Source organism: Bradyrhizobium sp. DN3, from assembly GCF_041357655.1.
GTDB lineage: Bacteria > Pseudomonadota > Alphaproteobacteria > Rhizobiales > Xanthobacteraceae > Bradyrhizobium.
This window is the reverse complement of the sequence record NZ_JAULLN010000001.1, coordinates 401,862-514,834: the sequence shown is the minus strand read 5'-3', so window position 1 is coordinate 514,834 and position 112,973 is coordinate 401,862. Positions and strand designations below refer to the sequence as shown.

At 64.5% G+C, this 112,973-nt stretch carries 104 protein-coding genes and 3 pseudogenes (1 of these 107 only partly in view); 60 read left to right on the top strand and 47 right to left on the bottom strand.

Going from position 1 to position 112,973, the window contains the following annotated elements; all coding sequences use genetic code 11:
* The 3 genes in view from merA to AAE027_RS02275 are tightly spaced (at most 22 nt apart) and all read right to left on the bottom strand, a layout consistent with a single transcriptional unit that may run on beyond the window.
* Positions 1-77, bottom strand: the 5' portion of a protein-coding gene (gene merA / locus AAE027_RS02285; RefSeq protein WP_479714200.1) for a mercury(II) reductase. It extends 1,384 nt beyond the left edge of the window; only the first 77 of its 1,461 coding nucleotides appear in the window; it begins with the start codon at positions 75-77; its stop codon lies beyond the left edge, outside the window.
* Position 78: 1 nt separating this feature from the next.
* Entirely contained in the window at positions 79-372 is a 294-nt protein-coding gene (locus AAE027_RS02280; RefSeq protein ID WP_091893671.1) for a cation transporter, read from the bottom strand.
* A gap of 22 nt (positions 373-394) precedes the next feature.
* The gene (locus AAE027_RS02275; protein ID WP_370984978.1) at positions 395-748 is read right to left on the bottom strand and encodes a mercuric transporter MerT family protein; all 354 of its coding nucleotides are present in this window, start codon (positions 746-748) and stop codon (positions 395-397) included.
* 151 nt (positions 749-899) lie between these two features.
* On the opposite strand from AAE027_RS02275, the gene AAE027_RS02270 reads away from it, so the two are divergent.
* A complete protein-coding gene (locus AAE027_RS02270; protein ID WP_091893673.1) occupies positions 900-1,328 on the top strand; it encodes a MerR family transcriptional regulator in 429 nt (142 codons plus the stop codon).
* 584 nt (positions 1,329-1,912) lie between these two features.
* Positions 1,913-2,290: a PRC-barrel domain-containing protein gene (locus AAE027_RS02265; protein WP_091893675.1), complete on the top strand. Its 378-nt coding sequence runs from the start codon at positions 1,913-1,915 to the stop codon at positions 2,288-2,290.
* Between the two features lie 224 nt (positions 2,291-2,514).
* Here AAE027_RS02265 and AAE027_RS02260 read toward each other — a convergent pair whose 3' ends face one another.
* Positions 2,515-3,396, bottom strand: a complete 882-nt coding sequence (locus tag AAE027_RS02260) for a VOC family protein (protein ID WP_370984979.1) — start codon at positions 3,394-3,396, stop codon at positions 2,515-2,517.
* A gap of 166 nt (positions 3,397-3,562) precedes the next feature.
* Between AAE027_RS02260 and AAE027_RS02255 the strand changes: the two genes are divergently transcribed.
* Positions 3,563-4,750 carry a CaiB/BaiF CoA transferase family protein gene (locus AAE027_RS02255; RefSeq protein WP_370984980.1) on the top strand — a complete coding sequence of 396 codons (1,188 nt, stop codon included), beginning with the start codon at positions 3,563-3,565 and terminating at the stop codon, positions 4,748-4,750.
* Positions 4,751-4,784: 34 nt separating this feature from the next.
* Here AAE027_RS02255 and AAE027_RS02250 read toward each other — a convergent pair whose 3' ends face one another.
* The 4 genes from AAE027_RS02250 to AAE027_RS02235 all read right to left on the bottom strand — a co-directional run bounded on the left by AAE027_RS02250 (position 4,785) and on the right by AAE027_RS02235 (position 9,063).
* Positions 4,785-5,465 carry an SDR family NAD(P)-dependent oxidoreductase gene (locus AAE027_RS02250; protein WP_370984981.1) on the bottom strand — a complete coding sequence of 227 codons (681 nt, stop codon included), beginning with the start codon at positions 5,463-5,465 and terminating at the stop codon, positions 4,785-4,787.
* Positions 5,466-5,469: 4 nt separating this feature from the next.
* Entirely contained in the window at positions 5,470-6,684 is a 1,215-nt protein-coding gene (locus AAE027_RS02245) for a sialidase family protein (RefSeq protein WP_370984982.1), read from the bottom strand.
* Positions 6,681-8,105, bottom strand: coding sequence for a sodium:solute symporter family protein (locus AAE027_RS02240; protein WP_370984983.1), 1,425 nt, complete (start codon positions 8,103-8,105; stop codon positions 6,681-6,683). The genes AAE027_RS02245 and AAE027_RS02240 overlap by 4 nt, the downstream gene beginning before the upstream one ends.
* A gap of 235 nt (positions 8,106-8,340) precedes the next feature.
* Positions 8,341-9,063, bottom strand: coding sequence for a DUF72 domain-containing protein (locus AAE027_RS02235; RefSeq protein WP_370984984.1), 723 nt, complete (start codon positions 9,061-9,063; stop codon positions 8,341-8,343).
* 87 nt (positions 9,064-9,150) lie between these two features.
* On the opposite strand from AAE027_RS02235, the gene AAE027_RS02230 reads away from it, so the two are divergent.
* Positions 9,151-9,366, top strand: a complete 216-nt coding sequence (locus tag AAE027_RS02230) for a hypothetical protein (protein WP_370984985.1) — start codon at positions 9,151-9,153, stop codon at positions 9,364-9,366.
* Between the two features lie 6 nt (positions 9,367-9,372).
* Here AAE027_RS02230 and AAE027_RS02225 read toward each other — a convergent pair whose 3' ends face one another.
* The 4 genes from AAE027_RS02225 to AAE027_RS02210 form a co-directional block, all read right to left on the bottom strand.
* On the bottom strand, positions 9,373-10,521 hold the full coding sequence (locus tag AAE027_RS02225; protein ID WP_370985462.1) for an amidohydrolase: 1,149 nt from the start codon (positions 10,519-10,521) through the stop codon (positions 9,373-9,375).
* 95 nt (positions 10,522-10,616) lie between these two features.
* Positions 10,617-11,705, bottom strand: coding sequence for a mandelate racemase/muconate lactonizing enzyme family protein (locus AAE027_RS02220; protein ID WP_370984986.1), 1,089 nt, complete (start codon positions 11,703-11,705; stop codon positions 10,617-10,619).
* A 144-nt stretch (positions 11,706-11,849) separates the two neighbouring features.
* Positions 11,850-13,043: a M20/M25/M40 family metallo-hydrolase gene (locus AAE027_RS02215; protein WP_370984987.1), complete on the bottom strand. Its 1,194-nt coding sequence runs from the start codon at positions 13,041-13,043 to the stop codon at positions 11,850-11,852.
* Positions 13,044-13,178: 135 nt separating this feature from the next.
* Positions 13,179-14,426 carry an MFS transporter gene (locus AAE027_RS02210; RefSeq protein ID WP_370984988.1) on the bottom strand — a complete coding sequence of 416 codons (1,248 nt, stop codon included), beginning with the start codon at positions 14,424-14,426 and terminating at the stop codon, positions 13,179-13,181.
* A gap of 301 nt (positions 14,427-14,727) precedes the next feature.
* On the opposite strand from AAE027_RS02210, the gene AAE027_RS02205 reads away from it, so the two are divergent.
* The 4 genes from AAE027_RS02205 (at position 14,728) to AAE027_RS02190 (ending at position 19,119) form a co-directional block, all read left to right on the top strand.
* Positions 14,728-16,158, top strand: coding sequence for a TAXI family TRAP transporter solute-binding subunit (locus AAE027_RS02205; protein ID WP_370984989.1), 1,431 nt, complete (start codon positions 14,728-14,730; stop codon positions 16,156-16,158).
* Positions 16,159-16,313: 155 nt separating this feature from the next.
* Entirely contained in the window at positions 16,314-16,538 is a 225-nt protein-coding gene (locus tag AAE027_RS02200) for a hypothetical protein (protein WP_370984990.1), read from the top strand.
* 176 nt (positions 16,539-16,714) lie between these two features.
* Positions 16,715-16,894 carry a hypothetical protein gene (locus tag AAE027_RS02195; protein WP_091893701.1) on the top strand — a complete coding sequence of 60 codons (180 nt, stop codon included), beginning with the start codon at positions 16,715-16,717 and terminating at the stop codon, positions 16,892-16,894.
* Between the two features lie 392 nt (positions 16,895-17,286).
* Entirely contained in the window at positions 17,287-19,119 is a 1,833-nt protein-coding gene (locus AAE027_RS02190; protein WP_370984991.1) for an outer membrane protein assembly factor BamB family protein, read from the top strand.
* Positions 19,120-19,198: 79 nt separating this feature from the next.
* Here the strand turns inward: AAE027_RS02190 and AAE027_RS02185 are convergent, their stop codons facing one another.
* The 4 genes from AAE027_RS02185 to AAE027_RS02170 form a co-directional block, all read right to left on the bottom strand.
* On the bottom strand, positions 19,199-19,591 hold the full coding sequence (locus AAE027_RS02185) for an avidin/streptavidin family protein (protein WP_370984992.1): 393 nt from the start codon (positions 19,589-19,591) through the stop codon (positions 19,199-19,201).
* Positions 19,592-19,601: 10 nt separating this feature from the next.
* Complete coding sequence (locus AAE027_RS02180) at positions 19,602-21,122, bottom strand: CYTH and CHAD domain-containing protein (RefSeq protein ID WP_370984993.1); 1,521 nt, start codon at positions 21,120-21,122, stop codon at positions 19,602-19,604.
* A gap of 79 nt (positions 21,123-21,201) precedes the next feature.
* Positions 21,202-21,477: an HGGxSTG domain-containing protein gene (locus AAE027_RS02175; RefSeq protein ID WP_370984994.1), complete on the bottom strand. Its 276-nt coding sequence runs from the start codon at positions 21,475-21,477 to the stop codon at positions 21,202-21,204.
* Entirely contained in the window at positions 21,474-22,100 is a 627-nt protein-coding gene (locus AAE027_RS02170; protein ID WP_370984995.1) for a hypothetical protein, read from the bottom strand. The genes AAE027_RS02175 and AAE027_RS02170 overlap by 4 nt, the downstream gene beginning before the upstream one ends.
* Positions 22,101-22,545: 445 nt before the next feature.
* On the opposite strand from AAE027_RS02170, the gene AAE027_RS02165 reads away from it, so the two are divergent.
* Positions 22,546-23,520: a Bug family tripartite tricarboxylate transporter substrate binding protein gene (locus AAE027_RS02165; RefSeq protein WP_370984996.1), complete on the top strand. Its 975-nt coding sequence runs from the start codon at positions 22,546-22,548 to the stop codon at positions 23,518-23,520.
* Positions 23,521-23,561: 41 nt separating this feature from the next.
* On the opposite strand, the gene AAE027_RS02160 is transcribed toward AAE027_RS02165, so the two are convergent.
* Both AAE027_RS02160 and AAE027_RS02155 read right to left on the bottom strand, forming a co-directional pair.
* On the bottom strand, positions 23,562-24,023 hold the full coding sequence (locus AAE027_RS02160) for an NUDIX hydrolase (protein ID WP_370984997.1): 462 nt from the start codon (positions 24,021-24,023) through the stop codon (positions 23,562-23,564).
* Positions 24,024-24,106: 83 nt separating this feature from the next.
* The gene (locus AAE027_RS02155; RefSeq protein ID WP_370984998.1) at positions 24,107-25,069 is read right to left on the bottom strand and encodes a lytic transglycosylase domain-containing protein; all 963 of its coding nucleotides are present in this window, start codon (positions 25,067-25,069) and stop codon (positions 24,107-24,109) included.
* A 182-nt stretch (positions 25,070-25,251) separates the two neighbouring features.
* Here AAE027_RS02155 and AAE027_RS02150 point away from each other — a divergent pair, with 182 nt between their 5' ends.
* Positions 25,252-26,286, top strand: a complete 1,035-nt coding sequence (locus AAE027_RS02150; RefSeq protein WP_370984999.1) for a L,D-transpeptidase family protein — start codon at positions 25,252-25,254, stop codon at positions 26,284-26,286.
* Here the strand turns inward: AAE027_RS02150 and AAE027_RS02145 are convergent.
* From AAE027_RS02145 to AAE027_RS02135, 3 genes are all read right to left on the bottom strand, one after another.
* On the bottom strand, positions 26,283-26,558 hold the full coding sequence (locus AAE027_RS02145) for a hypothetical protein (RefSeq protein ID WP_128935257.1): 276 nt from the start codon (positions 26,556-26,558) through the stop codon (positions 26,283-26,285). The two genes, AAE027_RS02150 and AAE027_RS02145, sit on opposite strands and share 4 nt — an antisense overlap.
* A 77-nt stretch (positions 26,559-26,635) precedes the next feature.
* Positions 26,636-27,493, bottom strand: coding sequence for a VOC family protein (locus AAE027_RS02140; RefSeq protein WP_370985000.1), 858 nt, complete (start codon positions 27,491-27,493; stop codon positions 26,636-26,638).
* A 147-nt stretch (positions 27,494-27,640) separates the two neighbouring features.
* Positions 27,641-28,831 (bottom strand): urate hydroxylase PuuD, encoded by a 1,191-nt coding sequence (locus AAE027_RS02135; protein ID WP_370985001.1) that lies wholly within the window; start codon positions 28,829-28,831, stop codon positions 27,641-27,643.
* Positions 28,832-29,059: 228 nt separating this feature from the next.
* Here AAE027_RS02135 and AAE027_RS02130 point away from each other — a divergent pair, with 228 nt between their 5' ends.
* Positions 29,060-30,397, top strand: a complete 1,338-nt coding sequence (locus tag AAE027_RS02130) for a PQQ-dependent sugar dehydrogenase (protein WP_370985002.1) — start codon at positions 29,060-29,062, stop codon at positions 30,395-30,397.
* Positions 30,398-30,583: 186 nt separating this feature from the next.
* Here AAE027_RS02130 and AAE027_RS02125 read toward each other — a convergent pair whose 3' ends face one another.
* Complete coding sequence (locus AAE027_RS02125; RefSeq protein WP_370985003.1) at positions 30,584-31,384, bottom strand: SDR family NAD(P)-dependent oxidoreductase; 801 nt, start codon at positions 31,382-31,384, stop codon at positions 30,584-30,586.
* A 253-nt stretch (positions 31,385-31,637) separates the two neighbouring features.
* Between AAE027_RS02125 and AAE027_RS02120 the strand changes: the two genes are divergently transcribed.
* From AAE027_RS02120 to cyoD, 4 genes are read left to right on the top strand one after another with little or no spacing between them, the layout of a single operon-like run.
* Positions 31,638-32,471 carry a cytochrome ubiquinol oxidase subunit II family protein gene (locus AAE027_RS02120; protein WP_370985004.1) on the top strand — a complete coding sequence of 278 codons (834 nt, stop codon included), beginning with the start codon at positions 31,638-31,640 and terminating at the stop codon, positions 32,469-32,471.
* Entirely contained in the window at positions 32,461-34,461 is a 2,001-nt protein-coding gene (cyoB, locus tag AAE027_RS02115) for a cytochrome o ubiquinol oxidase subunit I (protein WP_370985005.1), read from the top strand. Before AAE027_RS02120 ends, cyoB begins: the two co-directional genes overlap by 11 nt.
* Entirely contained in the window at positions 34,461-35,102 is a 642-nt protein-coding gene (locus AAE027_RS02110; protein ID WP_130216440.1) for a cytochrome (ubi)quinol oxidase subunit III, read from the top strand. The genes cyoB and AAE027_RS02110 overlap by 1 nt, the downstream gene beginning before the upstream one ends.
* On the top strand, positions 35,099-35,488 hold the full coding sequence (gene cyoD / locus AAE027_RS02105; protein WP_370985006.1) for a cytochrome o ubiquinol oxidase subunit IV: 390 nt from the start codon (positions 35,099-35,101) through the stop codon (positions 35,486-35,488). The genes AAE027_RS02110 and cyoD overlap by 4 nt, the downstream gene beginning before the upstream one ends.
* A 441-nt stretch (positions 35,489-35,929) precedes the next feature.
* Here cyoD and AAE027_RS02100 read toward each other — a convergent pair whose 3' ends face one another.
* Positions 35,930-36,718: a thermonuclease family protein gene (locus AAE027_RS02100; RefSeq protein ID WP_091893733.1), complete on the bottom strand. Its 789-nt coding sequence runs from the start codon at positions 36,716-36,718 to the stop codon at positions 35,930-35,932.
* 198 nt (positions 36,719-36,916) lie between these two features.
* Here AAE027_RS02100 and AAE027_RS02095 point away from each other — a divergent pair, with 198 nt between their 5' ends.
* The 4 genes and pseudogenes from AAE027_RS02095 (at position 36,917) to AAE027_RS02080 (ending at position 42,063) form a co-directional block, all read left to right on the top strand.
* Positions 36,917-38,515, top strand: coding sequence for a GMC family oxidoreductase (locus AAE027_RS02095; RefSeq protein WP_370985007.1), 1,599 nt, complete (start codon positions 36,917-36,919; stop codon positions 38,513-38,515).
* A gap of 208 nt (positions 38,516-38,723) precedes the next feature.
* Positions 38,724-39,173 (top strand): hypothetical protein, encoded by a 450-nt coding sequence (locus AAE027_RS02090; protein WP_370985008.1) that lies wholly within the window; start codon positions 38,724-38,726, stop codon positions 39,171-39,173.
* Positions 39,174-39,255: 82 nt separating this feature from the next.
* Positions 39,256-40,275, top strand: a complete 1,020-nt coding sequence (locus AAE027_RS02085; protein WP_370985009.1) for a S1C family serine protease — start codon at positions 39,256-39,258, stop codon at positions 40,273-40,275.
* A 58-nt stretch (positions 40,276-40,333) separates the two neighbouring features.
* Positions 40,334-42,063 (top strand): annotated as a pseudogene (locus AAE027_RS02080) (FAD-dependent oxidoreductase).
* 290 nt (positions 42,064-42,353) lie between these two features.
* Here the strand turns inward: AAE027_RS02080 and AAE027_RS02075 are convergent.
* Positions 42,354-45,830: an indolepyruvate ferredoxin oxidoreductase family protein gene (locus AAE027_RS02075; protein WP_370985010.1), complete on the bottom strand. Its 3,477-nt coding sequence runs from the start codon at positions 45,828-45,830 to the stop codon at positions 42,354-42,356.
* A gap of 163 nt (positions 45,831-45,993) precedes the next feature.
* Between AAE027_RS02075 and AAE027_RS02070 the strand changes: the two genes are divergently transcribed.
* Entirely contained in the window at positions 45,994-46,947 is a 954-nt protein-coding gene (locus AAE027_RS02070) for a hypothetical protein (RefSeq protein ID WP_370985011.1), read from the top strand.
* 66 nt (positions 46,948-47,013) lie between these two features.
* Positions 47,014-47,712, top strand: a complete 699-nt coding sequence (locus AAE027_RS02065; protein WP_370985012.1) for a cysteine hydrolase family protein — start codon at positions 47,014-47,016, stop codon at positions 47,710-47,712.
* Between the two features lie 27 nt (positions 47,713-47,739).
* Here AAE027_RS02065 and soxA read toward each other — a convergent pair whose 3' ends face one another.
* The 7 genes from soxA to AAE027_RS02030 are packed head-to-tail and all read right to left on the bottom strand — an operon-like array spanning position 47,740 to position 53,721.
* Positions 47,740-48,519, bottom strand: a complete 780-nt coding sequence (soxA, locus tag AAE027_RS02060; RefSeq protein WP_370985013.1) for a sulfur oxidation c-type cytochrome SoxA — start codon at positions 48,517-48,519, stop codon at positions 47,740-47,742.
* Complete coding sequence (gene soxZ, locus AAE027_RS02055; protein WP_370985014.1) at positions 48,516-48,833, bottom strand: thiosulfate oxidation carrier complex protein SoxZ; 318 nt, start codon at positions 48,831-48,833, stop codon at positions 48,516-48,518. The genes soxA and soxZ overlap by 4 nt, the downstream gene beginning before the upstream one ends.
* Positions 48,833-49,300 carry a SoxY-related AACIE arm protein gene (locus AAE027_RS02050; protein ID WP_370985015.1) on the bottom strand — a complete coding sequence of 156 codons (468 nt, stop codon included), beginning with the start codon at positions 49,298-49,300 and terminating at the stop codon, positions 48,833-48,835. The genes soxZ and AAE027_RS02050 overlap by 1 nt, the downstream gene beginning before the upstream one ends.
* An 8-nt stretch (positions 49,301-49,308) precedes the next feature.
* Positions 49,309-49,755 carry a sulfur oxidation c-type cytochrome SoxX gene (gene soxX / locus AAE027_RS02045; protein WP_370985016.1) on the bottom strand — a complete coding sequence of 149 codons (447 nt, stop codon included), beginning with the start codon at positions 49,753-49,755 and terminating at the stop codon, positions 49,309-49,311.
* Complete coding sequence (locus AAE027_RS02040) at positions 49,748-51,019, bottom strand: FCSD flavin-binding domain-containing protein (RefSeq protein ID WP_370985017.1); 1,272 nt, start codon at positions 51,017-51,019, stop codon at positions 49,748-49,750. Before AAE027_RS02040 ends, soxX begins: the two co-directional genes overlap by 8 nt.
* A 54-nt stretch (positions 51,020-51,073) precedes the next feature.
* Positions 51,074-53,260: a xanthine dehydrogenase family protein molybdopterin-binding subunit gene (locus tag AAE027_RS02035; protein ID WP_370985018.1), complete on the bottom strand. Its 2,187-nt coding sequence runs from the start codon at positions 53,258-53,260 to the stop codon at positions 51,074-51,076.
* An 11-nt stretch (positions 53,261-53,271) separates the two neighbouring features.
* The gene (locus tag AAE027_RS02030) at positions 53,272-53,721 is read right to left on the bottom strand and encodes a (2Fe-2S)-binding protein (protein ID WP_128935233.1); all 450 of its coding nucleotides are present in this window, start codon (positions 53,719-53,721) and stop codon (positions 53,272-53,274) included.
* Between the two features lie 339 nt (positions 53,722-54,060).
* Here AAE027_RS02030 and AAE027_RS02025 point away from each other — a divergent pair, with 339 nt between their 5' ends.
* A complete protein-coding gene (locus AAE027_RS02025; RefSeq protein WP_370985019.1) occupies positions 54,061-55,665 on the top strand; it encodes a B12-binding domain-containing radical SAM protein in 1,605 nt (534 codons plus the stop codon).
* A 16-nt stretch (positions 55,666-55,681) separates the two neighbouring features.
* Here the strand turns inward: AAE027_RS02025 and AAE027_RS02020 are convergent, their stop codons facing one another.
* Entirely contained in the window at positions 55,682-57,070 is a 1,389-nt protein-coding gene (locus AAE027_RS02020) for an MFS transporter (RefSeq protein ID WP_370985020.1), read from the bottom strand.
* A 1,001-nt stretch (positions 57,071-58,071) separates the two neighbouring features.
* On the opposite strand from AAE027_RS02020, the gene AAE027_RS02015 reads away from it, so the two are divergent.
* The 4 genes from AAE027_RS02015 (at position 58,072) to AAE027_RS02000 (ending at position 62,038) form a co-directional block, all read left to right on the top strand.
* Positions 58,072-59,664 carry a coiled-coil domain-containing protein gene (locus AAE027_RS02015; protein ID WP_370985021.1) on the top strand — a complete coding sequence of 531 codons (1,593 nt, stop codon included), beginning with the start codon at positions 58,072-58,074 and terminating at the stop codon, positions 59,662-59,664.
* 123 nt (positions 59,665-59,787) lie between these two features.
* Positions 59,788-60,771 (top strand): TAXI family TRAP transporter solute-binding subunit, encoded by a 984-nt coding sequence (locus AAE027_RS02010; protein ID WP_370985463.1) that lies wholly within the window; start codon positions 59,788-59,790, stop codon positions 60,769-60,771.
* Entirely contained in the window at positions 60,768-61,397 is a 630-nt protein-coding gene (locus tag AAE027_RS02005) for a hypothetical protein (protein ID WP_370985022.1), read from the top strand. Before AAE027_RS02010 ends, AAE027_RS02005 begins: the two co-directional genes overlap by 4 nt.
* A 26-nt stretch (positions 61,398-61,423) precedes the next feature.
* Positions 61,424-62,038, top strand: coding sequence for a DsrE family protein (locus AAE027_RS02000; RefSeq protein WP_370985023.1), 615 nt, complete (start codon positions 61,424-61,426; stop codon positions 62,036-62,038).
* A 287-nt stretch (positions 62,039-62,325) separates the two neighbouring features.
* Here the strand turns inward: AAE027_RS02000 and AAE027_RS01995 are convergent, their stop codons facing one another.
* On the bottom strand, positions 62,326-63,069 hold the full coding sequence (locus AAE027_RS01995) for an SDR family NAD(P)-dependent oxidoreductase (RefSeq protein WP_091892681.1): 744 nt from the start codon (positions 63,067-63,069) through the stop codon (positions 62,326-62,328).
* Between the two features lie 143 nt (positions 63,070-63,212).
* On the opposite strand from AAE027_RS01995, the gene AAE027_RS01990 reads away from it, so the two are divergent.
* The 5 genes and pseudogenes from AAE027_RS01990 to AAE027_RS01970 all read left to right on the top strand — a co-directional run bounded on the left by AAE027_RS01990 (position 63,213) and on the right by AAE027_RS01970 (position 69,443).
* Entirely contained in the window at positions 63,213-63,983 is a 771-nt protein-coding gene (locus tag AAE027_RS01990) for a methyltransferase domain-containing protein (protein WP_370985024.1), read from the top strand.
* A gap of 198 nt (positions 63,984-64,181) precedes the next feature.
* A complete protein-coding gene (locus AAE027_RS01985) occupies positions 64,182-65,183 on the top strand; it encodes a DctP family TRAP transporter solute-binding subunit (RefSeq protein ID WP_370985025.1) in 1,002 nt (333 codons plus the stop codon).
* Positions 65,184-65,338: 155 nt separating this feature from the next.
* A pseudogene (locus AAE027_RS01980) lies at positions 65,339-65,818 on the top strand (TRAP transporter small permease); the annotation flags it as partial.
* Between the two features lie 216 nt (positions 65,819-66,034).
* A complete protein-coding gene (locus AAE027_RS01975; protein WP_370985464.1) occupies positions 66,035-67,315 on the top strand; it encodes a TRAP transporter large permease in 1,281 nt (426 codons plus the stop codon).
* A gap of 198 nt (positions 67,316-67,513) precedes the next feature.
* Positions 67,514-69,443, top strand: a pseudogene (locus AAE027_RS01970) (alkyl/aryl-sulfatase).
* Positions 69,444-69,635: 192 nt separating this feature from the next.
* Here AAE027_RS01970 and AAE027_RS01965 read toward each other — a convergent pair.
* Both AAE027_RS01965 and AAE027_RS01960 read right to left on the bottom strand, forming a co-directional pair.
* Positions 69,636-70,706, bottom strand: a complete 1,071-nt coding sequence (locus AAE027_RS01965) for a glycosyltransferase family 4 protein (protein ID WP_091892693.1) — start codon at positions 70,704-70,706, stop codon at positions 69,636-69,638.
* A 159-nt stretch (positions 70,707-70,865) separates the two neighbouring features.
* Positions 70,866-71,063, bottom strand: a complete 198-nt coding sequence (locus AAE027_RS01960; RefSeq protein WP_176945818.1) for a hypothetical protein — start codon at positions 71,061-71,063, stop codon at positions 70,866-70,868.
* Between AAE027_RS01960 and AAE027_RS01955 the strand changes: the two genes are divergently transcribed.
* From AAE027_RS01955 to AAE027_RS01940, 4 genes are read left to right on the top strand one after another with little or no spacing between them, the layout of a single operon-like run.
* On the top strand, positions 70,986-72,749 hold the full coding sequence (locus tag AAE027_RS01955) for an ABC transporter ATP-binding protein (protein WP_091892695.1): 1,764 nt from the start codon (positions 70,986-70,988) through the stop codon (positions 72,747-72,749). The genes AAE027_RS01960 and AAE027_RS01955 overlap by 78 nt on opposite strands.
* A gap of 56 nt (positions 72,750-72,805) precedes the next feature.
* A complete protein-coding gene (locus tag AAE027_RS01950; protein WP_370985026.1) occupies positions 72,806-75,010 on the top strand; it encodes an amylo-alpha-1,6-glucosidase in 2,205 nt (734 codons plus the stop codon).
* A gap of 23 nt (positions 75,011-75,033) precedes the next feature.
* On the top strand, positions 75,034-75,555 hold the full coding sequence (locus AAE027_RS01945; RefSeq protein WP_165405311.1) for a PRC-barrel domain-containing protein: 522 nt from the start codon (positions 75,034-75,036) through the stop codon (positions 75,553-75,555).
* 23 nt (positions 75,556-75,578) lie between these two features.
* The gene (locus tag AAE027_RS01940) at positions 75,579-76,892 is read left to right on the top strand and encodes an MFS transporter (protein ID WP_370985027.1); all 1,314 of its coding nucleotides are present in this window, start codon (positions 75,579-75,581) and stop codon (positions 76,890-76,892) included.
* Between the two features lie 53 nt (positions 76,893-76,945).
* Here the strand turns inward: AAE027_RS01940 and AAE027_RS01935 are convergent, their stop codons facing one another.
* From AAE027_RS01935 to fixL, 4 genes are all read right to left on the bottom strand, one after another.
* On the bottom strand, positions 76,946-77,644 hold the full coding sequence (locus tag AAE027_RS01935) for a helix-turn-helix domain-containing protein (RefSeq protein WP_176945822.1): 699 nt from the start codon (positions 77,642-77,644) through the stop codon (positions 76,946-76,948).
* A 103-nt stretch (positions 77,645-77,747) separates the two neighbouring features.
* A complete protein-coding gene (locus AAE027_RS01930; protein ID WP_370985028.1) occupies positions 77,748-78,164 on the bottom strand; it encodes a response regulator in 417 nt (138 codons plus the stop codon).
* A gap of 58 nt (positions 78,165-78,222) precedes the next feature.
* Positions 78,223-78,840, bottom strand: coding sequence for a response regulator FixJ (gene fixJ, locus AAE027_RS01925; protein WP_091892705.1), 618 nt, complete (start codon positions 78,838-78,840; stop codon positions 78,223-78,225).
* Positions 78,841-78,843: 3 nt separating this feature from the next.
* Positions 78,844-80,361, bottom strand: coding sequence for a sensor protein FixL (fixL, locus tag AAE027_RS01920; protein WP_370985029.1), 1,518 nt, complete (start codon positions 80,359-80,361; stop codon positions 78,844-78,846).
* A 204-nt stretch (positions 80,362-80,565) separates the two neighbouring features.
* On the opposite strand from fixL, the gene AAE027_RS01915 reads away from it, so the two are divergent.
* From AAE027_RS01915 to ccoS, 10 genes are all read left to right on the top strand, one after another.
* Positions 80,566-81,399 (top strand): universal stress protein, encoded by an 834-nt coding sequence (locus tag AAE027_RS01915; RefSeq protein WP_370985030.1) that lies wholly within the window; start codon positions 80,566-80,568, stop codon positions 81,397-81,399.
* Between the two features lie 42 nt (positions 81,400-81,441).
* Positions 81,442-81,867: a CBS domain-containing protein gene (locus tag AAE027_RS01910; protein ID WP_091892710.1), complete on the top strand. Its 426-nt coding sequence runs from the start codon at positions 81,442-81,444 to the stop codon at positions 81,865-81,867.
* A 350-nt stretch (positions 81,868-82,217) separates the two neighbouring features.
* Entirely contained in the window at positions 82,218-83,867 is a 1,650-nt protein-coding gene (gene ccoN / locus AAE027_RS01905) for a cytochrome-c oxidase, cbb3-type subunit I (RefSeq protein ID WP_370985031.1), read from the top strand.
* Between the two features lie 12 nt (positions 83,868-83,879).
* Complete coding sequence (gene ccoO / locus AAE027_RS01900; protein ID WP_370985032.1) at positions 83,880-84,614, top strand: cytochrome-c oxidase, cbb3-type subunit II; 735 nt, start codon at positions 83,880-83,882, stop codon at positions 84,612-84,614.
* A 13-nt stretch (positions 84,615-84,627) separates the two neighbouring features.
* The gene (locus AAE027_RS01895) at positions 84,628-84,792 is read left to right on the top strand and encodes a CcoQ/FixQ family Cbb3-type cytochrome c oxidase assembly chaperone (RefSeq protein WP_063691463.1); all 165 of its coding nucleotides are present in this window, start codon (positions 84,628-84,630) and stop codon (positions 84,790-84,792) included.
* Positions 84,793-84,798: 6 nt separating this feature from the next.
* Entirely contained in the window at positions 84,799-85,671 is an 873-nt protein-coding gene (ccoP, locus tag AAE027_RS01890; RefSeq protein WP_370985033.1) for a cytochrome-c oxidase, cbb3-type subunit III, read from the top strand.
* 120 nt (positions 85,672-85,791) lie between these two features.
* Entirely contained in the window at positions 85,792-87,258 is a 1,467-nt protein-coding gene (gene ccoG, locus AAE027_RS01885) for a cytochrome c oxidase accessory protein CcoG (protein WP_370985034.1), read from the top strand.
* 11 nt (positions 87,259-87,269) lie between these two features.
* On the top strand, positions 87,270-87,755 hold the full coding sequence (locus AAE027_RS01880) for a FixH family protein (RefSeq protein WP_370985035.1): 486 nt from the start codon (positions 87,270-87,272) through the stop codon (positions 87,753-87,755).
* Positions 87,756-87,767: 12 nt separating this feature from the next.
* Positions 87,768-89,957, top strand: a complete 2,190-nt coding sequence (locus tag AAE027_RS01875) for a cation-translocating P-type ATPase (RefSeq protein ID WP_370985036.1) — start codon at positions 87,768-87,770, stop codon at positions 89,955-89,957.
* Positions 89,957-90,145 (top strand): cbb3-type cytochrome oxidase assembly protein CcoS, encoded by a 189-nt coding sequence (gene ccoS, locus AAE027_RS01870; RefSeq protein WP_370985465.1) that lies wholly within the window; start codon positions 89,957-89,959, stop codon positions 90,143-90,145. The genes AAE027_RS01875 and ccoS overlap by 1 nt, the downstream gene beginning before the upstream one ends.
* On the opposite strand, the gene AAE027_RS01865 is transcribed toward ccoS, so the two are convergent.
* Entirely contained in the window at positions 90,123-91,325 is a 1,203-nt protein-coding gene (locus AAE027_RS01865; RefSeq protein WP_370985037.1) for an MFS transporter, read from the bottom strand. The two genes, ccoS and AAE027_RS01865, sit on opposite strands and share 23 nt — an antisense overlap.
* A gap of 86 nt (positions 91,326-91,411) precedes the next feature.
* A complete protein-coding gene (locus AAE027_RS01860; RefSeq protein ID WP_370985038.1) occupies positions 91,412-91,891 on the bottom strand; it encodes a cupin domain-containing protein in 480 nt (159 codons plus the stop codon).
* A gap of 237 nt (positions 91,892-92,128) precedes the next feature.
* On the opposite strand from AAE027_RS01860, the gene AAE027_RS01855 reads away from it, so the two are divergent.
* The gene (locus AAE027_RS01855; RefSeq protein ID WP_370985039.1) at positions 92,129-92,413 is read left to right on the top strand and encodes a hypothetical protein; all 285 of its coding nucleotides are present in this window, start codon (positions 92,129-92,131) and stop codon (positions 92,411-92,413) included.
* 81 nt (positions 92,414-92,494) lie between these two features.
* Positions 92,495-93,223: a peroxiredoxin-like family protein gene (locus AAE027_RS01850; RefSeq protein WP_370985040.1), complete on the top strand. Its 729-nt coding sequence runs from the start codon at positions 92,495-92,497 to the stop codon at positions 93,221-93,223.
* Positions 93,224-93,401: 178 nt separating this feature from the next.
* Here AAE027_RS01850 and AAE027_RS01845 read toward each other — a convergent pair whose 3' ends face one another.
* On the bottom strand, positions 93,402-94,289 hold the full coding sequence (locus tag AAE027_RS01845) for a LysR family transcriptional regulator (protein WP_370985041.1): 888 nt from the start codon (positions 94,287-94,289) through the stop codon (positions 93,402-93,404).
* Positions 94,290-94,482: 193 nt separating this feature from the next.
* Between AAE027_RS01845 and AAE027_RS01840 the strand changes: the two genes are divergently transcribed.
* From AAE027_RS01840 to AAE027_RS01830, 3 genes are all read left to right on the top strand, one after another.
* Positions 94,483-95,307 (top strand): 3-hydroxybutyrate dehydrogenase, encoded by an 825-nt coding sequence (locus tag AAE027_RS01840; protein WP_370985042.1) that lies wholly within the window; start codon positions 94,483-94,485, stop codon positions 95,305-95,307.
* Between the two features lie 70 nt (positions 95,308-95,377).
* Positions 95,378-96,526, top strand: a complete 1,149-nt coding sequence (locus AAE027_RS01835; protein ID WP_370985043.1) for a patatin-like phospholipase family protein — start codon at positions 95,378-95,380, stop codon at positions 96,524-96,526.
* 91 nt (positions 96,527-96,617) lie between these two features.
* Positions 96,618-97,568 (top strand): oxygenase MpaB family protein, encoded by a 951-nt coding sequence (locus AAE027_RS01830; protein ID WP_370985044.1) that lies wholly within the window; start codon positions 96,618-96,620, stop codon positions 97,566-97,568.
* Positions 97,569-97,673: 105 nt separating this feature from the next.
* Here AAE027_RS01830 and glgA read toward each other — a convergent pair whose 3' ends face one another.
* Positions 97,674-99,089: a glycogen synthase GlgA gene (gene glgA / locus AAE027_RS01825; RefSeq protein ID WP_370985045.1), complete on the bottom strand. Its 1,416-nt coding sequence runs from the start codon at positions 99,087-99,089 to the stop codon at positions 97,674-97,676.
* A gap of 194 nt (positions 99,090-99,283) precedes the next feature.
* Here glgA and AAE027_RS01820 point away from each other — a divergent pair, with 194 nt between their 5' ends.
* The 8 genes from AAE027_RS01820 to AAE027_RS01785 all read left to right on the top strand — a co-directional run bounded on the left by AAE027_RS01820 (position 99,284) and on the right by AAE027_RS01785 (position 108,282).
* Positions 99,284-100,480 (top strand): CaiB/BaiF CoA transferase family protein, encoded by a 1,197-nt coding sequence (locus AAE027_RS01820; protein WP_370985046.1) that lies wholly within the window; start codon positions 99,284-99,286, stop codon positions 100,478-100,480.
* Positions 100,481-100,613: 133 nt separating this feature from the next.
* Entirely contained in the window at positions 100,614-102,149 is a 1,536-nt protein-coding gene (locus tag AAE027_RS01815; protein ID WP_370985047.1) for an ABC transporter substrate-binding protein, read from the top strand.
* Between the two features lie 7 nt (positions 102,150-102,156).
* Complete coding sequence (locus AAE027_RS01810; protein WP_247279274.1) at positions 102,157-103,107, top strand: ABC transporter permease; 951 nt, start codon at positions 102,157-102,159, stop codon at positions 103,105-103,107.
* A complete protein-coding gene (locus tag AAE027_RS01805) occupies positions 103,094-103,966 on the top strand; it encodes an ABC transporter permease (RefSeq protein WP_370985048.1) in 873 nt (290 codons plus the stop codon). Before AAE027_RS01810 ends, AAE027_RS01805 begins: the two co-directional genes overlap by 14 nt.
* Positions 103,963-104,955 carry an ABC transporter ATP-binding protein gene (locus AAE027_RS01800; protein ID WP_370985049.1) on the top strand — a complete coding sequence of 331 codons (993 nt, stop codon included), beginning with the start codon at positions 103,963-103,965 and terminating at the stop codon, positions 104,953-104,955. Before AAE027_RS01805 ends, AAE027_RS01800 begins: the two co-directional genes overlap by 4 nt.
* The gene (locus tag AAE027_RS01795) at positions 104,952-105,923 is read left to right on the top strand and encodes an ABC transporter ATP-binding protein (RefSeq protein ID WP_370985050.1); all 972 of its coding nucleotides are present in this window, start codon (positions 104,952-104,954) and stop codon (positions 105,921-105,923) included. Before AAE027_RS01800 ends, AAE027_RS01795 begins: the two co-directional genes overlap by 4 nt.
* Positions 105,924-106,003: 80 nt before the next feature.
* Positions 106,004-107,071, top strand: a complete 1,068-nt coding sequence (locus tag AAE027_RS01790) for an alcohol dehydrogenase (protein ID WP_370985051.1) — start codon at positions 106,004-106,006, stop codon at positions 107,069-107,071.
* 131 nt (positions 107,072-107,202) lie between these two features.
* A complete protein-coding gene (locus AAE027_RS01785; RefSeq protein WP_370985052.1) occupies positions 107,203-108,282 on the top strand; it encodes an isocitrate/isopropylmalate dehydrogenase family protein in 1,080 nt (359 codons plus the stop codon).
* A gap of 34 nt (positions 108,283-108,316) precedes the next feature.
* On the opposite strand, the gene AAE027_RS01780 is transcribed toward AAE027_RS01785, so the two are convergent.
* From AAE027_RS01780 to AAE027_RS01765, 4 genes are all read right to left on the bottom strand, one after another.
* On the bottom strand, positions 108,317-108,604 hold the full coding sequence (locus AAE027_RS01780; RefSeq protein WP_091892751.1) for a hypothetical protein: 288 nt from the start codon (positions 108,602-108,604) through the stop codon (positions 108,317-108,319).
* 105 nt (positions 108,605-108,709) lie between these two features.
* A complete protein-coding gene (locus tag AAE027_RS01775) occupies positions 108,710-109,531 on the bottom strand; it encodes an enoyl-CoA hydratase (protein WP_370985053.1) in 822 nt (273 codons plus the stop codon).
* Positions 109,532-109,826: 295 nt separating this feature from the next.
* Positions 109,827-110,198 carry a helix-turn-helix domain-containing protein gene (locus AAE027_RS01770; protein ID WP_020608151.1) on the bottom strand — a complete coding sequence of 124 codons (372 nt, stop codon included), beginning with the start codon at positions 110,196-110,198 and terminating at the stop codon, positions 109,827-109,829.
* A 26-nt stretch (positions 110,199-110,224) separates the two neighbouring features.
* On the bottom strand, positions 110,225-111,274 hold the full coding sequence (locus AAE027_RS01765; RefSeq protein ID WP_091892753.1) for a LysR family transcriptional regulator: 1,050 nt from the start codon (positions 111,272-111,274) through the stop codon (positions 110,225-110,227).
* 511 nt (positions 111,275-111,785) lie between these two features.
* Between AAE027_RS01765 and AAE027_RS01760 the strand changes: the two genes are divergently transcribed.
* Complete coding sequence (locus AAE027_RS01760; protein ID WP_244551239.1) at positions 111,786-112,022, top strand: hypothetical protein; 237 nt, start codon at positions 111,786-111,788, stop codon at positions 112,020-112,022.
* 203 nt (positions 112,023-112,225) lie between these two features.
* Complete coding sequence (locus tag AAE027_RS01755; protein ID WP_091892757.1) at positions 112,226-112,957, top strand: cytochrome c biogenesis CcdA family protein; 732 nt, start codon at positions 112,226-112,228, stop codon at positions 112,955-112,957.
* Positions 112,958-112,973 lie beyond the last annotated feature (16 nt).

Below are 112,973 nucleotides of genomic sequence, written 5' to 3'. Positions count from 1 at the left end.
TCATAGGGGCCATTGCCCGATCGGGGCCGAGATGCCGCACTTTCCGAGGCGTATTGGATCGGCCCCCACTCATCCATCTCAGCCGCCTTTCGGCTTGGCATGCGCAGGATAGCCTGCGTTCAAGCTCGCGGCGGCAATCGTGTCCACATTTGTCTTTGCGTCGTCGAAGGTGACGGTTGCAGTTTTGGCCTCGAATGAGACAGCGACCTTGGCGACGCCGCGCACAGCCGCCATCGACTGCTTCACGATGTAGGGGCAAGAGGCGCAGGTCATGTTGTCGACTGCGAACGTGACTGTGCGCTCGCCGGCAACGGCCTCCGTGCCCGAGATCGCGAGAGCGATCAGGGCGACGACGCCAAAGCTCTTGTTCATGGGGCAGCTCTCCTCTCGGTTCTCAGGCGTCGAGCAGCAGCGGAGCGACATGGCCGAAGGCAAAGGCTGCCAGCACGAGCAGCGTCGCAAGCCAGAGCGCTACCTTAACGATACGATTGGAGATCGGACGGGCACAGATCGCGCCGTCGGCGCAGGTCTGTCCTGGCTTCCAATAAACGAGATAAAACCCATAGCCCAGCACCCCGACCGTCCCTGCCACGAACAGCGGCTGGTAGGGTGCGAGTGCGGTGAGATTGCCGATCCAAGCTCCGCCGACGCCCAGGCTGAACAGGATGAGCGGCACGATGCAGCAGGAGGAAGCCGCAAACGCGCCCAGGATGCCGGCAACGGCAACTAGGCGCTGCCGTCCGACCATGTCTCGTTCTGGCCCGCCGGCGCGGGATGCAGGCGCGATTCTTGTTGTCCCAGCTCGCCAGACGGTCACGTCTTGTCTCTCTCCTTGCTGGATTTTCAGCCGTATCGTAGCATCAGGTCTGTAGCGACTACAGGGTCAAGGAGATTCTCCAATGCGCGGTCACACCGGGGTGAAGAGCATGCAGCGGGCCGAGCTCGCCCAGCGGACGGGCTGCAACCTGGAGACGGTGCGTTATTACGAGAAGGTAGGTCTTCTGCCCGAACTGCCGCGTACGCCGGGCGGCTATCGGAGTTACGACGCGACGCACGAACGGCGTATTCGCTTCATTTTGCGGGCGCGCGAACTCGGCTTCTCGCTTCACGAAATCCGTGAGCTATTACACCTCGTCGATGAGCGCGACCAGCCTTGCACTGATGTGCGCGCGATCGCTGCCGCACACCTCGACGACATAAGGGCGAAGATCGCAGACCTGAGGCGCATGGAGCGTGTGCTCAAGGACGTGGTCGCGCGATGCGCGGACGGCACTCAACCAGAGTGCCCGCTGATCGAAACGCTGTTCCGGGACCGAGCGATGACCTGAACGAAAACGCGCATCTGCGGGCTGCGTCTTATTTGGAAATGACGAGTAAGCTATTGAAATAGCTAGAGCGCATTTTTGACGTTTCTTCCAAATGCGCATTAAAATCACTGAATAATCAAACTGATTTTGATTCCGCCATTCGGAGGTTCGATCCTTCCCGCCCCAGCCAGATCTCCCGCTCAGCCTGAGACCACTCCCGAAATCAGCCTGGCTGGGGAGCTGCCGGGTCTGGCGCGGCCTCGTCACGCAGTGAAGTCGCATCGGAGCGCGACCGGCCGTCCGGGTCTCAGCGCGATGCGCGCTGTCGCTCGAAAGTGTCGTGGCAGACCGACAAAGCCCGCGACGTGGAGGGTGCCTGCACCGTCCTCGTTGGGCGTCCTTTCGTAGCTTCTTTGTCGGCCTGTCGCACGGGCTCTTGTCGCCAGATGTGCGTGCCTCCTCGGAGCGACCAGGGCTGGGTTGTTACAGTCGGTGTCAGCGACGACAGGTTGGTGATCGGCGCTGCGACATGTTCTCCCAAGACAGGAACGCCCTCGGAGCGGCCGAGTTAGGCCGACAAAACCCCTTGTGAAGGAGACAAAGTCATGGCCCGCGCAACAGCACATCCGAATCATCAATGCATCTCGAGCGAAGATGTTCAGGGAACCGAGGTGTACGGTGCAGGTGGAAAGAATATCGGTGAGATTGATCACCTCATCATCGACAAGGTGTCAGGCCGCGTGGCTTATGCGGTCATGAGCTTCGGCGGATTTGTTGGCTTGGGTCATAGCCACTACCCCATTCCCTGGGGCGCTCTGACATATGATACGTCGCTTGACGGTTTTCGGACCAACATCACCGAGCAACAGCTGAAGGATGCGCCTGAGTTCAGCGATGACTCCTGGCAGGATCGAGACTGGGAAACGCGAACTCACCGCTATTATGGGATGCCCACCTATTGGGAAGGGCGAGGTGGCCTATAACGCCAGGCGGCGCGTCGGAAATTTCCAATCGTGAGTGCCAACTGATTTGATCGGCCGGCCCTCATTGGATGCTGTCGGATTTGATCCTGCCGACTGACGCTAGAGCATGATCCGGACCCGAAGGGCCGCGTTAGCGCAAAGTGTGCAGCGGTTTTCCTCGCGACAAACGCCGAACGCGTTTGCGCGGGGATCATGCTCAAACGTTCAGCCAGCGCTCCCTATCCCTATCCCTCATACTGGTCCGGCCCCATTGCCCAGGCCGCCTCGTCGTGCCCGTACGCATAATTCCGGTTGTTGATCGCCGGATTGCGATTGACCATCGGGCGCATGAACATCGGATGGGTGGCGCTGCGCACCTCGTGCTCGACAATGAAGAGGTGCTTGCCGCTGTCGAGGTCGACGATGTCGCAGAACCGGTACTGGTATTGATTGTCCTCGCGGGAGATCAGGCCGCGCGCCAGCAGCTTGCGGTACGGGCCGGAGAAGTCGGTGATGTACATCTGGACATGGTGGCCGTCATAGTCGCTGTTCGGACGATCGGTCTCGCGGAACAGCAGATGCTGGTCGCGGCCCGTCTTCACCGCGGCAACCTTGCCGTCGCCGTTCCGCAAGTCGGCGGGCATGCCCATGACTTCAGGATAGAACGCGCAGATGCCGGCTGCGCAGCCCACCGGCACGTCGAACTCGACATAGGGAATGCCGAGCGCGATGCGCCCGAAGCGCGCAGCGTCTGGCTCGTAGCAGCGCAGGCGGTTGCCCCACGGGCAGGTCGCCTCGACATGGTCGTTGCGCTCGGCGAATGCGAAGGCCGTGCCCTCGAGCTTCTTTGCGACCGATGCGAGCCGCGCCAGCAGCGCCTCGCGGCCCGCGATGACCAGCCCGATATGGCCGCGCAGCACCTGCGGCCTGCCGCTCGGCAAATGAAACTGGCTTCGCCCGGCATTGATCCACATGTTGGTCACCATCAGATAGGGATCGCGGGTCAGCCCGAGGCCCGTGACGTAGAACCGGGTCGCCAGGCGCTGATCCGGGACCTGGACGTTGACGTGCTCGAAATGGATCGCATTCCCGAGATCTTCGGCTGATCGATCGAATGGCTGTGGCATGGATGTGTGCTTCTGGCTGGGGGATCTAGGGGCAATACTAGAGCAGAATTTCCGTCCGCCGAAACTGGTCGCCGTTCACATCTTGCGGGCTGGGCATCATGTCCATTGCCGCCTTGCTGTGGCGGGCAGTCCCTGTAATCTGACGAAAACATTGGGGAAGGGATCGATGGGAGGAGTTCTCGAAGGCGTCCGCGTTCTCGATTTCGGGCGTTATATCGCAGGTCCCTATTGCGCGACATTGTTGGCCGAATTCGGCGCCGAGGTCATTCGCGTGGAAAAGCGCGACGGCAGCGAGGACCGCTTCGTGGCGCCGGTGGGCGAGGATGGCGAAGGCGCGCTGTTCCTCCAGGTCAATCGCAACAAGAAGTGCATCACGCTCGATCCGATGAAGGTGGAGGGGCAGGAGGTGATGCGCCGCCTGGTTGCCACCGCCGACGTGGTCGTCGCCAATCTGCCGCCGCAGACCCTGCGCGCGATGAAGCTCGATTACGAATCTTTGAAGGCGGTCAAGCCCGACATCATCCTGACCACGGCCACCGCGTTTGGCGGGCCGGGGCCCTGGTCCGACCGCGTCGGCTTCGACGGCGTCGGGCAGGTCATGTCGGGCTCGGTGTACATGACGGGCGCGGGCGATCCGCCGTATCGGGCCGCGGTGAACTGGGTCGATTTCGGCACGGCGCTGCACTGCGCGTTCGGAACGCTCGCCGCGCTGATCGAGCGCGGCAAATCCGGGCGCGGGCAGATCGTCGAGGGCGCGCTGCTCGCAACCGCCTTGTCCTTCACCAATGCCACGCTGATCGAGCAGGCGGTCATATCAGTCAACCGCGTGCCGACAGGCAATCTCGGCCAGACCGCGGCTCCAGCCGACATCTACCGCACCCAAGACGGCTGGGTGCTGTGCCAGGTCACCGGTCATCCGCTGTTCAAGCGTTGGGCGAGGCTGATGGGCGAGGAAGAGCAGTGGCTGAACGATCCGCGCTTTGCCGACGACATCAGCCGCGGCAACAACGGCCCCATCATCAGCGAGCGGATGGCGCGCTGGTGCGCCGAGCGCACCACGCAGGAGGCCGTCGACATGCTGGGACGAGCGATGATTCCGACCGGACCTGTCCTCAGCCCGCAACAGGCGCTGGACCATCCGCACATCCGTGCCGCCGGCTTCATGCAGGACGTCGATTATCCCGGCCTGCCGAAACCGGCGCCGGTCGCCCGCGCCGCCGTCCGTCTGTCGGAGACGCCGGGCGACATCGCAACGCGCCCGCCGACCCTTGGCGAGCACACCGCTCTCGTCCTGGCTGAGCTCGGCTACGACGAGGCCGCGATCGCGGCGCTCCGGCAGGGCGGCATCATCTAGCTATCATGCTGCAAGCTCCGGGATGGCGGAGCATTCAAAGCGAGCTGCCGCCGCAGATGACCAGCTGCTGTCCGGTGATGGCGGCGGCTTCCGCCGAGAGCAGGAAGGCGACTGCGCCGGCAACTTCCTCGGGGCGGATGTAACGGCCGATTGGCGGCAGTTTTGGCGCAACATCGGCGCGCGAGGGATCCTTCAACATCGGCGTCTCGGTCGCAGCCGGCGCAACGACATTGACGGTGATACCGCGAGGTGCGAGCTCGATTGCCCAGGACCGCGCGAGCGCCACCAGCGCCGCCTTCGTCGCGGCATATTGTCCGCGGCCGGACGCACCCGATGCGGTGCGGCTGCCGATGAAGACGATGCGCCCTCCTTTCGCCAGGCGCGGTACCAGCGCGTTGGCGAGGCGCTCGGCGGCGTCGACATGCAGCCGCCACATCGCCGCTCCCTCCTCGTGGTCGAGCGACCCGAGGCGGCCGACCCTCAGCATGCCGGCGGCATGAACCAGCGCGGTCGGCGCGATGCCCGCGACGGCGTCCGCGATGGCCTCGACGTCGGCAAGGTCGAGCGACACATGATCGAAGGCCGGATGCTCGAACGGTCCGGCCCGCCGGCTGATCCCGGTGACGCGCCAGCCGTCGCGCAGCAGCCGCTCGACGATCGCAGCGCCAATCCCCGAACTGGCGCCGGTGACGAGGGCGTGAGGCCGCTTGTCCACGATCTCAGTCCCGGGCGCCGCTCATCACCCATGGCTCGGTCACGCGCACATATTTGATGGCGCGGCGGTGGAAGGTGAACGCCATGTGGAGCGCGCCGTCGGCGGTCTCTTTGACGGAAGGGTAGGATAGCTCGCGATTGCTTTGCTCGCGCGAATTGTTGGTCATGCAATAGCCGTCGCCGGTCTCGACGTTGCGCCTGGTCCAGCTCCGTCCACCGTCGGCCGAGACCGCCAGCGTCATCGGTGCCCGCGGCGCGCCCCAGAACGCGGTGCGGCCGTCGACCTTGCTACCGTCACCGGCAAGAACCGGCGGCAGGTCGTCCTCGATCTCGTCATACAGCGAGAGGCGGCGGTCGGTCGCATCTTTGGCGCTCGAGTCGTTGAACACGAGTGCGAGATGGCCGTTCACGAGCCGCGTAAACTGGATAGATGAGTTGTTGTTGGCAAGCGCGGTCGCAACCGGCGCCGACCAGGTGCGGCCGTGATCCGCGGATCTGCTCTGATAGATGTTGTCGGCCCAGCGGCTGCGATACAGCGCGAGCAGCGAGCCGTCGTCGAGGCGCGCGATGCACATATGCACGCAGCCGCGGCTGCCGGGGACGTCGACGTCTCGCCAGGTCGCGCCGGCATCGGACGAGATCTTCACCGCGCTGGTGTCCTCGTCGCCGTTCCATTTCCGGCCCGGCGTGCTGTGGCAATAGAACACTGGCAGCAGCCAGTCGCCATTGTCGAGCACGACGACCGGCTGGCGGATGAAGGTGCCGCGGCCGCGCTGCTCCGGGAACAGCGTCTCGATCGGGCCCCAGCTCTTGCCGTTGTCACGCGAGAGACGGCGGCGGATCAGCGCGGTGTCCTGGTTTCCGGCGAGCTGAGCCGTCCACATCAGCCACAGCGTGCCGTCGGGAGCGGAAAACAGCACCGGGTTCTGCTCCGAACGTCCCTTGTCATCGGAGAGCTTTTCAGCCGGCGACCACCGCATCGCGCCACGGGGTAGGCGTGAAAAGTAGATGGAGATATCCGACATGCCCTCCTGCGTGCCGCCGAACCAGACGCAAGCCAGATCGCCGTCCGCGAGCGGCATGAGATTGGCGGCGTGGTTCTGCACGCAAGGCGAGGGAATGAAGGCGTCGAACCGCTCGGGATCATCGGCAACCGGGCGGACGACGCCATCGGCGACGATCTCCATGTCGGCGATCACGATCTCGGTATCGATGATCATGTCGAGGTCCTTTCCATCAAAGCGTTTGGTTGTGTCGCCGGGGCGGTGGGCGAGCGGCCCAGCACCAGGCGCTCGATCGCCATCACGACCAGCGGCGTCACGGCGGCGACGTACATGTTGTCGATGCCGAACGGGTTGCCCAGCAGGTACCAGACCGTGGTCGACACCGCCGCGCCGATCAGCCCGGCCGTGGCGCCGCGGTTGCTGGCAAACAGCGGCAGATAGAAGCCCATCATCGCCACCATCGTGATCGACAGGCGCAGTGCGCGCGTGAAGAACGACAGCTTGAGGATTTCTGGAACGAAGAAGACGAAGACCAGCGGCACAATGCCGATCAGCACCGAGAACACGCGGGTCATCTTCAGCTCGCGCTCCGGCGTCGGCTTCCAGTAGGGAACGTAGAAGTCGCGCACCACGAGCGAGGCGATCGCGAGCGCCACCGTGCAGACGCTGACGAAGATCGAGGCGACGAGCGAGGTGGTCACGAAGGCCGAGGCCAGCGGCGGCATCTTCTCGAGGAACACCGGCAGGGCGTAGAGGCTGTTCATGTCAGGGTAGAGGAATTTCGCGGCGACACCGATCAGTGCGAGGAGGATGCCGAGCGGCAGGCAGAACGCGGCGGCATAGAAGGTCGCCTTGCGGGCGTCGTCGGCGCTCGGCGTCGAGGAGATCGCCTGGACAATGAACTGCGTCGAAAAGATCGCGCCGACCGTGCCGAAGGTCCAGGCGAAGATGGTCGCAAAGCCGATCTTGCCGTCCCAGCTGAAATAGTGCGCCGGCAGCTTGGCCTGCATCGGCGCAATCCCGCCGGTCAGCGACATCGCCACCGCAAAGATGATGAGGATGCCGACGACCTTGAAGGCGCTGTGCAGGATCGTCACCCAGGCGACGCCCTTCAGCCCGCCGAACACGTAGTAGTAGGTGCTGACGACAGCAATGACGCACATCGCGATCGGCAGGCTGACATGCAGCGCCGTGGCGATTGCGGCTGCCCCGCTGACGTAATTGCCGACATTCACCAGCAGCAGGGCGTAGATCATGATCACCGATACCGTGAGCATGGTCGACTTGCCGTATTTCTGCGCGATCGCGGCCGAGATGGTGTACTCGCCGGAATTGTAGAGCTTCTTCACCATCAACAGCCCGAACAGCAAGAAGCCGATCGAGGCGCCTAGCACGGCCCAGCCTGCCGCGATGCCCGACTGGAAGGCCTCCTGCGCCGTGCCGACGGTCGACTTGGCCCCAACGAATTCGGACATCATCAGCACGCCGACGACGACGGCCGGCATTGCGCGCGCGCCGGTCATGAACTGCTCGCTGGTTCGGCTGCGCAGTTTCAGCGTGAGCCAGGACGTGAAGGCGATATAGGCGACGATCATCGTGATGATGAGCGTGCTCTCGCCGTTGAGGATGGCTTGCATCGTTGGCGTTTCCTCTGGTGACGGACGCGGTGTTGTGAGCCCGCTCTGGTCCGAGCAAAATGTTCGGAATGCGAACAATTGTTGTCAGTGACTATTAGACCTCTCAAGTCGCCTTGCGTCAAGCGCAGGGGCGCGCCGCGAGGTCGGAACGCGCGGGGTCAGCGGATGTCCGTTCCCTTCGTCAACGGCTGGAATCAAGAGGTCGAGCTATGCGCGGCGAGCCGGCGTCCGCCTGCTACAGCAATTTCTTCAACGCCCGTGCATCGGCCGGTGCCGCGCTCTTCTGGTCGTTGTCGAAATAGACATAGACGTCGCAGCCCTGCCGCTTCCACGATTTGATCCGCCGCGCCCATTGCGCGAGCGTGGCTTTGGTATAGTGCCCGTGATAACGCCCGCTCGGCCCGTGTCCGCGCACATAGACGAAATCCGCCGTGCGCTTCCATGGTGCCGGCGCATCGTGATGGTCGGACAGGCACAGCGAGATGTTCTCGTCGGCCAGCATTCGCAGAATGCGCGGCTGATACCAGCTCGGATGACGGAATTCGAAGCTGTAGCGCCGCCTCCGCGACAACAGCTTGAAGAAGGCGGCGAGGCGGTCGGCGTCCGCCTCGAATTGCGGCGGGAGCTGGAACAGGATCGGGCCGGCCTTGCCGCCCAGCCGTGAGATGCGATCCTCCAGCAGCTCGAGGCTGTTGACGGAGCGGCCCGACAGGCGCTTCCAGTGCGTGATGAATTTCGACGCCTTCCAGGCGAAGACGAAATCGCGGCCGGTCTGCTCCCGCCACCCTTTCACCGCCTCCGGCGTCGGCGTGCGGTAGAACACGCCGTTCAGCTCGGTGGTGTCGAACTGTCCGGCGTAGTAGCGCAGCTGCTCCTTCAGCGTCACGCCCTCGGGAAAGAACGGGCCTCGCCAGGAGGCGTAGTGCCAGCCGGAGGTGCCGATCAGAACGCGCGCCATCTTTTGCGTGCCATCCGTTGCCGTTTGCCGGAAGGGAACGTCCGTGCGGCCGATACGTTGCTCTTGATCAACGCAGGACCGGAACCGATGTACGCGCTGTTCGAAGGCAACAAGCAGATCGGCAGTCCCTTTCCGACCGAGAAAGAGGTGTGGGAAGCCGCCTTGATCGAGGGACTGGTGACCGACGTTCCCGTCGCGGACGAGGAGGGCGGCCATCTTTTGCCCGCCGGCTATCACGTCAAGCGGGTGGACGAGGTTTGCGAGCCGCTGCCGGACTGGAAACTGCCGCGCGAGATTTCCTGAGCAGGCCTAGTTCGACGCCAACGCCGTCTTGGCGACCTCGGCCATCCAGCTCGACGCGACCGGGAGGATCGCGTCGTTGAAATCATAGCGCGGGCCGTGCAGCTCCGCGCCGTCGCGCAAGTCCCCATTGCCGATCCAGACGAAGGCGCCCGGCCGCTGCTGGAGGTAGAACGCAAAATCCTCGCCGGCCATGCTGGGCGCGAGGTCGCGCCGCACGGGAGCCTGCACCTTCTCCGCGGCGATGCGGGCGAGGCCCGCTTCCGCCGGCGTGTTGATCACCACGCCGACACCCCAGATGATCTCGGGCGTGACCTTGACGCCAAAGCTGGTCGCAATGCCGGCGCAGCTGCGCTCGATCCCGTCGAGGATGGTGTCCTTGACCGTGTCGCGGTGGTATCGCAGCGTGCCGCGGATCGTGACGCGTCCGGCGATCTGGTTCGGCGCGGTGCCGCCTTCGATCGTGCACAGCGAGAGCACAGCGGTGTCGAGCGGATCGACGCCGCGCGCCACGATCGATTGCAGCGCCACGATCAAATGGCCGGCCGCCATCACTGGATCGCGCGTCAGGTGCGGCATGCCGGCATGCCCGGCATGGCCCTCGATGGTGATGGTGATGCGCCCGCCGGAGGCCATGACGACGCCGTCATGGACCGCGATGGTGCCGGCGGCAAGGCCCGGCCAATTGTGAAAGCCGAACACCCGTTCCATCGGAAAGCGGTCGAACAGCCCGGCCGCGACCATCGCGCGCGAGCCGCCAAAGCCTTCCTCGGCCGGCTGGAAGATGAAATCGACCGTGCCGCTCCAATCGGTGTCGGCGGCGAGCAGCGCCGCCGCGCCGAGCAGCGAGGCGGTGTGCCCGTCATGGCCGCAGGCATGCATCACGCCGGGAGTTTTTGAGGCGTAGGGCAGGCCGGTGTCCTCGGTGATCGGCAACGCATCCATGTCGGCGCGCAGGCCGACGCGCCTCTGCGCATGCCCGCGCATCAAGGTCGCGACGATGCCGTGCCCGCCGATATCTGAGACGAAGGGAATGCCGAGCTCGGTGAGCCGGTCCTGCACGAAGGCGGCGGTGGCCTTCTCCTGCAGGGACAATTCGGGATGCGCATGCAGGTGCTGGCGCCACGCGGTCAGTTTCTGGTGCAGCTCGGGTGTCAAGGTGGGCGACTCTCGCAGGGTGTCGGTTGCCGAAACCATAGCCGAATATCCGCGCGCTGCATCCAGCGTCTCGGAATGCCTCGCGTGCAGCAAGGCTACCCCGCCAGCTTCGCCAGCCCCTTCCAGTCAAAACCAATGCCGTGGCCGGGCCGGTCCGGCGCCAGCGCAAGCCCGTCCTTCAGCACCAGCGGATGCTCGATATATTTGTCCAGCCCGAAACCATGCGCCTCCAGATAGGAGCGGTTCGGGCAGGCCGCGAGCAGATGCACGGTGATGTCGTGCGCACCGTGGCTGGTAACCGGCAGGTTGAAGGCCTCGGCCAGCCGCGCGATCTTCATGAACGCACTCACGCCGCCGCAATTGGTGACGTCGGGCTCGGGATAGGACACCGCGCCACTGGCGATGTAGTTCTTGAACTCCCACAACGAACGCAGATTCTCGCCGGCCGCGATCGGCACGCCACCGGCCTGCATGATCCGTGCGTGGCCTGCGACGTCATCGGGAATGATCGGCTCCTCGAGCCAGGTGAGGTCGTAGGGAACGAAAGCGCGCGCGGCACGGATGGCCTCCTCGACCGTCCATTTCATGTTGGCATCCGCCATCAGCGGAAAACCATCGCCGAGATGCTGCCGCATCGCGGAGACGCGGGCGACGTCGGATTTCAGGTCGGGCCGGCCGACCTTCATCTTGATGGCGCGAAATCCCTTGGCGAGATTGCCGTCGGTCTGCTTGAGCAGCGCATCGACGGAAAGATCGAGGTCGATGCCGCCGGCATAACACGGCACGGCAGCGTCAAAACCGCCGAGCAGGCGGAACAGTGGCAGCTTGGCGCGCCGCGCCTTCAGGTCCCACAGCGCGATGTCGAGCGCGGACAGCGCCAGCACCACCGGCCCGCCGCGGCCGCCATAATGCAGCGCCCACCAGAGGTGATGCCAGATCGCTTCGGTGTCATCGGCCTCGCGTGCCTCGATCAGCGCGGGGATCTCGCGCTTGAGGATGTCGGCCACGGCGCCGCCATTGCGCCCGACGGTGTAGGTGTAACCGACGCCCTCGGCGCCATCGGCATCGCGGATGCGGCAGGTGATCAGCTCGAATGCGGCGATCTCGCCATGGGTGGAGTCGGAGAGCGTGATGGGGAGGGGGATCCGGTAGAGTCCGGCCTCGGTCGTTGCGATGCGCGCCATGTGGCCTCCCTGTTTTTTGTTTCGTAGGGTGGGTTAGCACGCGGCTGCGCGAAGCGCAGTCCGCTGGCGTAACCCACCGTTTCTGCATCCGCGGCGAGAGGCGTTGGCGGGTTACGCTGCGCTAACCCACCCTACAGGCTTATCTCACCGCATCGTCGCGAGCTGCACCGCCAGCGCGCAGGCGCGGTCATATTCGTCGAGATTGATCCACTCGTCGATCGTGTGCGCCTCGTTCTGTCCGGCGCCGAAGGTCACGGTCGGAATGCCGTGGCGGACCATCCAGTTGGCATCCAAGCCGCCATTGGCGGCGCGGATGTTCGGAGTTCCGCCGACCGCGGACACCGCCGCGATCGCGCGTTTGACCACGGGCAGGCTCTCCTTCATGCGGAACGGATAATAGTCGGTCTGCGCCTTGAACTTGGCCTTGCCAGACTTGCCTTGCGCGTTGGTGACCTTCTTGGCGGCCTTCTCGAACGCGGCCTTGTAGGCCTTGGTGATCTCCTTGAAGAACTTTCCGTCATGGCTGCGGCATTCGCCGCGCACATGCACGTAGTCGGTGACGACATTGGTGGCATCGCCGGCGGGGCGGCCCTCGCCGCCGGTGACGGGACCGACATTGCTGGTGCCTTGCTGCTTGCCCTTCACCACCTTGCCGAACCAGCCGCCCGCCTTCACCTCGGCAAGCGCCAGCGCCATGATCATGGTCGAGGAAATACCGCGCTCCGGCGCCACGCCGGCATGCGAGGCGCGGCCGAAGATCTCGACGGTCCAGCGGTCGGCGCCGACCGCGCCGATGACGACATTGGAGGCCGAGCCGCCGTCATAGTTGAACGCCATCACCGGCGAGCCGAGCTCGTCGAGCTTGACGTGACGCGCGCCATAAAGCCCGCTCTCCTCGCGCACGCAGAACAAGAGCGTGATCGGAGGATGATCGAGCTTCTGCTTTTCGAGCTCCGCGGCCAGCGTCACCAGCACGCCGCAGCCGCAGCGATTGTCGCCGCCAAGCGCGGTCTTGGCCGCGTTGACGATCTTGCGCCCCGATTTCTTCGGCTTCGCACCGGCGCAGAGCGGCACGGTGTCCATGTGGGTCATGAACATGATGCGCGGCTGGTTGTGCAGCGCGCCGCGGCCGGGCAGGTCGACGATGAGGTTGCCGGTCTCGGTCGGCACGGGAATGCGCGTGTTGGCATCGTCGAGCCGGATCGTCTTGGCCGGCACGCCGCTTTCCTTCAGCGCGGCCGTGAGCTCTCGCCCGATCGCCGCCTCCTGTCCCGTCACGCCCTCGACGGCGAGGAAGCGCATGAGGCGGTCGGTGGCGGCCTTGGTGTCGACGGGCATGAGTGATTCCTTTGGCGGGCGGGGCGCGTCATCCTAGAGCATGATCCGGAAAAGTGTGCAGCGGTTTTCCGAAAAGATCATGTTCAAACAAATAACCTAAAGCGCGATGACGATTCATTCTGATCTCATCGCGCTTTATGGGCTTGGCGAGGTGTAAGCCAAGAAGATCAGCACGCCGAATGCCAGCATGGCAGCCATGAACAGCAGCACCGCCGGCAGACCGGCGAGCGCCGCCACCGCACCGGTGACCGACTGCATCAAGGCCGCGCCGAGAAAGAATGCGAGGTTCACGGCCGCGAGCGCCTTGCCCGTGGTTTGCGCATCGACCAGCTGCCGGGACATGCCGAACAGCAGCGGCTGCGCGGAGGTCGCAAGGCCAATGAGCACAAACAGCACAAGGTCGTATTGTGGCGGCATCATCGGCAGGCCGAACAGCACGGAGACCGCGTAATGCGGCGCCCCCAACGCCATCAGCGCCAGGAGCAGCGCCCCGACCATATGCGAGGCCGCCACCAGCGCGCGGCGGTGGCCCAGCCTGCGGTCGATCATGCCGATGCAGAGAGGGCCGGCGATCATCGCCAGCGTGAACGCGCCGAGCTGGTTGCCGGCCTCGACCCGCGACAGGTCCTTGACCTGCATCAGCCACGGTCCGCCCCACAGGCCTCGCAGCACCAGCGAGCTCGCGAGTGACACCAGCGCCAACGCGATCAGGCCGCGCAAGGGCCGTGACAGTCCGAGCCGGAGCACCTCGATCATCTGCGACAGCGGCGAGGAATCGTCCTTGTGCTCGGCCGCCTGGTGCGGCACCAGCACGAACACGGCGAGCGCCACCGCGACGCCGCCAGCCGCGGAGATCCAGAACCCGGCGCGCCAGCCCCAATTGTCGACCACGAAGGCGAGCGGGCTCGACGACAGCAGCATGCCGATATTGCCGATCGAGAGGATCGCGCCCGACCACAGGCCGAAACGGCCGGCCGACAATTGCTTGGCGGCAAGAGTCATCGGGCACATCAGCATGCCCGAGGTGGCAACGCCGAGCAGCACCTGCCCGACTGCAAAGCTCGCAGGGCCGGTCGCAAACCCCGACGCGATGGCGCCGATCACGGTTCCCGCGAGCAGGCTGAGCGCCACCGGCCGCACGCCGAAGCGATCCATCGCCGCGCCGACCGGGATCTGCGCCGCGGCAAAGGCGAAGGGATAGACCGAGGTGAGGCTGGCGAGCGCCTGCGGCTCGATATGGAAATCCGCCGCCATCAGGTCGAGGCTGACGGCCGGAATGGTGCGCAACAAGGTCGAGAGCATGTGGCCGCAGGCCAGCGCAAGCAGCGCAAAGATCAGGGCGCGGGTGCCATCTCCCGCGTCTTTCGTGGCAGCGGTCGTCATGGGCGTCCCGTCCCGAGTAGATTTCGGATCGGCGTACATGATCGCGGGGCGGGCGCCAATGGCGGCAGCGGGACCCCCTCATTCCGGAATGTGGCTTCTCTGGATCACCGCGCGAAAGACCAGGTGCAGGCAGCCGGCAATCAGCATGACCCTTGCCGGGTGCCGGGCGTCACGACGGCGCGCTTGGCAGGCGTTCAGGCCTCGGACGGTTGTGAACCAGGACGGCCGCCAAGACGTTATGCTCGGGAAAACGTGGTATCCTGCCAAGCGGGAGGCGCCTTGATCTGCGGCGGCAGCGGCAATGTCCTCGTCCGAGAGCCCAAGTCAGACGACCAGTGACGCGGCCCGCCGAGAGCGGAGAAGGAGCAATTCCTTACTGTTGGTCCTCGCCGTTGGATTTCTTGTTTTTGGCGCCGCAGCGGGTGCACTCTATTATGCGTTGCGGCCGGACGTTCTCCGGATCGCCGTTGGACCGCCGGGCAGCGACGACTACAAAGTCATTCAGGCGATGGCCGATGCCTTCGGCAGCGAAAGCCGAACTATCAGGCTGGCTCCGATCAAAACCGAAGGGGCGATGGAGTCTCTCGCCCTGCTTGGGGCCGGCAAGGCGGACCTTGCCGTCGGCCGCGGCGACCTGGAAATGCCCGCCGCGGCGCAGACCGTCGCTGTCTTGCGCAAGAACTTCGTTGTGCTGTGGGCGCCGTCTGGACTTGCCGGCAAGAGTTCGAAAAGAAAGAACCCGCCGAAAATCAAGGAGGTCGCCGATCTCGCGGGGCGCCGTGTCGGAGTGATCGGGCGGACCCCGGCGAACGCCGCGTTGCTGCGCGTCATCCTGAGCGCCGCCGGAGTGCAGGCGGACAAGGTCGCGGTGACGCACTTTGGCACTGAACAGATCCAGGAGCTGGCGCGCGATCGCACCCTCGATGCATTCATGGCGGTCGGGCCGCTCGACAGCAAAATTACAGCGGAGGCCGTCGTCGCAACGGCGCGGGCACGCGGCGAGCCGAAGTTTCTCGCCATCGAGACATCGGAAGCGATCGCCCTGAAGTATCCCCGCTATGAATCCGAGGAGATTCCGCCCAGCGTCTTCAATGCGGATCCAGCTTGGCCGGATGACAAAGTTGAGACAGTCAGCGTCAGCCATCTCATCGTGGCGAGAAAGACCTTGTCCGAAACGACGGTCGCCGCCTTTTTCCGGCAGCTCTTTGCCGTTCGCCAGACGATTGCGCGGCTGGCCCCCGGCGCTGCGCACATCACCAAGCCGGACCTCGAGAAGGACACCGAGCTGCAGGTCCATCGGGGAGCGGCGGCCGTCATCGACGGCAATGAACGCACCTTCCTCGACCGGTATGGGGATTACTTCTGGTTCGGGCTCCTGCTTCTCTCCGGAATCGGCTCGGCCGGCGCCTGGTTGCGTCGCTATTTGAACCGCGACGAAAGGGAGGACAACACCAGCCATCGCAAGAGAATCCTGGCCATGGTGTCCAGCGCGCGGACCGTGGAATCCAATCAGGAACTTCTGGCCCTGCAGCGCGAGGCCGACGCCATCATCGCTGAAACGCTGGAGTGCTACGATGACGGCGCTATCGAGGGAGAGGAGCTGGCGGCATTCGGGCTGGTGCTCGACCTCTTGAGCAATGCCATTGCCGAGAGGCGAGCCGCGTTGCAACGCGCCACCCTCGAAACCGTTCGCGGCGCGGTAGCGGGCCATGGCGTTACGCCGCGCGGGTGAGGGCGGCCATCTGAACCTGTCGTAGCTGGCTCCGCGGTGCCCGCGACGGCTGCCAGCCGCCTCGCCGTACTCATCTCCGTTCGGGGGCCTTCGGTCGGCGGACGATAGGAACAAAAAAGACATCGTCGCTCTTACCTCGGTCAGGAGATCTACTCATGCTGTCCTCAAGACCGCCACGGCCCATCCGCACAACGCTCGATCTTGCGAACGCAGTGCAGGTCAAGTCCGTACGCAAGCGGCTTCGCATCTCCAATACCGATCTGGTCAGGATCGTCGACAAGATCGGCAACTCTCTAACGGCCATAGAGAAGGAAGTGGAGATCGAGAAGCTGACCGTTCAGCAGTGTAATGCCAAGGATACGCCCACGACCCTCGAATAAAATCCAAGTCATCAAATCGAAAAGGAGAATTGCGATGAACGGCCTGATTACCTCATAGGGCTCGTCGTTGTGATCGCGGCCATTCTTTCGTTCTTTGGCTTGCGATGACCGTCTCGGTCCTGCAGGCTGACACACTGGCGATCCGGTGAAGTCATTCGCAATTTCGCGTGCAGAAAATGGATGATCCGCACCAGGTGAATACCATCATTGCCACGACGGTTTGCGCGTTCTTCAAGGGACATCCTGACGTCCAAATCGGAACCGAAGAAGCCAAGCTGCTGGCCAAGCAGATCACCGAAGCGCTGAACGAGGCTGGGCTGCAGATTGCTGCCGTCAATGAGATCACGCCGCGCTAGCGCGGACATGAATCCGCTTAAGTCCCGATGGATCCAATCCGCCGAAATTGGCTCTCTGTGGACCCTCACCGTTCCTGCGTCCCGTTTGCGCCTGAGAACTGCACTTTCGGGTACTTCCCGAAGCGCCTACGAGGCAGATGCCGCGCAAGCGGATAAGCCGCGGCGCGGGCGGCCCGTCACAGGACCCTATCGGGAGATGACCGCCACCGGTAATCCTGGATCCCTCAAGCTCGCTTTGGTTGTTTATTCGTGGTACGCGTTGACGACCCGCGCGCAGATCTTCTGTTGCCGAAGCACGCTTCAGTTATGCGAGGGAGGCGAGAATGACGAGTACGGCCAGGCGCCGCTCTGGATGCACGCTCTCCGCACGCCTCCTGCTTGGAGTGGGCATAATGCTCACTGGCGTGCTTCCGGATCATGCGGAGGAGGCGCTAAACGGCGAGGTGCTCTACCGCACGCGCTGCGCATCGTGCCACGAGGGTGGCGTGGCACGCGCGCCTGACGCCAACGCGCTGCGGCAATTCAGGCCTGAGCGCATGAGCTTTGCCTTGATGTTCGGCATGATGAGCCAGCAGGGGCGCGACCTGAGCCAACGCGAAATTCAGGCCATCGTTCGCTATCTCGTTGGGACAGCGCCGGAGCAGCAGCAGCCACTGCCGGATTCCACGTGCGATGTGCGGGGCCCCGCGCTGGCGGACGCTTCGTTGCCGCGCTGGAACGGCTGGGGCGTCGACATCGCTCAACACCGGTTTCAACCCGCTACCATGGCCGAGCTTTCGCCGGACGATGTTCCGCGCCTGAAGCTCAAATGGGCGTTCGGCTTTCCCGGCGATACCAGAGCCTACGCGCAGCCGACGGTTTGGGGCGGCCGGGTCTTCGTGGGCAGTGCGGGGGGCAAGGTCTATGCGCTGGATGCCAGGCTTGGCTGCCAGCGCTGGGTGTTCGACGCCGGCTTCGGCGTACGCACCGCGATCACCATCGGCGAGGATGAGCGGGGCACGACCGCCTATTTCGGCGATCAACGCGGCGAAACTTATGCGCTCGATGCCGAGAGCGGAAAGCTGCTGTGGAGGCGACGTGTCGATGCGCATGCGGGGGCCGTGATCACGGGCGCGCCGACATTGGCCAATAATGTGCTTTATGTGCCAGTTTCCTCCGTCGAAGAGGTATTGGCGATCGATCCACGCTATTCCTGCTGCACCTTCCGCGGTCTGATCGCCGCGCTCGACGCCAGGACCGGCGAGGTGCTGTGGCGCGGCTACGTCAGCCCGCCGGCCCAGCCAATCCGCCTCAACGAGATCGGTGTCCAACTCTTCGGACCCTCTGGCGGCGCGATCTGGTCGTCGCCGACCGTCGACCTCAAGACAAGTCGGATCTATGCGACGACGGGCGACAGTTATCTGGACCCGGCTTCCACGACCTCCGACGCGTTTGTGGCCTTCGATCTGGGCACTGGACGGCTCGCCTGGTCGCGGCAGCTGACCGAGGGTGATGCCTACAACGTCGCGTGCAGCAGCCAGTATCGCGCTAACTGCCCCGGCACCAAGGGTCCCGATTTCGATTTCGGCTCCTCTCCGATGCTGGTCGATCTACCTGACGGACGTCGTGCGCTCATTGCCGGCCAGAAATCCGGCATGGTGTACGCGCTCGATCCGGACCGCGATGGTGCCATCATCTGGCAGCGCCGGGTGGGACTCGGCAGCACACTCGGCGGCGTGCAATGGGGCTCGGCTGCGGATGATGCGAACGTCTATGTCGCGGTGTCGGATGTCGGCATGAAGGCCGTGCCGCCGGCCGCCGCCGGCGCGCAGAAATCGGTCTTCGGGATACCCATGAAGCTCGATCCAAGTCAGGGCGGCGGGCTGTATGCGATGAACCAGGCGACGGGCGAGATCGTCTGGCACACGGCACATCCGGGCTGCGGAGATCGGCCGGGATGCAGCCCCGCGCAGTCGGCTGCGGTAACCGCCATTCCTGGTGTGGTGTTCTCCGGCGGACTGGACGGCCACCTGCGGGCCTATGCCGCCAAGAGCGGCGAGATCATCTGGGACGTCGACACCATACGGGACTATGCGACCGTAAACGGCGTGTCGGCGCATGGCGGCTCGCTCGATGGGCCGGGACCGGTGATCGCCGGGGGCATCCTCTACGTCAACTCGGGCTACACCAATTATGGTACCGCGCCCGGCAACGTGCTGCTCGCCTTCTCCGTGGACGGACAGTAGGCGGGGTTTTTCGCGCAACGCGGTTGGAATTCACGAGAAAATCCGCTGTGCGCCGTAAGAAGAGCGAAGCGGACACGATTTATGAGTAGCCGTAGCTCCGTTCGAACGTATCGACGTTCGTGGTCACGGCGCGCCACCAGTTCACCGGTTTCAGCTTCGCCGGCTCGCCCTCCCTGGCCGCGCTCAGCGCTTGGTCTGCGGTCACGAACCAGGCGGTCTCCATCTTTCCGTGACGCAGTAGTCCGGTATAGGAGACGGCCCGGTCGCCCGTCGCAGACGAGCCCACCGCGACAAAGGCGATGCAATTGCCCTTGTGAAACCCGGTGATCGGCACCGCCTGCCCGTAAAAACCGCTGTCTTCGAGCGCGGTCTCGAAATTCCCCGCGATGCGGCCGTTCGCATCATCAGTGATGCGCAAGATGGAGCCGAATTGATTTCGCCAATTGCCGACCCAAGCCATGTCGGATCCCATGTCGGTGCTCCTACGCTCGTCCATTCGGCGCCGCGCGCAGCCGGCGCAACCGATGCAGCTCGTTTGCTGCGTCCTGCATCAGGCCGTCCGCGGCCTTGCGTTCCGCACCGACGATGATGCCCGCCGCGAAAGCCTGGGCGCGGCGGTGCGCAGGCGGCGCCGTCAATGCAGCCTCCGTCGCCAGCTCGCGATGCGCCATGAAGTCGTTCAGCGATCCCAGCGCGGATTGAATCTGCTTCAGCCGGTCGGACAGGGCTGCGAGCTCGTTCTGGTCGCCATCGCTGTAGAGGCTCTCGAAGAAATCCACGGCGTAGCGGATCTTCTTGATCTTGATCCGCAGCTTGTGACGCTGCATCGGATCGAGATCGTTCAGGCGATTGCCCTGCTTGCGCGCCTTCCGGATGCGCCGATCGAGCATCTCCGCGGCGTAGGCGGGGATCGTGCGGTCGTCATCGGTGTGAGGCCGTCCGCCTTCGATCCACTCGATCACGTCGATCAGCAGGCGGCGGTAACGCCCCGACATCACGGCCTCGCGTGCGCGCTCGAATGCCGCCTGTCGTTGCCCGGAGAATCTCTTGCGGATCGCGCGGGCGCCGCGTCGCGGCACGTCCTGCTCGGTGATCGGCCGGATGCTCTCGTTCAGGAACACGTCGATTTCACGCGCAGGCGCCAGTTCGCCCGTGAGCCATTTCAGCTCGGCCTTGATCCGCGCAGTGCTCGCGCGCGGCATGATATCGGCGAACAACGAGATGGCCGCACGCAGGCGCCGCAGGCCGACGCGCATCTGATGGACCCCTTCGGCGTCCATGTCACGCACCGGATCGGCATTCGCCGTGACGTGACGCAGCGTCGAATGCGCGATGATTCGGAAGGCCTCGCGCGGCGACAGCCCAGCCTTCAGCGCGATCGGTTCGGCGCGTTGCGCGCCGCCGCCACCGCCCGCGACGAGCAGATAACCTCGCTCGGCCTTCGAGCGCAGATCGAGCTCTGCCCCAGTTCTGCGCTCGAGATCGCGGGCAAGGCGGAACAGGTCTGCAACATGGCCGGACTTCAGTTCCAGCTCCAGCTCGGCAACCGGCCGCGAATGGCCCCCGGCGCTGATGCGACCGCGGTCGACCGCAAGTTCAATCTGGCTCTTCCGGACGCGTCGGGCCTGCGCCATGCGATGAATGTCGGTCCGGAAGACCGGCTTCAGCTTGCGCGGGAGCTTTCGGGTCGCAAGCTCCTGGAGCGGCGTATGCCTCGTCTTGCTCAGGTCGGGGGTTGCACCGGAAACCTCGTGCTCCCATTCGCCCCGCGTCACGCTGCCCGCGCCGCCGGCTTTCACGGTCTGCACGTAGCGGCCCTCGATCTTGCGGACGCGTAACGTCACGCCATGGCGTTTGAGCTTATGCTTGGTCGTATCGTAGTAGGTCGACGCGAGCGACTGTTCGCACTGGTCGCCGCGCCGCCCGCTCAAACGGCCGTTCCGCAACACTGACGACAAGTTTCGCGGCGCAACGCGGAATTTCAGTTCCGTTTCGGAGGTCATGGCGAATTCTTCCATTTGCGGAGTTCAAAGCGATGCCAGCGCGGGAAGTTCCGAGGCCGCGAGCATTTGAATCCGGACGCTAACCTGACTTCAGCTCGGCCAGCAGCTTCCTTGTCTCACCCAGCAGCGCCCGGATCGCGCGCTGCTCCGCTAGTCCGTCCTGTGCGAATGCGCCATGCTTCCGCGCATTCTGATTTCCCCTCGGCGCGCCCGATCCCCACGCGCCGCCGTGCATGCGGCAGCGGGCCTTGCCATGCAGCGCCGGCGCGCGGCAGACGGTGCCCCCGCGCGTCCGTGCGCCGCAGCGCGGGCTCGACTGCATGGCATCCGTGTTACGGACGTGATCGCGGCTCATGCGCTGGCGCCGTTCTCCGCCGCGGTCGTTTCTGCATTCGCAGTGGTATCCGCCGCGCTCGCTTCCGCCACGATGACGCTCGCATGCTGCGTGACGTTGCCCACGATGGCGCTACCGCCGTCCTGCACCGACACATTCTGCACCGTGATGGCGCGCTCGCCGCTGCTGCGGTGGCGGCTGAGCGCCTCGATCTGAGCTGCAAAAGTTCGGGCCAGCCGGGTCAATGCGCGGGTGATGCCTTCCTGCTGCTGAAGATGGTCGGTGAAGGCGAGGCGGCAGGCGGAGCGCATCGCCGCGACGTGGACGGACACCATCTGCGCCACCAGCATGGCCTCGACCGAGTCCCTGGGTGCGATGCTCTTCATCATCGAGATCATGAAGGCGAGGTTGGCCTCATTGGGCTTCTGCTCGATCACGCTCGCCTTGAGCAATTGCTTGAGGATGCCGTGCAGCGCGTCGCGATCGACTGCGCCGAGCGCCTCGGCCAGCAGCCGTTCGCCAGTTTGTGCGTCGGGATGTTGGATCTCCAGGCGCCGTCGGGTGAGCTTGATCCGGGGCGTGGGTCTGCTGCGATCCGTTGCCGCGATCGGTGACATGCTGGTGCGATGGGGAAATGGCGTCATGTCCTAAGGTCCTTTGCTGGCGCCGGCGCGAGCGCTTGCGGCGCGAAGCCGGTCGCGCGCGTGCCGCGCGGTGATTGCGATTTTCAGATGTCGATGAAGGGCTTACGTGCAACCAGCTCGAGCCGCGCAGGGCTGAAATGGCCTTGGCGCTCACGGCCGTTGCGATCATGCCATTATGCCGGTGTTTTGCCCGACGTGTCAATTCGAATTCGTAATACCAGAAATATGCCTTGTCCTGCCCAAGTCGTTGTTTCGACAACGGTCGGCTACTGTGCATGGGGTTGTTTTCGCATTTTTTGTTGCGGAGCTGCTCTCTCGTGCCGCGGCGGAATGCCGGCGCGCAGACGCGATTGCGAATTTCGGCGCCGCCGCTCATCATGTCCCTCGAGCGCGCCGCGCCAACAAGCATGCACAAGCGGCGCGATGAGGTCTGGGGAGGGAACGAATGCAACGAACGCTTCGCCTGATGGCGATTGTCGCCGGATTGTGCGTGACGACACAGGCGCTCGCGCAGAAATATCCGGCGCGGCCCATCAAGATCGCGGTCGGCTTCAGCGCCGGCGGCCCGGTCGACGTGGTCGCGCGCATCATCGGCGATCGCTTAAGCAACAAGCTCGGCCAGCCCTTCGTGGTCGAGAACCGCGCCGGCGCCAATGGCATGATCGCCGCCGAAGGCGTCGCGCGCGCGGACGCGGATGGCTACACCATTCTCGCCTGCAACTCGTCCACGATCACGCTCAACAAGACGCTGTTCAAAGATATTCGCTACGATCCGGAGAAGGACTTCGCGCCGCTCACGACCGTGGTCTCGGCGCCGCTGGTGCTCGTGGTCAATCCGGAGGATCCCAAGACCGCCGGCATCAAGACTGTCGCCGATCTCGTCGCCGCCGCGAAGGCCGCACCCGGCGCGCTCGCTTACGGCTCGGGCGGCAACGGCAATCTCGCCCATCTCGCCATGGAGCTGCTCAGCCAGAGGGCCGGCATCAAGATGATCCACGTGCCCTATCGCGGCGGTTCGGCATCCGAGGTCGGCCTGCTCGCGCAGGAGGTGCTGGCGGTGTTCGATCCGCTCTCCGCCGTGCCGCTGGTCAAGGCCGGCAAGCTGCGCGCGCTCGCGGTATCCTCGGCCGAGCGGCTGCCGGCGCTGCCCGATGTGCCGACCGTTGCGGAAGCCGGCTATCCCGGCTTCGACATCTCGTTCTGGGTCGGCTTCTTCATGCCGAAGGCGACACCGGCACCGATCCTGGAGATGCTGCACCGGGAGATCGTCACTGCTGCCAAGGACCCGACGGTTGAAGAGAAGCTTGGCTCGCAGGGCGTGGTCAGCGTACTCAGCCCGACTGAGTACGCCGCCAAGATCGCGAAGGAGACGAAGGAGCTTGCCGAGGTCGTGGCGGCCGCGAAGATCAAGGCGGAGTAGGAAAGTCTGCTTTGCTCGGAATAGCCGTCATCGCGACGCGCCTACTCGCCGCTGGCCAATCGCTCTAGCCGATCAAGCAGCAGGCGTTGTCCTGCATTGATCCTCTCCTGCGCCTCTTTGAGCGTGAACCATTCGGCACGGTCGACCTCCGGGAAGGTCTGCCGTTTGCCGCTGCGTGGCGGCCATTCGATCTCGAACGTGTTGCTGCGAATGCTGCTCGTATCGATGTCGAGCTCGGCCGCAAACGCGGTGACGAGCTTGCCGCCGCGCTGCTTGACCTCTCCAAGCGCGATCAGCGGCACGGACAGCTCAAGCCCAAGCTCTTCGGCAAACTCTCGCCGCGCGGCGATTTCCGCATCGTCTTCGTCCGCATATTCGCCCTTCGGGATCGACCATGCGCCGAGATCCTTGTTGCGCCAGAACGGCCCTCCGGGATGAACGAGGAGAACCTCGAGCCTGCGGCGCTTCCGATAGGCGATGATCCCGGCACTCTTCAATGGCATCGCAGGTTCCGTGCGGACACAGGGGCCATCCCCCTGTCCGGGAAAGTGGAACGGAGCGTTTTAGCGCTCGGGCGGCTCCAAAACTAGCCGGAAGGCCGTTCGCGTGATGCGAAGCGAACGGCGCGTGCCTTCGCGCTCTTTCCGGCCGCGCGTGCTGCAATCATGCTGCGCGCCTTGCCGTGCGCCGAAGTGTTCTTCCGGAGCATGGTTGCGAACCGCTTGCGGGCGCGGCTCGCCGTCAGTCGCGCGGCAAGCTGTTCTGCCTTGCGGATGATGGTCGTGACCGATGGCGTCAGGTTGACCGGAACCCAGGCAACATCCCTGGCTTTCGAGAGGCTGCCGATGCCTTCGCACGGCGCCTCGCGCGGCAGGTCGATCCGGATCGCAAGCGCTTCCGCGCGCTCGGTCCAGTCCTCGGCCTTGGTGCCGGTGATGATGCGAACATAATCGCGCGTCTCGCGCGGCAGCTCGCTCTCCTTGGCCAGCCACTTCTGGATGCGGCCGGGACCGGCGTTGTAGGCCGCGGCGGCGAGGCCGAGATTGCCGAAATCGTCACGGAGCTTGCGCAGGAATTTTGCCGATGCCGGCAGCGCCTTCATGGGATCGAAGGGATCATCGAGCCCGACCTCGGCCGCGGTCTCCGGCATGAACTGCGCGACGCCCTGCGCGCCGGCGTGGCTGACCTCGTTCGACTTGAAGCGGCTCTCCTGCCAGATCAGGCGCGCGAAGAACGGCACCGGAATGCCGCTGGCCTCGGCGGCTTCGCGAAGCGCGTGGCAGAATCGGTCTGTCGGTGAAATCGGCCCCTCGGCGACGGTCTCTGCTGCGCGCGGCGGTTCGCTCTTCTCCTCAAGGGCTGCGTGTGCATTGGCGAGCTCGATGGCCTGCACGCTGGTGAGGAAGAGTTCGACCACCGGAACAAGTGGCGAGGCATGATTGTTCTGGAGAGTAGTGGTGTCGAATGCTGATGTTTGCCGGGACGCCGGCGGATCGAGGTCGCACATCAAAATCATGAACGCGGCGCAAGCCGCGACGACAAATCGCATTTGCTGGGGCAACCTCGAACTGTGAGATGAACGGCCAGCGATGCGCCGGCGATAAGGAATTCTTAACCGCGCGATTGCGGCAAAGCTGCGGTCTCATGGGTTCCCTCGGTGTTACTACGGTGTTCCCAAAGAGAAACTCTTCGTCGTTTTGCGGATCACTTTGCGAATTGGGACGAGCGATCATGATGCGATGGATACTTGGCGCGGTGATGTCGCTCTGGTTCTTCTGCCCGGCATTCGCGGGAAATCTCGACGCAGTGGCGGTGAATGATGCTGCGCGTCCCGAAAAGCAGCCGGCAACCGACAAGCTCAACGCTTCGGTGATGAAGCTTCAGATCTTGCTCGATCGTGCGCAATTCTCGCCCGGCCAGATCGACGGCAAGTTCGGCGAGAACGCGCAGAAGGCGATGAAGGCGTTCGCCGAGCAGAACGGGATCGCCTTCGACAAGACGATTGCCCCGGAACTGTGGGACCAGCTGAGCGCGGCGAGCGAAGGTCCTGTCGTCGTCGACTACAAGATCACCGATGCAGACGTGAAGGGGCCGTTCCTCAAGAGGCTGCCGGCCAAGCTCGACGAGATGAAGTCACTGGAGGCGCTGAGCTACACCAGTCCGCTCGAAGGACTCGCGGAAAAATTCCACATGAGCGAAGAACTGTTGAAGACTGTCAATCCAAGGAAGGCCTTCGACAAAGCCGGCGAGACGATCGTCGTGGCCAACGTTCCGGCGCGACGGGAGCTTCCGCGCATTGCGCGGGTCGAGATCGACAAGACGCGAGCGACGTTGAAGGCGTTCGACGGCTCCAGTCATCTCGTCGCGTTCTACCCGGCGACGATCGGCAGTCCGGATCGTCCGACGCCGACGGGGACGCTGAAGGTGACCGGCACCCACGAGCAGCCGACCTATCACTACAATCCCGAGTACAAGTTCAAGAGTGTCAAATCCAAAAGGCCGTTCGACATCAAGCCGGGGCCGAACAATCCGGTAGGTTCGTACTGGATCGGCTTGTCGGCGCAGGGCTATGGCATTCATGGAACGGCAGAGCCCGACAGGGTCAGCAAGTCCGCGTCTCACGGTTGCATCAGGCTTACCAATTGGGACGCTCGTGTGCTCGGCGAGAACGTGAAGCGGGGCACACCCGTCGTCTTCCTCGATGCGCCGACGGATACCTCCTCGAAGCAGCAGGGCAAGTCGGCCGGCAGCCGCGCCTCGAATTAGTCTTTCGGAAAATCCTTGCGCATCGCGATCTCGGCGGCATCGCCGGGCGACAGCACGGTCTGGTCGAAGGCCGGTTGCGGCTTCGTCATGATGTCGTAGAGCGAAATACCTTTGATCGGCTTGCCCATCAGCTCGCGGACACAGTCGGCGAGCGTGCCGTTGTAGACGAGATAGGGCGGGCCTCGGTCCTTCTGCCTCTGTCCCTTCAGCGACGGCCACTTCTTCAGCTCGGCCGGCGCGTCATAGGCGATCGGCGATCCCTCTTTGAACATGCGCTTGGCTCCGGCGGCTTGGACTGCCGGAAATCCTAAAGCCGCCGGGTAAATACGCGTTAAAGAATTAGTTCAAATCAGCCGGCAATGAAGGCGAGCAGGGTGCCGTTGGCCTTGGCCGGCGGCACGCAGATCGCAGCCCCGCTGCGCACAGCAGCCGAACCGAGCGCCTTTTCGGTAGCAGTGAGATCGCCACTGAGGAGCACCAGCGCCGCACCGCCGCGCTCGGAGAGGCCCGCGAGCGGCGCGCCGGGATAGCGTTTGCTGAGCTGGTCCAGCGTCAGATAGACGAAGTCGGCACGGTCGCCGCCGGAGGGCACGGTGACCGCGCCGTCGGCAGCCGTTTTCGGCTTGCGGTCGATCAGCCGGCCGAGATGCGCGGCCTCCTTCGCGGGCTCGGGCGTTGCGATCAACGTTTGCTTGATCCGCCTGGCCGCATTAGCGTGTCTCATCAATTCCGGAATCCACACGGTCTCGCGCGTCTTGTGCTGGCAGGCGAAGATACGCACGCCGCCGGGCGCTTCCGCGGTCGGCCACATGAAGGTACGGAATCTCGCCGCCGAGACCCTGCCATCAGGCAGCGTCACCGGCCGTTCGAAATCGGTCGGGCCGATCGGCGTCAGGCCGCGTGCGCGGATCTCCTCGGCGCCGGCGGCGGAATCGATTGCGGTGAAGGCGATGCGCTCGATGCCTTCGCCGTGCTTGTCGAGGAAAGCGCGCGCCGGGGCATTGAGCTCGGTCGCAGCGAGCACGCCAAGCAGCTCCATATAGTCGGGGTCGAACATGATGGTGTAGTTGCCGGTACCCATATGGACGCTGTGGGTGCCGCGCGGGGAGACGGTGAAGCCGAGCTGCCGGTAATTCTCGGCGGCCTGGTCGAGATCCTTCACCATGACCACGGCGTGGTCGATGCCGATGACGTTCTTGAGAGCCACTGTTCTTTCTCCGCGCATGCAACTGACTTTGGCCGCGGCAGCGGCCACGGCTCCTGTCTACGCCGGATAGGCGGTCGAGTCATTTTCAATTCGGTGAGAGATGCGGGAATTTCATTCTGCGAAACGCTGTGCCGACGCGGGACGGCATCAATGCGCCTGCTCGATATAGGCGGCGAGCATGGCGCGCTCCTCGCTGGTCATCTCGGTGACATTGCCCGGCGGCATCGCATTGGACCAGGCCGCGACACGCCCGATCAGGCGGATGTTGCGATGGATGTGCTCGGGCGCGTCAAGCAATATGCCTTTCGGCGCAGTGACGATGCCGGCCCAGACCGGCTCAGCCGCGTGGCACATGCTGCAGCGGGACATCACGATCTCCTCGACATTGGCGAGCGTCGGCTGTGCCGGCAGCGCGCTGATCTTGACGTCGCGCGGTCCGGCGGCGGAGAGGAAGAGGATCGCGATCACGCCGAGCGCTGCGACGCCCCACACCCACCACGGCGATTTGCGCCCCGCATGCCGCGCGTTGAAGAAATGGCGGATCACGGGGCCGAGCGCCAGGATGATCGCGACGATGATCCAGTTGAAGCGCGTGGCGTAGAGCAGGGGATAGTGGTTGCTGATCATCAGCACGACCACGGGCAAGGTCAGATAGTTGTTGTGGACCGAGCGTTCCTTGCTGGCCTTGCCGAGCTTCGGGTCGGGCGCCTGTCCCGCGATCAGGCTGGCCACGATCTTCTTCTGGTTCGGGATGATCAGCGCGAAGACGTTGGCGACCATGATGGTGCCGATGATCGCCCCGATCTGGTTGAAGGCGCCACGACCGCTCAGCACATGGGTGAAGGCGTAGGTCAGCGCGACCAGGAACAGATAGCCGCCGATAGCGAAGGGCAGCTCGCGCTGCGCAAGCCCGGTGCGGCACGCGGCCTCATAAAGCAGCCATGCCAGAGCGAGGCTAAAGAAGCTGAACAGGCCGGCCTGGAATGGCGTGAGGTCGAGGATGGACTTGTCGACCAGGAACAAATCGGCCTCGAGATAATACACCACCACCATCAGCGCGAAGCCGGACAGCCAGGTGGTGTAGGCCTCCCATTTGAACCAGGTCAGCTCGTCCGGCATCTGGCTCGGTGCGACCAGATATTTCATGATCCGGTAGAAGCCGCCGCCATGGACCTGCCAGGCCTCGCCCTGCACGCCATCAGGTAGGTCGCTTTTGGGCCTGAGGCTGAGATCGAGGGCGATGAAATAGAAGGAACTGCCGATCCAGGCGATCGCGGCAACCACGTGCAGCCAGCGCAGCAGCAGGCTCGCCCATTCCGATATGATGGATCCCCACATGATCACCCCATCACTCGCGACACCAATGCCGCAGCTTTGAACAACCGCCGGTCGCACCCCGCCAATGTGTCGCACCGATCAGCCGCATTTTCCAGTACGATGGGCCGCGGCTGATGCCCATCGTGCGGGCATAAGCTGACGTGGGATTCGGCAGACGCATGACCTGCCGCAGAACGTTTGCGGGTCGTCGCATATTGACGTTTGAGACGCGCAGGCCGGGAGGAAGACGTGAAGAACAGGATATGGTCCGTTGCGATGTCCGTGGGATGGCTGGTCGCGACTGCGACCGGCGCACGAGGTGAGCCGGTGCTGCAAGGTAAGGACGCCTATGGCGACTGGCGGGCCGACAAGCCTGGCACGGTCAGGTTGATCCGGCCACAGGATCTGATCAGGCCCGGGGCGACGCGGTCGGTCGCGAGCTCGTCGCGTGTGGTGCCGCGTCCGCCCGAGGCTGCGCTCCAGGTGCCGGCCGGATTCAAGATCGAGCTGTTCGCCGAAGGCTTGCGCACGCCACGCGTCGTGCGGATCGCGCCGAATGGCGATGTCTTCGTCGCGGAGACGCGGGCCGGCAACATCCGCGTGCTGCGCGCGGGCGATGGCGGCAAGGTGATCAACGATGTGTTTGCCAGCGGACTGAGGCAGCCGTTCGGCATCGCCTTTTTTCCGAACGGCGACAACCCGCAATGGGTCTATGTCGCCAACACCGACAGCGTCGTTCGCTTTCCCTACCAGGCCGGCGATCTCAAGGCGCGCGGCAAGGCGGAAACGATCGTGGCAAGCCTGCCGCATGATGGCGGCCATTCCACCCGCGACATCGTGTTCACGCCGGACAACAAGCGCATGCTGGTGTCGGTCGGCTCGCTCAGCAACGTCGCAGAGGGCATGGGCACGCCGCCGGGCGGGATGGAGGCGTGGTCAAAAGCGCAACCGCTCGGTGCGGCCTGGGCCAGCGAGACCGAGCGCGCCGCCGTGCTGGTCTTCAATCCTGACGGCAAGGAGCGGAAGATCTACGCCACCGGCCTCCGCAATTGCGTCGGCCTCGCGATCCAGCCGCAGACCGGTCTGCCCTGGTGCTCGACCAACGAGCGCGACGGCCTCGGCGACGATCTGGTGCCCGATTACGTGACCAGCGTGAAGGAGGGCGGATTCTACGGCTGGCCCTGGTTCTATATCGGCGGCAACGAAGACCCGCGCCACGCCGGCTCGCGGCCGGACCTAAAGGACAGGGTGACGGTGCCGGATGTGCTGATCCAGCCGCACTCGGCCTCGCTCGGCATGACCTTCTACCAGGGCACGCAGTTTCCGCCCGAGTACCAGGGCGATGCCTTCGCCGCCCAGCACGGCTCCTGGAACAGGTCGAAGCGCACCGGCTACAAGGTGATCCGCATCAAGATGAAGGACGGCAAGCCGACCGGGGAGTACGAGGATTTCGTCACGGGGTTCGTGGTGAGCGATACCGAGGTGTGGGGACGGCCGGTGGGAGTGACCGTGGCGAAGGATGGATCGCTGCTGGTGTCGGAGGACGGCAATGGCACGATCTGGCGGGTGACGCACGTGCCGCAATGACGCTGCACCCTCCCCTGGAGGGGGAGGGTCGATCGCGCGCAGCGCGAGCGGGGTGGGGTGATCTCTCCACTCGGGCAGGGTTCGATGCGGAGAGACCGTCACCCCACCCCGCTACGCATTGCGCTGCGCTTCATGCGTGGCGACCCTCCCCTCCAGGGGAGGGTAAGTGCAGCGTCCCTTTGGCACTCACCCCCGCCTCACGCTCGCCCCACCATCCACTGGCAGTGTCACGCCCGTAATGAAGTTCGCTTCATCTGATGCCAGGAACAGCGCGGCATTGGCGACATCCCATCCGGTGCCCATCTTCTTGCGCAGCGGCACCTTGCTGTCGCGTTCGGCTTCGACTTCGGCGCGGGTCTTGTGCCATTCGCGGGCGCGGGTATCGACCGCCATCGGCGTGTTCATCAGGCCGGGCAGGATGACGTTGGCGCGGATGCCGTATTCGGCGTTCTGGTAGGCGAGCTGTTCGGTGAAGGCGATCATCGCCGACTTCGTCGCCTTGTAGGCGACATAAGGATAGGTCGTGATCGCGGCCATCGAGGAGATGTTGATGATGGCGCCGCTGCGTTGCGCGCGCATGATCGGGATCACCTCTTTCGCCGCGAGAATGCAGCTCTTCAGGTTGATGGCGACGACGCGGTCGAATGCCTCCTCGGTCAGCTGCAGCAATTCGGCATCGCCGCCCGAGAGGCTGACGCCGACATTGTTGTGCAACACGTCGATCCGGCCCCAGCGCGATTGCGCGTCCGCGACCATCGCCTTGATGTCGGCGGCTTTGGTCACGTCGGCCTTGAAGGCTGCGGCCGTGCCCTGCTTCGCCGTGATCATCGCGACCGTTTCCTGCGCCGATTCCAGTTGGTGATCGACGCACAAGACCTTGGCCCCCTCGCGCGCGAAGGTGAGCGCGGTGGCGCGGCCGTTGCCCATGCCCACGCCCGGGCTCTGGCCGGCGCCGACGACGATCGCAACCTTGTCCTTCAAGCGCATCTCGGTTCACTCCCGGGCTCGGTCTGTTCATTCAGTATTTTCGCGCAGATTAGCAATCGCCCCAATCGGAGAGAAGGGCGCGCCTCTGCGTTCATGTCATTGAGATCACATGGAATTGCATGTTGCGCCCGGCCCATCGCGCATAGCTGACCCTTCGCGGTTCAGGAACCGTTTTCAGGCAATCGCGTTTGTTGCGGAGCCTTTCCCGCGCTAGGCTCTGTCCCGGGGCTTCCCAACCGCCAGTGGCTTGCCGATGAATCTGCTCGATCCGCAAGGGCCTGTGGCTGCGGCCAACAGCACCATCCTGATCGATTCCGTCTTCATCATGCTCGTGATCGTGGTACCGACCATCGTCGCGATCCTCGGCTTCGCATTCTGGTTTCGCGCGTCCAATCCGAAAGCGCGTTTCCAGCCCGACTTCGTCTATTCCGGCCGCGTCGAGATGGTGGTGTGGGCGATCCCAGCGCTCACCGTCATCCTGCTCGGCGGCGTCGCCTGGATCGGCTCGCACCAGCTCGATCCCGCAGCGCCCGTGCCGGGCACCGGCAGCCCGGTGCGGATCCAGGCCGTCTCGCTCGACTGGAAATGGCTGTTCATCTATCCGGATCAGCGCATCGCCACGGTCAATACGCTGACCGTACCGGCCGGCGCCGAGCTGAATTTCCAGCTGACGTCGTCGAGCGTGATGAACACGTTCTTCATCCCGCAGCTCGGCAGCATGATCTACACCATGAACGGCATGGTGACGAAGCTGAACCTGCGCGCCGACAACGAGGGCAAGCTGCAGGGCCTGTCGGCGCATTTCTCCGGCGACGGCTTCCCCGACATGATGTTCGACGTCAACGTGATCTCGCCGCTCGCCTTTCCGGAGTGGGTGGCGACCACGGCGAAGACGGACGCCGTGCTGAATGCGGACAGTTACACAAAGCTGATGCAGCAAGGCGTCGAGACGGGGCGGCCGACCTATCGGCTCGACGATCCGCGCCTGTTCGACCTGATCGCGACCCAGCACATCCCGCCGGGTCCTGGACCGGAGCTCGCATCCGAAGCGGGCCGGTCGCACAGTGGAGGCCACGATGCTCGGTAAGCTCGACTGGTCCGCCATTCCGTTCGATCAGCCGATTCCGCTCGTTGCGGGCGCTGTGGTGCTGGTCGCAATCCTGGGCGTGCTGGCCTGGGTCGTGATCAAGGGTCATCTGCCCTATCTCTGGCGCGAATGGATCACCAGCGTCGACCACAAGCGCATCGGCGTCATGTATGTGCTGCTGGCCTCGGTAATGCTGCTGCGCGGCGGCAGCGACGCCATCATGATGCGAATCCAGCAGGCCGTCGCCTACCAGTCGCAGGGCTATCTGCCGCCGGAGCACTACAACCAGATCTTTTCCGCGCACGGCACCATCATGATCTTCTTCGTGGCGATGCCGTTCGTGATCGGGCTGATGAACCTGATCGTGCCGCTCCAACTCGGCGTGCGCGATGTCGCGTTCCCGACGCTCAATTCGGTCGGCTTCTGGCTGACCGCGACCGGCGCGCTGCTGGTCAATATCTCGCTCGTGGTCGGCGAATTCGCGCGCACCGGCTGGCTCGCCTTTCCACCGCTCTCGGAATTGTCCTACTCGCCCGGCGTCGGCGTCGACTACTACGCCTGGTCGCTGCAAATCTCCGGCGTCGGCACGCTGGTCGCCGGCATCAATCTCGTCACCACGGTGCTGAAGCTGCGCACTAGAGGCATGAATTATCTGCGCATGCCGATGTTCTGCTGGACCACGCTGGCCTCGAATCTCCTCATTGTCGCGGCGTTCCCGATCCTCACCGCTACGCTGGCGATGCTGCTGCTCGACCGCTACCTCGGCTTCCACTTCTTCACCAACGAGGCGGGCGGCAACGTCATGATGTTCATGAATTTGATCTGGGCCTGGGGCCATCCCGAGGTCTACATCCTGGTGCTGCCGGCCTTCGGCATCTTCTCCGAGGTGGTCTCGACCTTCTCCGGAAAGGCACTGTTCGGCTATCGCTCGATGGTGCTGGCCACCATGGCGATCTGCGTCATCTCCTTCATGGTGTGGCTGCATCATTTCTTCACGATGGGAGCGGGGCCCGACGTCAACGCCATCTTCGGCATCGCCAGCATGATCATTGCGGTGCCGACGGGGGTCAAGATCTACAATTGGCTGTTCACGATGTACGGCGGCCGCATTCGCTTTGCGACGCCGATGCTGTGGGCGGTCGGCTTCATGGTGACATTCATCGTCGGCGGATTGACGGGCGTCCTGCTCGCGGTGCCCCCGGCCGATTTCATGCTTCACAACAGCATGTTCCTGGTAGCGCACTTCCACAACGTCATCATCGGCGGCGTGCTGTTCGGCGCTTTTGCTGGCTTCGAATATTGGTTTCCGAAGGCGTTCGGTTTCCGTCTCGACGAACGCTGGGGCAAGGCTGCGTTCTGGTTCACCTTCCTCGGCTTCTTCATCACCTTCATGCCGCTCTATGTCGCCGGCATGCTCGGCATGACGCGGCGCATGCAGCATTATGACGTAGCGGCCTGGCGGCCCTGGATGCTGGTGGCGGCGGTCGGCATGGCGGTGCTGACGATCGGCGTGATCTGCCAGATCATGCAACTCGTCGTCAGCATCCGCGACCGCGAGGCCCTGCGCGACCGCACCGGCGATCCCTGGGACGGCCGCTCGCTGGAATGGGCGACCTCGTCGCCGCCGCCGGTGTTCAATTTCGCTTTCAATCCGGATGTGCGTGGCGAGGACGCCTATTGGGAGATGAAGGCCCATGCCAAGCGGCAACTGCTCGAGCACGAAGAGCCGGAATATCAGGACATCGAGATGCCCCGGAATTCGCCGACCGGCTTCGTCTGCGCGTTCTTCGCCACCATCATGGGCTTTGCGCTGATCTGGCACATCTGGTGGATGGTGATTTTGGGCGGCCTCGGTGCCTTCGCGACCTTCGTCGTGTTCGCCTGGCGCGATCATGACGAATACGTCATCCCGGCCGATCAGGTCGCTCGCATCGATCGCGTCAATCTGGAGGAACGGCGCAGGCTCGTCAGCATGGCGGGGGTAGTCTGATGTCGATGACCGCGACCGCTGGCCACGCCCATGCCGATCCCCATCACATCGGTGTCGTCATCGAGCATACCGGACCCGCGCCGAAGCGGATCGTGACCGCCTACGGCTTCTGGATCTTCCTGCTCTCCGACATCGTGATGTTCTCCTGTTTCTTTGCGGCCTATGCCGTGCTGGCCGGCCAGACCGCCGGCGGCCCCAAAGGCTCGGAGATCTTCGAGCAGAAGAACGTCGCGATCGAGACGGTCTGCCTGTTGCTGTCGAGCTTCACCTGCGGCATGGCCAGCATTGCCGCCGACGTGCGCAACCGGTTCTGGTTCTATCTCGGCATGGCCGTGACCTGTGTGCTCGGCCTCATATTCCTCACCATCGAGTTCCGCGAATTCGCCAACCTCGTCGCCCGTGGCTATGGCCCCTCGCGCAGCGCGTTCCTGACCGCGTTCTTCTCGCTGGTCGGATGCCATGGCCTCCACGTCTCGGCCGGCGTGTTGTGGCTGCTCACCATGATAGCCCAGGTGTTCGCCAAGGGCTTTCGTGCCGACATATTGCGGCGGATGATGTGCTTTGCGCTGTTCTGGCACGCGCTCGACATCATCTGGGTCGCCGTGTTTTCCGTGGTCTACCTGCTTGGGAGTGCGCCATGAGCGATCAGACGCATGAGTTGGTCAAACACGATCTCGCGCCCGGCGAGGAAGAGCAACACAGTGTCGGCGTCCGCATCCTCGGTTACGTCGTCGGTCTTGTCTTGGCGCTGCTGCTCACGGCGACGTCGTTCTTCATCGCCGGCACGGATCTGGTCTGGCAGCCGTCCATCCCCGTTGCGCTGATCGTGCTTGCGATCGCGCAGATGGGCGTGCATCTCGTGTTCTTCCTGCACATCACCACCGGCCCCGACAACACCAACAACGTGCTGGCTCTTGCCTTCGGCCTTCTGATCGTCTTCCTCGTGGTCGGCGGCACGGTCTGGATCATGGCGCATCTGAACGCCAACATGCCGCCGATGGACCAGATCATGCAGACGCGCGGTTAGGGCGCTATCGCCTTACTGAATTTGGCTCGACCGGTTGCCGGGGGTCACCTCTCCCCAGCGGGGAGAGGTCGGATTGCGCAGCAATCCGGGTGAGGGGCCGCGGTATTCAGTGAGGCCTGATCCCCTCACCCGGATCGCATCTTTCGATGCGATCCGACCTCTCCCTGCGGGAGAGGTGAACCCGGAGCTCGCATCGATTCAACCAAGGCTCATCTTGCTTTGGCGTCGCTCCAAAAGAGAAGAGCCGCTTGTGATGACAAGCGGCCCAAGTCTAGGGAGGAAACGCCCGAGCAAGGCAATCGGACCGAAGTCGGATTGCTGCCAAGGAAACGCTCGCGCAAGGCGCTTGCGTACCCATATAAATGACGCAACCCCCGATCGAGTTCAATTCCGGATCAATACGGTCTCGGACTACTACTCACGGATGTGTGAAGGAATTTTTCACTTCGGCCGACGGCAATTGTAGGCCCTGCGGAAGCCGGCGGCCTGCGCGTCATCCTCCGAGCAGAACCAGCGGTCGGGCTTGGTGGTCGCCGGATAGCTCGGGCAGCCCCGCAAATGATAGATGCCGATATTGCCGGTGACTCGTGCGCGCACCGCGAGCTTGCCCTTGATGCTGCAACTCGGCGGCATCGTCAGCTCTTCCGGGAACAGCACGGCGCGGATTTCCTTGTCGCGGTCTGGGCGGCACGCGGCGCCGAGGAGAGCGCCGTCCTTCTTGCCGCTACGAAAATCTTGCGGTGCAACAAAGCAGCCTTTCCAGATCCCGACCGCCGCCGTCTTGGCCTCGGTGGCCGCGGGCTTGACGTTGGCCTTGATCGGCTCGCGCGCGAGGGCAAAGCCGAGCTTGATCAGCTGCTCGTTCAAGCTGGCCTTGTCGCCCTCGGCCGTGCAGATGGCGCGGTGCCGCTTGCCGAAACTTTTCTCCGGCCCGACATCGTCGCAGCGCACCGTCCGTTTGCCGATCAGCTTCGTCAGTTGGTCACGAGCCTCGATGCCGCAGGTCCAGGAATCGGCGTGATCGTCGATGCAGACCTGGTCCAGCTCGGGCGCGTCGACGCCGTCGAGCCGGTAGGTGACGTCGCCGAGCTGGATCGAGTTGCCGTCGCGGACCGTCGCGGCGGCAGTCAGCGCGGAGACTGGCCCGGATGAGGCCAGAAATCCGGACAGGGCAAAGAATGAAACGAGCGCAAAAGCGCGGGCGGGGGCAAAGAAATTTCGGAAGGACATACGATCTCGCTATCGATAGCTCGTGCGTCCTGTTCCTAGCATCCGGATGTGGCGATACCAATGGTCTGCGCCCTGCGAAGTGCGACATTCCGGCCTCGCGGCTTTACTCAGCCATTGCTCTGATCCTATCGTTCGCGGGCCTTGCGGACTGCAGAGGCCGAATCGCCCGGAAGCGGCGAGGGGGAGGACAAGGTTGCAATGAAAGACCCCGTGGACGTCCTGATCATCGGCGCCGGCGCTTCCGGCGCGGCGGTGGCGTGGTCGCTGGCCGAGACCAAGATGCACACTCTCTGCCTGGAGCAGGGCGGCTGGATGAACCCGGCGGAATATCCCAGCACCGGGCGGGACTGGGAGGCCAAGTTCTACGGCGAATGGTCGTCGAGCCCCAACGTTCGCGGCCGGCCCGAGGACTACCCGATCAATGACGACAATTCGCCGATCAAGGTCGTCAACTACAACGCGGTCGGCGGCTCGACGGTGATGTACACTGCGCACTGGCCGCGGCTGCATCCCTCCGATTTCAAGGTGAAGACGCTCGACGGCGTCGCCGACGATTGGCCGATCGACTACGACGCGCTGGCCCCGTTCTTCGAGGAGAACGACCGGATGATGGGTACGTCGGGCCTGTCAGGCGATCCGCTTTCGCCGCTGACGCATCCGCCGATGCCGCAACAGCCGCTCGGATTATCCGGCGCCATCATCGCCAAGGCCATGAACGAGCGCGGCTGGCACTGGTGGCCGTCGGACACGACGGTCGCGACCATGGATTACGAGGGGCGGGCGCGCTGCATCAATCTCGGCCATTGCACGCCGGCCTGCGCGCAAGGCGCAAAGTCTTCCACCGACATCACCTATTGGCCGCATGCGATCCGCGCCGGGGTCGAGCTGCGCACCCATTGCCGGGTGCGCGAGATCACCACCGACGAGAACGGCATGGCTTCGGGCGTAGTCTACTACGACAAGGATGGTGTCGAGCAGTTTCAGCCCGCCCACGTCGTCATCATCGCCTGCAACGGCGTCGGCACGCCGCGACTGCTGCTGAACTCGGCCTCGGGGCGCTTTCCGAACGGACTTGCCAATTCGTCCGGCCTCGTCGGCAAGAACCTGATGTTCCATCCCTATGCGCAGATCTACGGCTATGTGAAGGAGCCGACGGATTCCAACCGCGCGCCGCCGACCTGCCTGTGGAGCAAACAGTGGTATGACACGGACCTGTCGCGCGGTTTCGTGCGCGGCTACGGTGTGCAGTTCGTACGCGGGGCAGGGCCGGTGTTCGAGGCCGTCGTCAGCGAGCAGAAGGGAATTTTGCCCTGGGGCGCCGATCATCACCGCGTGTTTCGCAAGCTCAATGGCCATCGGCTGGGTTTCTCCGCGATCTGCGAGGACCTGCCGGAACAGCACAACCGCGTCACGCTCGATCCTGTGCTGAAGGACAGTCACGGCATTCCGGCGCCGAAGATCGACTATACGATCAGCGAGAACAGCCGGAAGATGATGGAGCATGCGCTCGCCCGCGGCCGCGAGGTTCTCGAAACGGCGGGGGCGACCGACATCTGCATCAACTCGCCGATTCCGTGGGGCGGCTGGCACCTGCTCGGCACCGCGCGGATGGGCACCGATCCCGAACGCTCAGTCGTCAACGAATGGGGCCGCTCGCACGACGTGAAGAACCTGTTCATCGTCGACGGCAGCATCTTCGTGACCTCGGGTGGGGTGAACCCGACGTCCACCATCCAGGCCCTCGCGCTCTACATCGCCGATCAGATGAAGCAGCGCCTCGCCAATTTGTTCGACTAGAGATGATGATTGCACTCAGCTCGCCGCGGACTCGCTGCACCTCTCCCGCTTGCGGGAGAGGTCGGCGCGCTCGAAAGAGCGCGGCGGGTGAGGGCTCTTTCCTCTTGGGGAGTCCCTCTGTGGATGCACCCTCTCCCCAACCCTCCCCCGCAAGCGGGGGAGGGAGCGCACCGTCACCTTAGCCGCAACGTTCCGACGCGAGGACCCAATGATTGATCAACCCACCCTCACGCCTCGGCAGCGCCAGGACCTGCGCACCATCGCCGCGATGATCATTCCCGCGAGCGAGGAATATCGTGTTCCCGGCGCCGACGACTCCGCAATCCAGGCCGACATGCTGGCAACCCTCGGCCGCGACACCAAATTGGTGGCGGCGGCGCTGGATCATCTGGCGCGGCTCGCCGGAGCGCCGCTCGCCGAGCTCGATGCTGCCAAGCGCGATGCGGTGGCGCAGGAGTTTCGCAAGCACGGCGGCGTCGCCGCCGCAACGCTCGTCCGCGTCGTGCTGCAATGCTACTACCGCGACGACTGCGTGCTGGGCTCGCTCGGGCTCGAGTTGCGCGCGCCGTTCCCCAAAGGCCATGTGCTCCCGGATGGGGACTGGTCGCTGCTCGATCCGGTCAAGGCAAGAGGCGGCTCGCTGAGGCGGGCACCCTAGCAGCCCAGCCCTGCGCCCCGGTTGGGCCACTTGCGCTGGAGGGAACAGGCCACCATTTGTGTGAGCCTCAAGGACTCTTGCCATGTTGGACTTCACCTCAGATATCGCCGGTGACGCATCGTCATCGCGAACGACGGCGTCTGCCCCGGTCGATGACCGGGCCTTGCTGGACGCCTATTCCAATGCCGTGATCGACGTGACCGATCGCGTCGGCCCTGCGGTCGTGCGGGTCGAGACCGGGCCAAAAGTGCCAAACGGCCGCGAGCGCGGCGGGCTCGGCTCGGGCATCGTGATCTCGCCGGACGGACTCGTCCTCACCAACAGCCATGTGGTCGGTTCCTCCAAGGAGATCCGGCTGCGCGACGTCGAGGGCCATGTCGGCGATGCCCAGGTGCTCGGCGTCGATCCCGACACCGACCTTGCGCTGCTGCGTGCCAATGGCGTGCGCCACCTTCCTTATGCCGCGCTGGGCAATTCCAAGAACCTGCGGCGCGGTCAGCTCGTGATCGCGATCGGCAATCCGCTCGGCTTCGAATCGACCGTGACCGCCGGCGTGGTCTCGGCGCTCGGCCGCTCGATCCGCTCGGTCAGCGGGCGCACCATCGAGGACGTGATCCAGACCGATGCCGCGCTCAATCCGGGCAATTCCGGCGGCCCGCTGGTGTCCTCGAATGCCGAGGTGATCGGCATCAACACCGCCATCATCAACGGTGCGCAAGGTATCTGCTTTGCGGTCGCCAGCAACACCGCGCAATTCGTGCTGTCGGAGATCATCCGCCACGGTTACGTCCGCCGCGCCTATATCGGCGTTGCCGGGCAAACCGCGCCGGTCCCGCGGCGGCATGCCGTGCTGGCCGGTGTCGAGAACAAGATGGGCGCGCTCTTGATGCAGATCGAGCCGGACGGCCCGGCCGCGAAAGCGGGCCTGTTGCCCGGCGATGTCGTCGTCAGGCTCGACGGTGTCGAGATCAACGGCGTCGACGACCTGATCCGCGTGCTCGACCGCGACCGCATCGGCCGGCGGCTGGCCATGGACGTATTGCGGCTCGGACGCCTGCGGGCGATCGACATCGACCCGGTCGAGCGCAAGAAGGCGCGCTAGCTGCGGGCCGGTGAGCGAGGTATGACGGGGTCATGCCTCGCTCCCGGAACCTTGCCGCATGATGCCGGCGCATGAGACCTACGATGTCGTTGTCATCGGCGCCGGTGCCGGCGGCACGACGGCGGCGGCTGTTGCGGCCGCCGAAGGGCTGCGGGTGCTGGTGATCGAGAAGACCGCCTTCGTCGGCGGCACCACGGCGTGGTCCGACGGCATGATCTGGATGCCCGCCAATCCCAAGATGAAAGAGGCGGGACTGTCCGACAGCGTCGCGGACGCCGTGCAGTATCTGTCGAGTACGGTGCCCGAGCCTGCCAATGCCGGCCTGCGCGCCGCCTTCCTCGCGCGCGGACCGGAAGCTATCGGCTATCTCGAAGCCAACACCGAATTGCGGCTCCAGCCGGTGAAAGCCTATCCGGACTATTATCCGGAGCGGCTGGGTGCGACGTCCGGCGGGCGCGTGCTGGAGCCGGTGGCGTTCGACGGCACGCGGCTGGGCAAGAGCTTTGCGCGCCTGCGGCCGCCGCTGCCGGAATTCACGCTGTTCGGCGGGATGATGGTCAACGGTCTCGACATTTCTCATCTGCGCCGGGTCGGAAAATCACTGCGATCGACGTTACGCACAGCGCGGTTGGTTTCAGCGTATGCGTGGCAGCGCTTGCGCGCGCCGCGCGGCACCACCTTGTATCTCGGCAATGCGCTCGCCGCGCGGCTGTATGCCTCGCTTCTGGCACGGCAGGTCGAAATTCTCTTCAGCGCCGATGTCGAGGACTTGTCGATGCAAGGCGATCGCGTGGCTGGTGTGGTGATCCGACACGGCGCCCGCGACCGCCTGATCGCGGCGCGTCGCGGCGTGGTGCTCGCGACCGGCGGCTTCTCGCACGATGCGCGCTTGCGCAAACGGTTCTTCCCGACCGCTGCTGGTTTTGTCTCGGCCACCAACCCATCAGGGACAGGCGACGGGCTTCGGCTTGCGGCTACGGCCGGTGCCGCGCTCAATACGGTCGCGACCAGCCCGGCCTATTGGGTGCCGGCCTCGCTGTTCCGCCGTGCCGACGGCAGCCGTGGCGTCTTCCCGCACACGGTGACCGATCGCGCCAAGCCCGGTGTGATCGCCGTCAATGCCGCAGGCCGGCGCTTCGTCAACGAGGCGCTGTCCTACCACGAATTCGTGCTCGCCATGTTGCGCGACAGCAATGGCGAGCCGGACCGGCCGTTTTACCTCATCTGCGACCGCCAGTTCCTGTGGAGCTACGGTCTCGGCCGTATCAAGCCGTTCACGCGCAATTATCGGCGCTATGTGGCGAGCGGCGAGTTGATCGAGGCGCCTGACGTTGCGCAGCTCGCGGCGAAGATCGACATCAAGCCGTCCACGCTCGCGGCGACGATCGCGGCCTACAATGCCGGTGCGAAAGAGGGCCGCGATCCCGAATTCGGCCGCGGCAGCACCATCTACCAGCGTCATCTCGGCGATGCCGCTCACAAGCCTAATCCTTGCGTCGCGCCAATTATCCGCGCGCCATTCTTCGCGATGCGCATCCATCCAACCGATCTCGGAACCGCGATCGGCGTGAAGGTCGATGCGCAGGCCCGCGTGCTGCGCGCGGATGGCACGCCGATCGCCGGCCTCTATGCCTGCGGCAACGACATGGCCTCGATCATGAACGGCAACTGTCCGGGCCCGGGCATCACGCTGGGGCCAGCGCTGACATTCGGGTACATCGCGGGCGGCATTTGGCGGAGGGGCATGTGGCGTCGGTCGCATCAAGCGTTGCCACGACGTCGGTCTAGCCATCCCCACCCGCTGTCATGCTCCGCGAAAGCGGGGCATCCAGTAGGCCGCGGCCTATCGGCTTAATCACAACTGTCTCGGAGTACTGGATCGCCCGGTCAAGCCGGGCGATGACACCGAGTGTGTGGCGAGCGCGTCCGACAATCTCGTCATTGCGAGCGCAGCGAAGCAATCCAGAGTCTTTCCGCGGGGACAGTCCTGGATTGCTTCGTCGCATCAGCGCAAAATTGCTACGCAGTTTTGTCGCGAGCTCCGCGCAATGACGTGTGGAGACAGCTCGCGCTTCCCGTCACTCCGCAGCCGCCGCAAAGCGGCTGTTCTCCAGCTCCGCTTCCAGCCGCGCCGTCTCGGCCGCCGCCTGCTTGATGTTGGCTTCCTTGACGTGACCGAAGCCGCGGATCGTCTCCGGCACGCGCGCAAGCTGTGCCAGCAGCGGGATCTGCTCGGCCTTCAGTCTCGCAATCCGCTGATTGATCATGCCGAGATAATCCTCGATCAGCTTGCGCTCTGTCTTGCGCTCCTCGGTACGGCCGAACGGATCGAACGCGGTGCCCCGCAGGAATTTGAGCCTCGCGAGAACGCGGAAGGCGTGGATCATCCAGCCGCCGAACTCCTGCTTCTGGAGCCGGCCCGTCGCCTTGTCGCGCTTCGCAAAGATTGGCGGTGCCAGGTGGTACTTCAGCGTGAAGTCGCCGTCGAATTTTTCCGACACCTTCTTGGCAAAGCTGCCGTCGGTGTAGAGCCGCGCCACCTCATACTCGTCCTTATAGGACATCAGCTTGAACAGGTTCTTTGCGACGGCCTGCGTCAGTTCCGTGGAGCGCGGCGAGGCCGCGCTCTCCGCCTTGCGCACCTTGGCGACAGCTGCGAGGTAGCGCTCGGCATAGGCCTTGTCCTGATAGCCAGTCAGGAACTCGGCGCGGGTCGCAATGACATCGTCGAGTGACTTCGTCGGCGCGGCCGCTCTGTTCTTGAACTGGAGCACGCTGCGCACCCGCGACATGTCGTGGGCGGCGAGACGGCCCCAGGTGAAAGCGAGCTTGTTCATCTCGATTGCGGCGCCGTTGATCTCTATGGCGCGGAGCAGGGCTTCCAGCGACAGCGGGATCGCGCCCTTCTGGAAGGCGAAGCCGAGCATGAAGGGGTTGGTGGCGATGCTATCGCCCATCAGCGCGGCGGCAATGCCTGTCGCGTCGATGATGTCGAGGTTCTTGTCGCCGATCGCGTCGCGCAGCACGGTTTGCATCGCGCCCATCTCGAAATCGAGATCGGGGTTTTGCACGAAGCTCGCGGTCGGCTGCAGGTCGGCGTTGATGTAGGCCCTGGTCACGCCGCGCTCGGCGCGGCTCAGCGCAGTGGGACCGGCCGAGACGATCATGTCGCAGCCGAGAATGACGTCGGCGCCGCCGGTGGTGATGCGGACGGCGGAGATGTCTTCCGGATTCGGCGCGATGCGGACATGGCTCATCACGGCGCCGTTTTTCTGCGACAGGCCGGTGAAGTCGAGCGCCGAGCAGCCGCGACCATCGACATGAGCGGCCATGCCAAGCAGGGCGCCGATGGTGATGACGCCGGTGCCACCGATGCCCGTAACGAGGATGTTGTAGGGACTGTCCAGCTCGCGCGCCGGCGGTAGCGGCAGGTCGGCGAACAGCTGGCCGGAATCGACCGCTGACCTCTTCATGCGCTTCAGGCTGCCGCCATGCACGGTGACAAAACTCGGGCAAAAGCCTTCGACGCAGGAAAAGTCCTTGTTGCAGTTCGACTGGTCGATCTGACGCTTGCGGCCGAACTCGGTCTCCAGCGGTTGTACCGAGACGCAGTTGGAGGCCTGAGAGCAATCGCCGCAGCCTTCGCAGACGAGCTCGTTGATGAAGGCGCGTTTGGCGGGATCGGGATAGAGCCCGCGCTTGCGGCGGCGGCGTTTTTCGGCGGCGCAGGTTTGGTCGTAGATGATGACCGTGAGACCCTTGATGTCGCGCAGCTCGCGCTGCACGGCGTCGAGCTCGCGGCGGTGGTGGATGGTCGCGTCGTGCGGGAAGTAATTTTCTTGCGGATATTTGCTCGGATCGTCCGAAACGATTGCGAGCCGCTTGACGCCTTCGGCCCAGACCTGATGCGCGATCTGCGCGACGTTGAAGCTGCCTTCGGCCGGCTGGCCGCCAGTCATGGCGACGGCATCATTGTAGAGGATCTTGTAGGTGATGTTGATGCCGGCGGCCGAGGCGGCACGGAGGGCGAGAAGGCCGGAATGGGTGTAGGTGCCGTCGCCGAGGTTCTGGAAGATGTGCTTCTCGGTGGTGAAGGGCGATTGCCCGATCCAGTTCACACCTTCGGCGCCCATATGCGAGATCAGATCGGTGCGGCGGGTCGGCATGCTCAGGGCCATGCCGTGGCAGCCGATGCCGGCCATGGCGCGGCTTCCTTCGGGCACGCGCGTCGAGGAGTTGTGCGGGCAGCCCGAGCAGAAGAACGGCGTGCGCGCGAGCTTGATTGGCGTGTTGGTGGTGACAGGGTTGTCGAACGCCTCGAGCCGCGCCAGGCGTTGCTCCAGCACCGGGCTGTGATGGCCGAGCTTACGTAAGCGCGCCACCAGCGCAGAGGCGACGATGGTCGGCGTCAGCTCGCCCTCGCTCGGCAGCAGCGGTGCGCCGCGCTCGTCGCGCTTGCCCGTGACGGTCGGGCGCCTGGACGCATCGATGTTGTAGAGGATGCGCATCAGCTGGTCTTCGATGAAGCCGCGCTTCTCCTCGACCACGAGGACGTCCTGAAGGCCTTCTGCGAAACGCTTCGCGCCGCTTTCCTCCAGCGGCCAGGTCATCGCGACCTTGTAGATGCGCAGGCCGAGGTCCTGCGCGTCCTTGTCGGTGATCCCCAAGTCGGCGAGCGCCTGGCGCAGGTCGAGATAGGCCTTCCCGGTGGCGATGATGCCGAGCCGCGCGGGCTTGGAATCGAGCACGATACGGTCGAGTTGGTTGGCGCGGGCGAAGGCCTGCACCGCTTCCATCTTCGGCCCGAACAGGCGCCTCTCGGCGTCCAGCGGCGGATCCGGCCAGCGGATGTTGAGGCCGCCGGGCGGCATCTCGAAATCATCGGGCAGCCTGATCTGGATGCGCTCGGGATCACTATAGATCGATGCCGAGCTCTCGACGGTCTCGCTGATCGCCTTGAAGCCGACCCAGCAGCCGGAGAAGCGCGACAGCGCAAAGCCATAAAGACCGAGGTCGAGATAATCCTGGAGCGTGGCGGGATTGATCACGGGGATCAGCGCCGCGGCGAACACCTGCTCGCTCTGATGCGCCAGCGTCGAGGACTGACAGCCGTGGTCGTCGCCGGCCAGCGCCAGCACACCGCCATTGAGCGAGGTGCCGGCCGCGTTGGCGTGCTTGAGCGCATCGACCGAGCGATCGACGCCCGGCCCCTTGCCGTACCAGATGCCGAACACGCCATCGACCTTGGCGCCGGGGAACAGGCCGACCTGCTGACTGCCCCAGACCGCGGTCGCGGCCAAGTCTTCGTTGAGTCCCGGAACGAAGGCGATGTCGTGCTGCTGAAGGTGTGATTTCGCCCGCCACAGCGCATGGTCGTACATGCCGAGCGGGGAACCGCGATAGCCCGAGATGAAGCCGCCGGTGTTGAGCCCCTGAAGCCGGTCGCGTTCGCGCTGCAACATCGGCAAGCGGACCAGGGCCTGGGTGCCGGACAGGAAGATCCGCTTCGATTCGAGCCGGTATTTATCGTCCAGCTCGACCTGCATCAGCGTCATTTCGGAAGTCCTCGGCTCTCGTTGGGCGTGGGGTTTGCGCTGCGGGAAGGATTGCGGCGGCGCGACGCGAATTGTGACAGTCAAAAGCATGCGTCGGCGAAGTCAATATCGCTGGCCGCATCCGTGGCGCTCCTGCTAGTCATGGCTGCTTGTGGAGAACACCATGGCTGCAAACGCATTCGACACCGAGATCACTGAGACGGCCGAGGTCCTGATCGGGCCGTGGCGCCGGCCGCGCCAGATGCTGCAAGCGCAAACTTACGACGCGCACGCCTCGATTCATGACGACGCCACCGCGCAGAAGCTCGGCTTCAAGGGCGGCACCATCGAGGGGCCGACGCATTTCAGTCAGTTCGCACCGCTCGGCGAACGGCTGTGGGGACGCGCCTGGTTCGAAACGGGGTGCCTCTCCGCGCATTACCGCAGCGTCTGCTACGAGGGTGAGGAGGTGCAGGCGATCCTGTCGAAGCCGCTGCCTGCTACCCGCCAATGCCAGATCCAGATGGTCAAGCGCGATGGCACCGAGGTGCTGCGCGGCACAGCCTCGGTCGGCGAGCCGCACGCAGCGACCGCGCTCGAGGCGCGCCTTGCCGAGCTCAAGCCGCTCACCGATCCCGTGATCCTGCGTGACGTGAAGGTGGCGCAGACGAGCAGGCGGCAAACGGTGCATATGGCCTTCGACCAGACCATGGGCGACCTCTATCCGTTCTCGCTCCGGCAAAAGCTCGCCGTGATTACCGAAAACTCGCCGTATTATTCCGGCGCCGACAATCCGTGGAGCAAGCCCATCATCCCGATAGAGATGCTGAGCGTGCTGTTCCAGTACCGCTCCAAGGACGATCCGCTGCCGGCCAAGGGACCGGCGGTCGGCCTGTTCGCCGATCAGGAGATCAGGCTGGTGCAGGGGCCGCTCTTCGTCGACGAGGATTACGAAGTGGAGCGCGAGGTGGTCGCGCTCTCCGGCAGCCGTCGCACCGAAAGCGCCTGGGCCAAGACGCGCGTGTTCGACAAGGCGAATGCGCTGGTCGCCACCATGCTGCTGAACATGGCGACGCTGAAGGAGTCGTATGCGCCGTATGAGGACGAGTATCGGCGGCTGTACGGGACGGGGCGGTAGGGGCCGAGCGGTGGCACGGCGCTTGCAGAAGTTCCAGCAAAGGGTGTTCTCGCAAGGATTGGCATCATGCTGAACTCAACCAAGCCGACAGGGAGCGTCATCAGCGCCGAGCCCGAGCCGATCAGGCTCGACTGGCCCGCCACCGCGCTTCTCATCATCGACATGCAGCGCGATTTTCTCGAGCCAGGCGGCTTCGGCGAGACGCTGGGCAATGACGTCAGCCAGCTCGGGCGCGCGGTGAAGCCGATCGGCGCGGTGCTGAAGGCCGCGCGCGACACCGGCATGCTGGTGATCCACACCCGGGAGGGCCATCTGCCTGACCTCTCCGACGCGCCGCCGGCGAAGGTCGAGCGCGGTGCGCCGTCCTTGCGCATCGGCGATCTCGGCCCGATGGGCCGCATCCTCATCCGCGGCGAGGCCGGCCACGACATCATTCCTGAGCTCTATCCGCTCGACAGCGAGATCGTGATCGACAAGCCGGGCAAGGGCGCGTTCTACGCCACCGAGCTCGGCAACGTCTTGGAAAAATACGGCATCGAGAATTTGCTGGTGTGCGGCGTCACCACGGAAGTCTGCGTCAACACCACCGTGCGCGAGGCCAATGACCGTGGCTATCGCTGCGTCGTCATCTCCGACGGCTGCGCATCCTACTTTCCCGAGTTTCACGAGATGGGCCTGAAGATGATCAAGGCCCAGGGCGGTATCTTCGGCTGGGTGGCTAGCTCGGCCGCAGTCCTGGAGGCGATGAAGGCTTTGACGGCTTAGACGACGGCCAGTCCAGGCCGTTATAGCCTACGGCCGCACCGCTGGCGTCTCGATCGGCAGGCCGCGCGCCCGCGACATCAGATAGAGTTCGAGCGCGACCAGCTCGGGCGAACCGTAATCATAGGCTTGGGCGCGCACGCCAGTCATGCAGCTGCGCAGCCGTCGCTCCAGCGAACCCAGCGTCTGCCATTCCAGCCGATACAGCGGATAGCCGGTCGGCTGTCCCTGCGTGATCGGCGCGCCGGCAAGACGTTTGTCGAAATTGTCGTCATGGCAATTGGCGCAGGCGAGGTTGAGCTGGCCCTCGCGCTGCATGAATAGGTCGCGACCCTGTTCGATGAAGGGTTTTACCTGTGGATCGTCGCCAGCGGTGATCGCAACGCCGCGCGACTGATGGGCGACGAAAGCGGACAACGCCAGCAGGTCGCGGCCCTCATAGGGCAGCGGCGTCGCCTGCTGGTGATTGCCGCGGCAGAGGTTGATGCGCTGGTCGAGCGTGACGGGACGGCCGAGCGCCTTGTCGAAGGCGGGATAGCGCGCCGCGACGCCTTTCATGCTGCTATGTGCATCGCCATGGCAATCTGCGCAGGACTTCTCCGCACTGCCGGTCTTCTTTCCCCACAGTGCCTGACCGTCGAGCACGAACAGCATGCCCGGATTGGACGTATCATCATCCTGCATCGCGCGCGTGTCGGGTCCCATGAAGGAATAGCCGGAGCGGCGCGCCTCGGGCGGGATTTCACCTGCGAGGAGGGCAGGGGCCGTGGCGGTCAGCGCCGCCACCACTATCGCGCGCCAAGACTTCATTCGACGATGATCGATGCCGATGCGGTGGACGAATAGCCGTTGTCGCCGATCCATTCGAACTCGAACTTGCCGCTCTCCTCGGCGACCGTGAAAAAGGACAAATATGGATTCGCGGCGATCGCCGGAAACAGATCGGCGCGAAAGATCTCGGCGCCGTTGTAGCGACAGCTGAAGCTCGTGATGATGTCGCGCGGCACCAGCTTGCCGTCCGAAGTGTGGCGGAAGCCGGTCTCCATGATGTGCGAGGTCAGCGTGCGGATCTCGATGATCTCGCCGCGCTTGGCCTTCGAGGGAACATTGATGAGGGCGGCCATCAGTTCATCTCCTCGGTGCAGGCGGCCAGCGTCACGACGACGTCGGCGGCGACCTGCCAGAAGCTGTCGTCGGACAGGCGCGCGATCGCCACCACCTTCTGGCTGTCGGCGAGCCGGATCCGGGTCGAGACCTGGGCCCGGCCGGAGGCGGGGCCGAGATGGAAATTGCCGATGTTCGGCTGCGGGTTCTTCTCGTTGAAGACGTGGATGCTCTTGACGTAATCGTCCGCGGTCATCGGGCTCGCGACGCTGACCGTCATCGGCACCGTGTTGCCGTTTTCGACCAGCGGCGGAATGTCGAGCTTCACCCTGCCGGTGCGAATCTGCGCTTCACCGACGATGTTGCGGATCGCGGTGGTGAGCATCGCCGGCGTCGCCTCGACCGGTCGCAGCGTGACGATCGGGATCGCGCCGGCGACCGTCACGCTGCCGGCAAGGCTCAAGAATTGGCGTCGCGTGGTTGGCATGATCAGTCCTAGTCCCGAAGCGTTGCAAGAAAGGCCACGATGTCCTCGATCTCCGCAGCCGATAATATCGGCTTGCCGGCGAAACTGCGTCCAACACGCACGAGGTCATCCTTGCGATAATACGAGGGCATGATGGTCTCCGCGTTGAAGCGCGACGCATCGACCAGCCGAAGCCGTAACTGGCTCGCCGTCCACCGGTTCCCGGCGCCGGTGAGATCGGGCGCAAGATCACCTTGGAAACGCGTTTCCGGGAAGGGACCGGAGTGGCAGAGGATGCAAGTCGTCGTGCGCGCCAGCACCAGCGCGCGTCCGCGCGCGGCATCGCCCGGCGAGCCCGTGAGCGATTGAGGAATGCCATCGCCAACGATCGTGTAGGGGACGAGCTCATCCGCATTCGCAGCGCAGGCGAGGCTTGCGATGATCAGCGCTGCGATATGGACGGATGCGTTAGCCAAAGGTGTCCGCCGTGATGGTTTGAAACCAGTGCTCCGCCTCGGCCGCCTCCCGGACGCGCAGCTCGCGCGGGGCATCGACCGGGCTGGTCGCGCCGCCTTCGACCTCGGCGAAGATGTCGCCTTTCGGCTGGTAGTTGCCGGCAAGCGAAAAGCCGTAGCCGGGTGCGACGGTGGTGTAGCAGACGCCTGTCAGTCGCGGCGCTTCCGGCGTGCGGCCCGCGAGCAAAGCGATGATCGCGGCGGCGCAAGCCTTGCCTTGCGCGCTTGCAGCGGAAGCCGATTTGGGAATGCCGCCGCCAAGGCAGGCGTCGCCGATGACGTGGATGTCCTTGACGAGCTTCGATTCGAAAGTGACGGGATCAATCGGGCACCAGCCGGTGGCATCCGCAGCGCCCGCGATCTCGGCAATGCGCCCGGCGCGCTGCGGTGGAATGACGTTGGCAACGTCCGGGGTGTAGTTGCCAAACTCGGTAACGATGGTCCCGGTCGCGGGATCGACCGAGGTGACGCGGCCGCCTTGCGACAGCGCGACCCGCTCGATCATGTCGCCGTAGAGCTCTTTCCAAGCTCTCTCGAATAGCCGCTGCTGGGAGAAGGCGTCCTTGGCATCGAGGATCAGGACTTTCGAGCGTGGCTTCGTGGTCTTGAGATAATGCGCGATCAGGCTGGCGCGCTCGTAAGGTGCCGGCGGGCAACGCGAGGGATTGGCCGGGATCGCAATCGCGACCGTGCCACCGTCCGCCATCGCCTCCAATTGCCTGCGCAGCAGCAGTGTCTGCGGACCAGCTTTCCAGGCGTGGGGCATCTTTTCCGACGCAGCGTCGTCGTAGCCGGGCAGAGCTTCGACATGGAAGTCAATGCCGGGCGAGAGCACGAGACGGTCATAACCAAACGCTTCGCCGTCGGCGGCCGTCACGCTGCGCTTTTGCGTGTCGATGGTCGTCGCAGCCTGAGCGACGACGCTGATGCCCTCGGCGGCGAGCTTGTCGTAACCGAACTGCTGCGCTTCCATATCGCGCAGGCCCGCGATCACCTCGTTGCTGAGGGGACAGGAGATGAAGGTCTTGTTCGGCTCGATCAGGGTCATCTGCAATTTCGCGTCAGCGCGCTTGAGTGCGCGGGCGCAGGCCGCGCCGCCAAAGCCGCCGCCGACCACGACAATGCGGCCCGCCGATTGCGCGCGCAGGATCGAAGGTGCGGCGAGCGATGTGGCCGCGGCGGTGATGCCGAGGACGGCATTCCGCCGTGTCACCGGCGCATTCATGAGACTTGTCCGGAAAAATGCCGCGGCTGCCGTTGTGGCAGCCGCAGCGCTCTCTTAGGCGAAGGTGATGTTCTGGTCGCGCAGTGGCACCGAGCGGATGCGCTTGCCCGTCGCCGCGAAGTAGGCGTTGAGCACCGCGGGCGCCGCGACGCCGATGGTCGGCTCGCCGACGCCGCCCCAGAACCCGCCGCTCGGCACCATCACCGTCTCCACTTTCGGCATCTCGTTGATGCGCATCGAGTTGTAGGTGTCGAAGTTGGTTTGCTCGATCTTGCCATCCTTGACTGTGCAGCCGCCGTAGAACAGCGCCGAGAGGCCATAGACGAAGGAGCCCGCGATCTGCCGCTCCACCTGCGCCGGATTGACAATATAGCCGGGATCGGTGGAGGCGACGATGCGATGCACCTTGATCTTGCTGCCGTCGGTCACCGAGATTTCGGCGGCGCCGGCGACGTAGCTGCCATAGCCCATGACCTGCGCGATGCCACGATACACGCCCTGCGGCGCCGGCGTGGTCCAGCCGATCTTCTCGGCCACGGCATCGAGCACCGCGAGGTGTTTGGGGTGATTGCCCATCAGATTGCGGCGGAATTCGAGCGGGTCCTGGCCAGCGGCCTGGGCCAGCTCGTCCATGAAGCATTCCATGTAGATGGCGTTGTGATTGACGTTGACGCCGCGCCAGAAGCCGGGCGGAACGTGCGGGTTACGCATCGCATGCTCGATCAACAGGTTCGGCACCGAATAGCCGAACGCGGCCTCGCCGGATTGAGCGACGCCCTGGAATGCCGCCGGATCCATGCCGTTCTGCAGCGCTTCGGGGCGCAGCGAGAACAGGATCGACTGCCCGGACAGGCGGTAGTGCAGCGCGACCAGATTGTTGTTGGCGTCGAACGCGCCGGTCATCTTGCACTGGGTGATCGGGTGATACCGGCCGTGCGCCATGTCCTCTTCGCGCGACCACAACAGCTTGATCGGTGTGCCCGGCATTTGCTTGGCGATCATGACCGCCTGACGGACATAGTCGGTCTGGCCGCGCCGGCCGAAGCCGCCGCCGAGCATCACTTTGTGCACGTCGCACTTTTCCGCCGGCAAGCCCGACGCCTCCAGCACCGCCGCGAAGGCCGCCTCGCCATTCTGCGTGCCGCACCAGACCTCGCATTTGTCCGCCGTGTAGAGCGCGGTGGCGTTCATCGGCTCCATCGTGGCGTGGTTCTGGTAGGAATAGCTGTAGACCGCCTCGATCTTCTTGGCGGCACCGGCGATCGCGGCCTTCGCGTCGCCGTTCTTGTTGCCGACATAGGCCGGCTGCGCGTCGTCGAGGCCTTCAGTCAGCCATTTCGCAATCGACTCGCTGGAGACCTTGGCGTTGTCGCCCTCATCCCAGACGATCGGCAGCGCCTCCAGCGCGGTCTTGGCGTGCCACCATGTGTCGGCAACGACGGCGACCGCGGTGTCCCCGACCTTGACGACCTTCTTGACGCCCTTCATGCCGGAGATCTTGGCCTCGTCAAAACTCTTCAGCTTGCCGCCGAACACCGGGCAGTCCTTGATCGCGGCATTCAGCATGCCCGGCAGCTTGACGTCGATGCCGTAGGTCATGGCGCCGGTGGTCTTGTCGGCGGTGTCGAGCCGGTTCACGCCCTTGCCGATCAGCTTCCAGTCCTTCGGATCCTTCAGCTTGACGTCCGCCGGCGGCGTCAGCTTCGCCGCAGCCTCGGCGACCTTGCCGTAGGTCGTGGTCTTGCCCGAGGGCGTATGGGTGATGACGCTATTCGCGGCCGTACATTCGGATGCCGGCACTTTCCACGCGTCGGCGGCGGCCTGGATCAGCATCACGCGCGCGGTGGCGCCGCCCTTGCGGACATAGTCTTGCGAGGAGCGGATGCCGCGGCTGCCGCCGGTCGAGAAATCGCCCCAGACACGCTTGCGGGCGACGCTCTGGCCGGGCGTCGGATATTCGGTCGTGACCTTGGTCCAGTCGCATTCGAGCTCCTCGGCGACGAGCTGGGCGAGGCCGGTCAGCGAGCCCTGGCCCATCTCGGAGCGGGCGATGCGGATCACGATGGTGTCGTCGGGCCGGACCACGACCCAGGCTCCGATCTCGGGCGAGCCGTCGGCGGCGCGGACCATGGCGGGGCCGCCGAAAGGAATGTCAAAGCCGATTGCGAGACCGGCACCGACCGCGGCCGTGCCGATGACGAAGGCGCGGCGGTTGAGCCGCGGCGAAACATGCTTGTTCATGTGGGATTTCCTTACGCGCTTGCGATCGTGTGGATCGCCTCGCGCACCTGCTGGAAGGTGCCGCAGCGGCAGATGTTGGTGATGGCCTCGTCGATGTCGGCGTCGGTCGGCTTCGGCTTCTCGTTCAAGAGCGCCGCGACCGCCATGATCATGCCGCTTTGGCAATAGCCGCATTGCGGCACGTCCTGGGCGATCCAGGCTTCCTGCACCTTGTGCAGCGAATTTCCGGATGCGAGCCCTTCGATCGTTGTGATCTTCTTGCCCTCGGCCTCGCTGACCGAAACGCCGCAGGAGCGCATCGCCACGCCATCGATGTGAATCGTGCAGGCGCCGCATTGTGCGATGCCGCAACCATATTTGGTGCCGGTCAGGCCGGCATTCTCGCGGATCGCCCAGAGCAGCGGCGTATCCGGCTCCACGTCGAGTGTGAAGGTTTTTCCGTTGATTGTTAGGTTTGCCATCGCAAGTCCCCTGATTGGCCCAATCCACCGATTGAACTCAGCGGCGGAATGTGTCCGGCAAACTGGAACTGTTCAAATCAACAGTCCGCGGGATGGCCGGGATGCATGGCCCTCCTGCTTGAAAGTATGGACCGGAGCGTTGTTTTGCCTCATCCCTTCTCAATCGATTCGGGTTGGCGCCTCTTCCGCGGGCGCCAATCCACGGCTTGAGGCGACGTCCGGCCGTGAACGCCGGTTCCGGGCCGGATCGCCGCTGCACAGCGGCGACAGTTTGTCCCTTTTGCCGGGGTGCAAGACGCAGGCGCTTTGATACACTGCGCCGCCGCCAACAGGAGTTCCATGAACGTGCCGAGTCCCTGCAACGTGCTGATGCTCTACCCGCTGTTCTCGGCGGAGTCCTTCTGGACCTTTGGCGAATCCTGCAAAGTGTTGGGCGTCAAGCGCCCGGCCGCCCCTTTGGGGCTGATCACCGTTGCCGCGATGCTGCCCGAGAGCTGGACGGTCCGGCTGATCGACTGCAACACGGCGCCGCTCAGCGACGACGACCTCGCCTGGGCCGACGTCGTCTTCACCGGCGGAATGCTGCCTCAGCAGGCTGACACGCTGCGCCTGATCGAGCTCTGCCGCGCGGCTGGCAAGCCGGTGGTGGTCGGCGGTCCCGATCCCACCTCGAGCCCCCACATCTACGAGCGGGCCGACTTCCGGGTGCTCGGCGAGGCCGAGAGCGTCATCGACCAGTTCATCGCGGCCTGGGACAGCGGCGCGCGGTCCGGCGTCTTCACCGCGCCGAAGTTCCAGGCCGACGTCACCAAGACGCCGGTGCCGCGTTTCGACCTGCTCAAGTTCGACGACTACCTCTATCTCGGTGTGCAGTATTCCCGCGGATGTCCGTTCACCTGCGAGTTCTGCGACATCATCGAGCTCTATGGACGCGTCCCACGGACCAAGACGAACGAGCAGATCCTGCGCGAGCTCGATACGCTCTACCAAATGGGCTACCGCGGCCATCTCGACTTCGTCGACGACAATTTCATCGGCAACAAGAAATCGCTGCGGCTGTTCCTGCCCCAACTCGCCGAATGGCAGCGCGCCCACGGCTATCCGTTCGAATTCTCCACCGAAGCCTCGGTCAACCTCGCCGACGATCCGGAACTCTTGGAGCTGATGGGGGCGGCCAATTTCTTCGGCATCTTCGTCGGCATCGAAAGTCCGGATCCGGCAACCCTGGTCGCGATGCGGAAGAAGCAGAACACACGGCGCAACATCGCCGAGAGCATTCACAAGATCTACGCTGCCGGCATTCTCGTCACCGCGGGTTTCATCGTCGGCTTCGACAATGAGAAGGTCTCGATGGCGGAGTCCATGATCGAGTTCATCGAGGAGGCGGCGATCCCCGTCAGCATGGTCGGCCTGCTCTATGCCTTGCCGAACACGCAGTTGACGCGCCGCCTCGAGCGCGAAGGCCGGCTCCACCAGGGCCACGATGTGGCGCCGACCATCGGCGCCGATCAGTGCACGGCCGGGATCAACTTCGATCCGGTACGTCCGCTGCGCGACATCCTGATGGACTACAAGCGGGTGCTCGAGCACATCTACAGCCCGGCAGCCTATGCAGGACGCGTCGACCGTTTGATGACGCTGCTCGATCGCTCGCGGCAGCGCCACGAGCTCGCGGAAGGCGATATCCGCGCCAAGCTCGGCGCGATGGAGACGGTGCACAAGGTGGTCAGTGCCCTTCCCGAGGCGCGCGGACCGCTGTGGCAGACCTTCATGAACTGCGCCAAGCGCGACACGTCATCGGCGCGCATCGCCGTGCAGATGATCGCCGCCTACGCCCATCTTGGGCCGTTTTCGCGCAAGGTCATCGCTGCCATCGATGAGCGCCTGGCGGCGCTGGACAACGAAACCGTCGCTCCGGCGACTGTCGACGTGACGGCGGCCTGACGTCTGGCTTGAGAGCTTACTTCACCGCCAGTCGCAGGAAGCTCATCACGCTGCCGAGCGCGGCAAAGCCTGCGCCGAGCGCCAGCGCCAATGTCGCGCCGTCGTGGCCCGCGAGTGCGAAGCAGGCTGCGGCGAGCGCGGCGCCCGTGGTCTGGCCGGTCAGGCGCGCGGTGGCGACGATGCCGGAGGCGCTGCCGCTGCGATGCGGCGGCGCGCTCGACATCACCGCCTTCATGTTCGGTGCCTGGAAGAAGCCGAACCCCATGCCGCAGATCACCATCCGCCAGATGATGTCGGCAATGGCGGGATTGGTCGGCAGCATCGCGAGCAGCGCCATGCCGAGGCCGAGCAGCACGAGGCCGATGCCGCCGAGCAGGCCGACCGCATGGCGGTCGGACAGGCGTCCGGCGATCGGCGCCATGATGCCGACCACCAGCGGCCACGGCGTCATGAAGAAGCCGGTCTCGACCTGCGAGCGCCCGAGCACGTCCTCGAAGTAGAACGGCAGCGAGACGAAGGCGAGGCCCTGCACGGCAAAGGAGCACACCGCCGTCGCCGCCGACAGTGCGAACATCGGCCGGCTGAACAGGTCGATCGGCAGCATCGGCGCGGGATGGTCGGCGTGGCGGCGCGTCAGGATGAAGCCGAAGGCGAGGGCCGAGACCAACTCGATGCCCACGGCCACCGGCGACAAATTGTGGGCGGCGTTGCCAATGCCGGTGATGAACAGGCCGAGGCAGGCCGACGCCAGGATCGCGCCGAGAAAATCAAAGCCGTGATCGGCGCGCGGTGTCTTCGGCAGCATCGCAAAGCCGATGCCGATCGCGACTAGGCCGAACGGGATGTTGACGGCGAACAGCCACGGCCACGGGCCGAGCGCGAGGATGGCGGAGGCGATCGAGGGTCCGAAGGTGAAGGCGGTGGCCACCACGAGCGCGTTGTGGCCGAAACCGCGGCCCAGCATCCGGCCCGGATAGACGAAGCGCACCAGCGCCGTGTTGACGCTCATGATGCCGCTGGCCCCTAAGCCTTGCAGCGTGCGCGCGACGAGCAGGCTGTCCAGCGACCACGCCACCGCGCAGAGCAGCGAGGCTACGGTGAACAGGATCAGGCCGCCGAGATAGATGCGCTGGTGACCGACGATCTCGCCGAGCGCCCCGAGCGGCAGCAGCGTCGCCACCAGCGCGATCTGATAGACGTTGACGACCCAGACCGATTGCTCCGGCGTGACATGCAGGTCGGCGGCAATCGCAGGCAGGGCGATGTTGGCGATCGCGGTGTCGAGCGAAGCCATCGCCAGCGCGGTGAAGATCGCCGCGATGGCCCAGCGCCGCTGCGCGGCCGGCAGGCCATCGGACGTGGTGTGATCGGGCTCGCGCGCCGCGGCAGGTAACGTGATTGTCATTCTCTTATTGTCATTGCCTGGCGCGTTGCTCCGGCGGCGTGGCCAAAAGGGGCTTTCGGCATGTACTACGGCCGGGCGGCCTGCCACAGAGACAAGCACGCATGCGGTGTATGCGCGCCGTCCGCGGCTATGCGCTCAGACAAAAAGTGCGAAAACAACCCCATGCACAGTAGAGATGGGCTTGATCGATAAGGGATTTTCAAACTGCGCTGGGATGACACCCGTCGTCGCCGCGACGTTGACACGTCGGGCAAAACACCGGCAAAATGCTATGCTGCCAACGAGGGGTCACAAGGCCCGCATAGGTTCGCTTGAATGCGCTATGTCCGCTTCGCGAGCAAGTTCAGCATCCGCTCATCTCATCGCCACGCGCCCGACTGACCGGATGCTCGCCGTCGTCAACTGATTCCGACGACGTCAGCTCGTCGAGCTTATCGCGCCACCTCTCGCCGGTGTCGTCCAGGGCAGCATCGGCGCCGAACCTGATCGCAAATCGTCACTTGTCTTCGGTCGATGCCGCCGCGATCACCCGAGGTGCGGGCCTGCCTGTTATCTCGATTGTGATGTGGCCGAACCGCACATCTACTTCGCCATCAGCCTATGAATTCGCACGACCGCGCCAGGAGAGGGGACTCTTCCCTCACGGGAAGATGGAGCGCGCTTTCATCTGTTGATGGCGACGTTGAACAGCGCGCCAGATCGCGGCGCGACCTTGGAGTTCCGTCGGGACGGATCAGACGTATTTTCGGCCGATGCTTGGCGCCGGCCGTGCCGCAGCGGTTGATTTAATTTGACTTTTGCGCAGGGTCAAAATTATATAGTTAATATATTTAATTATTTAATCATTATAGACAGTTATTTCGATCTAAGCGTGTTCTGATCGAGGATTGTAACCATGCGAACAGGCCGGGCCATTCGCTCCATTGGAGTTGCTGTCGAGAGAGGCGTGATCCATGCGCCGACCAATTGAGACTGCACCGAGGAACGGAGAAGGCATCTGGGTGGAAGATGCGACCGGGGCTGTTGAGGTCGGTCATTGGTCATCGGAGGCGGGCAAATGGGTCTGGCAGGACGGCTCTCCAATCAATCCTGCGCCGACCCATTGGTGTCCCGTAATCGAGGATGTCGATCCAGAGGAGGAACGATCGGGCAGTTGGCTTGTGACGGTGGCAATTTTTGTTCCCGTCATCCTCGTTGGGGCTTCCTTGCTCGGGGTGTTCGAGCCATTCCACGCGCAACCCTTTCCGGACATGACTCGCGCCGGCGACGGGAGCGCCCTCAGCCTCAATCAGCGGCCGGAAATCACGGCCGGATCGCTAGCTCTCCTTCAGCGCGAAACGGCCGGAGCTCTGATGCAGGCGGAGCCGGCAAGCGTGGTGCGACCACAGCCGCGGCTGGACGAAGAGGCTCCGCGCATTGAAGCGCTCGCCAACGAGCTGGCCGAGGCGAACAGAGAGCTCGACGAGGCAGTCCAGCGCACGCAGACGGCGGAACTCGCCGGTGAGGAGCTGCGGAAATCACTTCAACAGGAGCAAGCCCACAGCGCCGAGCTCGCGAACGAACTTGCCGGAGCCCGCCGCGAGATCGATGCCGGTAAGGCACAATCCCGCAACGCGGACGATGTGGCCGGGCAGCAGAGAGAGGCGGCGGCGGGAGAGATCGCAGAACTGCAGCAGTCCCTACAACAGGAGCGGCAAAGAAGCGGCCTCCTCGTGAAGCAGGCGAACACCGCGCAGGCAGCAGCGGCGAGCGCGGAGCAAGAACGCCACGAGGCGCAGGCACGCGCCGCCGCACTCGCGAGCGAACTCGCCGGAATTCCTCGCGGATCGCTCATGGCGGAAGCTGCGGCCGCGGAACAAACGGAGGCGACGGAGCGGGAGATCGCAGAGCTGCGACAGTCTTTGCAAGATGAGCAGCGGAAGAACGCCGACCTTGTCGCCGAGGCCAAAGCGGCGAAGGCGGCAACGGCCAATGCCGAACAACAACGTCGCGCTCTCGAAGAAGCCCAGGCGCACGCCGCCGCACTGGCGAGAGAACTCGCCGAAATGCGCCGTGAGATCGAAACCCGGAACGTGCAATTGCGCGAGGCGAACGATGCGGCTTCGCAGCAGAGACAGGCCGCAGACCGAGAGATTGCTGAACTGCAGCAGTCGCTGCAACAGGAGCGGAGCGCGACCGAAGCCAAGCAAAGAGACCGTGCATCGGCATGGGCCCCCACCGATGCGCGCCTTCCGGTGGAGCAAGCGAATGAAGCCTCGATCTTGCCGGCGACGCAGAACGTGGAAGTGACCGCAGCGGAGCCGCCGACAGCCGCAAACCAAAACGAGGCGGCGGCCAGATTGATCCCGCGCGCCAGGGCTTTGCTCGACCAGGGAAATATCGGTGCGGCGCGCATCGTCCTCGAGCTTGCGGCTGAGAAGGACATTGCGCAGGCAAGTTTCATGCTCGCCGAGACATATGATCCGGCGGTTCTGTCTGCCTGGGGTACCTATGGAACGCGCGGCGAAGCGGCCAAGGCGCGAGAGCTCTACGCCAGGGCATACCGGGGCGGTATTCGCGAAGCGAAGGAACGGCTGGATGCGCTGCAGCGCTGAGAATGGGCTCGTTGCATTTCGGCGGGACGAAAGGTTGTGGTGGCTGATTCAGAAGGGAACGACATGAACAAGGCGCCAAAGTCACTCTCGTTGCTCCTGCTCACCTGCTTGGTGCCGGTTGCGATGATGCTTCAAACGGCCTGCTTGGAAGCGCAAACCGCGAGAAATACCAGGGCCGATGCTCAGCTCGTCCGACGGCCGCTCCCGCAAGAGAATGAAAAGGACCGGATGAACGCCTGGACGGTCGGGCTCGCCGGCGGCCTGCTCGAGGGCGCGCCGATCCGCCTCGCCGCCGAAATGGCGCGCGTCGTCGACGACGGAGCAGACCTGCATCTCCTGCCGATCGTCACCCGGGGGGCCACCGACAATCTGAATGCGCTGCTCTATTTGCGTGGCGTCGATACCGCCATCATCAATTCCGACGCGCTCGAAGAATATCAGGCTCAGGCACCGCAGATCCGAAGCCGCATCACGTATCTGCTCAATCTCTTTCCATCCGAGCTGCACATTTTCGTGCGACCGGAAATCGCGAGCCTGCAGGATCTTGCCGGCAAGAAGGTGAACTTCAATACCCTGGGCACCGCAGCTGCCTATTCAGGACCACTGATCTTCAGCCGTCTCGGCATCGATGTCGACAAGACATTCATTCCGCATCAAATGGCCCTGGAGCAGATGCGCAAAGGCGAGATGTCGGCCGTCGTGTTCATCACATCGAAACCCGTCGACGCCTTCGTAAAGGGCCGCTGGGAGGCCGGATTCAAGTTCCTCCCGGTGCAGTACGATAGGAAGTTCGAGGACTATTATCTGCCTGCGACCTTGGACCCCAATGAGTATCCCAATCTGATCAAGCAAGGCGAGCGGGTCTCGACCATCGCGGTGCCGACGGCGCTCGTTGCGTTCAACTGGCCGCCACGCTCCAATCGCTATCAACGTGTGGCACGCCTTGTCGAGTACCTGTTCTCGCGAATCGACCGCCTGCAGGCTCCGGGCTTCGATCCGAAATGGCGGTCGATCAATCTCGCGGCATCCGTTCCCGGGCTTACCCGCTTCCAAGCCGCGCAGGAATGGCTGGATCGCAAGGCGCGCAGCGTACAGGCGGGGCCATGAAGACTGCCGCTCCTCGGCTCGCCGTCGCCTTGAATGTCGCCTGCGGAATCGCTTACGCGCAAAACACTGGCGATCCCATGGAAACACTTCGGGCTTGTTCGGCGATGGAGGGGCAAGCCCGGCTGGAATGTCTGCAAGACTTATCACGTAAGATCCCTCCGCCAAGTCGGCGGGGGGCAGATGACGGCTGGCTGGTCAGCGAGACCACTTCGCCGGTGGATTATCTGCCGATCGTCACCGCCACCACCTCATCCGTTAGCGGCTCTGATGGCGCCGCGATGCAACTCGCAATCCACTGCCGCAGAGGCCGCACGGAAGTCGTAGTCACCGGACCGGCGCTGTCACGCAGTGCCAACGAATACGTCATCTCTTTTCGGCTCAATGCGGATACGCCAATGCAACTCACGGCATCGTCGCCCTCATTCGGCTCCGGCGTCGCTTTCGGGGGCGACGTCGTCAAGTTGCTAAGCTCGCTACCCGACGACGGTCACATCGTTGTGCGCCTTTTCACCCGCGCTGGTCCGGTGCAAGACGGACAATTCCTGCTCAGCGGATTCGAAAATGTGCGCAAGAAAATGGCGGCTGCATGCAAATGGCCCCATGCCGTCGCCAGACCAGGAAGGTGATGGGCAGGGAAAATGGGAGATACAAGATGATCAATCCAAAATGGGCGATGGCAGTCATCAGCGGACTGGCGATGCTGCTTCTGATCGGACCAAGCGCGGCGCAGCAGGACAACCAGTTGATTCCGCAGGTGCGTGAGAAGAGCCAAGCGAGCAACCCGAAGCATCCGGCTCGACAGAAGCAGGTGAGCAAGCCGGCGCAGAATCAGGCGATCAAGCAGGATCCTGCGAACAACACGAAGATGGCTCAGGCGACCAAAGCCGAGAGCGCCAGGAAGCCGCATCGGCTGATACTGCAGGTCAATTCCAACGAACCTGCGATGATGAACCTCACACTCAACAATGCGACCAACGTCGCGCAATACTACCGCGATCTCGGTGAACCAGTGTCGATCGAGGTCGTCACTTTCGGTCCTGGCCTTCACATGCTGCGCGATGACACCTCGCCGGTAAAGCCGCGCATCGAGGTGCTCGCGATGAGCCATCCCGAAATCTCCTTCAAAGCTTGCGGCAACACCCAGGAAAACATGCGCAAGGCGGAGAACAAGGACATCAACCTGATTCCACAGGCCACGGTCGTCAAATCCGGTGTCGTCCGCGTCATGGAGCTGCAGGAGCAGGGCTGGAGCTACGTCAAACCGTGAGGTCCGGCGGCAAACCCAGGGCAATCGCATATGGGAAGCGGATTCCCTGCGGCCCATCCTTCGAGACGCCCGCTTTGGCGGGCTCCTCAGGATGAGGGCGGAGTGTGCGGAAGCAGTTTCAACGGCCTCGATGCCAATTAGCCTCATCCTGAGGAGACCGCTGGAAGCGGTCGTCTCGAAGGACGAGGCGCTTGCTCAGGCGGCTCCAAGAGATCATACGCGATAGCCCTGCCGGCAAACCGGACATGGCATGCGTTCGCGCGCCGAGCGGATTCTTGAGCCCGCCCCTAAAACTGGTATCTCCGCAAGCCTCCATCCACCGGGATCACCGTGCCCGTAATGTAGCGCGCCACCGGTGAGGCCAGGAACACTGCGAGCGCGGCCAGATCCTCCGGCTCGCCCCAATAGCCGACCGGGATCTCTTCCTCCGCGAAGCGCTCGCGATAATCCGGCGGGTAGTTGCGGCGGATCTGCTCGCTCATGATGCGGCCGGGCGGGATGCAGTTGATGGTGATGCCGTGCGCGCCGATCTCGCGCGACAAGCCCTTGGCCCAGGCGTGCACGGCGGCTTTCGCGGCGAAGGCGGCGTTGAGGCCTTCCGGCTCGGACTTGCCGGTGATGTTGACGATGCGGCCCCATTTGCGTTCGATCATCTGCGGCAGCAGCGCATGCGCGATGCGGCGGTAGCTGGTGAAATTCAGCGCGATCGCCTCGTCCCATTTGCTGTCGGGCGCATCGACGGGGAGGGGACGGCTACCGCCGGCATTGTTGACGAGGATGTCGACATGGCCGAGCTCCTTGATTGCAAACGCCGCGATCCTCTCCGCCGCGTCCTTCGCCATCACGTCCTGCTCGAACGGCGTTATCAGCCCGCCGCCGACCTCTTTCACCAGCTCGGCGAGCAGATCGGTCCGCCGCGCGACGCCAACGACGCGCACGCCTTCGGCAGCAAGGCCCTTGGCGATGGCGCGGCCGATGCCGATGCTTGCGCCCGTGACGACTGCGGTTTTCGATTTGAGCCCGAGGTCCATGGTGACACGCTCTCTTGTTGTTTCTTGGCTGTTGCTTTCGTTTCCTGCCCCGTCCCGCGGGCTTTGCGAATTGCCCGACCGGGACGAGCAGTGGTAACCAAGAGCTTCGGCGAAGGAAACATGAAAAAGAAAAGGCATCAGCGATGGTTTGGGACCCGCAGCAATATCTGAAGTTCTCCGGCCACCGGCTCCGGCCCGCCGTCGACCTGTTGATGCGGATTCCGGATTTCGCTCCGCGCGCGATCGCCGATCTCGGTGCCGGCGCCGGCAACGTGACAAAACTGATTAGGGAGCGTTGGCCGGAGGCCGCCGTGACCGGGGTCGAGGGCTCGGCCGAGATGGTCGCGGCCGGCCGCAAGGCCGCACCCGACGTGGAATGGTCGCATGAAGACCTCGGCCATTGGCGTCCAGCGAAGCAGTATGACCTGATCTATTCCAATGCCGCACTGCACTGGCTGCCCAATCATGCGGCACTGTTTCCGTCGGTGATGGAGAAGGTGACGCGTGGGGGCATGCTTGCGGTGCAGATGCCGCGCAATTTTACCGCGCCGTCGCATGTGCTGATCGGAGAGACCGCGCTGAACGGTCCCTGGCGGTCCAAGGTCGAGCATCTCGTCACCCCGCCGCCGGTCGAAGGGCCGGCCTTCTATCACGACCTGCTCGCACCGCTCTCGCAGAATATCGACATCTGGGAAACTGAATATCTGCAAGTGCTCGAAGGCGAGAACCCGGTGAAGGAATGGACCAAGGGGACCTGGTTGACGCGCTATCTCGATGTCTTGCAGGGTGATGAGAAGGCTGCGTTCGAAGCCGCCTATGGGATGCGGGTCGCAAAGGCCTACCCGAAGAATGCGGCGGGGCAGACGCTGTTCCCGTTCCGGCGCCTCTTCATGGTCGCCCAGCGCAAAAACTGATGGCACTGCCGCAATGCGGCAAAAGCGCTCGTTTCCTTGGACTGAAGCGGGCGCCGGGTTGCGCATCCGGCAGCGGTCAAGTTAGCTTGGCTGCGGCAAATTGGGCTTAGGTCTAGTTGTTCGGGTGGCGGATTGCTGCCACTACTGACCTGAAAAACAAAAAGACCCAGTTTAGACAGGTTGTTGGGAGGTTACTTCATGCGCAAGCTGCTTCTTGCAGTCGCCGCCACGGCTATTCTGTTGGTCCCTGCCTTCGCCCAGGCCCAGAATCCCATCGTCATCAAGTTCAGCCACGTCGTCGCCAACGACACCCCGAAGGGCAAGGGCGCGCTGAAGTTCAAGGAGCTCGCCGAGAAGTACACCGACGGCAAGGTCAAGGTCGAAGTCTACCCGAACTCCACGCTCTACAAGGACAAGGAGGAGATCGAGGCGCTTCAGCTCGGTTCGGTGCAGATGCTCGCGCCGTCGACCGCGAAATTCGCGCCGCTCGGCGTCAAGGAGTTCGAGGCGCTCGACCTGCCATGGCTGTTCAGGGATGACCAGACCTACGCCAACGCGATGAAGGGCACGGTCGGCAAATGGCTGTTCCAGAAGCTCGAGGCCAAGGGCATCACCGGGCTCGCTTATTGGGACAACGGCTTCCACATGCTCTCCGCCAACCGCCCCTTGCTGAAGCCGACCGATTTCCAGGGGCTTAAATTCCGCATCTCCGGATCGAAGATCGCCGACCAATATCTTCGCATCATGGGTTCGATCCCGCAGATCATGGCGTTCTCCGAAGTCTACCAGGCGCTGCAGACGGGCGTGGTCGACGGCTGCGAGAACACGGCGTCCAACTACCTGACGCAGAAGTTCTACGAGGTGCAGAAGGACATCACCGTGTCCTATCACGCGCATCTGCAATATGCCGTCATCGTCAACGCGAAATTCTGGTCGGGCCTGCCGCCCGACGTCCGCACCCAGCTCGACAAGGCGATGGCGGAGGCGACCGACTACACCAACTCGATCGCGCGCCAGGAGAACGAGGACGCGCTGGCCGAGATCAAGAAGCTGGGCAAGACCAATCTGCATTATCTCACCGACGCCGATCGCAAGGCGTGGCAGGAGGCGATGCAGCCGACCTACAAATGGGCGAAGGGACGGGTCGGGCAGGAGGTGCTCGATCTCCTCGCCAAGGAACTCGACGTCAAGATGAACTGACGGCCGCGCCCTACTAAGAACAATAACAACGGTCGGGGGTAATCGCACTCCCGGCCGTTTCGCTCTTGAATGGACGAGCCAATGCTGGGGGGACCAAGTTGCTGCGTGTGCTGAACCGTGTGCTCGATCATCTCGAGGAATGGCTGATCGCGACGATGATCGCGGCTGCGACGTCGCTCATCTTCGTCGCGGTGCTGCATCGTTACGGCGCCGGCCTGTCGATCGATATCGCCAGATGGGCGGAGGCCCGCAATCTGGCCTTCCTCGCCGTTCCCGCGCGCGCGACGTTCAGCTGGCTTGCCTCGCTCGACCTGTCCTGGGCGCAAGAGCTCTGCATCTACATGTTCATCTGGATGGCGAAGTTCGGCGCCGCCTACGGCGTGCGCACCGGCATCCATGTCGGCGTCGACGTGCTCGTCAACATCCTTCCGGGCGGATCGCGCCGCCGCGTCATCACCTTCGGGCTGTTGTGCGGCGCGCTCTTCACCGCCATCGTGAGCTATTTCGGTGCCGCGTTCGTCAGCCAGATGTGGCAGACCGGCCAGCAGTCCAACGATCTCGAAGCGCCGATGTGGGTGGTGTATCTCACCATCCCGCTCGGCTCCGGCTTGATGTGCTTCCGCTTCCTCCAGGTCGCGTGGTCGTTCTACCGCACCGGCGAGCTGCCGCATCACGACATGGCGGGCGTCGAGGGCGTCGAGGCGGACCCGGTGCATCCGGCCCCGGTCACACCCAGCCAGGTCGTCCGGGACGAGCGCAGCCCGCTCGGCTGGATCCTGATGCTGCTGCCGGTCCTGATCGTCGCCCTGTGCTTTGCGCATGCCGGCCACGTCATCACGCTGCCGCATGGCCTGCGCGTCGTCATCGTGTTCGCACTTCTACTCTCGTTGATGCTGACGGGCATGCCGATCTCGATCGCGCTGGGCCTGACCGTGCTCAGCTTCATGTTCACGCTGACCGATGTGCGAACGGAATCGGTGGCGCTGAAGCTGTTCACCGGCATCGAGAATTTCGAGATCATGGCGATCCCGTTCTTCATCCTTGCCGGCAACTTCCTGACTCATGGCGGCGTGGCGCGCCGGATGATCACGTTCGCGACCGCGCTGGTCGGCCATTGGTACGGCGGTCTCGCTTTGTCGGGCGTGGTCGCTTGCGCGCTGTTCGCGGCAATTTCCGGCTCCTCGCCGGCGACCGTGGTGGCGATCGGTTCGGTGATCCTGCCTGCGATGGTCGCGCAAGGGTTTCCGAAGCGGTTCGGGGCGGGGGTGATCACGACCTCCGGCTCGCTCGGCATTCTCATTCCGCCGTCGATCCCGATGGTTCTCTACGCCGTCTCCACCAACAGCTCGGTCGGTAAGCTCTTCATCGCGGGCATCGTGCCGGGATTCGTCCTCGCCACGCTGCTCGGCGCCACGACGTTCTATCGTGCCTGGCGCAACGACTATCCGCGGATGCCGAAGGCCACGTTGCTCCAGCGTCTGGATGCGTTCCGCAAGTCGATGTGGGGCATCCTGCTGATCGTGATCGTGATCGGCGGCATCTACAGCGGCTTGTTCACGCCGACCGAAGCTGCGGCCGTCAGCGCGGTCTACGCCTTCATCGTCGCAGTGTTCATCTACAAGGATCTGAAGCTGCGCGACGTACCGCGGGTGCTGCTGTCATCGGCGAACCTTTCGGCGATGCTGCTCTACATCATCACCAACGCCGTGCTGTTTTCGTTCCTGATGACCTACGAGAACGTGCCGCAGGCGCTGGCGCAATGGATGATCGACCAGGGCTTGGGGTGGATCGGCTTCCTGCTCGTCGTCAATCTGCTGCTGCTGCTGGCGGGCAACGTGATGGAGCCGTCCTCGATCATCCTGATCATGGCGCCGATCCTGTTTCCGGTCGCGGTCAAGCTCGGCATCGATCCGATCCATTTCGGCATCCTGATGACGGTCAACATGGAGGTCGGGCTGTGCCATCCGCCCGTCGGCCTCAATCTCTACGTCGCCTCAGGCATCGCCAAGATGGGCATCACCGAGCTCACCGTCGCGGTGTGGCCGTGGCTCCTGACCATGCTGACGTTCCTAGTGATCGTGACCTATTGGCCCGGCCTGTCGTTGTGGCTGCCGACGCTGTTGGGGATGTAGCGGCTTAACCCCGTCTCGTTCTGGGGAGAGGGCAAATCGTAGCCCGGATGGAGCGCAAGCGTAATCCGGGACTTTCCCGCGTCTGGATCGAAACCCCGGATTGCGCTTCGCTCCATCCGGGCTACGGCTCGCTCCTTCCTCCGATGGCAATCAACCGCGAGATGCGGTTAGATGGCCGCGACAGGCCGGAGAACAGATATGACAGAATCCAGCAGCGAACCGAAAGGCGCAACGCCGTCCGTCATCGCGCAACACGAGGCCATGCTGAACGCGCTGCCGTTCTCCGACACGCGGGATTTCGACGATGCCGCGCGCGGCTTTCTCGGCACGATCGAGAATGCGACGGTCACACATCCGCAGGGGCGGACGGTCTGGAGCCTTGCGCCCTATGGCTTCCTCGCCGAGCAAGAAGCGCCGCCCACCGTCAATCCGAGCCTGTGGCGGCAGTCGCGGCTCAACATGCATCACGGCCTGTTCGAGGTCGTGCCGGGCGTCTATCAGGTGCGCGGGCTCGACATCGCCAACATGACGCTGATCGAGGGCGACAGTGGCGTCATCGTCGTGGATACTCTGACCTCGATCGAGGGCGCGCGCGCTGCGCTCGATCTCTACTTCAGGCATCGTGGCGAGCGCCCGGTTGCGGCCGTCATCTTCACGCACACCCACACCGATCATTGGGGCGGCGCGCGCGGCGTGCTGGAGGAGGATGCGCTGGCGACCAGCCGCGTGCCGATCATCGCGCCGAACCTGTTCATGGAGCACGCCGTCTCCGAGAACATCATCGCGGGACCGGCGATGCTGCGCCGGGCGCAGTACCAGTTCGGACCGTTCCTCGCCAAGGGCGCGCGCGGGCAGGTGGACTGCGGCCTCGGCAAGTCGATGGCGGCAGGCTCGGTCGCGCTGCTGCGCCCGACCGATTTGATCATGGCCACCGGCGAGACGCGCATCATCGATGGCGTCGAGTTCGAATTCCAGATGGCGCCGAACAGCGAAGCGCCGGCGGAGATGCATTTCTTCGTCCCGCGCTACAAGGTTCTGAACCTCGCCGAGAACTGCACCCACAATTTCCACAATCTGCTGCCGTTCCGCGGCGCCGATGTGCGCGACGCGCTGGCCTGGTCGAAATATCTGGGCGAGGCCCTGCTGCTCTGGGACGGCAAGGCCGAGGCGATGTGCGGCCAGCATCACTGGCCGGTGTGGGGGAGGGATCGGATCGGCACCATGATCCGGCAGCAGCGCGATCTCTACAAATTCGCGCACGACCAGACCATCCGCCTGATGAACCACGGCCTCACCGCCGCCGAGATCGCCGAAACGATCCAGCTGCCGAAGAGCCTGGAAGCCGCCTGGCACGGCCGCGGCTATTACGGCCACATCCGGCATAACGTGAAGGCGATCTACCAGAAATATCTCGGCTGGTACGACGCCAATCCGGTCAATCTCGACCCGCTGCCGCCGGTTGAATCAGGCAGGAAGTATGTCGAGTACATGGGTGGCGCGGATGCCATTCTGGCGCGGGCGCGGACGGATTTCGACAAGGGCGAGTTTCGTTTCATCGCGCAAGCGCTCGGCCATCTCGTCTTCGCCGAGCCGGACAATCAGGCGGCGCGCGCGTTGCTGGCGGATACGCTCGAGCAGCTCGGTTATGCCGCCGAAAGCGCGACCTGGCGCAACGCCTATCTGTTCGGTGCCCAGGAATTGCGCCAGGGCATGCCAAAGGTGTCGGCGCGCCCGCCGATGCCGCGCGAGACGCTGGCCGCATTGCGCACCTCGCAGCTCTGGGACGTGCTCGGCATCCGCCTCAACGGCCCGAAAGCGGAAGGCAAGCACATCGTGCTGAACTGGAGTTTTTCCGACACCGGCGAGACCTTCGTTCTCAATCTGGAGAACTCTGCGCTGACCTACACCGAGGGCGTGCAGGCGGACGGCGCCGATGCCAGCTTCACACTGGCGCGCTCGACGCTCGACGAGGTCATCGCGAAACAGACCAGCTTTCCGGAGGCGGTCGCCGCCGGCAAGATCAAGCTCTCAGGCAATCCGATGCGGCTCGCCGAGCTGATGGGGCCTGATGGACGAATTCCCGCGCATGTTCGAGATCGTCGAGCCGAAGCGGACGGGCGTGGTGTAGGGAAGCGCGGTGTCGGCTTCTTCCCTTATCCCCTTGTGGGAGAAGGTGGCGCGAAGCGCCGGATGAGGGGTCTCTTTCCACGGAGAAACTTTTCTATGCGGAAGCAACCCCTCACCCAAGCGACTGTGCCGCTTGGTTCTTGAGCCCTCTCCCACAAGGGGAGAGGGCACTTCCACTGGCGGTGTAGAAAATCTACTCCGCGCTGCTCACCAGCTTGATCCGCGGTGCTTGTTCCTCGGTCAGGCTGCGATACGCCGCGAGATAGTCCAGTGCCATGCGCCGCGCCGTGAAGCGCGTCTCGAACTGCTTGCGGATCGCGGCGCGGTCGAGCTGCGGCAGGCGCTTGATCACCCCTGCCGCGCTGATGACGTCCTCGACCACGAAGCCGGTCAGGCCTTCGTCAATGATCTCCGGCACCGAGCCGCGGTTGAAGGCGACGACCGGCGTTCCGCAGGCCATGGCTTCGATCATCACGAGGCCGAACGGCTCCGGCCAGTCGATCGGCAGCAAGAGGCCGAGCGCGCCGCTCAGGAAGTCCGATTTCTCGTGATCGCTGATCTCGCCGATGAACTCCACCAGCGGATTGTTCTCGATCATCGGCCGGATCAGCTCGTCATAGTAATCCTGGTCGGCGCGATCGACCTTGGCGGCGATCTTCAGCGGGATGCCGCAATGGGTCGCGATCTTGATGGCGCGGTCGACGCCTTTCTCCGGCGCGATGCGGCCGAGCACGGCGAGATATTCTTGGCGAGCCGGCTTCGGCGTCAGCAGGTTCTCCGGCAGGCCGTGGTGGATCGTCGTCACCCAGCTTGCCTGCGGCACCGGGCGGCGCTGCGCATTGGAGATCGAAATGACGGGCATCTTCGTGAAGGTGTTGAAGACCGGCTGGTGCTCCGGCAGGTCCAGCCGGCCGTGCAGCGTGGTCACGAACGGCGTCGGCTGCCGGTGGAACAGCGACCACGGGTAATAGTCCAGATGGAAGTGGAGGAAGTCGAACTCCTCATCGTCACATTTCTGCCGCACCCGCTCCAGGAGCACCATGTGCAGCGCATTGGGATCGCGCACGGAACCGTCGAGACGGAGCGCCCGCGGCCATAACGCATCCAGCTTTCCCGAGGTTTGCGAGTCGCCGCTGGCGAACAGCGTCACATCGTGTCCAAGGGCCACCAGCTCTTCCGTCAACCAATGCACCACCCGCTCGGTGCCGCCATACAGCTTGGGTGGAACAGCCTCCGTCAACGGAGCAACCTGCGCGATGCGCATCTCACCATCTCCTTTGTGCGATCATGATCGAAGAGCCCCCGCCAGTACGGCACCGGCAATGCCAGACAAGGGAACGTTCCCGCACTTGCGAAGTTCCTTCCCCCAAACGTTACATATTCGACACGTGCGGGGGTGTCTCGATGCTGCCATCACATCTTCTCAGATCGTCCGCATCCGCATGTCGTGATCGCCCGGCCCGGGAACCGAGGCGAAGCGGTCGATGTTCAGTTCGATCGGTAAACAACATCCGAAAATCATCACGACGGGGTCGGTAGCCACATGGATCAGCTTTCTGGATACGCGCGCAGGCCATTTGCTTTTGTCCTGCGCTATCTCCGGCGTCGTCTTGCGTCGCATCTGGTGATCCTGACCGCTGTTGTGGCAGCCGTTGCCTGCTCCGTGGGCACTCAGTATGGCGTCAAATCCCTGGTCGACAGTCTGTCCGCCGGACCATCACATGGTGGCAGCGTATGGCTGGCATTCATTTTACTCATGTCGCTGATCACCGCCGACAACTTCCTGTGGCGGATCGCGAGCTGGACGGCGAGCTTCACCTTCGTCCGGGTCACAGGTGATTTACGCCGTGACATATTTCGTCATCTGACCGGTCACGCACCGAGCTACTTCTCCGATCGCATGCCGGGCATGCTGACGAGCCGCATCACGGCGACCTCGAACGCGGTGTTCACGGTCGAGAACATGTTCGTCTGGAACGTGCTGCCGCCCTGCATTGCCACAGTTGCGGCAATCATGCTGATTGGAACCGTGAGTCCCTATATGGCGCTCGGCCTGATCGTGATCGCCGGCGGCATGGTGATCGCGATGTTCCACCTGGCCGCCGCCGGCAAGCCGCTGCATGACGATTTCGCCGACAAGGCCGCGGTGGTCGACGGCGAGATGATCGACGTGATCAGCAACATGCCGCTGGTGCGCGCTTTCTGCGGCATCAGCCACGAGCATGAGCGGTTCGATGCGACGGTGAACCGGGAGCTCACCGCGCGAGGCCGCAGCCTGCGCTATCTGGAGAAGCTGCGGCTCACGCATGCCGGCGTGACCGTCGTGCTGACGGTGGCGCTGATGGCCTGGGCGATCACGTTGTGGCAGCGGGGTGAGGCGACCACCGGCGACGTCGTGCTGGTCTGCACCCTTGGCCTATCCATTCTCAATGCCACGCGCGACCTCGCGGTGGCGCTGGTCGACGTCACCCAGCACGTCGCACGGCTGACCGAGGCGATCGCCACGCTGCTGGTGCCGCACGAGCTGCGCGATCACCCCGAGGCCGAGCCCCTCGTCAAGAGCGGCGCTGCGATCGCGTACAACAACGTCACCTTCGGCTATCCCGGCGGCGAGAAGATCTTTGAGCGGTTCAGCCTGCGCCTGCAGCCCGGCCAGCGCGTCGGTCTGGTCGGCCAGTCCGGCGGCGGCAAATCGACGCTGTTCACGCTGCTCCAGCGCTTCTACGATACCGACGAGGGCAGCATCACCATCGACGGACAGGACATCTCGAAGGTGACGCAGCTGAGCCTGCGCGAGGCGATCTCGGTCGTGCCGCAGGACATCTCCTTGTTTCATCGTTCCATTCGCGAGAATATCCGCTATGGTCGCCCGAACGCGACCGATGACGAGGTGCTGCGCGCGGCGATCGCGGCGCGCTGCGATTTCGTTGAGAGCCTGCCCGACGGCCTCGACACCATGGTCGGCGATCGCGGTGTGAAGATGTCGGGCGGCCAGCGCCAACGCATCGCGATTGCGCGCGCCTTCCTCAAGGACGCGCCGATCCTGCTGCTCGACGAGGCGACCGCAGCGCTTGACAGCGAATCCGAGGAGGCGATCCGCGAGGCGCTGTCGCGGCTGATGCGTGGCCGCACGGTGATTGCGATCGCGCACCGCCTGGCGACGCTGCGCAATTTTGATCGCGTGGTGGTGCTCAAGGCCGGTAAGATCATCGAGGACGGCGCGCCCGACCGGCTGATGCAGGCTCACGGTCCCTACCGTGAGCTGGTGACGCAGGAGATGAGCCGGCTCTCGAAGTTCGCCGCGTAGATCCAGCAGGCGCGTTCGTTGGTTGCGTTTCGAATCAAGGCGCAGGGGAGCAGCTCATGGCAGCCGAAACCGTAACCCAGATCATTTCGATATCGCAGACGGCCGAAGCCGTCGCGGAGCAGACGTTCTACATTCCGATGACGGGACCCGCCGCCCGGCCGCGGCGGTCCCTCAAGCACGACGATACCTTCATCGTTCTCGACAGCCATGGCGACATCGGCGCTTCGGCGGGCGGGCCGGACGGGCTGTTTCACCACGACACGCGCTATCTGGCGCGGCTGGAGCTCGTGCTCGACGATCTCCAGCCGCTGCTGCTCGGCTCGAACCTGCGCGACGACAATTCGGCGTTGACAGTCGATCTGACCAATCCCGACATCTACCGTCAGGGCCGCCTCGTGTTCCAAAAGGATCTGCTGCACATCGTGCGCACGATCTTCCTGTGGCGCGGTGCCGCCTATCAACGCATCGGCGTGCAGAACCACGGCGACGCGCGCGCCAGTTTCGAATTGACGCTGCTGTTCGACAACGACTTCGCCGACCTGTTCGAGGTCCGCGGCGAGCGGCGCCCGCGCCGCGGGACGGGCACGAGCCGGCTGCTCGGCCCGACCGACGTGTTGTTCGGGTATCGCGGCCTCGACGACGCCGAGCGCACCACCGGCCTGCATTTCGACCCGCGCCCGACGCGGCTGTCAGTCAATGCCGCGACATGGCAGCTCGAGCTCGACCCGCACGAGGCCAGATCGCTGTTCGTCGCCGTCTCCTGCAACCGGCCGGTGACGGAAAAGCCGGCGCGGTTCTTCCAGGGCCTCCTGGCCCACCGCCGCGAGATGCGGCAGTCGACCATGGGCGCCGCCAGCATCGAGACCTCCAACAACATCTTCAACGAGGTGCTGTGTCAGGCCATGGCCGACCTCAACATGCTGATGACGGAGACCCCGCAGGGGCGTTATCCCTATGCCGGCATACCCTGGTACTCGACGACGTTCGGCCGCGACGGCCTGATCACTGCGCTACAGATGCTCTGGATCGATCCGCGCGTTGCCAAGGGCGTGCTCAGACGGCTCGCGCATTTCCAGGCGAAGGCGATCGATCCGCTCGCCGACGCCGCGCCTGGAAAGATCCTGCACGAGATGCGCGGCGGCGAGATGGCGGCGCTGGGCGAGGTGCCGTTCTCCCAATATTACGGCAGCGTCGATTCGACCGCGCTGTTCGTCCTGCTCGCCGGAAGCTATTTCGAGCGCACTGGAGACGAGGCCACGTTGATCGAGCTGTGGCCGGCGATCGAAGCGGGGCTCGCCTGGATCGACGGTCCTGGCGATCCCGATCAGGACGGCTTCGTCGAATACCAGCGCGCGACGGAGAAGGGGCTGGCCAACCAGGGCTGGAAGGATTCCTACGACGCGATCTTCCATGCCGACGGCCAGCTCGCGGAAGGCAACATCGCGCTCGCCGAGGTCCAGGGCTACGTCTACGCGGCCAAGCAGCTCGCTGCGCGCTGCGCGCTGCGGCTCGGCAAGCCGGACCGCGTGCGCCAGCTCGAGGCCGAAGCCAAGGCGCTGGCCGAGCGCTTCGAGAAGGCGTTCTGGTGTGAGGAGCTCGGCACCTATGCGCTCGCCCTCGACGGCAGGAAGCGTCCCTGCAAGGTGCGGACCTCGAATGCCGGGCAGGTGCTGTTCAGCGGCATGATCCGCGAGGATCGTGCCCGTCTCGTCGCCGCCGATCTGATGCGACCGCATTTCTACTCGGGCTGGGGCATCCGCACCGTCGCGCAGAGCGAGGTGCGCTACAACCCGATGTCCTATCATGACGGCTCGATCTGGCCGCACGACAACGCGCTGATCGCGCTCGGGCTCGCGCGCTACGGCCTCAAGCATTCGGTGGCGCATGTCTTCAAGGGGCTGTTCGACGCGGCGACCTATATGGACCTGCGCCGGCTGCCCGAATTGTTCTGCGGCTTCCGGCGCGAGAAGCGGCGCGGCCCGACGCTCTATCCGGTCGCCTGCGCGCCGCAGGCCTGGGCCAGCGCGACGCCATTCACGCTGCTGGAGGCGGCGCTGGGCATCGAATTCGACGTGGCACGCTGTGAGATTCGCATGCGTAATCCGCATCTGCCGACGTTCCTGAACGAGGTGATCCTGCGCGATCTGCGGCTGGGCGGGTCCAGCGTGGATCTGCGCGTCAGCCGCCATGGCGACGACGTGGCGCTGGAAGTGTTGCGCACGCGCGGCCAGATCCAGGTCTCGATCGTGCTGGCGCGCTAGCGGCGCGCCGTGAGGAGGGTGCGATGCGTGCGATCGGAGCACTGATCCTGGGCATAGCCATCGTCTCGGGCCTGGCGGTGGCGACCTCGCGCGCCGCGGAGGATCAGCCCGCGGGCGCGAGCGAAGCGAATGCGCCGCCGACGGCACAGCCGCCGGCCTCGACCGTTCCGGTCACCCCCAAGGATGCCGCCCCACCGCCCTCGGTGACCATCATCGGCGCAAGCGAGGCGCATGGCGTCCTCGGCCGTGACGTGCGCAGCGCCGCCGGCGAAGACATGGGCCGCATCGTCGACGTCATCGTCGATCGCACCGGCCATGTGCGTGCGGCGGCGATCGATTTCGGCGGCTTCCTCGGCGTCGGCAGCCGCAAGATCGTGGTGGACTGGAACGCGCTGCGCTTCGGCAAGATCGCCAACAAGAAGGACAGCATCACGCTGGAATTGACCAAGGCGCAGGTCGCGGCGGCGCCGGAATACAAGGAAGACACGCCGATCGTCGTGCTCGGCGCGTCCGGCAGCCTTCAACCGCTGCAAGCGATTCAGTGAGGTGCCCGGAGGGCTGACCGCCTGTGCTGTTGTCGAGAAAGCCGAAACATGCAGATCGCGACGGCCGCGTTGAGCAGAACAACGTCGCCGCGTCGCCGGCTGCAGGCCTTCCGGCACCGTCGCGCCAGAGCCTGCGCGGGCTCGACTGGTTCATCTTCTTCCTCGCCGATGTGCAGACCGGATTCGGTCCGTTCATCGCGGTTTATCTCACGACGCAGAAATGGACCCAGGTCGAGATCGGCCTCGTGCTGTCGATCGGTGGCATCGTCGCCCTGATCGGGCAGATGCCGGGCGGCGCGATCATCGATGCGGCAAAATCGGAACGGCTGGTGGCCGCCCTTGCGATTGCCACCATCGGCTGCTGCGCGCTTGCCTACGCCGCGATGCCGATCTTCCCCGTCGTGGTGACCGCCGCCACCCTGCATGCGATGGCGAGCTGCGTGCTGGGGCCGGCGATTGCGGCGATCAGCCTCGGCCTGGTCGGCCCGCTCGCGATCGGCGAGCGTCTCGGCCGCAATGCCCGCTTTGCCTCGCTCGGCAACGGCGTTGCGGCGGCGGTGATGGGCACTGCCGGGTACCTGCTCTCGAGCCGCTCGGTCTTCCTGGTCACCTTCCTGCTCGCGATCCCGACCCTGATCGCGCTTTCGCGCATCCGCGAGCACGAGGTCGACATTAGACGCTGTCACGGCGAGATGCCGCCTGAAGCCGCGGATCGCGGCGACACCAATGTCTGGCACCTGATCCGGCAGCGTCCGCTGATCGTGTTCGCGCTGAGCGTGCTCTTGTTGCAGCTCGCGAATGCCGCGATGATGCCGTTGATGGCGAGCGCGGTGACGGCGCGGTCGAGCCAGTGGGCGACGGTGCTCGTCGCCTTCTGCATCGTCGTGCCGCAAGCGATCGTGGCGCTGCTGTCGCCGAGCATCGGGCGCAAGGCACAACTCTGGGGCCGGCGGCCGCTGCTCCTGATCGGATTCGGCGCGCTGACGATTCGCGGCCTGTTGTTCGCAACCGTGCGCGATCCCTATCTGCTCGTGCTGGTGCAGGTGTTCGACGGCCTCACCGCGGCCGTGTTCGCGGTGATGATTCCGCTGATCGTCGCCGACGTCGCCTTCGGCAGCGGTCACTTCAACCTGGCGCAGGGCATCGTCGGCACGGCGACCGGCATCGGTGCGTCCTTGAGCACCGCGCTTGGCGGCTATGTCAGCGACAAGTTCGGCAACGCCACCGCCTTCATCGGACTGTCCGGCATCGCCGCGATGGGGCTTCTGCTGATTCTGTTCGTGATGCCCGAGACGCGGCGCGCGGGTATGATCGCGGCCAAAGAGATGGCCGGCTGACGAATTCAGCCGGCCAAGGAAAAGTCGAGTGGGTGGGGAGGAGGTCGTCGAAATCAGGCGTCCAGATTGTGCAGGCGCTGGCGGTTGCGCAGCACGATTTGGCGCGCGCCGGAGAAGCCCAGGATGCCCTGGGTGTGAAGCTGCGACAGCGCACGCGACACGGTCTCGAGCGTGAGGCCGAGATAGTCGCCGATGTCGCGGCGGCACATCGGCAGCGCCATCATGCCAGCAACGGCGAGGCGGCGGTCCATTTCGAGCAGGAAGGTCGCAACGCGCTCCATCGCGGTCTTGCGCCCCAGCAGCAGCATGTGGTCCTCGGCGTGGCGCAGCTCGGAAGCCGTCATGGCCCAGAGCTTGCGGGCGACCTGGACGTCGATGCCGGCGGCCTTCTCGAGGCTGGCGCGCTTCACGAGGCGCACGGTGGTGTCGATGATGGCTTCGGCGGCGAGACGGTGACTGGCGCCGGATTCGAGCCCGAACACGTCGCCGGGAAGATGGAAGGCGCCGATCTGGCGGCGGCCGTCGGAGAGAAGCTTGTAGCTGCGCACCGCGCCGGTGATGACCTGATAGACATATTCGGCCGGCTCGTCCTCGCCATAGATCTCCTCGTCCTTGCGGTAGGAGAACTCCGTGGCGACGAGGCCGACATGGCCCGTGATCGCGCCGAACTGGTCGGTGACGGGATGGGCAGGAGCAATCTTGCCACCAATCTGGGTATTGATTGCCTTGGTGTTGATCGTCTGGGTCAGCATCTGCGCCATCTCCGTTGTGATGACGCATTGGTACGCGGTATCGGGGGCTTCGAAAATTTCGAGCGATATCTTAAGGGGGTTGCCTTACGTAGAATCCCGTAGGTCAGGCGCGGGGGTGCTCCTGGATGGCGCGGCGGATGCGCTTGAGCAGGTTTTCGTCGAGAAGCGGCTTCAGGACCACGTCTTTCACCCCCGCCGCGGCCGCCCGGGCCGAGATGTTCTCGTCCGGATAGCCGGTGATCAGGATCACGGGGGTCTCGCTGTCGGACTGGCGCAGCCGGCCGGCGAGCTCGATGCCGTTGATGTCGGGCATCTTGTAGTCGATCACGTAGCAGTCCGCGCCCGGAGCACCGCTCGCGTTGAGCAGGGCCGTGCCGCTCCTGAAGGTCCGCACGGCAAAGCCGTCGGTCTCCAGCAGGAACCGCAGGGATCCCAGGACGGCGGCATCGTCGTCGACCACATAGACGGTGGGTTTTGTGGGAGACGATGGCCGCGCATGGTGTGAGCTGACCTCGATCATGTTGCTTGACTAGCACGGGTCTCGCCAAGGGTCTTGACCTGCCTCAAGGCGACCTGGCTCAATCGTTGAGCATGCCGGCGCGCATCGCCATGCGGACCAGCTCCGAGAGGCTGCCCGCCTGCATCTTGGTCATCACATTGGCCCGGTACACCTCGATGGTCCGCGGGCTGATGTCGTATTCGCGGGCGATCAGCTTGTTGGAAAGACCTGCGATCAGTCCCTCCATGACCTGGCGCTCCCTCGGGCTCAAGGAGGCGACGCGGGCGGCGATGTCCTGCGAAATGGCCTCACTCTTGGCCGCCGGTTCGGCCTGGCGGATCGCCGTCTCGATCATGGTGATGAGACGGTCGTCCTCGAAGGGTTTCTCCAGGAAGTCGACGGCCCCGAGCTTCATTGCCTCGACCGCGAGCGGCACGTCGCCATGCCCGGTCATGATTAGGATTGGAAACGGGCTGTTCTGCGCCTTCATGCGCTTCAGAAGCTCGATCCCGTCAAGGCCCGGCATGCGCACGTCGGAGACGACGCAGCCGAAGGCGAGGCCGGGCAGGGTGTCGATGAAATCTTTCGCGTTGTCGAACAGCGTGACGCCGAAGCCGGAGGAATCCAGCAGGAAGTTCAGCGAGTCCCGCATCGCAGCGTCGTCGTCGATGACGTAGACATGTCCCTTGGTGGTCATGAATCAGTTCTCGTCGGCTGCTGGCAAGGTGAAGCGGAATGTCGCCCCGCCCGATGCGTTGCTCTCGGCCCACATGCGGCCGCCGTGAGCTTCGATGATCGAACGGCTGATCGACAGCCCTACGCCCATGCCGGTTTCCTTGGTGGTGAAGAAGGTTTGAAACAGGTTTGGAATGACGTCGTCCTGGAAGCCGGAGCCGGTGTCGGAAACCTCGACCTCGATCATGTCGTCGGCAACGGGCTTGTTGGCCACCACGAGCTCTCGCTGCGGCGACTGCGCCATCGCTTCCAGCGCGTTGCGGAATAGGTTGACCAAGACCTGCTGGACCTGCACGCGGTCGGCCAACACCAGGTCCGCCTCCGGATTGAGATTGAAGCGGAGCTGGACATTCTGCTCGCGCGCGCCGGCGAGCCCGAGCGCGCCGGCTTCCTCGATCAGCTTGGACAGGCTCTCAATCCGCTTCTCCGACTCGCCGCGGGAGACGAAGTCGCGCAAGCGGCGGATGATCTGGCCGGCGCGCAAGGCCTGCTCCGAGGCGCGGTCCAGCGCGCTTTCGATCTTCGTCGTATTCGGGTCAACACTGCCGGCAAGCAGGCGCCGCGATCCCTTCATGTAGTTGCTGATCGCCGCCAGCGGCTGGTTGAGCTCGTGGGCGAGCGCCGAGGCCATCTCGCCCATCGCGGTCAGCCGCGAAACGTGGACGAGCTCCGACTGCAGCTGCTGAAGCCGCGCCTGGGTCTGCTGATGTTCGGTGAGATCGCGCACGAAGCCGGTGAAATAGAGCTCGCCGCCCCGTTGCGTCTGCCCGACCGAAAGGTGCATCGGGAACGTCGTGCCGTCGCGGCGCTTGCCGGTCACGATGCGGCCGATGCCGATGATGTGGGGATCGTTGGTCTTGAGGTAACGCACGATATAGCTGTCGTGACGCGATTGATCAGGCTCCGGCATCAGAATGCTGACGTTCCGACCAATGGCTTCCTGCCTGCTGTAGCCGAACAGCCGCTCCGCGGCGCTGCTGAAGAGCTGCATGATGCCGCGCGAATCGATCACGATCATCGCGTCTGGCACCGTTTCGAGAATCGAGCGAAGATGATTCTCCTGAGAGCGCAGGGCCTCTTCCAGATGTCTTTCCTCGTTGATGTCGAGGAATATCCCACTGAGGTGACGTGGTGAGCCGGAATCGTCTCGGATCACGCCGGCCCTGGCCCGGATCCATTGGCCCTTCCCCGAAGGACCGCCAACCTTGAAGGACACGTCGAATCCTGCGCCGCTCTCCGAGCTGCGCTCGATTCCCTGCAAGACGCGGTCCCGATCGCTGGGGGCCAGCAGCGACAGAAAGAGATCGTGGCTGATGGCATCATCCCCCTCGAGGCCAAACAGCCGCTTGGACATCTCGGACCATTCAAGGTCCCGAGTTCGCAAATCGAGATCCCAGGTGCCAACCCCGAATCCTTCGATGCGGAGCCGGAAATGCTCGCCCCGACCATCGTCTGCCGGAAGGGTTACGCGGGTCGGCGCCAAACTTCACTCCTCGCTAAAGCGCGGTCGGCAGGATGCGCTTACCGCTCATGACAATGTCGCTCAAGGTTCGTTCGGAGGCAAGCCGGATTGAATTCATTGGCGGAATTCCTGCGACATGACGGCCGGCGATTTGATCTATCTCATCCTGCCTTGCGTCGGCGAGGCTAGATTTCGCGGCAGTTCATTGCCTGCCGGAGAATCCCGATGACATACGCGACCGTGATGGTCAGCCTGGCGCTCGATCAGTCCAACGAGGCGCGCCTTCAGGTCGCGGGCGAGCTCGCCGAGCGATTCGAGGCGGCCATCGTCGGCGTTGCCGCGGCTCAGTTCGCGCCGCCGCTTTATTTCGCCGACGGCGCTGAAGCACAAGTGCTGATCGAGGATGGCGAAGCCTCCGTCAAGCGGCGGCTCGCCGGTCTCGAGGCGCAGTTCCGCGCCGCCACCAGGAATCGCGGCGGACACGCGGAGTGGCGCAGCGCCATGGATTTTCCGACGCGTTTTGTCCTGGAGCAGGCGCGCTGCGCCGACATCGTCATCAGCGGCGGACAGAGCCCCGCCTTCTCTGACGCCTTTGCGCTCGCAAGCGCCAAGGACCTGGTGATGCAGGCTGGCAGGCCGCTTTTGGTCGTTCCCGATAACGCCAATTGGCTCGATCTGCGCAGCGTGCTGGTGGCGTGGAAGGACACGCCGGAGGCGCGGCGGGCAGTCGTCGACGCGTTGCCGATGCTGCGCAAGGCGAGGGACGTCACCATCGTCGAAATTCCGGAGCAGGGCGACAACCGCTCGGTCGTGATGGCCGGCGTCAGCGACGTGGCCGCCTGGCTCGCCCGTCACGGGGTCACCGCGACAGCGCGCGTCTCGGAGGCGGCGCGGAACGAAAGCGCTGCCGCGCAATTGGACAAGGTCGCCGGCGACGTTGGCGCCGGCCTGATCGTTGCGGGCGCCTATGGTCATTCGAGATTTCGTGAACTGATCCTAGGCGGCGTCACCCAGTATCTGGTCACACAATCTGCCCGCAGCGTGCTGCTGTCGCACTGAGGGCCGGCCGCCCGGCCAGTAGCGACTCGAGGAGGACGCGCCATGTACAGATTTCTCGAACAAACCGTCGACCGCTACATGACACGCAACGTAAAAACGGTGCAGCGCGACCGCGACTTGCTCGAGCTCAGCGAGATGTTCGAGACCGACGACTTCAACTCGTATCCGGTCGTGGATGACGGCCAGGTGGTCGGCATCGTCACCAAGTTCGACATCCTGAAGTGCTTCGCCTTCACGCCGAGCCAGATGCTGCCGCGCTATCCCGACTTGATGAGTCGCAAGATCGGCGACGTCATGACACCCGAGTTCATCTATGTCGGCCCCGAGACGCGGCTGACGCGCGTGCTCCAGATCATGGTCGAGCATCGCATCAGGAGCATCATCGTGCTCGACGGCGCGCAGAATTTGGCCGGAATTATCGCCCGCGAGGACGTCATCGCGGCGCTCAAGGCGACGGCGCGGGACTGACGCGATGCCTTTCCCCTTCTCCCCTTGTGGGAGAAGGTGGCATAGGCGGCCTTCGGCCGCCGTTCTTAACAACGCCGAAGCGAAGCTTCGGCTACGGCGCCGGATGAGGGGTATGTCTCCACAGAGACACCGTTCCCCGCCGCACCAACCCCTCACCCAAGCGAGTTTGCCGCGCTGTCCTCTCCCACAAGGGGAGAGGGCACTTCAACTGGCCGCACCGAGAAAATACGGAGGAACCCAGAAAATATTCGTCGGCTACGGCTAACCTCCAAGGCCATCTTGATTTCAATCAATTCCCCGCGAGGGTGAATGTGGTTTCTGGCGTCGTGTTCTTTCGAGAGAGAATCCGCATGAGCCAGCCCTCCATCTCCAAATCCATGACCATCGGCGAAAGCGGCCTGTCTGTCGTGTTTGCAGTCGCCGCCTTCCTCTGCGTGATCGCTGCGGCCAAGGCGCTCGATGCGCCCTTTGCCTTCCATGCTGCGCTCAGCGCTGCGGCGAGCCTGGCTGCGGTGTTCTTTATCGTGAACCGCTATTTCGAACGGCCGGCCACGCTGCCGCCGGCGGAGATCAATGGCCGGCCCAACTACAACATGGGGCCGATCAAGTTCACCGCCTTCATGGCGATGTTCTGGGGCATCGCGGGCTTCCTCGTCGGCCTCATGATCGCCTCGCAGCTGGCCTGGCCTGCGCTGAATTTCGACCTGCCCTGGACCAGCTTCGGCCGTCTGCGACCGCTGCACACCTCCGCGGTGATCTTTGCCTTCGGCGGCAACGTGCTGATCGGCACGTCGTTCTACGTCGTGCAGAAGTCCTGCCGCGCGCGTCTGGCTGGCGATCTCGCGCCCTGGTTCGTCGTGATCGGCTACAACTTCTTCATCCTGATCGCCGGCACCGGCTATCTGCTCGGCGTCACGCAGTCGAAGGAATATGCCGAGCCGGAATGGTATGCCGACCTCTGGCTGACCATCGTCTGGGTCGCCTACCTGCTGGTCTTCCTTGCCACCATCTTCAAGCGCAAGGAGCCGCACATCTTCGTCGCGAACTGGTTCTATCTCGCCTTCATCGTGACGATCGCGGTGCTGCATCTCGGCAACAATCCGGCGCTCCCGGTCTCGGTGTTCGGCTCGAAGTCCTACGTCGCCTGGGGCGGCATCCAGGATGCCATGTTCCAGTGGTGGTACGGCCATAACGCGGTCGGCTTCTTCCTGACCGCCGGCTTCCTCGCCATCATGTACTACTTCATTCCGAAGCGCGCCGAGCGGCCGGTCTATTCCTATCGGCTGTCGATCATCCACTTCTGGGCGCTGATCTTCCTCTACATCTGGGCAGGTCCCCACCACCTGCACTACACGGCGCTGCCGGACTGGACCCAGACGCTCGGCATGACCTTCTCGATCATGCTGTGGATGCCCTCCTGGGGCGGCATGATCAACGGCCTGATGACGCTGTCGGGCGCCTGGGACAAGCTGCGCACCGATCCCGTGCTGCGCATGCTCGTGGTCTCCGTCGCCTTTTACGGCATGTCGACCTTCGAAGGTCCGATGATGTCGATCAAGGTGGTCAACTCGCTCAGCCACTACACCGACTGGACCATCGGCCACGTGCATTCCGGCGCGCTCGGCTGGGTCGGCTTCGTCTCCTTCGGCGCGCTCTACTGCCTGGTGCCGTGGGCCTGGAATCGCAAGGGCCTCTACAGCCTGAAGCTCGTCAACTGGCACTTCTGGATCGCCACCCTCGGCATCGTTCTCTACATCTCGGCGATGTGGGTGTCCGGCATCCTCCAGGGCCTGATGTGGCGCGCCTACACCTCGCTCGGCTTCCTCGAATATTCCTTCATCGAGACCGTCGAGGCGATGCATCCCTTCTACATCATCCGCGCCGCCGGCGGCGGCCTGTTCCTGATCGGCGCGCTGATCATGGCCTACAATCTCTGGATGACCGTCCGCGTCGGCGAGCAGGAAGTCCAGATGCCCGTCGCTCTTCAGCCGGCGGAATGAGGAGTTCAAGCAATGTCGTTCTGGACACGCCACCAAATCTTCGAAAAGAACTCGATCATCCTGGTCGTCGGCATCCTGCTCGTGGTTGCGATCGGCGGCCTCGTGGAGATCACCCCGCTGTTCTACCTCAAGAGCACGATCGAGGCGGTCGACGGCGTCAGGCCTTACACGCCGCTGGAATTGGCGGGGCGCAACGTCTACGTCCGCGAAGGCTGCTATCTCTGCCATTCGCAGATGATCCGCCCCTTGCGTGACGAGGTCGAGCGCTACGGCCACTTCTCGCTCGCCGCCGAGAGCATGTTCGACCATCCGTTCCAGTGGGGCTCGAAGCGCACCGGTCCCGACCTTGCTCGCGTCGGGGCGAAATATTCCGACGACTGGCACGTCACCCATCTGACCAACCCGCGCGCCATCGTGCCGCAATCAGTGATGCCGGGCTATCCGTTCCTGAGCCACACCGAGGTCGATCCGGACACGATCGCCGACCACATGCGCACCTTGAAGGCCGTGGGCGTGCCCTACACCGACGACCAGATCGCGAGCGCAGGCGCCGACCTGAAGGCCCAGGCCGATCCGGACAATGCCGGCGGCGATGCCTTCAGCAAGCGCTACGCCAAGACCGTCGTGCGCAACTTCGACGGCAAGACCGGCACGCCGACCGAAATGGACGCGCTGATCGCCTACTTGCAGATGCTCGGCACGCTGGTCGACTTCAAGCTCTACAACGAGAAAGCCAATCTTCGCTGAGAAGGCATCAACGATGAAAGCTATCCTGACAGTCCATAATCTCGCGTCCGAGCTGGTGACGACGATCTGGACGCCGGTGTTCGTCGCGATCTTTCTCGCGATCATCGCCTACGCATTTTGGCCCCGTAACAAGGCTGCGTTCGACGAAGCAGCACACCTGCCGTTGCGGGAGGAGTGAGAGACCATGACCGATCATAGCGAAGTCGATACCGTCACCGGCAAGTCCACGACAGGACACGAATGGGACGGCATCAAGGAGCTCAACACGCCGCTGCCGCGCTGGTGGGTGATCGCCTTCTATCTCACCATCGTCTGGGCGATCGGCTACTGGATCGTCTATCCGGCCTGGCCGCTGATCGCCAGCAACACCACGGGCGTGTTCGGCTATTCGTCGCGCGCCGACGTCGCGGTCGAGCTCGCCAATCTCGAGAAGATCCGCGGTGACAAGATGTTGGCGCTGGGCGCCGCCTCGCTGGCCGACATCGAGAAGGACCCCGCGCTGCTCGCGCTCGCCCGTGCCAAGGGCAAAACCGTGTTCGGCGACAATTGCGCGCCGTGCCACGGCTCCGGCGGCGCCGGCGCCAAGGGCTTCCCGAACCTGAACGACGACGACTGGCTGTGGGGCGGCACGCTCGACCAGATCATGCAGACCATCCAGTACGGCGCGCGTTCCGGCCATGCCAAGACGCATGAAGGCCAGATGCTCGCCTTCGGCAAGGACGGCGTGCTGAAGGGCGACGAGATCGTCACGGTCGCCAACTATGTGCGGTCGCTGTCGGGCCTCTCAACCCGCAAGGGCTTTGATGCCGCCAAAGGCGAGAAGATCTTCGCGGAGAATTGCGTCGCCTGCCACGGCGACGGCGGCAAGGGCAACCAGGAGATGGGCGCGCCGAACTTGACCGACAAGATCTGGCTCTACGGCTCGGACGAGGCGAGCCTGATCGAGACCATCAGCCAGGGCCGCGCCGGCGTCATGCCGGCCTGGGAAGGGCGGCTCGATCCCGCCACCATCAAAGCGATGGTGGTCTACGTTCATTCGCTCGGCGGCGGCAAATAAGCCGATCCACGGCCAACGACTTCCGGCGGGGGCGAAGAAAAGCGCCCCCGTTTGCGTTGGATCAAGGGACGTGCCGGCGCCGGGTCTAGGTTTGATCGCACCTCTCGAGAAGATTCCGCGATGAACAAGACCGTCAACCCGAACGAACTCAAGCCGGCCGACGACAAGGCGCCGCTCTACGCTGCCCGCAAGAAAGTCTATCCCCAGAGCGTCTCCGGCACATTCCGCCGGATCAAATGGGGCCTGATGGCGTTCTGCCTCGGCGTCTATTATCTCCTTCCGTTCGTGCGCTGGAACCGCGGCCTCGGCGCTCCCAGCCAGGCGGTGCTGATCGATCTCCCCAACAGCCGCTTCTACTTCTTCTTCATCGAGCTGTGGCCGCAGGAGGTCTACTACTTCACCGGCCTGTTGATCGTCGCCGCGGTCGCGCTGTTCCTGATGAACTCCATCGGCGGCCGGATCTGGTGCGGCTACCTCTGTCCGCAGACGGTATGGACCGACCTGTTCTATGCCGTCGAGCGCCTCGTCGAGGGCGACCGGCGCGAGCGGATGAGGAAGGACAAATCGTCCGACCCGCTCAAACTCGAGCGCATCTACGAGATCGTGCTCAAGCACTCGATCTGGCTGCTGATCGCCTGGTGGACCGGCGGCGCCTGGGTGCTCTATTTCAACGACGCGCCGACGCTGGTCAAAGAGCTCGTCACCTTCCAGGCGCCGATGATCGCCTATGTCTGGATCGGCATCCTCACCGCATCGACCTATGTGCTCGCCGGCTTCATGCGCGAGCAGGTCTGCACCTATATGTGCCCGTGGCCGCGGATCCAGGCGGCGCTGACCGACGAATGGGCGCTCAACGTCACCTATCGCTACGACCGCGGCGAGAAGCGCACCTCGGTGAAGAAGGCCGCCGAGCTGCGTGCCCTCGGCCAGCAGGTCGGCGACTGCGTCGACTGCTATCAGTGCGTCGCGGTTTGTCCGACCGGCATCGATATCCGCAACGGGCCGCAGCTCGAATGCATCCAGTGCGGGCTCTGCATCGACGCCTGCGACAACGTGATGACCAAGATCGGCCGGCCGAAGCGGCTGATCGGCTACGACAACGACATCAACATCCAGCGTCGTCAGGAAGGCAAGGCGCCGATCTACCGCATCGTCCGTGCCCGCACGGTCGTCTACAGCGCGATCATCGCGGCGGTCGGCGGCATCATGATCTATACGCTCGCGACCCGCAGCCTGCTCGACGTCAACGTCCTGCACGACCGCAATCCGGTCGCGGTCAAGCTCAGCGACGGTTCGATCCGTAACGCCTACACGGTGCGTCTGCTGAACAAGAGCGGCTACGACCGCGTTATCGCCATCGACGCGCACGGTCCGGCCAACGCGACTATCCACGTCGTCGGCGTCGATTCGGTGACGCCGGACCGGCCGATGATCGTGATCCCGCGCGACTCCACCAGCGAGCTGCGGCTGCTGGTCACCGCGCCGGCGGACAACAATCCGGAGAAGTCGATCCCCGTCCGCTTCCACGTCACCGACATCGGGCTCGGCGAGGTCGCTTCCACCACCGACAATTTCGTCTCGCCTTAAGGGTCACTGCGATGGCCTTCAAACCGCTGACTGGAACCAAGGTGTTCCTGATGCTGGTCGCCTTCTTCGGCCTCGTGATCGGCGTCAACGCGACCATGATGGAGCTCGCGATCGCGACGCTGCCCGGCACCGACGTCGACAGCCCCTATGCCGCGGGCCTCACCTATGACCGCGAGATCGCGGCGGCGCAGGACCAGGCGCTGCGCAAATGGAAGGTCAACGCCCATGTCGAGCGCCGCAACGACGGCGGCGCCGTGCTCCAGGTCGAAGCACGCGATGCGAGCGGCCAGCCGATCGCCGGACTGAAGTTCGGCGGCCGCCTGGAGCGGCCGACCGACAAGCGCGCCGATCTCGCCGTCGAGCTCACGGAAGCCGGCATCGGCATCTATCGCGGCCATGCCGCCGCCGTCGCGCCCGGCCAGTGGGATCTGGTGATCGAGGGCGAGGCGCGGGGGGCACGCGTGTTCCTGTCGCGCAACCGCGTGATCCTGAACTGAAGGGATTTCGTCATGCAGGTCACACGTGATTTTTCGCACTACGTCCGGACCGCGGGCGAGGGCCTCCAGCACATCGATCTCGCCGTCGAAGGCGTCCATTGCGCCGGCTGCATGGCCAAGATCGAGCGCGGGCTGTCCGCCATCCCTGATGTCACCCTGGCGCGGGTGAACCTCACCGACCGCCGCGTCGCGCTGGAATGGAAGGCGGGCACGCTCGATCCTGGCCGATTCATCGATCGGCTGGAAGAGCTCGGCTACAAGGCCTATCCGTTCGAGACCGAGAGCGCGGAGGCAACCGAGGTCGCTGAATCGCGCTTCCTGTTGCGCTGCCTCGGCGTCGCCGCGTTCGCCACCATGAACGTGATGATGCTGTCGATCCCGGTGTGGTCGGGCAACGTCTCCGACATGCTGCCCGAGCAGCGCGACTTCTTCCACTGGCTCTCGGCGCTGATCGCCCTGCCGGCCGCGGCCTATGCCGGCCAGCCGTTCTTCCGTTCGGCCTGGCGGGCGCTTGCAGCGAAGACCACCAACATGGACGTGCCGATCTCGATCGGCGTGATCCTCGCGCTCGGCATGTCCGTGGTCGAGACCGTCCATCACGCCGAGCACGCCTATTTCGACGCCGCGATCATGCTGCTGACGTTCCTCCTGGTCGGCCGTTTCCTCGACCAGAACATGCGGCGGCGGACCCGTGCAGTCGCCGGCAATCTCGCGGCGCTGAAGGCGGAGACAGCCGCGAAGTTCATTGGTCCCGACGAGATCTCGCAGGTGCCGGTCGCCGCGATCCATCCCGGCGACATCGTGCTCTTGCGGCCCGGCGAACGCTGCGCGGTCGACGGCACCGTGATCGAGGGGCGTTCCGAGATCGACCAGAGCCTGATCACCGGCGAGACGCTCTATGTGACGGCCGAGCAGGGCACGCCGGTCTATGCGGGGTCGATGAACATCTCCGGCACGCTGCGGGTACGGGTCTCGGCGGCCTCGGAGGCGACGCTGCTCGCCGAGATCACGCGGCTGCTCGACAACGCGCTCCAGGCGCGCTCGCGCTACATGCGGCTCGCCGACCGCGCCTCGCGCCTGTACGCGCCTGTCGTGCATGCGACTGCGCTCCTGACCATCCTCGGCTGGGTCATCGCCGGCGCGAGCTGGCATGATGCGATCGTGACCGGCGTCGCCGTGCTGATCATCACCTGTCCCTGCGCGCTCGGGCTCGCGATCCCGACGGTGCAGACGGTGGCCTCGGGCGCGATGTTCAAGGCGGGGGTGCTGCTCAATGCGGGCGACGCGATCGAGCGGCTGGCCGAAGCCGACCATGTCATCTTCGACAAGACCGGCACGCTGACGCTGCCCGATCTCGAAGTCATGAATGCCGCCGACATCCCTGCCGATATCTTCGCGCTCGCCGGCCGCCTCGCGCTGTCGAGCCATCATCCGGTCGCAGCCGCAGTTGCGCAGGCTGCCGGTGCGAAGTCTCCGATCGTCGGCGCTGTCGAGGAATCCGGTCAGGGCGTCCGCGCGACCGTCGACGGCGTCGAGCTTCGCCTTGGCCGTCCGTCGTTCTGCGGTGCCGAGACGCTGGTCGGCGGCGCCACGCTCGATCCCGAAGCCTCGATCGTGGCATTCAGCAAGGGCAACGAAAAGTTCATCCTTTCCGTCCGCCAGGGCTTGCGCCCCGACGCGCAAGGCGTGATCACGGCGCTGAAGGCGCGCAACATCGGCATCGAGATCCTTTCCGGCGACCGTGAGCCAGCAGTGAAGGCGGCGGCGCACGCGCTCGGCATTCCCGAATGGCGCGCCGGCGTCACCCCGGCCGACAAGATCGCGCGGATCGGGGAATTGAAACAGCGCGGCGCCAAAGTGCTGATGGTCGGTGACGGCATGAACGATGCGCCTTCGCTGGCGGCAGCCCATGTCTCGATGTCGCCGATCTCGGCCGCGCATCTCAGCCAGGCCACCGCCGATCTCGTCTTCCTCGGCCGTCCGCTCGCTCCAGTCGTCGCTGCCATCGACTCCGCGCGCAAGGCGCTGCATTTGATGCGGCAGAACCTCTGGCTCGCGATCGGCTACAACGTCCTCGCTGTACCGGTTGCGATCAGCGGCGTCGTGACCCCCCTGATCGCGGCGGCCGCGATGAGCGGATCGTCGATCCTGGTGATGCTCAATTCGTTGCGGGCGCGCAGCGCCTCGCGGGAGATCGCGTGATGGAGATCCTGGTCATTCTGGTCCCGCTGGCGCTGGCTCTCGGCGGTGCCGGTCTCATAGCTTTCCTCTGGTCGCTGCGGAGCGGCCAATACGACGATCTCGACGGCGCCGCCTGGCGCGCGATTGCGGACGACGAGCCGCCGCAGCAGCAGGCGCCGACTAGCGCTAGCGCTTCAAGTCAATCGTGAGCAGAGCTGCGGCCGCGAGGGCGAGACCCACGCCGGCCACGCAGGCCTGCCAGCCGAAGGCGTCGAACAGCCGTCCGAGCACGGCCGTGCCGACGAGCCCGCCGCAGAAATAGCAGGCGAGATAGGTGCCGCTGGCGATGCCGCGGCCGTCGGTAGCCGCCTGTCCGACGAAACCGGTGGCGGTCGCTTGCGCGAAGAACGTGCCGACGCCGACCAGGACCATCCCCGCGAGCACCGCGCTCAGATGCGGCGTCAGCATCAACGGCAAACCTATCCCGGCGACGGCGAGCGAGCCCCAGATCGTCGGCCGTGGTCCGAGGCGCGATGCTATTCTGCCCGCCAGCAATGTCGTGAGCACCGAGGGCAGGAAGACGACATAGACGAAGCCCAGACCCATCATGCCGAGCGATAGCGGCGGCCGCACCAGAACGAAATTGACGAAAGTGAAGGTGCCAATGAAGGCGAACAGGATGCAAAAGCCGATGCCGTAGGCGGCGCGCAATCGCGGGTCGCGCCAATGTGCGAACATCGCGGCGAGCGGCGACCCCGTGGCTCTCATCGCATGCGTCGGCTGGACGTGCTTGATGGTGAAATAGACCAGCGCCGCGCCGGCGAGATTGAGGGCAGCGAAAACGTAGAAATTCCACGCGAGGCCGAGGCCGTCGGCAACGGCGGCCGAGATCAGCCGGCCGACGAGATTGCTGGCGACGTTGCCAGTGATGTAGGCGGCAAACGCGCCGCCGGCGTCCATCGCGCTGCATTGCTCGCCGAGATAGGCCAGCGTCAACGCGAAGGCGGATGCCATACAGAGGCCTTGCGCCACCCGCAGGACCGTAAAGGCGGCAAGATTGGGTGCGGACGCCAGGAGGCTCGTCGGAATCGCAAGAAGTGCCAGGCTGAGCAGGATGCCGTTCCGACGATTGATATGTGGGCTGAAGAAGCCAACGACGAGGCTCGCGACGGCCATGCCGAAGGTGCTGGCATTGACCGCGAAGCCCATCGCCGCCGGCGTGACGCCATAGTGGCGCGTCAGCGAGGGTAGGATCGCCTGCGTCGCGAACAGGTCGACGACAGTCAGGAATGCGGTGAGGCCGATCACGAGCGAACGCAGCGCGAGACCTGCGGAAAGCCCATCCATGGGCACCGCGCCCGGTTTGATCGGGGTGGAAAGATCGATCATGGCACGCTTGTCCTGTGAGGGGTGTGGCGCCCGGCATGAGATCCGGGCACCACATCGGGTAACGATACGCCGGGGCCGTGCGCTCGTTACATGTGGTGGTCGTTCGGGTCCTTGCGGACGTCGCCGACATAGAGAATGACGGTCTCCTTGCCGAAGTTCTTCCACCAGTGCGAGGTGCCGTAGACTTCGGGACGGATGTCGCCGGCCTTGTGCACGATCGGATCGGTGCAGTTGGAGGCGTATTCGACGATCTCGCCCTGCTGCACGAAGATCAAGGCAGGGCGGTCGTCATGACTGTGCCAGGGCACGATGCCGCCGGGCGCGATCGTCAGCTTGCGGAAGCGAAGCTCGCGGCCCTCGATATGGGCCGGCTGCTTGCCGAGGTCGATCGCGCCGAGCGTGACGTCGGTGACGCCGACCGGCTTGTAATCGACCATCTGCTGGGCGTTCGGCTTGATCTTGTCGGCGGGGCACGCGCCGGCGAAAACCGGTGTCGCAAATGTCAGCGCCCCGAGAACGGCAACGCCTGTCCAAACCACGCGCGACACGATGTGATGCCTAGACATGGGAACTCTCCTGTGTTGGCCGCAACCGTGGTGGTCGCCGGCTATGGCAGGAGCTTCGTCGAGACCGCGTCGATGTTGAAATGCCGGCTCGCTTTCGATGCGATAGCCCGGCGCTATGTTGATGCGCCGCGGCTATCGCACCGATTGGGCATCGGCATTTCCGCCTCCGGGGGATCTGGCGTCCGATGACAGGGCGCCCGATTGGCGGGCGTTCACGTCAATCCGGAGGAGCATCTCATGACGAAAGTGTCCAAAACCCTGATCTTTAGCGCGGCCTTCGCCGTGATCGCCACGTCGGCCTTCTCGGAGGCCGCCTGGGACTTCAAGGCCGGCATGGCTTACGTCTATGGCGGACCCGGCAAGATGTCGGCGATGGCCATGGCGCCGGCCGAGAAGAACCACGACGCCATGATGAAGAACGCGAAGAAGGTTCCCGACAACACCGTCTTCTTCATGGACAAGGGTACGCTGTACTCCACGTCGGGGCGGCTGGATCCGACCGGCAATTTCTACGTGAACTGATCACGTGCGCAGGACGGCCGCCCCCTTGCGGGCGGCCCGACCACGCAATTAATATTCGTCCCCTGAACGCCGGAGCAGAAGATGACGTCTCTCTCGCCAGCCGAGGCCGAACAGCTCAGGCTTGCCTTCCAGCGCTGCCGCGACATGGATGGTACGCTGAACGAACAGCTCCGCGCCTATGCCGACGCCAGCCGCAAGGTGTTCCCCGCCTATGGCGAGGCGGTCGATCGCCTGGTCGCGCGGTTGAACGGAAACGGGGGTGGTGAGACGGCGCCGCGTCCGGGCGATGCGATGCCGCCGTTCATGCTGCCCGACGAGAGTGGACGTCTCGTCGCGCTGAATGCGCTGCTGGAGGGCGGCCCGGTTGCGGTGATGTTCTTCCGCGGTCATTGGTGCCCGTATTGCCGGCTCAATGTCCGCGCGGTGGTCCAGGCACTCGGTCGCATCAAGGCGATAGGGGCACAGGTCGTCGCAATCGTGCCGGAAACGCTGGAATATACGCGGCAGCTCAAATCAGATGCCGGTGCGCCGTTTCCGATCCTGACCGATCTCGACAACGGCTACGCGCTCTCGCTCAACCTCGCGATCTGGCTCGGCGCCGAGATCCAGCATCTGTTGTCCTATCAGGACATGGCGAAATTCCACGGCAATGACGGCTGGGTGCTGCCGATTCCGGCCGTGTTCGTGGTCGGACCCGACGGCCTCGTGAAGGCCCGCTTCGTCGATCCCGATTTCCGCAAGCGCATGGAGATCGATGATCTCTTGGCCGCGCTGGAGGATGCACGCAGGGGAAAGCTGAGCTTCGCATAACGCGCTTTCTTCCCTTCTCCCGTTCTGGGAGAAGGTGGCGCGAAGCGCCGGATGAGGGGTTTCTCTGCGCCCTCGATGCAAAAGACTAGCGCGCTGAGACAACCCCTCACCCGTCTCGCCGCTGTCGCGGCGAGCCACCCTCTCCCGCAAGGGGAGAAGGGAAAGCAGCGTCCGCGCACTAGCCCGCCAGCTCTCGCCAGTCCGCGCCGCGCAGCATGCGCATCACGGCATTGCCCACCGCCGTGCGCTGCCGGCCGGCCACCCCGTAAAGGCTGACGGTACGGCGGGCGTCCAGCCCCGTCACCGCGGCGCGCGTCAGCCGTTCCGGCACGGGCGAGGTGTGCGGCAGCATGGCGATGCCCATGTCGGCTTCGACCAGCTCGATCAGATCGCGCTCGTTCGAGACTTCGTGGCCATGTTCGATGTCGATGCCGTGTTCGCGCAGGCTCGCAGAGATCCGGCCGGAATGCTCGCAGAACGTCCGGCTCAGAAGCTGCTCCGATCGCAAGTCCTCCAGTTCGATCGTGCTGCGGCCGGCCAGCCGATGGCCATCGCCGACGACGAGCTCAAAAGGTTCCGTGAAGAGAGGCCAGACGTCGAGCCGTTCCCAGGCCTCGTCGATCTCGGCGGCAATCCCGAGCTCGGCCTCGCCCTTCTTCAGGAATTCGCCGACCTCCCGGCTCGTTCCGCGCAGGAAGCGGAATTCGAGCCGGTTGAATTGCCGCCTGATCTGGTTGAGATGGGGAATGAGCAGCGACAGATCGATCGAATGTGTCAGCGCAATGCGGAGCGCGCCGATCTCGCCGCTCTTGAACGAGGAGGCGAGGGAACGCGCGCCGACGGCGGCGTCATAGCACTGCTTCAAGAGCGGATGCATGCGCTGGCCGAGCTCGGTCAGCTGCGCAGCGGGCCGCTCGCGACGAAACAGGTCGCCGCCGAGCTCGGCCTCGAGCTGCTTGATCGCGCGCGTCAGCGACGGCTGCGTCACGTTGCACTCCTCGGCGGCACGCGTGAAGTTCAACAGCTGCGCCACCGCGAGGAAATAGCGGACCTGATGCATTTCCATGGATCGGCTCCCCAGCAGGATCGGGCAGCAGAACTCTAGCCGATCGGGGCAGGGAATGACATCCCGGCCGCAATAGCGGGCGCGTATGGTTTCGGAAGCCAGGCGGCATTTCCATTCGGGCCGGCGCCGCTTCATGGTCCTGCGAAAGCGGGCGCCGGGGCCAAGCCCAGCGATCGCCAATGGAGGATCTCGCATGAACATACCGCTGAAGCCACAGACGTCTCAACCTGCGCGCGCGCTGGCCGGAAAGGTTGCGCTGGTCACGGGCTCGACCAGCGGCATCGGGCTCGGCATCGCACGGGCGCTGGCCGCCGCGGGTGCCGACATCGTGCTCAATGGCCTCGGTGTCGCGAGCGAGATTGGCCGGACGCGCGAGCAGATCGCCGCCGAGTTCGGCATCAAGGCGAGCTACTCGGCCGCAGACATGACGAGGCCCAAATCGATCGCCGAGATGATCGCGGCCACCATCGCCCAATCCGGCCGGCTCGACATCCTCGTCAACAATGCCGGCATCCAGCATGTCGCGCCGCTCGACCAGTTTCCAGTCGAGAAATGGGACCAGATCCTCGCGATCAATCTGACGTCGGCCTTCCACACCACGCGACTCGCGTTGCCGGCGATGCGCCGGAACGGTTTTGGCCGGATCATCAACATCGCCTCTGCGCATGGTCTCGTCGGCTCGCCGTTCAAGGCGGCCTATGTCGCCGCCAAGCATGGGATCGTCGGTCTCACCAAGGTGACGGCGCTCGAGACCGCGGAGGAGGGCATCACCTGCAATGCCGTCTGTCCGGGCTACGTCTACACACCGCTGGTCGAGGCGCAGATCGACGGACAGGCCAAGGCGCACGGCGTCTCCCGCGATCAGGTGATCCGCGACGTGCTGCTCGCGCAGCAGCCGAGCAAGCGTTTCGCCACGGTCGAGGAGCTTGGTGCGCTCACGGTGTTCCTGGCGACGGAAGCGGCCGCTTCCATCACCGGCATTGCGCTTCCGGTCGATGGCGGCTGGACAGCGCATTGACATGGGGCGGCGCAACAAGCTGCGGCGGACTGCGAACATTCGATCGGCGCAAGCGCATGAGGAGCGAGACATGAACGGCATGCAGGACAACGCGCAGAACAATGATACGGACCTGCCGGGCCAGGTCGTGCTGGTGCTTCAGGGCGGCGGCGCACTCGGGTCCTATCAGGCCGGCGTGTACCAAGCGCTGCACGAGGCCGGCATCGAGCCTGATTGGATCATCGGCACCTCGATCGGCGCCATCAATGCGAGCCTCATTGCGGGCAACGTGCCTCGGCAGCGACTCGCCCGTCTGAGGGAGTTCTGGAAACGGATGGAGCAGAATCCGATCTGGAATTTGCGTACCGCGTTTCCCGGCTTCAACGAGAAGCTGACCTATTGGTCGACGGTCACCAACGGCATTCCCGGCTTCTTCCGACCCAATCCGCTGGCGCATGCGGGGGATTCCTTTCCGCTCGGCGCCGACCACGCCGGCTTCTATTCGACTGCGCCGCTGGAGAAGACGCTGCTCGAACTCGTCGATTTCAGCCTCGTCAACCGCTGCTCGCCGCGCTTGACGGTCGGCGCGGCTCATGTCCGCACCAGCCAGATGCGCTATTTCGACAGCCGCGACGGTGATCTCACGGTGAAGCACGTCATGGCCTCGGGCGCGCTGCCGCCGGCTTTCCCGGCGGTGCGCATCGACGGCGAGCTCTATTGGGACGGCGGCATCCTGTCCAACACGCCGACAGAGGCCGTGTTCGACGACAATCCGCGCAAGGACTCGCTGATCTTCGCGGTGCATCTGTGGAATCCGGTCGGAGCCGAGCCGACCACGATGGCGGAGGTGCTGAACCGCCACAAGGACGTGCAATATTCCAGTCGGATCGCCAGCCAAATCGCGCGCCAGCAGCAGGCCCATCGCCTGCGCCACGTCATTAACCAGCTCGCCGCGCGACTGCCCGAGCGCGAGCGCAGCGATCCGGCGGTGCGTGAGCTCACGAGCCATGGCTGCCCGACGCGCATGCACGTCGTGCGCCTGCTCGCCCCGCAGCTGGACCGCGAGAGTCACACCAAGGATATCGATTTCAGTCCGTCAGGCATCATGCAGCGCTGGGATGCAGGCTATGCCCACACGAGATCCGTGCTTGCGCGAAAGCCGTGGATCGGTGAATTCGATCCGCTCGCCGGCGTGGTGCTGCACGAGCATATGGACGTGCTGCCGATTGCGGCGGAGTGAGGGCCTTGTTCGTCATTGTTTTGCGTGATGACGATTTCGCAGGGGCGCGGTCCGGGGTATTGTCGCCGTGTCTTCGTCGTGAGGCTTGCAATTGGTCGGTGAGAAAGATCTGGAGGCGTCGCTCGAAACGCTGTGTGCGAACGCGGCGGGACCGGTCGCCGGCGTGTTCGGTCCGTCCTCGCTGACCTGGCGGATCGACCGGGAGGCCGTGATCTTTCTCGGCGCCGGCCGTGCGCTGTTGCTGCAACTGGCGCATCCATGGGTGGCGGCGGCGATCGCCGAGCATTCGAGTACCCTTGCCGACCCGATCGGCCGCTTCCATCGCACTTTCGACATCGTCTTTACCATGGTGTTCGGCTCGCTGGACCGAGCGCTGCTGTCGTCCCGGCAACTGTACCGGCGCCACAGCATGATCATTGGCGAGATGCCTGAGACCGTCGGTCCGTTCGCGGCCGGCTCGCGCTATTGCGCCAACGACATTCCCTCGCTCCGCTGGGTCCATGCGACGCTGGTCGAGACCGCGCTGATGGTGCATGATCTGGTGCTGCCGCCGCTCTCGGCGGAGGAGCGCGAGCGCTATTGGAGCGAGGCGCGGCTGTACGGCGCCCTGTTCGGACTGACGGGGAATGATTTGCCGGCGGACTGGTCCGGCTTCGCAGCCTACAATGCGGCGATGGCGCAGTCGGATACGCTGACCGTCAGCCCGGCGGCGCGCGAGATCGCCGAGCAGATCTTCAGCGGCGCCCGCCCCTGGTTGCGGCCACCGCGATGGTACCGCGCGCTCGCGGCACGCATGCTGCCGGAGCGACTGCGCGCCGGGTTCGGCCTTGTGCTTGACGCGCGCGACATCAGAGCTGCCGACAATGCGCTGACCTGGATCAGGCGCGTCTATCCGAAACTGCCCGACCGGCTGCGCTATGTCGGCCCCTATCAGGAGGCGCAGGCGCGCTTGCGGGGCGAGCCGCAGCCCGACTGGATGATCCGTTGCCTGAACAGGGCCTGGATCGGGCGGCCGCAGATGGATGTGCGCGGGAAGGGGTGAGGTCCTCCGCTGCTGCCACAACTTCCGTCATTGCGAGCCAACGGGGCCGCGCTTCGCGCGGACCCGTTGGCTCGCAATGACGGAGTGTGAGGAAACACCTCAGGCTTACACCGACGCCAGCTTCCGGTACAGTGCGCTGTAGCAGCCGGCCGAGATGCTCCAGGAGAATGATCGTCCCATCGCACTGCGGCGCATGGTATCGAGCTGGTCCTGCGCCATGAACGCCTCGAACGCGCGGCGGACGCCGCCGAGGAAGGATTCGCGCGAGGGTCTTGCGAACAGGAAGCCGGTCTCGCCGTCGGTAATGGTCTCGGCAAGGCCGCCGGTCTGGTGTCCGATCGGCAGCGAACCGAAGCGCTGGGCGTACATCTGGCTGAGCCCGCACGGTTCGAAGCGCGAGGGCATCAGGGTGAAATCGCTGCCGGCGAAGATGCGGCGCGCCTGGGCGTCGTTGAAGCCGATCACGACCCCGATGGCATCGGGGCGGCGGCGATGCGCGTCGATCACGGCCTGCTCGAGCGCCGGCTCGCCGGAACCGGTGATCACGATCTGCCCGCCGGCATCGACGATCTCGTCGGCGGCCGACAGCACGAGGTCGATGCCCTTCTGGTGCACGAGGCGGGCGACGATGCCGAACATCGGCCCGCGTGAGACCGCAAGCCCGAACTGCTTGCGCACGTAGTCCGCATTCGCTTTCTTGCCGATCCAGTCGCCGGCGCCGAATTGCTGGGCGAGCTGTGCGCAGGAGCGTGGGTCCCAGCTCTCGTCGATCCCGTTGAGGATGCCGGTGAGCTCGGCCGCGTCGGAGCGGACGCGAAGCAGGCCTTCGAGGCCGCAGCCGAATTCGGCCGTGGTGATCTCGCGCGCATAGGTGCCGCTGACCGTGGTGAGGTGCGAGGCATAGACCAGCCCCGCCTTGAGGAAGGAGACCTGGTCGTAGAATTCGACGCCGTCGATATGGAACGAGCTCTCCGGCGCGCCGATCCGCCGCAGCGATTCCTTTGGGAAGAGGCCCTGATAGGCGAGGTTGTGGATGGTCAGGATCGACGGCAGCTTGGCGCCGCGCCAGGCGAGATAGGCCGGCACGAGCGAGGCCTGCCAGTCATTGGCATGGATCAGGTCTGCTGCCCAATTCTTGTCCAGCGTGCCCATGGCCAGCTCAGCGGCGGCCGAGGCAAGGCGTGCGAAGCGGATGTCGTTGTCCGGCCAATCGCGCCCGGATTCGTCGCCATAGGGATTGCCGGGCCGGTCATAGAGCTGTGAGCACAACAGCACGTAGACCGGCAGGCCGTCCTTGGTCGCGGCCCGCCCGAGCGAGCAGGCTGGCATCTCCGCGAATGCCGGACAGCGGCCAACGATTTGAATGTGCGTGAGTTGTTCGATGATGTCGCGATAGCCGGGCAGCATGATCCGGATATCGGCAAAGGAGCGAAGGGCGCGGGGAAGGGCGGCAGAAACGGCTCCAAGTCCGCCGACGCGGACGAAGTCGTCCATCTCTGTCGTGACGAACAAGACCCTCAAGAACAGCCGCCCTCTGCCGATCCCGTTCGCTGCTATGCAAGAACGGGTCCAGTTGTTCCGGAATTCCCAAGCCCGCCCATGCGGCGCGTCGGTTCGGTAAACACTTTCCTACTCAGCCGCCGCCCTCTAGGGTCGCCGCATCAACAACAGAGAACTTCGATAAGTTCCTAAGACACCCAAGGACGTGAGCAGGCATGCAGCTAGCAGATAAGCATGAGGGGACGACGACAAAGGCCTTCGCCGGCCTGCGGGTCCTGGATTTTTCGACCACGATTGCCGGTCCCCACTGCACGCGCATGCTCGCCGACATGGGCGCCGAGGTGATCAAGATCGAGACCGACGGCGGCGAGACGATGCGGACCCGGCCGCCGCTGCGCAAGGGGTGCAGCACCACGTTCGGCCAGCTCAATGTCGGCAAGAAGAGCGTGGTGCTCGACCTCAAATCCGAGGACGGCAAGGAGGCGGTGCGCCGGCTGGCCGCGACATCAGACATCCTGGTCGAGAACTTCCGCCCGGGGGTGATGCACCGGCTGCGGCTCGACTACGACAGCATGCGTCAGGTCAACCAAAAGCTGATCTACTGCTCGATCTCGGGCTACGGCCAGACCGGCCCCTCGGCCGAGCTGCCGGCCTATGCCCCGGTGATCCATGCGGCCTCGGGCTACGACATGGCGCATCTCGCCTATCAGCCCGGCCGTCACCGCCCCGACTATTGCGGCATCTATCATGCCGACGTCGTCACCGGCACCTACGGCTTCGGCGCGATCGCGTCCGCGCTCTATCAGCGCACCGTGACAGGCCTTGGCCAGCACATCGACATCTCCATGCTGGAAACCATGCTGTCGCTGACGCTGACCGAGTTGCAGAGCTCGCAATTCGCGGTGAAGCCGCCGCCGCGCCCGATGTTCGGGCCGACCGAGACGGAAAACGGCTATGTCATGATCACGATCGCCAGCGAGAAGACGTTTCAGGGTTTGATGGGGGTGATCGGCCGCCCCGCATGGATCTCCGATCCGCGCTTCTCGACTTACGCCGCGCGCCGCGAGAACTGGGCCGACATGATGGACGGGGTCGAAGCCTGGTCACGGCAGCTCACGACCGATGCATGCCTTGCCGCGCTCGGCGTAGCCGGCGTTCCGGCCTCGGCCTATCGCACCGTGTCAGAAGCGCTGGCGGATCCGCAGCTCGCGCACCGGCAGGCGCTGTCCGAGGTGCGGGACGAGGGCGGTTCATTCCAGGTCCTTAATCTGCCGTTCCGAATGTCGGGCGCCGACACCACGCCGGCCAAGACGATGGCCGTGCTCGGCGAGCACACGGATGCGCTACGCGATGAGATCGGTCTCGCGGACGAGGCGCCAATTCCGTCAGGCAAAACGGTCGCGACGCACTGAACGCATCGCGCCGCGGTATGCGGCGCTCGAACCCTCGTGCGTTCCTCTTGCCGTGGCGGACATTTGTCGCCAATCTCGCTCCCCGAGTCATTCAACGATCCGAAACATCGGACGAGGGACCCCGGGAGGAACCATGACGAATGCGGCTGCCGTGGCGCGCAAGTGCGTGCCGATTTTCCTTGTTGCGGCATTTGCGCTGGCGGCGCCGGCGCAGGCGCAGAAGTCGGGCGGCAGCATCACGGTCGGTCAGGAGCTCGAGATTGCAGGCTTCGATCCGCTCAAGGTCGGCGTCTACGACACGTCCACCTTCACCGCCGCCGCCGCGATCTTCGACACGCTGACGACGCTGGACGAGAAGGGCGAGGCGGCGCCAAAACTGGCAGTGTCCTGGACCCATTCCGACGACTACAAGAGCTGGACCTTCAAGCTGCGTCAGGGCGTGAAATTCCACGACGGCACGCCGTTCAATGCGCAGGCTTTCAAGGAGAATTTCGACCGGCAGAAGGATCCCGCCAACAAGTGCCGCTGCGCCTTCTACATCACCAATGTCAAGGAAGTGCTGGCGCCCGACGAATACACCATCGTCTACAATCTTACCGATCCCTCCGTGAACCTGCCGGCGGTGATCACCATCCAGAGCTCCAACAACGCCATTCATTCGCCGACGGCCTGGAAGACCAAGGGCGACGACTATAATCGCAATCCCGTCGGCACCGGCCCCTACATCCTGAAATCCTGGACTGCGGGCGACCGCATGGTGCTGGAGAAGAACCCCAATTACTGGGACAAGGGCCGTCCCTATCTCGACCGCATCATCTTAAAGCCGCTGCCCGACGCGCAGTCGCGCTTCGCATCGCTGCAATCGGGCGAGGCCGACATCATCTGGGACGACGAGAACGACGCCGACAACATTATGAGGGCGCAGAAGGACTCCAAGCTTACCGTGCAAACCTACAAGGGCTCGGGCGCGCAGGTCTACGCCTTCAACACCAAGGTCGCGCCGTTCGACGACGTCCGCGTGCGGCAGGCGCTGGTGATGGCGATCGACCGTCCAAAAATGTCGCAGGCGATCAGCAACGGCCTGAGCCGGCCCGCGACCAATCCGTACGGCGACGGCTCCTGGGTCAAGTGCAAGGACGACGGCGCGCTGCCGTTGGACATCGAGAAGGCCAAGGCGCTGATCAAGGATTACGGCAAGCCGGTCGAGTTCAAGATGCTGGTGACCGCGACGCCCCGCGGCCGCATGATCGGCCAGGTGCTCCAGCAGTTCTGGAAGCGCGTCGGCGGCAACATGGAGATCGAGCAGGTCGATCAGGCCACCATCCCGTCGCGCGCCTTCACCCGCCAGTTCCAGTTGACGCCGTGGCGTATCGTCGATCTCGCCGATCCCGATCCACAGATGTATGCGAACTTCCGCAGCGGCAGCCCGCTCGCGCTGTCCAACTACGCCGATCCGGAGCTCGACCGGCTGCTCGATCATGCCCGCGTCACGGCCGACCTCGGCCAACGCACCGAGGATTATTGCGCGATCAGCCGCCTGATCAACAAGCAGGCGATCTGGTTCTGGACCTTCCAGAACACCTATTACGCGCTGTCGAGCGCCAAGCTGAAGGGCTTTCCGAAAATCTACAACGGTGTGATCGACGTCTCGAACACCTGGCTGGAATGAAAGCGCGATGCTGAACTTCGTCGTTCGGCGGCTCCTTGCGATTCTGCCGGTCCTGCTGGCCGTCTCGCTGCTGACCTTCCTGATTGCCTCGCTGCTGCCGGGCGATCTCGCCTTGGTCATCCTCGGCGACCAGGCAACGCCGGAGAATGTCGCGGCGCTGCGCCGTGACATGGGGCTCGACCAACCGCTGTGGTGGCGTTACCTGAGCTGGCTCGGCCATGTCCTGCAGGGCGATCTCGGCCGCTCCTTCCGCACCGGGCAGACGGTGCTCCAGGCAGTGGCCGAGCGCATCCCGGTCTCGCTCCAGCTGATGCTGATGGCCGAGTTCATCGGCCTCTTGATCGGCGTGCCGCTTGCGATCGCCTGCGCCGCGCGCGCCGGCGGCGCCTTCGACCGCTTCATGACCGGCAGCGCCTTCGCCATGCTGTCGATGCCGTCCTTCCTGACCGCGATCCTCCTGATCTATCTGTTCGCGGTCGAGCTGCACTGGCTGCCGGCAACCGGCTATGTGCCGTTCACCGAGGCGCCGCTGGCCAATCTGCGCTTCTTCGTGCTGCCGGCGCTGACATTGGCGCTGGCGGAATGGCCGGGCATCATGCGGGTGCTGCGCTCCGACATGATCGCCACCTTGCAGGAGGATTATATCGCGCTTGCCAAGGCCAAGGGCCTCAAGCCCGCACGCATCCTGTTTGTGCATGCGCTCAAGCCCTCGTCGCTGACGCTGGTGACGGTGACCGGGATCAATATCGGCCGCCTGCTCGGCGGCACGCTGATCGTGGAATCGATCTTTGCGCTGCCCGGGATCGGCCGGCTGCTAGTCGGCGCGATCTACACCCGCGACCTCGTCATCCTGCAGGGCGTGGTGCTGCTGGTCGCCTGCGGCTTCGTGCTCGTCAACTTCATCGTCGACATGCTCTATGCCGTGCTCGACCCCAGGATCCGCCATGGCCACGCTTGAGCTCTCGATTCAGGACGAGGCGGCGGTCGCGCCCGTTCGCGGCAGGCGCAAGCTTGGTCTGCTGTTCTGGCTCGCAAGCGGCTGGCTCGCCATCGTTCTTGCGCTCGCGATCCTCGCGCCGCTGCTGCCGCTGCAGAACCCGACCGACATGGACATGCTGGAGCGCCGCGCGGCATTCTCCGGCGAGCACTGGCTCGGCACCGACGGGCTCGGCCGCGACGAGCTCGCCCGCCTGATCTTTGGCGCGCGGGTGTCGCTGACGGTCGGGCTGATCGCGCCGATGATCAGCCTCGTTTTCGGTGGCGCACTCGGCCTGCTCGCCGGCTATTTCCGGGGCCGGTTCGAGACGCTGGTGGTCGGCAGCATGGACGTGCTGCTGGCCTTTCCGCCGCTGATCTTCGCGCTCGCCGTGACTGCCTATCTCGGCCAATCCGTCCCCAACCTGACCTTGATCCTCGGTGTGCTCGGCATTCCCGCTTTCATGCGGGTGGCGCGTGCGGCGACGCTGACGCTGGCGCGGCGCGAATTCGTGATTGCCGCCGAGGCGCTCGGCGCCAGCCATGCGCGCATCATCTTGCGCGAGCTGCTGCCGAACGTGATCCTGCCGCTGCTGGCGTTCTTCCTGCTCGGTGTTGCCGTCACCATCGTGGTCGAGGGGGCGCTGTCCTTTCTCGGTCTCGGCGTGCCGCCGCCGATGGCGAGCTGGGGCAGCATGATCGGCGAGGGGCGTGAGAGCCTCGACGTCGCGCCGCGGCTCGCCTTCCTGCCAGCGGCGGCGCTGTTCCTGACCGTGCTGGCCTTCAACCTCGTCGGCGATACCTTGCGGGCGCTGACCGACCCGCGTCAGGGGGCATTGTGAGCGCGCCGCTCTTGACCATCGAGGACGTCGCGGTCGAGCTGCCGACACCGCGCGGCAATTTGCGCGCGGTGGATCATGTCGACCTGTCGCTGGCGGCCGGCCGCACGCTCGGCATCGTCGGCGAATCCGGCTGCGGCAAGACCATGCTGTCGCGCGCGGTGCTTCAGCTCCTGCCGAAGAAGGCGAAGCTGACGGGCCGGGTGATGTTCGACGGCGAGGATCTGGTGCGGCTCGATGCGGAACGGCTGCGGCGCCTGCGCGGGCGCGATCTCGCGGTCGTGTTCCAGGATCCCATGACCTCGCTCAATCCCGTGCTCACCATCGGCACCCAGTTGATGGAGACGATCCAGGAACATCTCGAGCTGGATGCCCCGGCGGCCAGGAAGCGCAGCATCGAGCTGCTGGCGGCCGTCGGCATTCCGGCACCGGAGCAGCGGCTCGCGCAATATCCGCATCAATGTTCCGGGGGCATGCGCCAGCGCATCGCGATCGCGATCGCACTGTCCTGTGAGCCGAAACTGCTGATCGCAGACGAGCCGACGACGGCGCTGGACGTCACCATCCAGGCGCAGATTCTCGATCTCCTGGCGCGCGAGCAGCGGCGCCGCCACATGGCGATGATCATTATCACCCATGATCTCGGCGTCGTCGCCGGCCGCGCCGACGAGGTCGCCGTGATGTATGCGGGCAGGGTGGTCGAGCGCGCGCCGACGCCTGCGCTGTTCAAGCGCATGCACATGCCCTACACCGAGGCGCTGCTGGCGGCGATCCCGAAGCTTGAGACCGCGCCGCATACGCCGCTGCCTGCGATCTCCGGCCGTCCGCCCGACCCGACGCGGCCGCTGCGTGGCTGCTCCTTTGCGCCGCGCTGCCGCTATGCCGCGGGGCGCTGTCATGAGGCCAAGCCCGAGCTGAAGAGCGCGGAGGTGCCGGGGCATCTCTATGCCTGCTTCCATCCGATCCAGATGGCCGAGGGGATCGGAGCATGATGCAGCGTGCCGTGCGCCCCGAGCCGCTGCTGAACGTCGACAATCTCGTCGTCGAATATGGTCTCGGCAACAAGACGGTGCATGCCGTCTCCGGTGTCAGCCTTCAGGTCGCGCGCGGCGAGACGCTGGGGCTGGTCGGTGAATCCGGCTGCGGCAAGTCGACGCTGGGGCGCGCGGTCCTGCAGTTGCGCCGCGCCAAATCCGGGCGGGTGATGTTCGACGGCGAGGATCTGACGGCGATGGAGGGCGAGGCGCTGCGCAAGATGCGCCGCCGAGTGCAGCTGATCTTCCAGGATCCGATCGCCTCGCTCAATCCGCGCCGGCGCATCGGCGATATCGTCGCCGAGCCGCTGATCATCGCCGGCGTCAAGGACGCCGCCGAGCGCAAGCGGCGGGTTCACGAGGTGCTTTCCGCGGTCGGGCTCGACCCTGATATCGTGGCGGGCCGTCTGCCACATGAATTCTCCGGCGGCCAGTGCCAGCGCATCTGCATCGCGCGGTCGCTGGTGCTCAATCCTGAGTTCATCGTCTGCGACGAGCCGGTGTCGGCGCTCGACGTCTCCATCCGCGCGCAGATTCTCAATCTGCTGGAGGAGATGAAGGCGCGCTTCGGCCTGACGCTGCTGTTCATCGCGCATGATCTCGCGGTGGTCAAAGCGGTCAGCGACCGCGTCGCGGTGATGTATCTCGGCCGGCTCTGCGAGGTCGGGCCGTCGGAGCAATTGTTCGCAAAGCCGGCGCATCCCTATACCGGGTTGCTGTTGCAGGCGATCCCGGTGCCCGATCCGGATGTGCGTCCCGTTGAGAGTGTAGCGAGCGGGGAGCCGCCATCGCCGATTGCGCCGCCGTCCGGCTGCCGCTTCCGCACCCGCTGTCCGCGGGCCGATCAGCGATGCAGCGCGGAGATACCGGAGTTGCGTGAAATCGTGCCCGGCCAGTTCGCGGCTTGCCATCATCCGCTGGCCTAAACTAAGACGGTCGGGGTTTGTCTCGCCTCGCCGGTCGTGGCATGCTGGCGCGACAACAAGAACATGCCGGGAGGACGTCGATGAAGAGCTTCAAGGTCGCCGATTTCAAGGCGCCGCTGCAGGAGGTCGACGAGGCCACGCCGCAGCCCTCGGGCACCCAGGTTCTGATCAAGGTGAAGGCGGCTGGCGTCTGCCACAGCGACCTCCACATCTGGGAAGGCGGCTACGATCTCGGTCACGGTCGCAAGCCGCTGTCGCTGAAGGACCGTGGCATCAATTTGCCGCTGACCATGGGCCACGAGACGGTCGGCGAAGTCCTCGCCTTCGGTCCCGACGTGAAGCCGACCGACCAGGGCGACCTCAAGCTCGGCGATGTCGGCCTGGTCTATCCCTGGATCGGCTGCGGCAAATGCGCCACCTGCCTTGGCGGCGACGAGAACATGTGCCTGACGCCGCGCTCGCTCGGCGTCTATTGCGATGGCGGCTATGCCGACCACATGCTGGTGCCGCATCCGCGTTATCTGCTCAACCTGAGAGGGCTCGATCCCGCGACGACCGCGCCTTATGCCTGCTCGGGCGTCACCACCTACAGCGCGCTGAAGAAGGTCGAGCAGCATTTCGACACGCCGATCGTGATGTTCGGCGCCGGCGGCCTCGGCCTGATGGCGCTGTCGCTGCTGAAAGCGATGGGCGGCAAGGGCGCGATCATGGTCGATATCGATGCGAAGAAGCGCGAAGCGGCGGAAAAGTCCGGTGCGCTCGCGACGGTCGATCCCAAGGCGCCGGATGCGCTGGAGCAGCTCGCGAAGAAGGCGGGCGGGCCGATCCGCGCCGTGATCGACCTCGTCGGCAATGCCGCGACGACGCAGCTCGGTTTCGACTGCCTGACCAAGGGCGGCAAGCTCGTCATCGTCGGCCTGTTCGGCGGCGGTGCGACCTGGGCGCTGCCGCTCATTCCGATCAAGGCCGTGACGATCCAGGGCAGCTATGTCGGCAATTTGCGTGAGACGCAGGAATTGCTCGATCTGGTGCGAGCGAAGAAGGTGCCGCCGATCCCGGTGACGACGGTACCGCTCGCCAGGGCCAACGACGCGCTGCTGCAGTTGCAGCAGGGCGCGGTGGTCGGACGCACCGTGCTGACGCCGTAACGAACGCTCTCTCCTCCGTCATTGCGAGAAGCAAAGCGGCGAAGCAATCCAGACCGCCTCAGCGGAACGATCCTGGATTGCTTCGCTTCGCTCGCAATGACGACTTGGCTAACTCCTTCCTTGAGGCTCCCATGTCCGCAAATAACGCCTTCCACATTGCCGTGCTCGCCGGTGACGGCATCGGTCCCGAAGTCATGGCGCCGGCGATCGAAGTGCTGCGCAGGATCGAGCAGAAATCGGATTTGCGCTTCCGCTTCACCGAGGCCCCGGCCGGCGCCAACAATTATCTCGCCACCGGCAAGTCGATGCCTGACACCACGATCAAGCTGTGCGAGGAGGCGGATGCGATCCTGTTAGGTGCCTGCGGCCTGCCTTCGGTGCGCTACCCCGACAACACCGAGATCGCGCCGCAGATCGAGCTGCGCTTCATCTTCGATCTGTATGCCGGCGTGCGTCCGGCGCGGCTCATTCCGGGCGTGCCGAGCCCGATCGTCGGCGCCGACCGGCGCGGCATCGATCTTGTCGTGATCAGGGAGTCCACCGAAGGCCTGTTCGCCTCGATGGGCAAGGGCGTCGTCACCCATGAGGATGCGCGCGAGACCATGGTGATCACGCGCAAAACGTCCGAGCGCCTGTTCGAGTTCTCGTTTCGCCTTGCCGAGCGGCGCAAGGCGCGCGGCAAGCCCGGTGCGCTCACCTGCGTCGACAAGGCGAACGTGTTCAAGGCCTTCGCCTTCTTCCGCGGCATCTTCGACGAGATCGCCAAAAAGCATCCGGAGGTGAAGACCGACCGGCTCTATGTCGATGCCTGCTCGGCGATGCTGGTGAAGCGGCCCTGGGATTTCGACGTGATGGTGATGGAGAACATGTTCGGCGATATCGTCTCCGACATCACCGCGAGCCTGATCGGCGGCCTCGGCATGGCGCCGTCGGCCGACATTGGCGACAAGTATGCGGTGTTTCAGCCGTGCCACGGCACCGCGCCCGACATCATGGGGCAGGGCAAGGCCAATCCCACCGGCATGATCCTGTCGGCGGCGCTGATGCTGGACTGGCTCGCCGACAAGCATGGCGTCGAGAGCGCGGCTGAGGCCGGCGAGACGATCGAGCGTGCGGTAGACAAGGTCTACGCCCGCGGCATCAAGCCGATGGAGTTCGGCGGCAGCAACGGCACGGCGGACATCACGAAAGCGGTGCTCGCGGCGCTGTAGGCAAGGAAAAAGGGGCCCGCAGGCCCCCTGTCGTTCACCAGCGGCGCCAGTGGTGGTAGCGGTGACCCCAGCCCCACGGACGCGGGCCGTAGAAGCGTCGCGGGCCGCCATAATAGCCGTAGGCGCCGTAGTAGTTCGGACGCCACCAGCAGCGGCCCCAGGGGTTACAGACCCAGCGCACCTGATCGACATCGGCGGTGGGACCGCCTGCAATCTTGTCCGCCTGCGGGATGCCGTTCGGCATTGCCGCGAGAGCGGGACCCGAGGCGAGCGCCGCACCGCCCAAGGCAGCCAGACCGAGAACAGCAAATTTGAGTTTCATCGCAATCTCCCTCGTTGGTGGCGAGAGAACTTTCGACAGATCAACTGGTTGCTATCGCGGTGCGTGCGCGCGGGAAATTTAATCTTCCTGAACGAAGGTTCAGTTTCACCGCCCCTGGAACTTGGGTCTGCGCTTTTCCATGAAGGCCTGGCGGCCCTCGCGGAAATCCTGGGAGTCCATGCAGGCGTTGCCGATCGCCTTGATCGTGTCCATGTCGCGCTGGCTCTCGTCCTTCAGAACCTGCGCGATGGTGATCTTGGCGGCCTTGATGGCGAGCGGCGCGTTTTCGGAAATGGTCTGCGCGATTCCCATGGTCTCGCCCCAGAGCTGATCGTCGGGGATCACGCGCTCAACGAGGCCAATGCGCAGCGCCTCAGAGGAATCGATGCGCATGCCCGTGTACATCAACAGGCGCGCCCAGGACGGGCCGACCAGCGACACCAGATGACGCAAGCCGTCATAGCCATAGGCGATGCCGAGCCTGGCGGCGGGAATGCCGAACTGGCTGTCGTGCGAAGCGATGCGGATGTCGGCAAGCATCGCGACTTGCATGCCGCCGCCGAGGCAAAAACCCTGGATGCAGGCGATGGTCGGCTTTGGATAGTCGGCGAGCAGCGCGCGCTGGGCGGCGCTGCGCTTGGCGTACTCCTCGGACGCCGCTGCATTGTGCCTGACCTTCTCGAACTGGCTGATGTCGGCGCCCGAGACGAACGCCTTGCCGCCGGCGCCGCGCAGGATTACGACCCGCACCGTCTCGTCGTCGCGCAGGCTGGCCAGCGCCTCGCCAAATCCCTCCCACATCTCCAGCGACATCGCGTTGCGCCTGTCGGGATTGTTGAAGGTGATCACGCCGACGCCGCTGGCCGCGTGCTTGAGGATCTTGCCGTCGGCATAAGCCGTCTCGGTCGTGCTGGACATGTCGGACATCGCGCGCTCGCTGATCGTTGGCGAGGCAATGTGCGGCGCGGGCGCCACCGCGGTCAACCGGGGCAGGGGTGGGCGAGCTTGCATCCGCCTGTGCTGCGATTGCATGGCGCGCGCGAACTTCGGCGGATGGCAGCAGACCGCCAAGAAAAAGAGGCGACTAGACCGCCCCGAGAAAGACCGCGCGCAAGCGCGCGGGCGCAGACATATCTTCTCGTCCGGTCTCGTCCAATCCGGCCGCGCCCCCGCGACGCGGCGGATTGAACGTCGGCCGCAAAGGCCGGACCGTCGATCGATCTCAGCTTTCGTTCGCTGCGATCGATTCCATCAGCGAGACGAGCTGACGCTGCACCGTCTGGTCCTTGATCTTGCTGTAGGCGCGCAGCAGACGGAGGCTGAAGGCGCTGTCGAGGAAGAGCAGGCTCTCCACTTCGCGCGCCTTGTTGTCGCCGTCATAGAAGAAGGTCACAGGCACATCGAGGGCGGAGGCGATCTGCTGAAGCCTGGCCGCGCCGACGCGATTGACGCCCTTCTCGTATTTCTGCACCTGCTGGAAGCTGACGCCCAGCTTCTCGCCCAGTTCGGCCTGCGAGATCTTCATCTCGACCCGCCGCAAACGAATCCGCTTGCCAAGCTCAATGTCCGGCTTGCCGGCACTGCGCTGCTTCATTCTCTTCGCCGCTGCTTTCATACTTCTCACCGTTGTTCTTCGGTTGAAAATCCCCCGAAGAGCTGGGTCAGGGGTTCGCCCATATACGAGTCCTTGAATTCATGCGGATGCACGAACTCCTCCTTAAACCACGGGAAGCGAGCCGGATTGAAAGCCTCGATCAGCCAGTCAATCATGTGCCGCACGCGCGGAATCCGTCCGCTACCGGGATGGTAGGACAGCCAGATATCCAGCGGTCGGTTCAGCTCGACCTCCAGTGGAATCAACTTCCCGCCAAGCGCAATGGCGTAGCTCGGGAATACGCCGATTCCGGCGCCATTCGCGACCGCCCAGTAGTTGGCGCTCGAGACGTTGGTTTTCATGACCAGAAGGTCACGTTCCGAAACGCCCGGGAAGAAGCTCTCGAAAGATTCCTTGGCGGCGAGCTGGTCGGCGAATTGCAGCACCAGGCGATGCTTGATCAATTCCGCTGCCGAGCGCGGCGCGCCATGTTTTGCGATGTATTTCTCCGAGGCCCAGAACATCAGATGCATGCGGCCGAGCCGCACCAGCTTGACGTCGAGCGCCGAGGGACGTGACAGATGGATAGCGACGTCGGCCTCGTGGCGGGAGACGTCGGCCGAGCGCATCGCGCAATGCAGGTCGACCAGGATCTTCGGATAGGCTTGCTGGAATTCGACCAGCCGCGGGGCAAGCCAGAACGTCCCAAGTCCCTCGGTGACGGCGACGCGGACTTCGCCGGACAGGGCGTTGACCGTCGAATCGCTGGTCCGCATCACGTCGAAGGCCGCCGCCTCCATGCGCTCGACGGCAGAGACCACGATCGCGCCTTCATCGGTCAGATGGGTGCCGTGGACGTCGCGGGTGAACAGGGTGGTGCCGGTCTGACGCTCGAAATCATCGATCCGGCGACGGACGGCGTTGATCGACAGGGACAGACGTTCGGCCGCCGAGCGGAAACTTCCACATCGGACGACTTCCAGGAATATGCGGGCCGCGTCCCAATCGGAGAGGCCGCTGATATTTATCTTCGGGCGTTCTTCCAACGGAACGCCCCTTTCCGCCAAGGAGTGCATACAATTCCCTTTGGTTTGCTAAACTGGCAGAATCTGGCGCAAACTACAACCACGGCGGGTTGCGGGGGTGATGAGTTTTGAACGTCATCCTTACTGCGGCGCGAGCGGTATTTGAGTGCTGCCAGGGCTGGGATCGGGCAGCCTGTTGCCCGTTTGAGGGGTATCGCGTGAGTTCCGTTGCAAGCCTCGAGATGGCTGCGGGATTGTCGGCGCTGTCCGCAGTGGACATTCCTGCGCAACAGCGGTTGCCGTGGTCCCGGATGGAGCAATCGCAGCGCACGAAGCGTCTTGTCCCGAATCGCTCCGACGATTGCCAGTGGCGTCGTGGCACGATGTTGGCGGGAACCGCGGTTTCATCGCAGAAACACACTGAAATCATGTTCAGAGGCTCAGCGGCCTCGTGCTATCTTTGGCGCTCCACGGGGGCCGCAGGGGTCGTCACAGACAATTCTCGCAGGCCGAATTAACGGAAAGAACGCTTGTGTCGCATTCAGACGAACAGTTGCAGTCGGTGCTGGAAACGCTCGAGGAGTGCCGCAGGGTTCTCAATGCGAGCAACAGCCGCGACTCGGCCGAGCTGCTGTCCATGGTCATCCTCGACGTCAGGATGAAGCTCAAAGGAATTGACGATGCCGATCTCAAGGCATTGTGCGACGAAATGCTGCGGAGCGCTGCGAGCGAACCGCGGTCCCCTTCCAAGCAGACGCAGGACCAGCCCCGGCGTCCGCTGCTCCGCGTGGTGAAGTAGCCGCGCCGCCGAGTCTCGCTTTTTGGCGAGATTTGTGCGCGTCCCGATGCCGCATCTGTGATCACGGACGGCATCGGGAGGAGCCCTGGTTTCGCGCGCCTCTGTTGCGCATTCCGAGCCATCGGTTACACCAGAGCCGGTTCGGCTCCGGTCCGCGCGCTCCCCGCGCGTCGTGTCGGGCCTGAGATGGCTCCGATTGCATCATGCAAAATGTTTCGATCCCGGCGGCGCTGATTGCCGGCCTCGTCAGCTTCCTCTCGCCCTGCGTCCTGCCTTTGGTTCCGCCCTATCTGATCTACCTCACAGGGGCCACGATCGAGCATGTCGAGAGCGACGAGCCGGCCGCGGCCTCCAAGCGCGCGATCTTGATGTCGGCGCTCTTGTTCGTGCTCGGCTTCTCCACCGTGTTCGTGGCGCTCGGCGCCAGTGCCTCGCTGATCGGCGGCCTGATCCGCGCCTGGTCGGCCGAGCTGTCGATCCTCGCCGGCATCGTCATCATCATCATGGGCCTGCACTTCCTGGGACTGACCCGGATCGGTCTGTTGATGCGCGAGGGCCGGCTGCCGATCCCCAAGCCCGTCGGGCTCTGGGGCGCCTACATCATGGGGCTTGCCTTTGCGTTCGGCTGGACGCCCTGCATCGGCCCGATCCTCGCCGCGATCCTGTCGATCGCCGCAGCGGAAGCGACGGTCACCAAGGGCGCGGGCCTGCTCGCCGTCTATTCCGCGGGCCTCGGCATTCCCTTCCTGATCGCCGCCCTGATGATCGAGCAGTTCTCCGCGCTGTTCGCGCGGATGAAGGGCCAGCTCGTCAACGTCGAGCGCGCCATGGGCGTGTTGATGGTGATCACCGGCATCGGCTTCCTCACCGGCGCGGTCTCGAATGTGAGCATCTGGCTGCTGGAGACGTTTCCGGCGTTGCAGACGATCGGGTAGGGCGGGATCGGCGAGC

Excerpts from the sequence above, each read along its gene's own strand:
- AAE027_RS02280 (WP_091893671.1), bottom strand. The coding sequence starts at position 372 with ATGAACAAGAGCTTTGGCGTCGTCGCCCTGATCGCTCTCGCGATCTCG.
- AAE027_RS02275 (WP_370984978.1), bottom strand. The coding sequence starts at position 748 with ATGGTCGGACGGCAGCGCCTAGTTGCCGTTGCCGGCATCCTGGGCGCG.
- AAE027_RS02270 (WP_091893673.1), top strand. The coding sequence starts at position 900 with ATGCGCGGTCACACCGGGGTGAAGAGCATGCAGCGGGCCGAGCTCGCC.
- AAE027_RS02265 (WP_091893675.1), top strand. The coding sequence starts at position 1,913 with ATGGCCCGCGCAACAGCACATCCGAATCATCAATGCATCTCGAGCGAA.
- AAE027_RS02260 (WP_370984979.1), bottom strand. The coding sequence starts at position 3,396 with ATGCCACAGCCATTCGATCGATCAGCCGAAGATCTCGGGAATGCGATC.
- AAE027_RS02255 (WP_370984980.1), top strand. The coding sequence starts at position 3,563 with ATGGGAGGAGTTCTCGAAGGCGTCCGCGTTCTCGATTTCGGGCGTTAT.
- AAE027_RS02245 (WP_370984982.1), bottom strand. The coding sequence starts at position 6,684 with ATGATCATCGATACCGAGATCGTGATCGCCGACATGGAGATCGTCGCC.
- AAE027_RS02240 (WP_370984983.1), bottom strand. The coding sequence starts at position 8,105 with ATGCAAGCCATCCTCAACGGCGAGAGCACGCTCATCATCACGATGATC.
- AAE027_RS02235 (WP_370984984.1), bottom strand. The coding sequence starts at position 9,063 with ATGGCGCGCGTTCTGATCGGCACCTCCGGCTGGCACTACGCCTCCTGG.
- AAE027_RS02230 (WP_370984985.1), top strand. The coding sequence starts at position 9,151 with ATGTACGCGCTGTTCGAAGGCAACAAGCAGATCGGCAGTCCCTTTCCG.
- AAE027_RS02220 (WP_370984986.1), bottom strand. The coding sequence starts at position 11,705 with ATGGCGCGCATCGCAACGACCGAGGCCGGACTCTACCGGATCCCCCTC.
- AAE027_RS02215 (WP_370984987.1), bottom strand. The coding sequence starts at position 13,043 with ATGCCCGTCGACACCAAGGCCGCCACCGACCGCCTCATGCGCTTCCTC.
- AAE027_RS02210 (WP_370984988.1), bottom strand. The coding sequence starts at position 14,426 with ATGACGACCGCTGCCACGAAAGACGCGGGAGATGGCACCCGCGCCCTG.
- AAE027_RS02205 (WP_370984989.1), top strand. The coding sequence starts at position 14,728 with ATGTCCTCGTCCGAGAGCCCAAGTCAGACGACCAGTGACGCGGCCCGC.
- AAE027_RS02200 (WP_370984990.1), top strand. The coding sequence starts at position 16,314 with ATGCTGTCCTCAAGACCGCCACGGCCCATCCGCACAACGCTCGATCTT.
- AAE027_RS02195 (WP_091893701.1), top strand. The coding sequence starts at position 16,715 with ATGGATGATCCGCACCAGGTGAATACCATCATTGCCACGACGGTTTGC.
- AAE027_RS02190 (WP_370984991.1), top strand. The coding sequence starts at position 17,287 with ATGCTCACTGGCGTGCTTCCGGATCATGCGGAGGAGGCGCTAAACGGC.
- AAE027_RS02185 (WP_370984992.1), bottom strand. The coding sequence starts at position 19,591 with ATGGGATCCGACATGGCTTGGGTCGGCAATTGGCGAAATCAATTCGGC.
- AAE027_RS02180 (WP_370984993.1), bottom strand. The coding sequence starts at position 21,122 with ATGACCTCCGAAACGGAACTGAAATTCCGCGTTGCGCCGCGAAACTTG.
- AAE027_RS02175 (WP_370984994.1), bottom strand. The coding sequence starts at position 21,477 with ATGAGCCGCGATCACGTCCGTAACACGGATGCCATGCAGTCGAGCCCG.
- AAE027_RS02170 (WP_370984995.1), bottom strand. The coding sequence starts at position 22,100 with ATGACGCCATTTCCCCATCGCACCAGCATGTCACCGATCGCGGCAACG.
- AAE027_RS02165 (WP_370984996.1), top strand. The coding sequence starts at position 22,546 with ATGCAACGAACGCTTCGCCTGATGGCGATTGTCGCCGGATTGTGCGTG.
- AAE027_RS02160 (WP_370984997.1), bottom strand. The coding sequence starts at position 24,023 with ATGCCATTGAAGAGTGCCGGGATCATCGCCTATCGGAAGCGCCGCAGG.
- AAE027_RS02155 (WP_370984998.1), bottom strand. The coding sequence starts at position 25,069 with ATGCGATTTGTCGTCGCGGCTTGCGCCGCGTTCATGATTTTGATGTGC.
- AAE027_RS02150 (WP_370984999.1), top strand. The coding sequence starts at position 25,252 with ATGATGCGATGGATACTTGGCGCGGTGATGTCGCTCTGGTTCTTCTGC.
- AAE027_RS02145 (WP_128935257.1), bottom strand. The coding sequence starts at position 26,558 with ATGTTCAAAGAGGGATCGCCGATCGCCTATGACGCGCCGGCCGAGCTG.
- AAE027_RS02135 (WP_370985001.1), bottom strand. The coding sequence starts at position 28,831 with ATGTGGGGATCCATCATATCGGAATGGGCGAGCCTGCTGCTGCGCTGG.
- AAE027_RS02125 (WP_370985003.1), bottom strand. The coding sequence starts at position 31,384 with ATGCGCTTGAAGGACAAGGTTGCGATCGTCGTCGGCGCCGGCCAGAGC.
- AAE027_RS02120 (WP_370985004.1), top strand. The coding sequence starts at position 31,638 with ATGAATCTGCTCGATCCGCAAGGGCCTGTGGCTGCGGCCAACAGCACC.
- cyoB (WP_370985005.1), top strand. The coding sequence starts at position 32,461 with ATGCTCGGTAAGCTCGACTGGTCCGCCATTCCGTTCGATCAGCCGATT.
- AAE027_RS02110 (WP_130216440.1), top strand. The coding sequence starts at position 34,461 with ATGTCGATGACCGCGACCGCTGGCCACGCCCATGCCGATCCCCATCAC.
- cyoD (WP_370985006.1), top strand. The coding sequence starts at position 35,099 with ATGAGCGATCAGACGCATGAGTTGGTCAAACACGATCTCGCGCCCGGC.
- AAE027_RS02100 (WP_091893733.1), bottom strand. The coding sequence starts at position 36,718 with ATGTCCTTCCGAAATTTCTTTGCCCCCGCCCGCGCTTTTGCGCTCGTT.
- AAE027_RS02095 (WP_370985007.1), top strand. The coding sequence starts at position 36,917 with ATGAAAGACCCCGTGGACGTCCTGATCATCGGCGCCGGCGCTTCCGGC.
- AAE027_RS02090 (WP_370985008.1), top strand. The coding sequence starts at position 38,724 with ATGATTGATCAACCCACCCTCACGCCTCGGCAGCGCCAGGACCTGCGC.
- AAE027_RS02085 (WP_370985009.1), top strand. The coding sequence starts at position 39,256 with ATGTTGGACTTCACCTCAGATATCGCCGGTGACGCATCGTCATCGCGA.
- AAE027_RS02075 (WP_370985010.1), bottom strand. The coding sequence starts at position 45,830 with ATGACGCTGATGCAGGTCGAGCTGGACGATAAATACCGGCTCGAATCG.
- AAE027_RS02070 (WP_370985011.1), top strand. The coding sequence starts at position 45,994 with ATGGCTGCAAACGCATTCGACACCGAGATCACTGAGACGGCCGAGGTC.
- AAE027_RS02065 (WP_370985012.1), top strand. The coding sequence starts at position 47,014 with ATGCTGAACTCAACCAAGCCGACAGGGAGCGTCATCAGCGCCGAGCCC.
- soxA (WP_370985013.1), bottom strand. The coding sequence starts at position 48,519 with ATGAAGTCTTGGCGCGCGATAGTGGTGGCGGCGCTGACCGCCACGGCC.
- soxZ (WP_370985014.1), bottom strand. The coding sequence starts at position 48,833 with ATGGCCGCCCTCATCAATGTTCCCTCGAAGGCCAAGCGCGGCGAGATC.
- AAE027_RS02050 (WP_370985015.1), bottom strand. The coding sequence starts at position 49,300 with ATGCCAACCACGCGACGCCAATTCTTGAGCCTTGCCGGCAGCGTGACG.
- AAE027_RS02040 (WP_370985017.1), bottom strand. The coding sequence starts at position 51,019 with ATGAATGCGCCGGTGACACGGCGGAATGCCGTCCTCGGCATCACCGCC.
- AAE027_RS02035 (WP_370985018.1), bottom strand. The coding sequence starts at position 53,260 with ATGAACAAGCATGTTTCGCCGCGGCTCAACCGCCGCGCCTTCGTCATC.
- AAE027_RS02030 (WP_128935233.1), bottom strand. The coding sequence starts at position 53,721 with ATGGCAAACCTAACAATCAACGGAAAAACCTTCACACTCGACGTGGAG.
- AAE027_RS02025 (WP_370985019.1), top strand. The coding sequence starts at position 54,061 with ATGAACGTGCCGAGTCCCTGCAACGTGCTGATGCTCTACCCGCTGTTC.
- AAE027_RS02020 (WP_370985020.1), bottom strand. The coding sequence starts at position 57,070 with ATGACAATCACGTTACCTGCCGCGGCGCGCGAGCCCGATCACACCACG.
- AAE027_RS02010 (WP_370985463.1), top strand. The coding sequence starts at position 59,788 with ATGATGCTTCAAACGGCCTGCTTGGAAGCGCAAACCGCGAGAAATACC.
- AAE027_RS02005 (WP_370985022.1), top strand. The coding sequence starts at position 60,768 with ATGAAGACTGCCGCTCCTCGGCTCGCCGTCGCCTTGAATGTCGCCTGC.
- AAE027_RS02000 (WP_370985023.1), top strand. The coding sequence starts at position 61,424 with ATGATCAATCCAAAATGGGCGATGGCAGTCATCAGCGGACTGGCGATG.
- AAE027_RS01995 (WP_091892681.1), bottom strand. The coding sequence starts at position 63,069 with ATGGACCTCGGGCTCAAATCGAAAACCGCAGTCGTCACGGGCGCAAGC.
- AAE027_RS01990 (WP_370985024.1), top strand. The coding sequence starts at position 63,213 with ATGGTTTGGGACCCGCAGCAATATCTGAAGTTCTCCGGCCACCGGCTC.
- AAE027_RS01985 (WP_370985025.1), top strand. The coding sequence starts at position 64,182 with ATGCGCAAGCTGCTTCTTGCAGTCGCCGCCACGGCTATTCTGTTGGTC.
- AAE027_RS01965 (WP_091892693.1), bottom strand. The coding sequence starts at position 70,706 with ATGCGCATCGCGCAGGTTGCTCCGTTGACGGAGGCTGTTCCACCCAAG.
- AAE027_RS01955 (WP_091892695.1), top strand. The coding sequence starts at position 70,986 with ATGGATCAGCTTTCTGGATACGCGCGCAGGCCATTTGCTTTTGTCCTG.
- AAE027_RS01960 (WP_176945818.1), bottom strand. The coding sequence starts at position 71,063 with ATGCGACGCAAGACGACGCCGGAGATAGCGCAGGACAAAAGCAAATGG.
- AAE027_RS01950 (WP_370985026.1), top strand. The coding sequence starts at position 72,806 with ATGGCAGCCGAAACCGTAACCCAGATCATTTCGATATCGCAGACGGCC.
- AAE027_RS01945 (WP_165405311.1), top strand. The coding sequence starts at position 75,034 with ATGCGTGCGATCGGAGCACTGATCCTGGGCATAGCCATCGTCTCGGGC.
- AAE027_RS01935 (WP_176945822.1), bottom strand. The coding sequence starts at position 77,644 with ATGCTGACCCAGACGATCAACACCAAGGCAATCAATACCCAGATTGGT.
- AAE027_RS01930 (WP_370985028.1), bottom strand. The coding sequence starts at position 78,164 with ATGATCGAGGTCAGCTCACACCATGCGCGGCCATCGTCTCCCACAAAA.
- fixJ (WP_091892705.1), bottom strand. The coding sequence starts at position 78,840 with ATGACCACCAAGGGACATGTCTACGTCATCGACGACGACGCTGCGATG.
- AAE027_RS01915 (WP_370985030.1), top strand. The coding sequence starts at position 80,566 with ATGACATACGCGACCGTGATGGTCAGCCTGGCGCTCGATCAGTCCAAC.
- AAE027_RS01910 (WP_091892710.1), top strand. The coding sequence starts at position 81,442 with ATGTACAGATTTCTCGAACAAACCGTCGACCGCTACATGACACGCAAC.
- ccoN (WP_370985031.1), top strand. The coding sequence starts at position 82,218 with ATGAGCCAGCCCTCCATCTCCAAATCCATGACCATCGGCGAAAGCGGC.
- ccoO (WP_370985032.1), top strand. The coding sequence starts at position 83,880 with ATGTCGTTCTGGACACGCCACCAAATCTTCGAAAAGAACTCGATCATC.
- AAE027_RS01895 (WP_063691463.1), top strand. The coding sequence starts at position 84,628 with ATGAAAGCTATCCTGACAGTCCATAATCTCGCGTCCGAGCTGGTGACG.
- ccoP (WP_370985033.1), top strand. The coding sequence starts at position 84,799 with ATGACCGATCATAGCGAAGTCGATACCGTCACCGGCAAGTCCACGACA.
- ccoG (WP_370985034.1), top strand. The coding sequence starts at position 85,792 with ATGAACAAGACCGTCAACCCGAACGAACTCAAGCCGGCCGACGACAAG.
- AAE027_RS01880 (WP_370985035.1), top strand. The coding sequence starts at position 87,270 with ATGGCCTTCAAACCGCTGACTGGAACCAAGGTGTTCCTGATGCTGGTC.
- AAE027_RS01875 (WP_370985036.1), top strand. The coding sequence starts at position 87,768 with ATGCAGGTCACACGTGATTTTTCGCACTACGTCCGGACCGCGGGCGAG.
- ccoS (WP_370985465.1), top strand. The coding sequence starts at position 89,957 with ATGGAGATCCTGGTCATTCTGGTCCCGCTGGCGCTGGCTCTCGGCGGT.
- AAE027_RS01865 (WP_370985037.1), bottom strand. The coding sequence starts at position 91,325 with ATGATCGATCTTTCCACCCCGATCAAACCGGGCGCGGTGCCCATGGAT.
- AAE027_RS01860 (WP_370985038.1), bottom strand. The coding sequence starts at position 91,891 with ATGTCTAGGCATCACATCGTGTCGCGCGTGGTTTGGACAGGCGTTGCC.
- AAE027_RS01855 (WP_370985039.1), top strand. The coding sequence starts at position 92,129 with ATGACGAAAGTGTCCAAAACCCTGATCTTTAGCGCGGCCTTCGCCGTG.
- AAE027_RS01850 (WP_370985040.1), top strand. The coding sequence starts at position 92,495 with ATGACGTCTCTCTCGCCAGCCGAGGCCGAACAGCTCAGGCTTGCCTTC.
- AAE027_RS01845 (WP_370985041.1), bottom strand. The coding sequence starts at position 94,289 with ATGGAAATGCATCAGGTCCGCTATTTCCTCGCGGTGGCGCAGCTGTTG.
- AAE027_RS01840 (WP_370985042.1), top strand. The coding sequence starts at position 94,483 with ATGAACATACCGCTGAAGCCACAGACGTCTCAACCTGCGCGCGCGCTG.
- AAE027_RS01835 (WP_370985043.1), top strand. The coding sequence starts at position 95,378 with ATGAACGGCATGCAGGACAACGCGCAGAACAATGATACGGACCTGCCG.
- AAE027_RS01820 (WP_370985046.1), top strand. The coding sequence starts at position 99,284 with ATGCAGCTAGCAGATAAGCATGAGGGGACGACGACAAAGGCCTTCGCC.
- AAE027_RS01815 (WP_370985047.1), top strand. The coding sequence starts at position 100,614 with ATGACGAATGCGGCTGCCGTGGCGCGCAAGTGCGTGCCGATTTTCCTT.
- AAE027_RS01810 (WP_247279274.1), top strand. The coding sequence starts at position 102,157 with ATGCTGAACTTCGTCGTTCGGCGGCTCCTTGCGATTCTGCCGGTCCTG.
- AAE027_RS01805 (WP_370985048.1), top strand. The coding sequence starts at position 103,094 with ATGGCCACGCTTGAGCTCTCGATTCAGGACGAGGCGGCGGTCGCGCCC.
- AAE027_RS01795 (WP_370985050.1), top strand. The coding sequence starts at position 104,952 with ATGATGCAGCGTGCCGTGCGCCCCGAGCCGCTGCTGAACGTCGACAAT.
- AAE027_RS01790 (WP_370985051.1), top strand. The coding sequence starts at position 106,004 with ATGAAGAGCTTCAAGGTCGCCGATTTCAAGGCGCCGCTGCAGGAGGTC.
- AAE027_RS01785 (WP_370985052.1), top strand. The coding sequence starts at position 107,203 with ATGTCCGCAAATAACGCCTTCCACATTGCCGTGCTCGCCGGTGACGGC.
- AAE027_RS01780 (WP_091892751.1), bottom strand. The coding sequence starts at position 108,604 with ATGAAACTCAAATTTGCTGTTCTCGGTCTGGCTGCCTTGGGCGGTGCG.
- AAE027_RS01775 (WP_370985053.1), bottom strand. The coding sequence starts at position 109,531 with ATGTCCGACATGTCCAGCACGACCGAGACGGCTTATGCCGACGGCAAG.
- AAE027_RS01770 (WP_020608151.1), bottom strand. The coding sequence starts at position 110,198 with ATGAAGCAGCGCAGTGCCGGCAAGCCGGACATTGAGCTTGGCAAGCGG.
- AAE027_RS01765 (WP_091892753.1), bottom strand. The coding sequence starts at position 111,274 with ATGCACTCCTTGGCGGAAAGGGGCGTTCCGTTGGAAGAACGCCCGAAG.
- AAE027_RS01755 (WP_091892757.1), top strand. The coding sequence starts at position 112,226 with ATGCAAAATGTTTCGATCCCGGCGGCGCTGATTGCCGGCCTCGTCAGC.